General features: G+C 64.1%; 117 protein-coding genes and 3 pseudogenes (1 of these 120 running past the window's edge). 68 read left to right on the plus strand and 52 right to left on the minus strand.

The features are described from left to right. Positions 1–340 precede the first annotated feature (340 nt). Positions 341–637: a hypothetical protein gene (locus IEV67_RS09515; RefSeq protein ID WP_229702982.1), complete on the minus strand. Its 297-nt coding sequence runs from the start codon at positions 635–637 to the stop codon at positions 341–343. A 123-nt stretch (positions 638–760) separates the two neighbouring features. Between IEV67_RS09515 and IEV67_RS09520 the strand changes: the two genes are divergently transcribed. From IEV67_RS09520 to IEV67_RS09550, 7 genes are all read left to right on the plus strand, one after another. Beyond that, positions 761–1,225, plus strand: coding sequence for a DUF6153 family protein (locus tag IEV67_RS09520; RefSeq protein ID WP_188436363.1), 465 nt, complete (start codon positions 761–763; stop codon positions 1,223–1,225). Between the two features lie 97 nt (positions 1,226–1,322). Continuing rightward, complete coding sequence (locus tag IEV67_RS09525; protein WP_188436364.1) at positions 1,323–1,925, plus strand: DUF305 domain-containing protein; 603 nt, start codon at positions 1,323–1,325, stop codon at positions 1,923–1,925. A 149-nt stretch (positions 1,926–2,074) separates the two neighbouring features. Next, entirely contained in the window at positions 2,075–2,929 is an 855-nt protein-coding gene (locus tag IEV67_RS09530) for a F510_1955 family glycosylhydrolase (protein WP_188436365.1), read from the plus strand. A 146-nt stretch (positions 2,930–3,075) separates the two neighbouring features. Then, positions 3,076–3,381 (plus strand): hypothetical protein, encoded by a 306-nt coding sequence (locus tag IEV67_RS09535; protein ID WP_188436366.1) that lies wholly within the window; start codon positions 3,076–3,078, stop codon positions 3,379–3,381. Continuing rightward, on the plus strand, positions 3,368–3,586 hold the full coding sequence (locus tag IEV67_RS09540) for a hypothetical protein (RefSeq protein ID WP_188436367.1): 219 nt from the start codon (positions 3,368–3,370) through the stop codon (positions 3,584–3,586). Before IEV67_RS09535 ends, IEV67_RS09540 begins: the two co-directional genes overlap by 14 nt. Positions 3,587–3,702: 116 nt before the next feature. After that, positions 3,703–4,104 (plus strand): four-helix bundle copper-binding protein, encoded by a 402-nt coding sequence (locus tag IEV67_RS09545; protein WP_188436368.1) that lies wholly within the window; start codon positions 3,703–3,705, stop codon positions 4,102–4,104. A gap of 68 nt (positions 4,105–4,172) precedes the next feature. Beyond that, positions 4,173–4,622 (plus strand): DUF305 domain-containing protein, encoded by a 450-nt coding sequence (locus tag IEV67_RS09550; RefSeq protein ID WP_188436369.1) that lies wholly within the window; start codon positions 4,173–4,175, stop codon positions 4,620–4,622. A gap of 84 nt (positions 4,623–4,706) precedes the next feature. On the opposite strand, the gene IEV67_RS09555 is transcribed toward IEV67_RS09550, so the two are convergent. Beyond that, positions 4,707–5,879 carry an MFS transporter gene (locus tag IEV67_RS09555; RefSeq protein WP_188436370.1) on the minus strand — a complete coding sequence of 391 codons (1,173 nt, stop codon included), beginning with the start codon at positions 5,877–5,879 and terminating at the stop codon, positions 4,707–4,709. Then, on the minus strand, positions 5,876–6,217 hold the full coding sequence (locus tag IEV67_RS09560) for an ArsR/SmtB family transcription factor (protein ID WP_188436371.1): 342 nt from the start codon (positions 6,215–6,217) through the stop codon (positions 5,876–5,878). Before IEV67_RS09560 ends, IEV67_RS09555 begins: the two co-directional genes overlap by 4 nt. Positions 6,218–6,300: 83 nt before the next feature. Between IEV67_RS09560 and IEV67_RS09565 the strand changes: the two genes are divergently transcribed. Then, the gene (locus IEV67_RS09565; protein WP_229702985.1) at positions 6,301–7,608 is read left to right on the plus strand and encodes an FAD-dependent oxidoreductase; all 1,308 of its coding nucleotides are present in this window, start codon (positions 6,301–6,303) and stop codon (positions 7,606–7,608) included. Between the two features lie 54 nt (positions 7,609–7,662). On the opposite strand, the gene IEV67_RS09570 is transcribed toward IEV67_RS09565, so the two are convergent. Next, on the minus strand, positions 7,663–8,064 hold the full coding sequence (locus IEV67_RS09570; protein ID WP_188436373.1) for an arsenate-mycothiol transferase ArsC: 402 nt from the start codon (positions 8,062–8,064) through the stop codon (positions 7,663–7,665). A gap of 126 nt (positions 8,065–8,190) precedes the next feature. On the opposite strand from IEV67_RS09570, the gene trxB reads away from it, so the two are divergent. Genes trxB through IEV67_RS09595 form a run of 5 tightly spaced genes read left to right on the plus strand, consistent with a single transcriptional unit; the run spans position 8,191 to position 12,019 of the window. Next, complete coding sequence (gene trxB / locus IEV67_RS09575) at positions 8,191–9,168, plus strand: thioredoxin-disulfide reductase (RefSeq protein WP_188436374.1); 978 nt, start codon at positions 8,191–8,193, stop codon at positions 9,166–9,168. Continuing rightward, a complete protein-coding gene (gene trxA / locus IEV67_RS09580; RefSeq protein WP_188436375.1) occupies positions 9,165–9,491 on the plus strand; it encodes a thioredoxin in 327 nt (108 codons plus the stop codon). Before trxB ends, trxA begins: the two co-directional genes overlap by 4 nt. Next, entirely contained in the window at positions 9,488–10,600 is a 1,113-nt protein-coding gene (gene arsB, locus IEV67_RS09585; RefSeq protein WP_188436376.1) for an ACR3 family arsenite efflux transporter, read from the plus strand. The genes trxA and arsB overlap by 4 nt, the downstream gene beginning before the upstream one ends. Further along, the gene (locus IEV67_RS09590) at positions 10,597–11,586 is read left to right on the plus strand and encodes a metalloregulator ArsR/SmtB family transcription factor (RefSeq protein WP_188436377.1); all 990 of its coding nucleotides are present in this window, start codon (positions 10,597–10,599) and stop codon (positions 11,584–11,586) included. The genes arsB and IEV67_RS09590 overlap by 4 nt, the downstream gene beginning before the upstream one ends. Before the next feature lie 25 nt (positions 11,587–11,611). Next, entirely contained in the window at positions 11,612–12,019 is a 408-nt protein-coding gene (locus IEV67_RS09595) for an arsenate reductase ArsC (protein WP_188436378.1), read from the plus strand. Positions 12,020–12,042: 23 nt separating this feature from the next. On the opposite strand, the gene IEV67_RS09600 is transcribed toward IEV67_RS09595, so the two are convergent. After that, positions 12,043–13,026, minus strand: coding sequence for an arsenic resistance protein (locus IEV67_RS09600; RefSeq protein WP_188436856.1), 984 nt, complete (start codon positions 13,024–13,026; stop codon positions 12,043–12,045). A gap of 54 nt (positions 13,027–13,080) precedes the next feature. On the opposite strand from IEV67_RS09600, the gene cmtR reads away from it, so the two are divergent. From cmtR to IEV67_RS09615, 3 genes are read left to right on the plus strand one after another with little or no spacing between them, the layout of a single operon-like run. Continuing rightward, positions 13,081–13,440 (plus strand): Cd(II)/Pb(II)-sensing metalloregulatory transcriptional regulator CmtR, encoded by a 360-nt coding sequence (cmtR, locus tag IEV67_RS09605; protein ID WP_188436379.1) that lies wholly within the window; start codon positions 13,081–13,083, stop codon positions 13,438–13,440. Beyond that, positions 13,437–14,114, plus strand: coding sequence for a cation efflux transmembrane domain-containing protein (locus IEV67_RS09610; RefSeq protein WP_188436380.1), 678 nt, complete (start codon positions 13,437–13,439; stop codon positions 14,112–14,114). Before cmtR ends, IEV67_RS09610 begins: the two co-directional genes overlap by 4 nt. Next, entirely contained in the window at positions 14,111–14,434 is a 324-nt protein-coding gene (locus tag IEV67_RS09615; RefSeq protein WP_188436381.1) for a hypothetical protein, read from the plus strand. Before IEV67_RS09610 ends, IEV67_RS09615 begins: the two co-directional genes overlap by 4 nt. Before the next feature lie 745 nt (positions 14,435–15,179). On the opposite strand, the gene IEV67_RS09620 is transcribed toward IEV67_RS09615, so the two are convergent. After that, a complete protein-coding gene (locus IEV67_RS09620; protein WP_229702987.1) occupies positions 15,180–15,464 on the minus strand; it encodes a helix-turn-helix transcriptional regulator in 285 nt (94 codons plus the stop codon). Between the two features lie 803 nt (positions 15,465–16,267). Here IEV67_RS09620 and IEV67_RS09625 point away from each other — a divergent pair. Continuing rightward, positions 16,268–16,645: a hypothetical protein gene (locus tag IEV67_RS09625; protein WP_188436382.1), complete on the plus strand. Its 378-nt coding sequence runs from the start codon at positions 16,268–16,270 to the stop codon at positions 16,643–16,645. An 88-nt stretch (positions 16,646–16,733) separates the two neighbouring features. On the opposite strand, the gene IEV67_RS09630 is transcribed toward IEV67_RS09625, so the two are convergent. The 5 genes and pseudogenes from IEV67_RS09630 to IEV67_RS19170 form a co-directional block, all read right to left on the minus strand. Next, positions 16,734–17,129 carry a hypothetical protein gene (locus IEV67_RS09630; protein WP_188436383.1) on the minus strand — a complete coding sequence of 132 codons (396 nt, stop codon included), beginning with the start codon at positions 17,127–17,129 and terminating at the stop codon, positions 16,734–16,736. Next, complete coding sequence (locus IEV67_RS09635; protein ID WP_188436384.1) at positions 17,126–19,222, minus strand: hypothetical protein; 2,097 nt, start codon at positions 19,220–19,222, stop codon at positions 17,126–17,128. The genes IEV67_RS09630 and IEV67_RS09635 overlap by 4 nt, the downstream gene beginning before the upstream one ends. Further along, entirely contained in the window at positions 19,219–20,361 is a 1,143-nt protein-coding gene (locus tag IEV67_RS09640) for a hypothetical protein (RefSeq protein WP_229702989.1), read from the minus strand. The genes IEV67_RS09635 and IEV67_RS09640 overlap by 4 nt, the downstream gene beginning before the upstream one ends. Before the next feature lie 665 nt (positions 20,362–21,026). After that, positions 21,027–21,764, minus strand: coding sequence for a site-specific integrase (locus IEV67_RS19165; RefSeq protein ID WP_373284478.1), 738 nt, complete (start codon positions 21,762–21,764; stop codon positions 21,027–21,029). 300 nt (positions 21,765–22,064) lie between these two features. Then, a pseudogene (locus tag IEV67_RS19170) lies at positions 22,065–22,415 on the minus strand (site-specific integrase); the annotation flags it as partial. A 153-nt stretch (positions 22,416–22,568) separates the two neighbouring features. On the opposite strand from IEV67_RS19170, the pseudogene IEV67_RS19090 reads away from it, so the two are divergent. From IEV67_RS19090 to IEV67_RS09655, 3 genes and pseudogenes are all read left to right on the plus strand, one after another. Continuing rightward, positions 22,569–22,697 (plus strand): annotated as a pseudogene (locus tag IEV67_RS19090) (ATP-binding protein); the annotation flags it as partial. Then, positions 22,680–23,048, plus strand: coding sequence for a magnesium chelatase subunit ChlI family protein (locus IEV67_RS09650; protein WP_268238586.1), 369 nt, complete (start codon positions 22,680–22,682; stop codon positions 23,046–23,048). The pseudogene IEV67_RS19090 and the gene IEV67_RS09650, both read left to right, overlap by 18 nt. Next, positions 23,045–24,070, plus strand: a complete 1,026-nt coding sequence (locus IEV67_RS09655; RefSeq protein WP_188436388.1) for a DNA-processing protein DprA — start codon at positions 23,045–23,047, stop codon at positions 24,068–24,070. The genes IEV67_RS09650 and IEV67_RS09655 overlap by 4 nt, the downstream gene beginning before the upstream one ends. Positions 24,071–24,862: 792 nt before the next feature. Here IEV67_RS09655 and IEV67_RS09660 read toward each other — a convergent pair. Then, a complete protein-coding gene (locus tag IEV67_RS09660) occupies positions 24,863–25,279 on the minus strand; it encodes a hypothetical protein (RefSeq protein ID WP_188436389.1) in 417 nt (138 codons plus the stop codon). A gap of 184 nt (positions 25,280–25,463) precedes the next feature. Here IEV67_RS09660 and IEV67_RS09665 point away from each other — a divergent pair, with 184 nt between their 5' ends. Both IEV67_RS09665 and IEV67_RS09670 read left to right on the plus strand, forming a co-directional pair. Further along, positions 25,464–26,612, plus strand: coding sequence for a hypothetical protein (locus IEV67_RS09665; protein WP_188436390.1), 1,149 nt, complete (start codon positions 25,464–25,466; stop codon positions 26,610–26,612). Continuing rightward, entirely contained in the window at positions 26,609–27,136 is a 528-nt protein-coding gene (locus IEV67_RS09670) for a hypothetical protein (protein ID WP_188436391.1), read from the plus strand. The genes IEV67_RS09665 and IEV67_RS09670 overlap by 4 nt, the downstream gene beginning before the upstream one ends. Before the next feature lie 103 nt (positions 27,137–27,239). Here the strand turns inward: IEV67_RS09670 and IEV67_RS09675 are convergent, their stop codons facing one another. After that, positions 27,240–29,459: an nSTAND3 domain-containing NTPase gene (locus tag IEV67_RS09675; RefSeq protein ID WP_188436392.1), complete on the minus strand. Its 2,220-nt coding sequence runs from the start codon at positions 29,457–29,459 to the stop codon at positions 27,240–27,242. 1,035 nt (positions 29,460–30,494) lie between these two features. After that, positions 30,495–30,758 carry a hypothetical protein gene (locus IEV67_RS09680; RefSeq protein WP_188436393.1) on the minus strand — a complete coding sequence of 88 codons (264 nt, stop codon included), beginning with the start codon at positions 30,756–30,758 and terminating at the stop codon, positions 30,495–30,497. Between the two features lie 73 nt (positions 30,759–30,831). Between IEV67_RS09680 and IEV67_RS09685 the strand changes: the two genes are divergently transcribed. Continuing rightward, positions 30,832–31,143, plus strand: a complete 312-nt coding sequence (locus IEV67_RS09685; protein ID WP_188436394.1) for a hypothetical protein — start codon at positions 30,832–30,834, stop codon at positions 31,141–31,143. Positions 31,144–31,156: 13 nt separating this feature from the next. Here IEV67_RS09685 and IEV67_RS09690 read toward each other — a convergent pair whose 3' ends face one another. Then, complete coding sequence (locus IEV67_RS09690) at positions 31,157–31,558, minus strand: hypothetical protein (RefSeq protein ID WP_188436395.1); 402 nt, start codon at positions 31,556–31,558, stop codon at positions 31,157–31,159. Between the two features lie 161 nt (positions 31,559–31,719). Here IEV67_RS09690 and IEV67_RS09695 point away from each other — a divergent pair, with 161 nt between their 5' ends. Then, positions 31,720–34,620 carry an ATP-binding protein gene (locus IEV67_RS09695; RefSeq protein WP_188436396.1) on the plus strand — a complete coding sequence of 967 codons (2,901 nt, stop codon included), beginning with the start codon at positions 31,720–31,722 and terminating at the stop codon, positions 34,618–34,620. A gap of 35 nt (positions 34,621–34,655) precedes the next feature. Then, entirely contained in the window at positions 34,656–35,261 is a 606-nt protein-coding gene (locus IEV67_RS09700) for a hypothetical protein (protein ID WP_188436397.1), read from the plus strand. A gap of 64 nt (positions 35,262–35,325) precedes the next feature. Here IEV67_RS09700 and IEV67_RS09705 read toward each other — a convergent pair whose 3' ends face one another. From IEV67_RS09705 to IEV67_RS09715, 3 genes are read right to left on the minus strand one after another with little or no spacing between them, the layout of a single operon-like run. After that, a complete protein-coding gene (locus IEV67_RS09705; RefSeq protein ID WP_188436398.1) occupies positions 35,326–35,535 on the minus strand; it encodes a hypothetical protein in 210 nt (69 codons plus the stop codon). After that, positions 35,504–36,595: a PDDEXK family nuclease gene (locus IEV67_RS09710; protein ID WP_188436399.1), complete on the minus strand. Its 1,092-nt coding sequence runs from the start codon at positions 36,593–36,595 to the stop codon at positions 35,504–35,506. Before IEV67_RS09710 ends, IEV67_RS09705 begins: the two co-directional genes overlap by 32 nt. A 56-nt stretch (positions 36,596–36,651) precedes the next feature. After that, entirely contained in the window at positions 36,652–37,305 is a 654-nt protein-coding gene (locus IEV67_RS09715) for a hypothetical protein (RefSeq protein ID WP_188436400.1), read from the minus strand. A gap of 420 nt (positions 37,306–37,725) precedes the next feature. Between IEV67_RS09715 and IEV67_RS09720 the strand changes: the two genes are divergently transcribed. Beyond that, positions 37,726–37,869: a hypothetical protein gene (locus IEV67_RS09720; protein WP_188436401.1), complete on the plus strand. Its 144-nt coding sequence runs from the start codon at positions 37,726–37,728 to the stop codon at positions 37,867–37,869. Positions 37,870–38,198: 329 nt separating this feature from the next. On the opposite strand, the gene IEV67_RS09725 is transcribed toward IEV67_RS09720, so the two are convergent. The 4 genes and pseudogenes from IEV67_RS09725 to IEV67_RS19175 all read right to left on the minus strand — a co-directional run bounded on the left by IEV67_RS09725 (position 38,199) and on the right by IEV67_RS19175 (position 44,374). Then, entirely contained in the window at positions 38,199–38,624 is a 426-nt protein-coding gene (locus IEV67_RS09725) for a hypothetical protein (RefSeq protein WP_188436402.1), read from the minus strand. A 45-nt stretch (positions 38,625–38,669) separates the two neighbouring features. Beyond that, positions 38,670–41,642, minus strand: coding sequence for a type I restriction endonuclease subunit R (locus tag IEV67_RS09730; RefSeq protein ID WP_188436403.1), 2,973 nt, complete (start codon positions 41,640–41,642; stop codon positions 38,670–38,672). Further along, positions 41,639–42,769, minus strand: coding sequence for a restriction endonuclease subunit S (locus IEV67_RS09735; RefSeq protein WP_188436404.1), 1,131 nt, complete (start codon positions 42,767–42,769; stop codon positions 41,639–41,641). The genes IEV67_RS09730 and IEV67_RS09735 overlap by 4 nt, the downstream gene beginning before the upstream one ends. Positions 42,770–42,848: 79 nt before the next feature. Then, positions 42,849–44,374 (minus strand): annotated as a pseudogene (locus IEV67_RS19175) (type I restriction-modification system subunit M). A gap of 236 nt (positions 44,375–44,610) precedes the next feature. On the opposite strand from IEV67_RS19175, the gene IEV67_RS09745 reads away from it, so the two are divergent. The 11 genes from IEV67_RS09745 to IEV67_RS09795 all read left to right on the plus strand — a co-directional run bounded on the left by IEV67_RS09745 (position 44,611) and on the right by IEV67_RS09795 (position 51,360). Continuing rightward, complete coding sequence (locus IEV67_RS09745) at positions 44,611–45,399, plus strand: hypothetical protein (protein ID WP_188436405.1); 789 nt, start codon at positions 44,611–44,613, stop codon at positions 45,397–45,399. A gap of 428 nt (positions 45,400–45,827) precedes the next feature. Beyond that, a complete protein-coding gene (locus IEV67_RS09750; protein ID WP_188436406.1) occupies positions 45,828–46,439 on the plus strand; it encodes a hypothetical protein in 612 nt (203 codons plus the stop codon). Then, positions 46,427–46,915 carry a hypothetical protein gene (locus IEV67_RS09755; protein WP_229702995.1) on the plus strand — a complete coding sequence of 163 codons (489 nt, stop codon included), beginning with the start codon at positions 46,427–46,429 and terminating at the stop codon, positions 46,913–46,915. Before IEV67_RS09750 ends, IEV67_RS09755 begins: the two co-directional genes overlap by 13 nt. Before the next feature lie 82 nt (positions 46,916–46,997). Further along, positions 46,998–47,363, plus strand: a complete 366-nt coding sequence (locus IEV67_RS09760) for a DUF898 family protein (protein ID WP_229702997.1) — start codon at positions 46,998–47,000, stop codon at positions 47,361–47,363. Positions 47,364–47,637: 274 nt separating this feature from the next. After that, entirely contained in the window at positions 47,638–47,946 is a 309-nt protein-coding gene (locus IEV67_RS09765; RefSeq protein WP_188436408.1) for a helix-turn-helix domain-containing protein, read from the plus strand. A 252-nt stretch (positions 47,947–48,198) separates the two neighbouring features. After that, positions 48,199–48,672 (plus strand): PASTA domain-containing protein, encoded by a 474-nt coding sequence (locus IEV67_RS09770; protein WP_188436409.1) that lies wholly within the window; start codon positions 48,199–48,201, stop codon positions 48,670–48,672. A 65-nt stretch (positions 48,673–48,737) separates the two neighbouring features. Further along, positions 48,738–49,124, plus strand: a complete 387-nt coding sequence (locus IEV67_RS09775; RefSeq protein ID WP_188436410.1) for a hypothetical protein — start codon at positions 48,738–48,740, stop codon at positions 49,122–49,124. A gap of 7 nt (positions 49,125–49,131) precedes the next feature. Continuing rightward, entirely contained in the window at positions 49,132–49,473 is a 342-nt protein-coding gene (locus tag IEV67_RS09780; RefSeq protein ID WP_306440987.1) for a hypothetical protein, read from the plus strand. A gap of 69 nt (positions 49,474–49,542) precedes the next feature. After that, the gene (locus IEV67_RS09785; protein WP_229702999.1) at positions 49,543–50,082 is read left to right on the plus strand and encodes a hypothetical protein; all 540 of its coding nucleotides are present in this window, start codon (positions 49,543–49,545) and stop codon (positions 50,080–50,082) included. Between the two features lie 239 nt (positions 50,083–50,321). Continuing rightward, positions 50,322–50,699: a hypothetical protein gene (locus IEV67_RS09790; RefSeq protein ID WP_188436411.1), complete on the plus strand. Its 378-nt coding sequence runs from the start codon at positions 50,322–50,324 to the stop codon at positions 50,697–50,699. Next, a complete protein-coding gene (locus tag IEV67_RS09795; RefSeq protein WP_188436412.1) occupies positions 50,689–51,360 on the plus strand; it encodes an RES family NAD+ phosphorylase in 672 nt (223 codons plus the stop codon). The genes IEV67_RS09790 and IEV67_RS09795 overlap by 11 nt, the downstream gene beginning before the upstream one ends. Positions 51,361–51,389: 29 nt before the next feature. On the opposite strand, the gene IEV67_RS09800 is transcribed toward IEV67_RS09795, so the two are convergent. Beyond that, on the minus strand, positions 51,390–51,647 hold the full coding sequence (locus tag IEV67_RS09800) for a helix-turn-helix domain-containing protein (RefSeq protein ID WP_188436413.1): 258 nt from the start codon (positions 51,645–51,647) through the stop codon (positions 51,390–51,392). A gap of 71 nt (positions 51,648–51,718) precedes the next feature. Here IEV67_RS09800 and IEV67_RS09805 point away from each other — a divergent pair, with 71 nt between their 5' ends. Continuing rightward, positions 51,719–52,072, plus strand: coding sequence for a hypothetical protein (locus tag IEV67_RS09805; RefSeq protein WP_188436414.1), 354 nt, complete (start codon positions 51,719–51,721; stop codon positions 52,070–52,072). A gap of 4 nt (positions 52,073–52,076) precedes the next feature. Next, a complete protein-coding gene (locus IEV67_RS09810) occupies positions 52,077–53,192 on the plus strand; it encodes a hypothetical protein (RefSeq protein WP_188436415.1) in 1,116 nt (371 codons plus the stop codon). Positions 53,193–53,253: 61 nt separating this feature from the next. On the opposite strand, the gene IEV67_RS09815 is transcribed toward IEV67_RS09810, so the two are convergent. Then, positions 53,254–53,679, minus strand: a complete 426-nt coding sequence (locus IEV67_RS09815; RefSeq protein WP_229703001.1) for a hypothetical protein — start codon at positions 53,677–53,679, stop codon at positions 53,254–53,256. A 247-nt stretch (positions 53,680–53,926) separates the two neighbouring features. Between IEV67_RS09815 and IEV67_RS09820 the strand changes: the two genes are divergently transcribed. Then, entirely contained in the window at positions 53,927–54,214 is a 288-nt protein-coding gene (locus IEV67_RS09820) for a hypothetical protein (RefSeq protein ID WP_188436416.1), read from the plus strand. 133 nt (positions 54,215–54,347) lie between these two features. Here the strand turns inward: IEV67_RS09820 and IEV67_RS09825 are convergent, their stop codons facing one another. From IEV67_RS09825 to IEV67_RS09835, 3 genes are all read right to left on the minus strand, one after another. Continuing rightward, on the minus strand, positions 54,348–55,112 hold the full coding sequence (locus tag IEV67_RS09825) for a DUF4839 domain-containing protein (RefSeq protein WP_188436417.1): 765 nt from the start codon (positions 55,110–55,112) through the stop codon (positions 54,348–54,350). A 106-nt stretch (positions 55,113–55,218) separates the two neighbouring features. Further along, complete coding sequence (locus IEV67_RS09830; protein ID WP_188436418.1) at positions 55,219–55,512, minus strand: hypothetical protein; 294 nt, start codon at positions 55,510–55,512, stop codon at positions 55,219–55,221. A 41-nt stretch (positions 55,513–55,553) separates the two neighbouring features. Further along, positions 55,554–55,907, minus strand: coding sequence for a histone-like nucleoid-structuring protein Lsr2 (locus IEV67_RS09835; RefSeq protein WP_188436419.1), 354 nt, complete (start codon positions 55,905–55,907; stop codon positions 55,554–55,556). 163 nt (positions 55,908–56,070) lie between these two features. Here IEV67_RS09835 and IEV67_RS09840 point away from each other — a divergent pair, with 163 nt between their 5' ends. From IEV67_RS09840 to IEV67_RS09855, 4 genes are all read left to right on the plus strand, one after another. Next, positions 56,071–56,289: a PLD nuclease N-terminal domain-containing protein gene (locus IEV67_RS09840; protein WP_229703003.1), complete on the plus strand. Its 219-nt coding sequence runs from the start codon at positions 56,071–56,073 to the stop codon at positions 56,287–56,289. Positions 56,290–56,547: 258 nt separating this feature from the next. Then, entirely contained in the window at positions 56,548–57,129 is a 582-nt protein-coding gene (locus tag IEV67_RS09845; RefSeq protein WP_188436420.1) for a hypothetical protein, read from the plus strand. Next, on the plus strand, positions 57,129–57,656 hold the full coding sequence (locus IEV67_RS09850) for an RNA polymerase sigma factor (RefSeq protein ID WP_188436421.1): 528 nt from the start codon (positions 57,129–57,131) through the stop codon (positions 57,654–57,656). Before IEV67_RS09845 ends, IEV67_RS09850 begins: the two co-directional genes overlap by 1 nt. Continuing rightward, complete coding sequence (locus IEV67_RS09855) at positions 57,653–58,975, plus strand: S8 family serine peptidase (RefSeq protein WP_306440988.1); 1,323 nt, start codon at positions 57,653–57,655, stop codon at positions 58,973–58,975. The genes IEV67_RS09850 and IEV67_RS09855 overlap by 4 nt, the downstream gene beginning before the upstream one ends. 48 nt (positions 58,976–59,023) lie before the next feature. Here IEV67_RS09855 and IEV67_RS09860 read toward each other — a convergent pair whose 3' ends face one another. After that, positions 59,024–59,650 carry a uracil-DNA glycosylase gene (locus IEV67_RS09860; protein ID WP_188436422.1) on the minus strand — a complete coding sequence of 209 codons (627 nt, stop codon included), beginning with the start codon at positions 59,648–59,650 and terminating at the stop codon, positions 59,024–59,026. A gap of 125 nt (positions 59,651–59,775) precedes the next feature. Then, positions 59,776–60,603, minus strand: coding sequence for a restriction endonuclease (locus tag IEV67_RS09865; RefSeq protein WP_188436423.1), 828 nt, complete (start codon positions 60,601–60,603; stop codon positions 59,776–59,778). A 191-nt stretch (positions 60,604–60,794) separates the two neighbouring features. Here IEV67_RS09865 and IEV67_RS09870 point away from each other — a divergent pair, with 191 nt between their 5' ends. Both IEV67_RS09870 and IEV67_RS09875 read left to right on the plus strand, forming a co-directional pair. Further along, complete coding sequence (locus IEV67_RS09870; RefSeq protein ID WP_188436424.1) at positions 60,795–61,304, plus strand: hypothetical protein; 510 nt, start codon at positions 60,795–60,797, stop codon at positions 61,302–61,304. Between the two features lie 604 nt (positions 61,305–61,908). Next, the gene (locus IEV67_RS09875) at positions 61,909–63,000 is read left to right on the plus strand and encodes a hypothetical protein (protein ID WP_188436425.1); all 1,092 of its coding nucleotides are present in this window, start codon (positions 61,909–61,911) and stop codon (positions 62,998–63,000) included. 80 nt (positions 63,001–63,080) lie between these two features. Here IEV67_RS09875 and IEV67_RS09880 read toward each other — a convergent pair whose 3' ends face one another. The 8 genes from IEV67_RS09880 to IEV67_RS09915 form a co-directional block, all read right to left on the minus strand. Beyond that, a complete protein-coding gene (locus IEV67_RS09880) occupies positions 63,081–64,325 on the minus strand; it encodes a hypothetical protein (RefSeq protein WP_188436426.1) in 1,245 nt (414 codons plus the stop codon). Positions 64,326–64,764: 439 nt separating this feature from the next. Then, the gene (locus tag IEV67_RS09885) at positions 64,765–65,580 is read right to left on the minus strand and encodes a metallophosphoesterase (RefSeq protein ID WP_229703005.1); all 816 of its coding nucleotides are present in this window, start codon (positions 65,578–65,580) and stop codon (positions 64,765–64,767) included. Positions 65,581–65,865: 285 nt separating this feature from the next. Further along, positions 65,866–67,254 carry a relaxase/mobilization nuclease domain-containing protein gene (locus tag IEV67_RS09890; RefSeq protein WP_229703007.1) on the minus strand — a complete coding sequence of 463 codons (1,389 nt, stop codon included), beginning with the start codon at positions 67,252–67,254 and terminating at the stop codon, positions 65,866–65,868. A 1-nt stretch (position 67,255) separates the two neighbouring features. Next, on the minus strand, positions 67,256–67,774 hold the full coding sequence (gene mobC / locus IEV67_RS09895; RefSeq protein ID WP_188436429.1) for a plasmid mobilization relaxosome protein MobC: 519 nt from the start codon (positions 67,772–67,774) through the stop codon (positions 67,256–67,258). A gap of 302 nt (positions 67,775–68,076) precedes the next feature. Further along, the gene (locus IEV67_RS09900) at positions 68,077–68,493 is read right to left on the minus strand and encodes a hypothetical protein (protein WP_188436430.1); all 417 of its coding nucleotides are present in this window, start codon (positions 68,491–68,493) and stop codon (positions 68,077–68,079) included. A gap of 67 nt (positions 68,494–68,560) precedes the next feature. Next, positions 68,561–70,600 carry a phage/plasmid primase, P4 family gene (locus IEV67_RS09905; RefSeq protein ID WP_188436431.1) on the minus strand — a complete coding sequence of 680 codons (2,040 nt, stop codon included), beginning with the start codon at positions 70,598–70,600 and terminating at the stop codon, positions 68,561–68,563. Next, on the minus strand, positions 70,597–70,965 hold the full coding sequence (locus IEV67_RS09910; protein ID WP_188436432.1) for a helix-turn-helix domain-containing protein: 369 nt from the start codon (positions 70,963–70,965) through the stop codon (positions 70,597–70,599). Before IEV67_RS09910 ends, IEV67_RS09905 begins: the two co-directional genes overlap by 4 nt. Before the next feature lie 537 nt (positions 70,966–71,502). Then, complete coding sequence (locus IEV67_RS09915; protein WP_188436433.1) at positions 71,503–73,011, minus strand: recombinase family protein; 1,509 nt, start codon at positions 73,009–73,011, stop codon at positions 71,503–71,505. Positions 73,012–73,089: 78 nt separating this feature from the next. Between IEV67_RS09915 and IEV67_RS09920 the strand changes: the two genes are divergently transcribed. Both IEV67_RS09920 and IEV67_RS09925 read left to right on the plus strand, forming a co-directional pair. Beyond that, positions 73,090–73,413: a hypothetical protein gene (locus tag IEV67_RS09920; protein ID WP_188436434.1), complete on the plus strand. Its 324-nt coding sequence runs from the start codon at positions 73,090–73,092 to the stop codon at positions 73,411–73,413. A gap of 84 nt (positions 73,414–73,497) precedes the next feature. After that, entirely contained in the window at positions 73,498–74,400 is a 903-nt protein-coding gene (locus IEV67_RS09925) for a tyrosine-type recombinase/integrase (protein WP_188436435.1), read from the plus strand. Here IEV67_RS09925 and IEV67_RS09930 read toward each other — a convergent pair. After that, a complete protein-coding gene (locus tag IEV67_RS09930; protein WP_229703009.1) occupies positions 74,363–74,929 on the minus strand; it encodes a M23 family metallopeptidase in 567 nt (188 codons plus the stop codon). The two genes, IEV67_RS09925 and IEV67_RS09930, sit on opposite strands and share 38 nt — an antisense overlap. A gap of 352 nt (positions 74,930–75,281) precedes the next feature. Between IEV67_RS09930 and rpsB the strand changes: the two genes are divergently transcribed. The 9 genes from rpsB (at position 75,282) to IEV67_RS09975 (ending at position 82,025) form a co-directional block, all read left to right on the plus strand. Beyond that, complete coding sequence (rpsB, locus tag IEV67_RS09935) at positions 75,282–76,238, plus strand: 30S ribosomal protein S2 (RefSeq protein WP_188436436.1); 957 nt, start codon at positions 75,282–75,284, stop codon at positions 76,236–76,238. Between the two features lie 41 nt (positions 76,239–76,279). Further along, on the plus strand, positions 76,280–77,107 hold the full coding sequence (gene tsf, locus IEV67_RS09940) for a translation elongation factor Ts (protein WP_188436437.1): 828 nt from the start codon (positions 76,280–76,282) through the stop codon (positions 77,105–77,107). 94 nt (positions 77,108–77,201) lie between these two features. Continuing rightward, entirely contained in the window at positions 77,202–77,918 is a 717-nt protein-coding gene (gene pyrH / locus IEV67_RS09945; protein WP_188436438.1) for a UMP kinase, read from the plus strand. Positions 77,919–78,004: 86 nt separating this feature from the next. Next, on the plus strand, positions 78,005–78,559 hold the full coding sequence (gene frr / locus IEV67_RS09950; RefSeq protein WP_188436439.1) for a ribosome recycling factor: 555 nt from the start codon (positions 78,005–78,007) through the stop codon (positions 78,557–78,559). 6 nt (positions 78,560–78,565) lie between these two features. Then, the gene (locus IEV67_RS09955; protein WP_188436440.1) at positions 78,566–79,669 is read left to right on the plus strand and encodes a phosphatidate cytidylyltransferase; all 1,104 of its coding nucleotides are present in this window, start codon (positions 78,566–78,568) and stop codon (positions 79,667–79,669) included. A gap of 20 nt (positions 79,670–79,689) precedes the next feature. Next, the gene (locus IEV67_RS09960; RefSeq protein WP_229703011.1) at positions 79,690–80,256 is read left to right on the plus strand and encodes a DivIVA domain-containing protein; all 567 of its coding nucleotides are present in this window, start codon (positions 79,690–79,692) and stop codon (positions 80,254–80,256) included. 60 nt (positions 80,257–80,316) lie between these two features. Continuing rightward, entirely contained in the window at positions 80,317–81,015 is a 699-nt protein-coding gene (locus IEV67_RS09965) for an aggregation-promoting factor C-terminal-like domain-containing protein (protein WP_229703013.1), read from the plus strand. 9 nt (positions 81,016–81,024) lie between these two features. Next, entirely contained in the window at positions 81,025–81,312 is a 288-nt protein-coding gene (locus IEV67_RS09970) for an Rv1322 family protein (RefSeq protein WP_188436442.1), read from the plus strand. 2 nt (positions 81,313–81,314) lie between these two features. Beyond that, a complete protein-coding gene (locus IEV67_RS09975) occupies positions 81,315–82,025 on the plus strand; it encodes an alpha/beta hydrolase (protein ID WP_188436866.1) in 711 nt (236 codons plus the stop codon). Between the two features lies 1 nt (position 82,026). Here IEV67_RS09975 and IEV67_RS09980 read toward each other — a convergent pair whose 3' ends face one another. Beyond that, a complete protein-coding gene (locus IEV67_RS09980; protein ID WP_188436443.1) occupies positions 82,027–83,079 on the minus strand; it encodes an AI-2E family transporter in 1,053 nt (350 codons plus the stop codon). A 177-nt stretch (positions 83,080–83,256) separates the two neighbouring features. Between IEV67_RS09980 and IEV67_RS09985 the strand changes: the two genes are divergently transcribed. Beyond that, positions 83,257–85,152 carry a DUF8094 domain-containing protein gene (locus IEV67_RS09985; RefSeq protein WP_188436444.1) on the plus strand — a complete coding sequence of 632 codons (1,896 nt, stop codon included), beginning with the start codon at positions 83,257–83,259 and terminating at the stop codon, positions 85,150–85,152. Then, the gene (locus IEV67_RS09990; protein ID WP_188436445.1) at positions 85,149–86,108 is read left to right on the plus strand and encodes a tetratricopeptide repeat protein; all 960 of its coding nucleotides are present in this window, start codon (positions 85,149–85,151) and stop codon (positions 86,106–86,108) included. The genes IEV67_RS09985 and IEV67_RS09990 overlap by 4 nt, the downstream gene beginning before the upstream one ends. Here IEV67_RS09990 and glgB read toward each other — a convergent pair. The 3 genes from glgB to glgX form a co-directional block, all read right to left on the minus strand. Then, complete coding sequence (gene glgB / locus IEV67_RS09995; RefSeq protein ID WP_188436446.1) at positions 86,091–88,289, minus strand: 1,4-alpha-glucan branching protein GlgB; 2,199 nt, start codon at positions 88,287–88,289, stop codon at positions 86,091–86,093. The genes IEV67_RS09990 and glgB overlap by 18 nt on opposite strands. Next, positions 88,286–90,262 carry a maltotransferase domain-containing protein gene (locus IEV67_RS10000; protein WP_373284473.1) on the minus strand — a complete coding sequence of 659 codons (1,977 nt, stop codon included), beginning with the start codon at positions 90,260–90,262 and terminating at the stop codon, positions 88,286–88,288. Before IEV67_RS10000 ends, glgB begins: the two co-directional genes overlap by 4 nt. Before the next feature lie 201 nt (positions 90,263–90,463). Beyond that, a complete protein-coding gene (glgX, locus tag IEV67_RS10005) occupies positions 90,464–92,533 on the minus strand; it encodes a glycogen debranching protein GlgX (protein WP_188436448.1) in 2,070 nt (689 codons plus the stop codon). Between the two features lie 92 nt (positions 92,534–92,625). On the opposite strand from glgX, the gene IEV67_RS10010 reads away from it, so the two are divergent. Genes IEV67_RS10010 through ligA form a run of 3 tightly spaced genes read left to right on the plus strand, consistent with a single transcriptional unit; the run spans position 92,626 to position 97,287 of the window. Then, positions 92,626–93,795 carry a cysteine desulfurase family protein gene (locus tag IEV67_RS10010; RefSeq protein WP_188436449.1) on the plus strand — a complete coding sequence of 390 codons (1,170 nt, stop codon included), beginning with the start codon at positions 92,626–92,628 and terminating at the stop codon, positions 93,793–93,795. 34 nt (positions 93,796–93,829) lie between these two features. After that, positions 93,830–94,927, plus strand: coding sequence for a tRNA 2-thiouridine(34) synthase MnmA (mnmA, locus tag IEV67_RS10015; RefSeq protein ID WP_188436450.1), 1,098 nt, complete (start codon positions 93,830–93,832; stop codon positions 94,925–94,927). A gap of 41 nt (positions 94,928–94,968) precedes the next feature. Further along, positions 94,969–97,287, plus strand: a complete 2,319-nt coding sequence (gene ligA / locus IEV67_RS10020; RefSeq protein WP_188436451.1) for an NAD-dependent DNA ligase LigA — start codon at positions 94,969–94,971, stop codon at positions 97,285–97,287. Positions 97,288–97,352: 65 nt separating this feature from the next. Here the strand turns inward: ligA and IEV67_RS10025 are convergent, their stop codons facing one another. The 4 genes from IEV67_RS10025 to IEV67_RS10040 all read right to left on the minus strand — a co-directional run bounded on the left by IEV67_RS10025 (position 97,353) and on the right by IEV67_RS10040 (position 102,731). Then, positions 97,353–97,628 carry an acylphosphatase gene (locus IEV67_RS10025; protein ID WP_188436452.1) on the minus strand — a complete coding sequence of 92 codons (276 nt, stop codon included), beginning with the start codon at positions 97,626–97,628 and terminating at the stop codon, positions 97,353–97,355. A gap of 31 nt (positions 97,629–97,659) precedes the next feature. Further along, positions 97,660–98,904: an acyl-CoA dehydrogenase family protein gene (locus IEV67_RS10030; RefSeq protein WP_188436453.1), complete on the minus strand. Its 1,245-nt coding sequence runs from the start codon at positions 98,902–98,904 to the stop codon at positions 97,660–97,662. A 256-nt stretch (positions 98,905–99,160) separates the two neighbouring features. Continuing rightward, positions 99,161–100,960 carry a DEAD/DEAH box helicase gene (locus IEV67_RS10035; RefSeq protein ID WP_188436454.1) on the minus strand — a complete coding sequence of 600 codons (1,800 nt, stop codon included), beginning with the start codon at positions 100,958–100,960 and terminating at the stop codon, positions 99,161–99,163. Between the two features lie 70 nt (positions 100,961–101,030). Next, the gene (locus IEV67_RS10040) at positions 101,031–102,731 is read right to left on the minus strand and encodes a long-chain-fatty-acid--CoA ligase (protein ID WP_188436455.1); all 1,701 of its coding nucleotides are present in this window, start codon (positions 102,729–102,731) and stop codon (positions 101,031–101,033) included. A gap of 72 nt (positions 102,732–102,803) precedes the next feature. Here IEV67_RS10040 and gatC point away from each other — a divergent pair, with 72 nt between their 5' ends. From gatC to IEV67_RS10070, 6 genes are all read left to right on the plus strand, one after another. Beyond that, positions 102,804–103,103 carry an Asp-tRNA(Asn)/Glu-tRNA(Gln) amidotransferase subunit GatC gene (gene gatC, locus IEV67_RS10045; RefSeq protein WP_033107210.1) on the plus strand — a complete coding sequence of 100 codons (300 nt, stop codon included), beginning with the start codon at positions 102,804–102,806 and terminating at the stop codon, positions 103,101–103,103. Beyond that, on the plus strand, positions 103,100–104,617 hold the full coding sequence (gatA, locus tag IEV67_RS10050) for an Asp-tRNA(Asn)/Glu-tRNA(Gln) amidotransferase subunit GatA (protein WP_188436456.1): 1,518 nt from the start codon (positions 103,100–103,102) through the stop codon (positions 104,615–104,617). The genes gatC and gatA overlap by 4 nt, the downstream gene beginning before the upstream one ends. Then, positions 104,617–106,149 (plus strand): Asp-tRNA(Asn)/Glu-tRNA(Gln) amidotransferase subunit GatB, encoded by a 1,533-nt coding sequence (gene gatB, locus IEV67_RS10055; protein WP_188436457.1) that lies wholly within the window; start codon positions 104,617–104,619, stop codon positions 106,147–106,149. Before gatA ends, gatB begins: the two co-directional genes overlap by 1 nt. 128 nt (positions 106,150–106,277) lie before the next feature. Continuing rightward, positions 106,278–107,534: a DNA polymerase IV gene (gene dinB / locus IEV67_RS10060; RefSeq protein WP_188436458.1), complete on the plus strand. Its 1,257-nt coding sequence runs from the start codon at positions 106,278–106,280 to the stop codon at positions 107,532–107,534. A 37-nt stretch (positions 107,535–107,571) separates the two neighbouring features. Next, positions 107,572–107,892 carry a hypothetical protein gene (locus IEV67_RS10065; protein WP_033107207.1) on the plus strand — a complete coding sequence of 107 codons (321 nt, stop codon included), beginning with the start codon at positions 107,572–107,574 and terminating at the stop codon, positions 107,890–107,892. Further along, positions 107,876–108,457: a nucleoside/nucleotide kinase family protein gene (locus IEV67_RS10070; protein ID WP_188436459.1), complete on the plus strand. Its 582-nt coding sequence runs from the start codon at positions 107,876–107,878 to the stop codon at positions 108,455–108,457. Before IEV67_RS10065 ends, IEV67_RS10070 begins: the two co-directional genes overlap by 17 nt. A 42-nt stretch (positions 108,458–108,499) precedes the next feature. Here the strand turns inward: IEV67_RS10070 and IEV67_RS10075 are convergent, their stop codons facing one another. The 6 genes from IEV67_RS10075 to IEV67_RS10100 form a co-directional block, all read right to left on the minus strand. Next, on the minus strand, positions 108,500–108,844 hold the full coding sequence (locus IEV67_RS10075; protein WP_188436460.1) for a YciI family protein: 345 nt from the start codon (positions 108,842–108,844) through the stop codon (positions 108,500–108,502). 26 nt (positions 108,845–108,870) lie between these two features. Further along, positions 108,871–109,371 (minus strand): DUF2017 family protein, encoded by a 501-nt coding sequence (locus tag IEV67_RS10080; protein ID WP_188436461.1) that lies wholly within the window; start codon positions 109,369–109,371, stop codon positions 108,871–108,873. After that, positions 109,368–109,664, minus strand: a complete 297-nt coding sequence (clpS, locus tag IEV67_RS10085) for an ATP-dependent Clp protease adapter ClpS (protein WP_373284466.1) — start codon at positions 109,662–109,664, stop codon at positions 109,368–109,370. The genes IEV67_RS10080 and clpS overlap by 4 nt, the downstream gene beginning before the upstream one ends. After that, positions 109,661–110,008: a metallopeptidase family protein gene (locus tag IEV67_RS10090; RefSeq protein WP_188436463.1), complete on the minus strand. Its 348-nt coding sequence runs from the start codon at positions 110,006–110,008 to the stop codon at positions 109,661–109,663. The genes clpS and IEV67_RS10090 overlap by 4 nt, the downstream gene beginning before the upstream one ends. Before the next feature lie 28 nt (positions 110,009–110,036). After that, on the minus strand, positions 110,037–110,666 hold the full coding sequence (locus tag IEV67_RS10095; RefSeq protein WP_188436464.1) for a LysE family transporter: 630 nt from the start codon (positions 110,664–110,666) through the stop codon (positions 110,037–110,039). Positions 110,667–110,740: 74 nt separating this feature from the next. Next, positions 110,741–111,320 carry the end of a heavy metal translocating P-type ATPase gene (locus IEV67_RS10100; protein ID WP_188436465.1) on the minus strand. Its footprint extends 1,460 nt past the window's final position, so 580 of the gene's 2,040 nt are visible here — the last part of the coding sequence; its start codon lies off the right edge, out of view — the gene reads right to left on this strand; its stop codon occupies positions 110,741–110,743.

Here is a 111,320-nt window from a genome sequence, read left to right on the forward strand (position 1 = left end):
GAAGCCTGCTCGAGACCGGCGGCTTCAGACCCCAACTCCTACACCCCCGATTGGGATGAGCCGGGAACGAGCGCACATACAGTACCGACTGACGACGGCGGGCTGGTCACGACCTTCACTGATTCGGACGCACTCATGACGGGAGCTGTCGGTTGGCGCGCATCCCGTGTCGTCCATCAGATTCGGCAGGAGCTCGCGCTCCGCCCGTAGCGCGCACGATACGGAGCTCGCCCGCGGCTGGCCGTCTCTGCCCGCACCGATGATCACGGACGTGCGTGCAGATCTGACAGCGACCACCGCACGGGCGGGGCAACAGAATCGACTATCGATTCCGGCGCTGTCAGGCGAGTCGGTCGCGGATCGCGTCCTCGATTTGGCGCACCGACGGCAGTCCGGCGAGACCGGTATCGGTCATGTAGACCCGGCATGCAAGGTCGGTCGTGGACCCACCTGAGGCGAATGCGTCCTGCCCATCCAGCAGTATCGTCGGCGATCCGGCGAAGACCACTTCCGATGCCTCCTCGGGGGTGCGCAACAGCACATAGTCCACGGGCACGTCCACCATGCCGAGCGCATCAAGCGCAGCACGGACACGGTCACCAGCCGTGACCCAGTTGGGACAGTCATCGATGTGCACAACGTCTACCTTCACTCCTCTATTCTCTCCCGTCAGCGCACCCACGGGCGCACTAACCGTGGCCGCTCCGGAAGAAGGCGCAAAGGGAAGGGTGCTATCTTGTGCTCGGATCGGAGGTCGAGCATGCACGTTGAACGCCGCGGGTTGCACCCGCAGCTGTCGCTTCGCACCGCATTGTTGCTCGCGAGCGCCGTTCTCATGATCATCGTCGGCCTCCTCGGCATGCATACCTTCAGCTCCAACGCGGTTGGTCACGGCACCGCCGTGGGGGCGCACTCGTCGTCCGCGGCCGATCATGCAACGCACATCGCCGGTCAGGCCGACGCCATCGCTGTTTCTTCCGCTACCACAGCGGAGCCCATTGTGTGCGATGACGCGTGCATGACCGGGTCGACGGGCGGGCATTCGGACATGCTCTCCGCATGCATCCTCGCGCTCCTCGCGGGCCTTTTCCTGCTGCTGCGCCCGCTGTTCGCGCAGCGGCTCAGCCCTCCGCTACGCGTCTTGATGTCCCGGCGGCATCCCGCGGTTGAGACCACCTTGAGCCGGGCCCCCTCGCTGACGTTCCTTTCGATCAGTCGCACCTGAGAAGTCGAGTGCCGGCATCGCACCGGCATGCAGTCTCGCCGCCCGTTCTGGGTGCTGCGTGACCGACCCCTCATACGACTGATTCGAAGGAACAATCATGAAGAAGCTTCCCCTTGCGCTGGGCACGAGCGTGCTCAGCCTGACCCTCGTCCTCACTGGCTGCACCGACGCCTCCGCCCCCACGGATGGGGCCACGACCTCCTCGGAAGCGCCGGACTCGACGGCGACCGAGGCGGACGAGATGTTCGTCACGATGATGATCCCGCACCACGAGCAAGCCGTCGAGATGTCGGACATCGTGCTCGCCAAAGACGACCTCGACCCGCAGGTGGCGGAACTGGCTCAGCAGATCAAGGACGCCCAGGGCCCCGAGATCGACCGGATGCTCGGCTGGCTGCAGGATTGGGGCGTCGAGTACGACCCTGATGCTTCAGGCGGCATGGATCACGGATCGATGGGCGACTCGATGGACGGCATGATGTCCGAGGAGGACATGACCGCACTCGAAGAGGCGGACGGCGCGACAGCTGGCCGCTTGTTCCTCGAGCAGATGATCATGCACCACGAAGGCGCCGTCGACATGGCTGAGACCGCACTGGAAGACGCCCAGAACCCGGACGTGCTCGAACTGGCCCAGCAGGTCATCGACGATCAGACCGCGGAGATCGCCACGATGAAGGATCTCCTCACCCAGATCTGATCGCCCGGGCGGGCCGGACCCGAACCGGCCCACCCGGCTTTCACGCCACGGTATGTGTCGTGATCGCTGTGTGTGCCGCCGCACACAGGTCACGCCGCTTCTCGTCGGCGTACCAACCGCCTTCGCTCACCCTCTCTTACCGGAGCCCCATGAACCGCCGCTATCTTGCCCTGACCACTGTTTCTATTGCTGCTCTCGCCCTCACGGTGACAGGATGCGCAACCCAGACTGACACCAGCAACGCGGTGCCGCCGAGTATCGAACACATTCACGGCATCGCCGCCGACCCCCGTGGCGAGGACTTGTTCATCGCCACGCACGGTGGCATCTTCACCCTCACGGAGACCGGCGAGATCACCGGGCCGATCGGCGACCACGACTTCGACGCGATGGGGTTCACCACCCTGGGCGAGACGCTTATCGCCTCAGGTCACCCGGGGATGACGACCGCGGAGGAGCTGGGCGCACCGAACCTCGGCATCATTCGCAGTGACGACTTCGGTGCGACATGGTCACCTGTTGCGCTCAACGGCAGCGCCGACTTCCACGTGCTCACCGCCGCCCCTGACGGCATGCTCTTCGGATTCGCTTCCACCGAAGTCGAACTTCTCGCCAGCGCCGATGAAGGGCGCACCTGGACATCTAAAGCATCGTTCTCCGCTGCCGATCTCGCCGCCACTGCCGACGGCCTCTATGCGGCCACTGAGGAGGGCGTGCTCATCAGCACAGATACCGGTGCGTCCTTCGCTCCGGTATTGGGTGCGCCCGTGCTCTACACAATCGACGCCGGCCCGGATGGCACTCTCGCCGGTGTCGGCACCGACGGCGTTCTCTGGTCTTACGGCGCTGACGGTCACTGGCGGCGCATGCAATCACTGCAGGGCACCGCGCAGGCCTTTAGCGTCATCGATTCGGAACGGTTCGTTCTTGTCGACGATCGCGGAATTGTCGAAGTCACCCCCGACGACACCACCATCCTCGCCCCAGCCCGCGCAGCGGACTGACGACACCGATCAAGGACACCGCGCATGGACAGACCTCGCAACCCGTTCCGCAACATGACGTTCTTCATCGCGTCCGCTACCGTCCTGGTCGTGGCGCTGACCGTGGCGATCTACTTCCTCATCGTGGCGATGCTCGGATGAATCGCATGCCCGAACGGCGCCACACCCCACCGCCGCATCTGCACCGGATACACCCGTCGCGCCAGCGACCACGACCGGCGCGCACTCCGGAGCGCACGCATCACCAGCTGGTGCGTCTCGGTCGTGTCCTGCTCGTGGTCGGGCCGCTGCTCGCCTTAGTGCATTTGCTCATGGACGCGCAGCCCGATGGCGCCGGCGGGACGTTCTGGACCTACACGATCGCAAGCCTCGAAGCCGCCATCATCACGACCATCGTCGGAATCGCTCTCGCGTGGAGAGAACCGGCGAGGAGCACCCATGATCCTCGATGACTACTGGACCAACGTGATCTGGTCACTCATCCCGACCATCGGCGTCTCCGCAGTCTTCTGGTTCGTCCTTCGCGCCATCATCCGAGCAGACCGCGACGAACGCAAAGCCCGTGCCCGGATCGAGAAGGAGCTGCGGGCGGAACGCGAAAAGGCCGGGCTGCAGTCGACGGCCGGGAAAACAGATTCCCTTGAATCATTCACATGAGAGGCATGGTGCCTTCCGGGACTGTGTCGCTACCATGCCCCTGTGGGGTACTCAAGGGCCTCATCGGATCAGAGATGTGAGCGTAGTTTCGGGGACTCCACCGAAAGGAGTCCATCATGACTGTTGCCGCAGAAATGCTGCGCACCTATCCCAAAGACATCGGCGCGGTCGACCAGCAGAAACTCGTCGCGTGTATCGAAGCCTGTTTGGAATGCACGCAAGCATGCACTGCGTGCGCTGACGCCTGTCTCAGCGAAGACATGGTCGCTGAACTGACCAAATGCATCCGCACCAACCTGGACTGCGCTGACCTCTGCGAAACCACTGCGCGTGTCCTGTCCCGCCACACCGGGTACGACGCCAACCTCACACGCGCCACGCTCGACGCCTGTCGCACGGCATGCGCGAGTTGTGCAGACGAATGCGAAAAGCACACCATGCACGAGCACTGCGTCGTCTGCGCCGAGTCATGCCGGCGGTGCGAGAACGCCTGCACCGCACTGCTGGAGGCGCTGTGACCGAACAACACTCTCACCACAACGGCACGGGTCCACCCGACCAAGCAAACGGACACCAGCACGGCGGTATGACGAGCTACCTCAAGCTCGCCATCGCACTCGTACTCAGTTTCGTCGTGATGTACTTCCTCACTTTCGCGATGATCAACGTCCTCGGCGACTTCTTCCTCAACATCGGCAACCTCTACATGGCGCTGATGATGGTGTTCCCCATGGGCATCATCATGATCGTCATCATGTGGAAGATGTTCCCGAACAAAGCCCTCAACACAGGCTTGCTGATCGGCTTCGTCGCGCTGTTCTTCGCGGCATTCTTCATGGGAAGAGCGGAAGCCTTCATCGGGAACGACCAGTTCCTGCGCTCAATGATCCCGCACCACTCACGAGCCATCCTCGTCTGCGAGCAATCCGATATCACCGACCCGGAGATCACCACCCTCTGCGAGCAGATCGTCTCGTCTCAGCAACAAGAGATCGACCAGATGAAACAGATCCTCGAGAGGTTGAACGCAGATTGACCTCATCGGCATCGGCGACCACACGGCCGACCTATGCGATAGGAAATCGGGCGGCGCCGGGTCGGATTATCCAGAGCTGCTGTGTCAGGAGAATCGTGCGAGGACGAGCGAGAGCGCGGCTAGTGCGACGGCGATGAGTGCCATGGTCGAATAGGAGCCGGTGGCGACGGCGAGGAGCGGGCCGAGGGCGGGTCCGAACGCACCGACGAGGGTGATCGGGGCGGCGAAGACGCCGTTGATGGCGCCGTAGTTGCGCGTGCCCCACCGGTCTGCGACGGCGGAGCCCTGCACGAGTGTCTGCGCGCCGCGGACGGCGCCGGCGGCGATCCCGATCGAGATGAGCAGCCACGGCGGCCCAGGGACGAGTGCGAGGAGAGCGAGGAAGGCGGCGCTGAGTCCGGCCGTGGCGGCGAGAGGAATCCAGGGCGCGGCGGTGTGCGGGATGGCGACGTACAGGAGCCGACCGATCACCTGACCGGCACCGAGAAGACCCAGCGCCCAGGCGGCGAGCTCGTAGCTCAGGCCCTTCTCGGTGAACAGCGGGATGAGCGCGAGAGTGACACTGAAGAGAGCCGCCGCCAAGGCGAGCATGGATAGCTCCAGCATCCAAAAGCGACGAGTGCGGATGACCGAACTCACAGTGTGAGCCTGCACGCCGTCGTCGTGAGGGACGGGTGTCCAGGAGCGCTCGAGGCTGAACCAGTGCAGGGGCACGGTGGTGACGAGGAGGACTCCGGCGAGGAGCAGGAATGTCGTTCGCCAATCCGTGACGGTGAGAAGACCGGCGACTATGGGGGCGAAGACCGTGGAGGCGAGACCGCCGGCGAGGGTCAGGATCGTCATCGCGCCACGTCGGCGAGACCCATACCTTCGGGCGATGACGGTGAATGCCGCTTGATACAGCACCGCTGATTGCGCGATACCCGCGATGACCCACCCGATCGTGAATACCGTGAGGTTCGGTGCTATCACGACGACGATGAGCCCGGCGGGACCGACGACGCTGCCGATGGTCATGATGAGTCGTGGGCCGCGCGCGTCGAGCCACCGGCCGACGAATACCCCCGCGGCCGCGGATGCGATAAGGCCCGACGAGAATGACAGGGTCACCAGAGCGACGGGCCAGCCCGTATCGGCCGCGATCGCAGGGGACGCGACGATGAGCGCGTAGAACAGGATGCCCCAGCTGATCACCTGCCCTATCGAGAGCGCGGCCAGTCGGCCACCCAGGCTGGGTGGGGCCTGCACAGCAGTCATACCGAGCGGAGTGCGTCGGCGGCCGCATCCAGCGCGCCGTCGTTAAGGGCGAAGTACGCCCACTTGCCCCGTTGCTCCCGCGTGACCAGACCCGCATCGGTCAGGAGCTTCATGTGATGCGAGACGGTGCCCTGCGAGAGGCCGACCGGCTCCGTGAGGTCGCAGATGCATGCCTCGCCGCCGGCGCCGGCGGCGATGAGGGACAGCAGTCTGACGCGAGTGGGATCGCCGAGGGCTTTGAACACGCGGGAAACCCGCTCCGCGTCCTCTGCCGTGAGCACGGAGGTGATGCGCGGCACGCAGCAGGCGGTCGCTTCGATGGTGGTTGGCAGGCTCACGGGTCTAGTCTGGCACGTATTGACATTCTTCGATAGATGCGGAACAGTTTTCGTATTGAAGAACTTCGATTTGAGGAGATGTGATGGATGAGCTTCCTATTGTGATCATCGGAGCGGGCCCGCAGGGTCTTGCTGCAGCGGCGCACCTTGCCGAACGCGATGTGGAGGTGGTCGTCCTCGAGCGTGGCGAGGAACCCGCGGCAGCGGTATCGGAATGGGGCCATGTACGGCTCTTCTCGGCATGGCCGGAGCTGACGGACACCGCCGCACGACGTCTTCTCGAACCCACCGGCTGGAGCGCACCCACCTCGGGATACCCGACCGGGGCGGAATGGGTGAACGACTACCTTGCCCCTCTCGCTGGTGTTCTGGGGGAGCGAGTGAAGTACGCCACGACAGTGACCGGCATCTCTCGTCAAGGACGCGACAAGGTCGTCGACGGCGGACGCAAGAGCCAGCCCTTCACTGTGCACGCTGTCGATCAAGACGGCAACGAAGCCCGACTGCGTGCGCGGGCCGTCATCGACGCCAGCGGCACGTGGGGGATCCCCAACCCGGCCGGTGGCGATGGATTCCCTGCACTCGGGGAGGCTCGGGCTCACGCGTCGATTTCGTATCGCATCCCCGACGACGTCTCGGATTTCGCAGGGTCGCACGTCGTCGTCGTGGGTGCCGGGCACTCCGCCACGCATGCCGTGCTGCGCCTGAGCGAACTGGCCAGGCGATCGCCCGGTACCCAGGTCACCTGGCTGCTGCGTCGTGGGAGCGCGACGAATGTCTTCGATGGTGGGCTCGGCGATGAGCTCCCCGAGCGCGCCGCGCTCGGCTCTCGCGCCCGCAAGATGATCGATGAGGGCCTGGTGAACCTCGTGACCGGGTTCCGTGTCGCGGAGTTCCGTCAAGACGGCGAGACGTTGACGGTCATCGCCGAGGACGGACACGAGGTCGCGGGCGTCGCTCATGTGTTCGCTCTGACCGGGTTCCGGCCCGACACGGAGATGCTGCGGGAGCTGCGCATCGACCTTGATCCGGCTCTCGATGCCGTCGCCGGGATCGCTGCGGAGATCGATCCGAACATCCACTCGTGCGGATCCGTGGGGGCCACCGGCGCTAGGGAGCTTGCCCAGCCGGAGCAGGGCTTCTTCATCGTTGGGGTGAAGGCGTACGGCCGCGCGCCGACGTTCCTCGCGATGACAGGGTACGAGCAGGTGCGCAGTGTCGCCGCGCACCTCGCGGGTGACCACGAGGCCGCCGCCCGCAACGAACTCGCCCTTCCCGACACGGGCGTGTGCGGTGGGTCCGGCGACTTCGACGACAACGCGGGGAGCTGCTGCGCAGCCCCCGCCCCGTCCGTGATGCAGATCGGGCGGCGTCCCGTCACCGTCGGCTGAGTGACGTGACGTCGCGAAGGGTGGGTCTCAAAGCGAGGCCCACCCTTCACTGCATCAGCTTGTGAGACGCGCAGCGAGTCCGCGCACGCTCTCATCGACAGCATCGCGCAGCTCGCGCACTCCGTCCGCTTCCCAGCTCGACGGATCGGGGAAGGACCACTCCACGAGCTCTCCGCGCACCGGACCCGGCAAAGACAGCCCCGGCTTCATCAGCACCACGACATCAGCAGCGTCGAGATCCCCGGCCGTCACCGCACGCGGATGTGCGGCATCGGTGTCGATGCCCAGCTCCTGCAGTGATGCTGCGACTGCCGGGTTGATCACCTCTGCCGGACTGATGCCCGCGCTCGTGGCGACCAGACGCTCGTCCCCGAGATGGGAAAGAAGGTGAGCGCCCAGCTGCGACCGGCCCGCGTTGTGGGTGCAAATGAACAGAACGGTCTTCGGCTGGGTCATCGTTTCACGGCTTTCGTATCTGAACGGAGGTGCTGCGCTGGTCATCATCCGCTCGTCGGGTGACGGGCAGATGAACTCTTCTCCGGCATGCTTGCATCCGGTATCGATCAATGTCAATATAGACGCATGTCGATTCAAGAGGTTGAGCTGGTCATCATCGGTTCCGGACCTGCCGGGTACACCGCCGCGGTCTATGCCGCTCGTGCGGGACTCGAGCCGGTCGTGCTCGCGGGCTCTGTGACTGCGGGTGGCGCTCTGATGACGACGACCGAGGTGGAGAACTTCCCCGGGTTCGTCGACGGTGTGCAGGGCCCCGAACTGATGGAGTCGATGCGTGCGCAGGCCGAGCGCTTCGGAGCACGCATCCTGCTCGACGACGCCATCCGTGTCGACCTCGACGGCCCGATCAAGATCATCGAGACCGGTGCCGGAGAGACGTTCCGCGCCCGCGCCGTCATCCTCACGATGGGGTCCGCCTATCGCAAGCTCGGACTGCCCGAAGAGGACCGGCTGACCGGCCACGGTCTCTCGTGGTGCGCGACGTGTGATGGGTTCTTCTTCCGCGAGCAGGAGATCGTCGTCGTCGGCGGGGGTGACTCCGCGATGGAGGAAGCTCTGTTCCTGACGCGGTTCGCCTCGAAGGTCACGGTCGTGCACCGCCGCGAAGAGTTCCGCGCCTCGAAGATCATGGCGCAGCGGGTGCTGGATCACCCGAAGGTCGACGTCGCCTGGAACAGCGATGTCGCCGCGATCATCGGCGACGAGAAGGTGCACGCGGTCACCCTCCGTGACACTGTCACCGGAGCAGAACGCGAGCTTTCGGCGACCGGCGTCTTCGTGGCCATCGGGCACGACCCGCGCTCCGAACTCGTGACCGGGATCATCGACACGGATGCCGACGGATATGTGCTCGTCGAACACCCCTCGACCCGCACGAACCTTCCCGGAGTGTTCGCGGCCGGCGACCTCGTCGATCACACCTACCGGCAGGCCATCACCGCTGCGGGCACCGGATGCGCCGCCGCGCAGGACGCCCAGCACTACCTGTCCGCTCTCGACGAGAGCACCACGATCGACCTCAAGACCGAGGAAGTGTTCGCATGAGCGCCCCCACGCCTGTCACCGACGCCACGTTCCAGGCCGAAGTCCTCGATGCGGACCTCCCCGTCGTCGTGGACATCTGGGCCACCTGGTGCGGCCCGTGCAAGCAGATCGCACCTCTGCTGGATCAGCTCGCAGCCGAGTACGACGGCCGGATCAAGATCGTCAAGCTCGACGCCGACCAGAACCCCGAGACGGTAGTGGCCGCCGGCGTCACCTCTATCCCCACTCTGGGTTTCTATAAGAACGGTGTCCGCAACGACATCCTCATCGGCGCACACCCGAAGCCTGCCATCGCCGAGAAGATGGAGGCGCTGCTCGCATGAGTGCTGCAACCGTTCCCGCACCGACGTCGACGACACGACGCCTCTCCGCCCTGGATCGCTGGCTGCCGCTGTGGATCGGGCTCGCCATGGTCGGCGGCATCCTCCTCGGGCGCTTCGTTCCCGGCGTATCGCCACTGCTCGCGAGCCTCGAAGTCGGCGGGATCTCGATCCCGATCGCCCTCGGCCTGCTGGTCATGATGTACCCGGTCCTGGCGAAGGTCCGCTACGACAAGGTCGCGGCGGTCACCGGCGACAAGAAGCTGCTCATCTCCTCGCTGGTGCTGAACTGGCTGATCGGCCCCGCGCTGATGTTCGCCCTCGCCTGGATGTTCCTGCCCGACCTGCCGGAGTACCGTACCGGCCTCATCATCGTCGGGCTCGCGCGGTGCATCGCGATGGTCGTCATCTGGAACGACCTCGCCTGCGGCGACCGGGAAGCGGCAGCCGTGCTCGTCGCGATCAATTCGGTGTTCCAGGTCGTGGCATTCTCGCTGCTCGGCTGGTTCTATCTCACCGTCCTCCCCGGATGGCTGGGACTGGACACACAGGGGCTGGACTTCTCCGTCGGAGCGATCGCCCTCAACGTGCTCATCTTCCTCGGCATCCCGTTGCTCGCCGGATTCGCATCCCGCTTCATCGGTGAACGGCGCAAGGGCCGCGACTGGTACGAGGAGAAGTTCCTGCCGAAGATCGGCCCGTGGGCCCTCTACGGGCTGCTGTTCACCATCGTGCTGCTGTTCGCCCTGCAGGGCGAACAGGTCACCTCCCGCCCGCTCGACGTCGCCAGGATCGCACTGCCCCTCCTGGTGTACTTCGCAGTCATGTGGTTCATCGGACTCTTCACCGGCAAGGCCCTCGGCCTCGGCTACGCACGCTCCTCGACACTGGCATTCACCGCGGCCGGCAACAACTTCGAGCTCGCCATCGCGGTGGCCATCGGCACGTTCGGCGCAGCTTCGGGTCAAGCCCTGGCAGGCATCGTCGGCCCGCTGATCGAAGTGCCCGTGCTCGTCGGTCTCGTCTGCGTCTCGCTCTGGGCAGCCAGGCGCTGGTTCCACACCGATCCATACACCGCAGCTCCATACACCGACGTAAGGACGCCATCATGAATGTCACATTGACCGCTGAAGACACCTGCAGTCCCGTCGCCTCGCACGCGATCGGACAGGACGCGGCGTCATCCGTCGCCGCCACATTGAAGGCGCTCTCTGACCCCCTGCGCCTACGGATGCTCTCCGCGATCGCCTCCGACCCCCGTGGAGAGTCCTGCGTCTGTGATCTCGCCGAACTCGCCGACGTGTCACAGCCGACCGTGTCACACCACCTCAAGGTCCTCAAAGACGTCGACGTACTCACGTCCGAGCGACGCGGCACCTGGGTCTGGTACAAGATCAACCCGAACCGCCGCCGTGCCGTCACCACACTGCTGGACTCATTCGCGCCCGCGACCGTTGCACCCTGGACAGAAGACGCAGCCGACGAGGCACGCCGACCCGACTTCGACGCACGCGTCACTCACCTCGCCGACGAACTGACCGCAGAGATCCCGGAACTCGACTCAACAACCGTCCTCACCATCGTCCGAGAGTCATACACAGCCCTCGCCCGCACCGCGCGGGTGACCTCAGCCCTGATCCCGCTTACCGAGCGTTTCGCCAGGCAGCGGCTGAGCGACCTCACTCGCGACCGCGACACCGCCGTGCCGCAGGTGCTGTTCGTCTGCGTTGCCAACGCCGGTCGCTCACAACTCGCCGCCGCACTTGTCAACCAGATCGCCGACGGCAAGATCATCGCCCGCTCGGCAGGCTCCAGTCCCGCCGATGTCATCCACCCACACGTGCGGTCCCTGCTCGCCGAGATCGAAGGCGATGACGCCGCCGAGCGATTCCCGAAGCCCCTGACCGACGACGCCGTGAGAGCGGCTGATGTCGTCATCACAATGGGTTGCGGCGATGTCTGCCCGATCATCCCCGGCGTCCGCTACGACGATTGGGCGGTCGGAGACCCAGCTCTCGCCTCCCTCGAAGGCGTCGAAGCCATCCGCGACGACATCACCGCACGCGTCCGCACCCTTGTCGACAATCTCCTCAACTGACCACTTCTCACTACCTGGAGTCATTATGACTGACACAACGACCAAGCCTTCTGTCCTCTTCGTCTGCGTGCACAACGCTGGCCGCTCTCAGATGGCCGCGGGATTCCTCCGCGACATCGCCGGCGACCGCATCGAGGTGCGCTCCGCCGGATCCATGCCCGCCGATCAGATCAACCCCATCGCCGTCGACGCCATGGCCGAGCTGGGCATCGACATCACCGCCGAAGCCCCGAAGGTGCTCACCACGGAGGCGGTGCAGGCCTCTGATGTCGTCATCACGATGGGCTGCGGTGACGCCTGCCCGTTCTTCCCCGGGAAGCGTTACGAGGACTGGACGCTCGACGACCCGGCAGGGCAGGGCATCGACTCGGTGCGCCCCATCCGCGACGACATCCGTGGACGCATCGAGCAACTGGTGAGCGAACTCATCTGAGGTTCTGCTTTACCCCGCAGCTCTTACGCCGCGGTAATCCGACTGGATCTCTCCGGGAGCAATCGGGGGATGAGCCGTACGAACACGACCATGACGACGAGCTCAACGAGCGTCTGAGTGACGACGACGAGCGGAGCAACGTCAAAAGCCGCAGGAAGTGCCAGGACCAGCGGCAGCACAACCAGGGAGTTCCGCGTCGCACCGCTGAACACGATCGTCCGTTTCGCGGGAACATCCAGCCGCGCCGCAGCGCCGGCGATCATGCCGACGGGGACCATGACCGCGGCGAAGACCACGTACACGGGCACCACCAGGAGCAGGCGTGCGATCTCCTGCCCGACACCGGCGATCTGGGACGCCACGACGACGGCAAGGGTGAGCACCATGAGCGGCACCATCGCTGCCAGCCCTACCCACTCGAGAGAGCGTCCCCTGCGTGTTCGCGCCGCCGCCAGCTGGGTGAAGCCGGCAGCCGCGAGCGGCAGGACGATGAGCAGGATGAATGCCTCTGCGAACGGTCGCAGATCGATGGCTTGAACGAACTGATCGCCGATGAAGAGCCACAGGTATGCCGGGAGCAGGAGAATTTGGGCGAGCATCAGCAGCGGCGCTGCGGCGAGTAGCCGTTCTCTGGAGCCGCCGGCCATTCCTGCGAAGACGATGACGTAGTCCACGCATGGCGTCAGTAGCACGAAGAGCACGCCGATCAGCAGCACCTGATCGTGCGCGACGATACGCGACAGCCCGAACACAACGAGCGGCACCAGCACGAAGTTCACCACGAGCAACGTCCCCAGGAACCGCCAGTCGCGAAACGCCTGCCCAAGTCTCGCGAAAGGCACGCCGAGGAAAGTGACGTACAACAGTAACCCCAGCACCGGATTGATCGCGGTCTCGACGGGATGCGCAAGGACGGGGAAGAGCAGACCGACCGCTGCACCTGCGGCCAGAGCGGCTAGGTAGAGTCCGACTTGGTGTCGTTCCATCCACTGCACGCCGGCTCCCATATGTCTCATCTTCCCAGAATGGAAATAGGTCACTGGTCACTGTATAGTCATCGTGTGCTGACTATTGCTTCCCGTCTCGATGTGATGAATCGTCTCGGCCGTGCCATGGCCGACCCGACCCGCTCGCGGATCCTGATGTCCCTACTCGAAGGACCGAGCTATCCCGCGGTGCTCTCTCGTGCACTCGAGCTCTCGCGCTCGAATGTGTCGAACCATCTCACCTGTCTGCGGGATTGCGGCATCGTCGTCGCCGAGCCCGAGGGGCGGCAAACCCGGTACGAGATCGCAGACCCGCATCTCACGGCCGCGCTCACCGCGTTGGTGGATGTGACGCTTGCTGTCGACGAGAACGCACCGTGTCTCGACTCGGCGTGCACGGTACCCGGATGCTGCGCGACGGAGGTGCAGGCATGAGCGCCGCGTTGACTACGGAACGCCGCGCGACGCTGCATCGCCGGGTCCGGTTCATCGTCGGATTCACGATCACCTACAACGTGATCGAAGCCATCGTAGCGGTCTGGGCCGGCGTGCTCGCATCGTCGGCCGCGCTTATCGGCTTCGGACTCGACTCCGTCGTCGAGGTACTCTCGGCCGCCGCGATCGCATGGCAATTCACACGCAAGGACCCCGAGCGATGGGAGAGGGTCACCGTCAAGGCGATCGCCATCGCATTTTTCGCCCTCGCCGCCTTCGTCACCGTCGATGCAGTCCTGAGCCTGATCCAGGCGGAGGGCCCGGACCACAGCCCGTTCGGACTCGGCATCACTGCACTGAGCCTGGTGATCATGCCGTTGTTGGCCTGGTACGAGGTCCGTACCGGGCGCGAGCTCGACTCGAACAGCGTGATGGCCGATGCCAAACAGCTCATCCTCTGCGTCTACCTCTCCGGTGCGGTGTTCATCGGCCTCATACTCAACAGCCTGTTCGGCTGGTGGTGGGCCGATTCCGTCGCCGCGCTCGTCGTCGCGGTTCTCGCGATCCGCGAGGGCATCGAAGCGTGGCGCGGTGACGTAGAGTCCCCGTTCGAGGTTCTCGAATACCTGGAAGACGACGACGCAGCAGACTACGCAGAGGAGAAGATCCGATGACACAGGGCCCATTCCGGGACGTCCCGATCGCATGCACACTCCCGACCATCGCGGAAGCCAAGGCACAGGTGGAGAGATGGCAGGCGTTCGACGCCGACTACGCGCTATCTGCGGAACGCGCCGACTCCGTGCTCGTCATCCACTACGCCAAGGTCGATGACTCGATCAGCCGACTGCGGGAACTCGTTGAGGTCGAGCGGCGCTGCTGCGCCTTCGTTGAGTGGGGCATCGACGAAGGCCGCGGTGATCTGAGACTCATTGCACGAGGGTCAGTTGAACAACTGGCGGCGCTCAACGTACCGACACCTCTCACCGCTTGATCGACGCCCGGTCTCGCATTTCTCATGACGCCCGGTCTCGCATCTCTCATGCTGTGCCGGAGCTGGTCTGGGCGCTGAATCTGTGCTCGTTGCCGAGGCTGCCTGATAGGCGGTCGGCGGCTAGGTCGTCGGTGGCGGGAGCAGACCCACCACGCCATGCACAGGGCACTTAAGAGTGATATGTAGCGTCTCGGATGTGAGGAACTCTGCATCGAGAGGACGTGTGCACTTGGGGCATAGCTGGGGAGGGAAAGCGGCGTCGATCTCTTCTTCGGTGGGCCCGTAAAACTGATCGCCAGTCATGCGGACAGCATATGCCGGTAGTCGATGGCGTGATAAAACAGAGTATGAGCGCCTTCGTGAGGCAAATTGGGACGCCGCCTCGACGGAGCCTGAGGATAGAGCAAAGCAGTGACCTTCTACTTAGTTCGTAACGCCGCTGGTGCCCCGATCTGGGCCGCACACAAAGATGACGAGATGCGCATCTGGGTGTACGTGCAGAACACCGACAGGTTCCACCTCAACCAGGGGCTGTACCGCGACTTCCTCTTCGAGCACGCGAATAGTTACGAGCCCATCACAGTCGAGGTCGTCCGAAAAGTGATCTGCGACGGGATTGGAAGGCTCGAGACTCGCACTAGCGATCGAATTGTCGAGCGATTCAGATCCGATCCTGCAGCCCGAACCGTGGCATCAGTCCTGAACCACAGAGGAATCTTGAACCCGCACACTGAGGGGTGCACGTTCAGCGGCTCCGGAGGTCCGGAACGTCGCTCGGAATGAGTGCTGACAGCGGCGTCTCGAGAACCTGGGCCAGTGCAAGAAGCGTGCGTAGCGTTGGGTTGGCGGGATTGCCTGGGCGAGACTCGCCCTTCTCATACTTTTGATATGTGTATCGGGTCAGTCCGGAACGATACGCGACGTCCTCCTGGCTCAGGCCGGCGCGATCGCGAGCCGAACGGAGCGAGATAGCGAAACGCTGCGAGTACGCCTTCCATTGCGCCTCGATATCGTCGTTTCGTTGGGCCACTCATTCAGCCTGCTGAACGACGAACCTCGATATGGCCTAATCCGTATGGCATAATTTCGGAGGCCATACGAAACAATCTTCGCTCGCCGGACACCGTCCGCTACTCCCTGCACGTGTGCTGCCTTCCCGATGCCAGCCGGTCGCGTCTCGGGATCGGCTTATGTGTGCGACCGCGATTGTGATGGTGGCTGTGAATCCCGACCCCAACCCGATTTGGTGGCGAGGAATCTCGACGCCTCCGGCAGCTGCGTGGGCGTATGTGTTTGAGGATTTCACCGGCGATGACACGGCGGAGGAATGGGCGCTTGCGGCCGGAATATTCATCGCACAGACTCGACGCCGGACTGGGTATGGGCCCACCTTCGCGGAGCTCTTTAGACATTTACTGCCAGATACCTCAGGTCTACCGGCTCCGTTTCCCAGTGAGTTGGACTTCCTTGAGCGGCGACGAGCGGTCTCTGGATTCCGTGGACACGCAGCGACAGAATGGCGGCGCCGCGGCATGATCAGTTGGGATCGGGAGATCACCCGAAGCCTTCGTGTCGGGCGCGCCTTCCGGGAGCACTCAAGACGCCGGCAACGTGCACGCGGAACCCATCAGCACGGGATTGCGACCGGTTGAACGGCGAGGCCTGAACAATTCGCGTAAGGAGGACGGGCGTATGGATGAGGCCAAGCATTGCAGCTGATGGCGTAGAGATAATGGACAGGAAGTCGACCTTTCATCGGAGGGGCGGGACTACGCCGGCAGGATCGACTCAATCGCAGGCGGCCGAGTACAAACACCGAACAGGGAACAGGGAATGACCGATGATTACCCCGTCGAGATCCGGCGGATCGTCGCGCGCATCGAACCCGATTGGCCCCAGATCATCGAAGTTGGCCCAGGGTGGTATTCGCTGCTTGGTCGCCTCGACGAGAAGCTCCGCGTGATAGCTCCGTCCTACGTCGTTCAGCAGGTAAACGCCAAGTTCGGTTCCCTGAGCTTCTTTGCTCGCGCTTCCAGCGACCCGTACGACTATAACGACGAGCTTCACGAAATTATCCGTGCCGCCGAGTGGGAGAGCATCGAGATCTGTGAAGAGTGCGGCGCGCCCGCTCGGACCTATGTGATCAACCTCTGGGTCTGGACTGTCTGCGAACGCCATGCTCAAGAGAAGCGCGAGACCAAAGGTCACTGAACGTGCGCCGCGCGGGTCCTCCTCTCCTGAGTGCCGAGCGACCATTCGCCTGATCTGCGGTCGACACACGGCGAGGCAACGCCGCCCTCTAAGCGCGGGGCTTCAGCGGAATCACCTTCGAGGCCTGCTGGGCGTGTGCGATGAGAACACCGTTCTCGAGAGTTAGTCGTTGCACTTCCGCCGCAGCACGCTTGAGCTCGCTCTCTAATCGCGCATTGTCCCTGCGCAACCGGGCCAGTATCGTGCGGTGGTCGGCGTCGTTCGTCTCCTGGTCGGCAGCGGGAGGAGTACGGAGAGCCCGTCGACGGGTATCTGCGATCCCCTGGCAGAGGTCGGGGAAGTAGCGCCAGAACGTCGCGTTGCTTAGGCCGAGGTGCTCGGCGACCGCAACAACGGTCGGTGGCTTGGCAGGCTGTTCTCGTCGGAGCGCCTCCAGGGCCTCGCCAATCTGAAGTTCCGTCGGAAGAACGACGCGGCGGCTCATTGCAACTCTGCTTCTGCTCGACTGATCAGTTTCAGAATACGGGCGCTTCTGGTTTTGAGGTCAGCATCTAGGAGCGGGGGGAGGGATGGGCGGGCGGCTCTGTCGGCTTCGATCGCTGACAACTCGGCACGCCAAGCCGTTAGGTTGTCGTCTGTAAGCGCGACGTTGCCACAAGCGAGGGGCTGGCATGTCGTGATGTCAGGAAGATCGCCCGAGGTTGAGCTGCGGGTGCGGCAAAGCGCCTTGCGGTGGTCGTAGACACATGTCACGTACTGACCGGGGTAGATTGCGGGGTCATGGCGTTTCATCAGTCGGAGCAGTCGCTGTCGATCAGTTGATACGACGCCTCGGAACTTGGCATTTTCGGCGAGAGTCTCCAAGCGCTGGGTTCCATCGACGGCCGCAGTCCCGAGTAGTTCTGTGTGGTCGTGTTGGTCGATCATGGCGAGGAGTTGTTCGCCTCGGGCGAGCGCTTCCTCAGCTTCCACTTCAGCGCGAAATCCCGAGGCGGACGTGCCCGCGTAGCCTTCAAACATACGAATGCTGTGGTGTCGGTACGCAATTGCCCCGGCTATCGACCCGCCTGGGCGGCGCGCGATGTACCACGCGAGAGTGCGTCTGAATTGCCTGCTAGATAGGCGCCATGGCCGTCCATCGACATCGGGGATCCCGTCCTTGCGCCCTCGCGAGGCACAATAATCATTCACCCAGGATGTGAAGCGACCGAGGTGTCGGTTGGTCCCGGCAAGCGTCAAAGCGTGATTACCCCCGCGCCCCGCAGATCCGGCACCTGGACCGACTTTGAACGGTGTAAACAACCACTCAGACTTCTGGGTCTTGATCGCTTCGTGTGCGCGCTCCAGGACGTGGATTGCTCGCGCCGCCGCGTTTCCAACGACCCATGTAGCGGGAGTCCCATGATCGTCCGATTCGCCCTTGAACGCCAGGCTGTTCACAGTCCACCGGTATGGCCGGCCGGATGTGTCCAACGCAACGGTGCAACAGCCAGGCTGAAGGTGCTTAATCTCGTTGTCCCGCATTCCCGAGAGGAACGCGATAACGATGTAACACGCCGCGTGTAGCACTTGCGTAAGCACAGTGAGTGAATCCTCTTGTCCGGGGCTAAGCGTGACTCCGTCCAGCCAGGGCATACCGTCGATCTGGCCCCTGATGGTCAACCCGAGCTCGATGTGCTCAGAGACTCCGACCATCGCCGCGGTCGTGATCACTTTCTCCCGATGCCGTTCTAGGGCTGTGCGATCGCAACCGATCTGATAGGCGATCGCGTTGAAACTTGGGACACCAAGCCGTCCCGGCAAAGGGCGCTTAAGGTCGCGGGCTGTGTCGAGGTAAGACTTAATTCGCTGCTGTTGATATCCCCAGGGCTTCCCGGAAGCTGTACGGCTTGCTTGTGGTCGGCGACGATCGATCCATGCATCGATTGCGTCGACAATGTCGTCACTGAAGTCGTCCACGAAGCGCAGTGCCCAAACGAGCACTCGGCTTTGGACTGATTCTGGTACGCGTGCCGTGCTGTTCTCGCGGCTGGTGCTCCTGTCCGGCTCGCTCCAAGCGGGGAGGTCGCGCGGATCTTGCGGTAGTCCTTCCCCCGCTAGAGATTCACGGTATCGCCATGCAATATTCACCGCTGACCGCAATGCATACCGACGTGTGGAAGCTCGGTATTCCATCAGCAGATGCAATTGATACTGCTCAAGCAGCGGCAAGTTGACACCGGGGAGACCCACCGTCGGATGGTTCTCATCCAGCCATTTGAGGAACGTGCGAAAACTGTAGAACGCCGTCGCTACGCTCGATACGCGCGGACGAGGTCCGTCATCAGGACTCGGGCCCGACAGCATCGCGTAGCAGAGTCGCTTGAGCGTGATTCGATGTTGGGGCGGGACCGTGAGAAATCGAAGAGTGAGGCCGCGTTCCTGGGTCTGCAGAGACGCCGGCGCCATCGGCCACACATCGTCGTCGAATCGTGCTGTTTCCTCAAGCTTGTAGCCCACTCGTAGATCGCGGCCGTGGAGCACGAATCGGTCATCGCTGCTTTCGGGGATTGGGCGTAAAACGTATTGCGAATTCATGGGCGTTCCCATCGAGGTTCGACGATGTCCAAGAGGCTGTCTGCTGGACGTTGTTCATGGGCACGAGCGACCTCTTGCTCGCTGAACTTTGGCAGCACGTCTTCACGGATCGCCATCCATACTGATCCGTATCTTGTCCACCAGTCCGATTCTGAAAGGTCGCCGCGACGTAACTCGAGCGAGTCGAGCAAGCTCAGCACACGAGGAAGATGGTCGCCGGTGATCACGCTGTTTGCACAATGGAAGCAATCAAGGAACGACGTCTGGCAGCGTTTTCCGGTCAGAGGATGGTGGTCATGATCACTACACGAGGACCACGCCGTTTGCGACTCCAACTCCGCATCACTCGATTTGAGCTGTGCCCCTGGTTCGGATCCGCGCCCTTGAACTAGTACGGATGTAGGACGGATGCTGAGTTTGAGGCGCCCAGTCTTTTGAAGTGCGCGTCGATGTGCGTCGTACGCGGCACGCTCAACGTCTGTGAAGGCATCCGAGACGACTTCATGCGCCCACGCGATGGTGGTTTTGTCGCCAGCCAGATAATTGCTGAATAGAACAGCGGTCGTGTTGCTGCGCGCAGCCGAGGGAAGGTGGCCGCCGAATTGTCGGGTGCGCCGGACATCGACGCTGGTCTTGAGCCGGTTGCCGCTCAGCTGAAGAGGTTGCGTCTCCGCACGATCATTTGCTGACGCGTCGGCGCGGAGATCATGACGCTGTGTCCAACGCGACCATCGCAAACTTGCGTCTAGCCCCTTCCCGAAAGGGTTTCGGCACTCGGTCTGGGCATCGCCTCCGATCGGGTATGAGTGCCAAACTGCCCAGAATCCTGGCGACTCAAGAAACTTCCGTGCGGGTTCCATCAAACGGTGAAGCAAGAGGTACACGCCGCCCGGCGTTGACAACTCTCGACCGGGAGCGCCGATTTCCCACGTCACGGTGTGATGCCAGTTTCGCGACCCACGGCGCCGCTTCACCAAGTCGACCTCGACTGCCTTCCCCTCAATCAACCGGTACTCGGCCGGGAGTTCCTTCATCACTTCTAGGTTCCAGCCGGTTGTCGCGACGAGGAGGACGAGCATCGGGTACAGATCATCGCGCGTTGCGAAGACCTGGCGCGCGATTTCACGTCGGTTGCGCATATACCTTGGTGCCGACACCGCAGGCAGGGTGACACGGCCTGTCCGAAGCGCCGACACCGCATCAGCGTCGGACGGGGCCTCCAATCGCTGCTGCAACGCTTTGATGTCGGTGCGCGCGGCCGTCAGAACTCGGCTGAACTCCGCGTCTGAGTACCCCGACGTCCCCGGTCGAAGGCCATACCCGAAGACTCGAACTCTCATCCGATCGAGCGTTCTCGGGGGCACCAGTTCTCGCAGAGGGGCCAGACCGAAGATTAACGAAAGAGATCTCAGCTCGACCCCGGCTCTATGACGAGTGGTCCTTCGCGCCCGATCACGATAGAACGAATCAACGTGTTGCGGCATCAAGGATGAAGGTGTCCGCGGCGGCCACGGCATCTGGTCGAGGAACCGCATGAACCGTCCCAGGACTCCCCATGCATTCTTCGTCGACGCCAACGTTCGTAGCCCGCCCGAAGCTCCTATACGTGTGGCCCATGCAGAAGCAAGCGGCTGGTGCCAGTCGGTGAGCGGGAGCTGATCGATCTTGTACTCGAATTGCCGACCATCCTCGCCGTGAAAATGCACCGTTGTGCTCGTCTCAGCAGTAACAACCAACGGCGGCGGGTCATAACGCCCACCAGGCAGTGCAGAGGGACGTCCGACGCGGGCACTGCCGCGACCGCTCACCGGTTTCCTGCTTCGTCGCGAGGAAAGTGGGGTGACTCCCAGTCGTCCGGAATCAATGCGAGTCGAGTTTCCATTTCCAGCTCCTCTAGCGCATGGAGATAGACCTGTGTAGTCGTGACGCTGCGATGTCCCAATGCTCGTCTCACCCAGTCCAACGGGTCGCCGAAGGCACGCACGTACTGTCCACGCTGTTGAGGAGTCTGGCCTCCCAACGCAGCGATATGACCACGCTGCAACTGTTCCAGCGTGAGTACCGCGAAAGTGTGCCTAAGCAGGTGAGCGTGCGCAGTCAATTGCACGCCGTGAGTCGTGCAACGCTGATTCGCGACTCTGAACATGTCCTGCCACGTCGATACAGCCATCGGGTCACCGCGTTCGGTCAGCCACAAAGCCGCTGGTTCGTAGCCTTCCTCACTCTCGACGAACAGACCACGACGTTCCTCGGGACTGAAGTGCGTGATCGGCGTTCGAAATCGCATGCCGTCTTTGGACGTCGTCGTCACGAATCGTGAGTTCACATCGAGGAGACCAGTGCCTGCCTTTGAATACTGTCCGCGCGCTCGTGCTGCTTGCACCACGAGTCGACGGTCGACGGTCTGATACGACTCAATCTCACGCAGGACTCTTTTCGGTACATATACCCAACGTGCGGAGCCTCCCTTGGCGACAGCTTCCGCTAGCCAAAATCGGGGATACGTATAGCTGGCTGCGGTCGGCACTTCCATCGTGAGCATGGATGCTTGTTCGGATAGCCGCAGTCCTGTCCGCACTAGGAGATCCGTAAACGTTGCGTTCCTCGTTGCCCAACGCCCTCGGAAGTTCGCATCCGGTAGTCCCTCCGCTGTATAACCGCGGAGTCCCACATCTCTCCATCTGCGGTATGCCGGTGCGGGGAGCCAGCGGATTCGATCACGGCGCGCATCATGCGAGTATGTCGCGGCGGTATGTCCTGTTTGGTGACGATTGTGTGCGCCAGGGCGTGCGCGCTGTGCACGCTGAGGAACGGGATTCTGCGCGACTCGCCCTCGAGATAGTTGCCAACGATAGAAGCGATTCTGAGCGCTCACTTCACGATCCCACGTCGCACCACTGACCCGTGGGCCGTCAGGATCCTGCCGCCGCCAGATTAGGTAAGCACGATGATCTTCCTCGGTCGCGTTCTCCCACCCGATGCCGCTGCGCGCACGATGTAGGAAGTTCAGGAAGAGCATCATGTCTCTCGCGTACCCCACGCGAGTGTTGATGCTTGTGGGCAACATGTCCGCAGAGTAGAAAAACTCGTTCAGCTCCGCGTCATAAGAGAAATCAGGCGAGATAAGGAAGGGGCTCCCGAGCGGAATACCAAATCGCTCCCACCACCTGTCGCTAGATGTCTCGCCTTGCATGAGGTTCTCAGCCTTCACGCGAAAGAACTGCCAACGATGCGCTTGCACTGAGCCCGGTTCATTCGCGATCGTCACCTTATCGACGCTACGCGAGCCGAAGCCAAAACTGAACACTAATCAGTCACAAATACACGCCATAATCTTGCGACCAACCCGTGCCCGTGCGGAAACTACGGCGTGCGCGGCGCGGAGTGCATCTGCCCGCCGATCGCGATCCGTCGATACTCGGCGCGGCTGTCTGGACCGCTGCGGGATCGCATCGACATCGATCTTCAGGTCGCACGCGTCGCGGCCTCGCGTGCGACAGCACCAGAGCGTTCGGGTACGACCACGGTTGAGGCACGAGGCCGGGTGCAGGAGGCGAGACGGCGGGCGGGCTTGCGATGGGCGCCGACGCCGTGGAGCGTGAACGCCGAGGTCGCCGGTTCGCATCTGCGGCAAGGCGCTCTGCGGTTGCCGACAGGCGTGCGCGCACCGCTCGATCGTGCGCTCGAACGCGGGCTGCTCACGCTCCGCGGCTACGACCGCGTACTTCGCCTCGCATGGACCATGGCGGATCTCGCCGGAGTGGACAGCCCCGGACACGACGAACTCGGGCGAGCGCTCTTTCTGAAGAAGGGACTGATCTCATGATGGATGCTCTGCTCGGAGACACCGAGATCTGCGCTGCGGCACGCAGCGCCCGACCGGAGAGTGCGGCGGCCGAGACGCTGGCACGTGTCGGATGGGGCGTGATCGCCGAGCCGGGCGACGGCGTGGCAGGAGCCCTGATCGCACAGCTCGGCGCCGAGGAGGCGATGCGTGTCGCGTTGGACGATTCCCGCTTCACCCTGTCGGACCGTGTCATCGGTGAAGCTCAGCGGCGGTGGCGACCACGTGCCCGACCTCGCTCCGTCGTGGAATCGCTCCAGGGCGCACGAGAGGTGGGAGCGCGACTGCTGCTGCCGGGTGACGCGGAATGGCCGGAGTCGCTTGATGACCTCGGGGACCATGCGCCGGTGCTTCTTTGGGTCCGAGGCGATGCGAGTCGACTGACCATGCCCGAGCGCGTGTCGATCGTCGGAGCACGGGCCGCGACCGGCTACGGCGAGTCCGTCGCCGCCGAGTTCGCCGGTGATCTGGCGGCGTCAGGCACGCTCGTCGTCTCCGGTGGTGCGTACGGGATCGACGGAGCCGCCCATCGAGCAGCGCTCGGAGTCGGGGGCGGCACCGTCGCGTTCCTCGCCGGCGGCGTCGACCGCGCGTATCCGGCCGGACATCAGCAGCTGTTCGAACGCATCCAGACATCTGGTGCCATGGTCAGCGAACTCCCGTGCGGTGCGGCTCCGACGAAGTGGCGGTTCCTTGCGCGCAATCGACTCATCGCCGCTCTCGGGATGGCGACAGTGGTGGTGGAGGCCGGCTGGCGCAGCGGATCGTTGAACACCGCCGGGCAAACAGTCGGGTTACCGCTGCACTACCATTGGCATAGTCAGGATGTGGTCACCGCGCAGTCTGTGTGGTCCTCTGATCCTCGCCCGCTTCGCGGTCTCAGATCCGGCCAGCGGGGCCGCAGATCGATGGACCCATTAGAGGGACCAGTCTGCGTCGTGGCTCTAGCAGGGTCAAGACAGATCGTCTACGCCAATTCCCCAGGACAGGGATCGGTGCTGTGACCAAAGCTGCGTTCACCTTCGTCGCTGATGCCCCGGCTGCCCCTCCTGCCCAGCGGCCCGCTTGAGTTTGAGTAGACATCGGCCGCCATTCACCAGGCTCGGATTACTGTCAGCGTGACCCGCAGTCGCTCTAGGGTATGCGAATGACTGATGGAAAGACGCAGGTGGTCCTGATCGGCGGTCCTCTCGATGGATACCACCACGAACTCGACGAGATCATTAATCGGCTGCATTTCGACTCCCCACGTTGCCCTGAGAATGTTCAGCACGTGTACGACCTGAGGGATAAGGACGCGCGCTTCGGTAACGCTGTCTACGAGTACGTGGGGATAACGAGTCCAATTACGAGATGGGCTCGAACGGGTTGGATCGCCCTGCCCGCGCACGCCTTCGTAACCGGCCAACAGCTCGTTGCAGTCGCATCCTGCCGCAGTCGGCGGATGGGTCGTGTGAGCCAGAGTCCTGCGGTGGCGACGAACGGACGGTAATGCTTCATCCTCAACGTGCGCGCTCGAAGCTTCTTGGTGTAGCGATGTCGCGGTGGAGGCGACGGGTGCGGGGGAGAGGGCCACGGTCGTCGTGTTAGCGGCGGACGCGGAGATCGTGCGCCCAGCACCCGGTGTGTTCAGGGTTGCGGCTGATCTCTGCACCGTCTCGGTGCGTGCGATGACAAATCAATGACTGTGACTGAAACCCGCCTGTTTCTTTATCTTTCCAAGCGAAGGTGCGGGACGTATCCCATGCTTCCCAGCCCACGCGCCTCGCCGGCGACCGCCATGGCTCGAGTGCGGGTCAGCGCGCAACCGTAGTCCAGGCGGCTGCCACGCTGGCGTCGATCGCTAGAAGCACCGCTCCGGCTGACGCGCTAACCAGCAGCACCCACTGGCGTCTGCGCTCGCTGGCAGGCAGCAGCGGCGCAGACATAGCAACGTTGATGTCCATGTCGCCATACGTGGGGCGAGGGTGCTCGATGCCGTTCCAGGTCAGCAGTCGACGCTCGAACTCATTCGGCACGATACTCACCTCGTCGAAGCCGATCTCTCGCGCCTTCGCACGCTCCATCTGCCTTTCGTGCTCAGCCCAGATCCGTGGCGCTATCCGCTCTCGCACTCTCCGCTCGTGCGCGAGGCGCGCCTGCTCGGTTAAGAACGTGCCGGCAGCGTACAGGGAGCCGACGATCGGGATCAACGCAGCGAAGAAGGCAATCATCTCTGCAGGCTACGCCGTTCCCCCGCCACCGCCCGCCTCGCGGGGGAGGGGCACCAGCACCCGCCCGGTGCCCTCACCGATGCTTACTCCCGACCGCGCTCCTGTCCGCTCGCCTCCGGTCTCAGGGAGACCGCCATCGCGCGCACGTCGCGTCCTGTACGCCGTGGCACATATGATGTCGATCATGACCGATGACGCACCCGAACCAAGGCGAATTCGTCTGAACGGGGAGCGATTCGATGGCGGCCGCCTCCCAATTGACTCGCTGCCGGAGATATCGAAGTACCAAGAGGTTGTCCGCCTCATCGCGCGAGCGGAGTGGGAAGAGGATCATCCGGGTGAGCAGGTACCACCGGACTTCGACGAGAGCCTTCGTCTAGCAATCTCAGATTTGAGAGACGGAAGTGCGGATGTGTTCGTGGTGTTCGAACAGCATGCGCAGTATCAGACGTACCAGGCCGAAGCCGACGAGATGGCTAACGAAACCATTGCTGCCGCGTACTCTGGCGAAGCACTTCCACCGTTGCCCGCGAGCGTCGAGTACGACGCCCGCGATCTAATCGCGCAAATCGGCGGAACGCTTTCCTCTGAGTCTGACTCAATTGAGTTCTACGTAAATGGGGTGAATGCTGCTCCAGTACGGATCGACGTCGTCACGCGGCTTGAAGCGCGGGATATTCTCCTAACGCAGGACTTTTTGGTCGACTCTCAGCCGGTGAGCACAGCTCCGAAGGACGATAAGCGCGCGGATGCCATCGTCGGACGGATCACCGTAATCGACGCGGAGAAAATGACGTTCATCTTGCGCACGCCCGATGGGAAGGATCTGAAGGCGCGATACGTCGGTAACCCGGTAGTGCTTGAAGACATTCGAGCGCTTGTCCATCCGGAAGCAGAGGGTCCGGTTACGCGAGTCTCTGGGTTGCTCCACAGCAAGGCCGGTGAACCGTGGCGGTTCTGGACGACGGATAAGGTCGAGCAGTTAACCTTTGAAGGTCCTTGGGCGCCTCTTCTCACGGAACTCGCAAGCCTTCGAACGGATTGGTCGGACGAAGGCGCCAGTTATCCAATCGGCTTCGACGTGTTGGACGCAACGCAAACGTTGCTCTCGGCGGTCGATTTAGCATCAGACTCGAATCCGGCCGTTTTTCCTTCCATTCCCGGAGGAGTCCTCGTTGAGTGGGTGGGGGATCGCGGCGTCCGGTCAATCGAGATAACCGCGGATCTGAAGTTCGAGCTTTTCTCCATTGACCGAGGGCAGAGAGAAGGCGACTTCACGGAAACGAGTTCGATCACGGACGTACTCACGTTCGTGCGGGAGGTGTCAGCATGAGTCTGCCGGAATCAAACGTGACGCTCGACGACGAGGAGACGGCCCTTCGGAACATCGACCTCGGCGAAGGCGAAGCGCTCGTCGAGGACGCGTCCGAGCTGATCTTCCGACAGATCACCAAGCATTCGCTTTCGAAAGACGGACGCGTCGGCACCCATGCATTCGGCCAAGCCGATTCCGATCGTGGCAAGCCGTCATATTCCCGACGCTCGGTTGTATCGGCTCAGGAAGCTCGCGACTGGCATAACGCTAATGCGCGCACGCAGTCCCTCGCAGTTTGGGCTCTGGCGCTCGAGGAGGTGTTCGCGGAGCGGCTGTGGGCGATCGACGATTCGGCAGCTCCTGTCGAAGAAGGAAAGGTGCGCGCTCCCGGGCACTGCTACGTCGACTATCGGCATTTGTCGCGCGGAGAAGTCAAGAGCATTCGCGCACGCCTGTACTTCGCTGCCGAGCGGCGCGGAGAGATTCCCACCACCTCCGAGGTCATCGGCGACGGTCTCATCGACTTGGCAGAGGTCGGTTAGGGCTTGCATCCCGGTCGAAAGACCTGTGCGTTGCGATAAGTGATCTTATCGTCGGTAGGGAGCCCGCCAGGGAACCAAGAACAGCCTGCTCGATCGAAGTAATCTACTCATCGACATCATCGAAGATGCTACGTGTACCTCTTTCTGGCTGTAGTTCCCCTGGTTCGTCGCGACGGTCGTCGTCATCGTCATCCCATGGCGCATATTGCGACATTGAGTTCACCTCGGCCGTCACGACTTCTAGTCTCGTCTGGTAGTAGCTCACGCGAGCGAGGATGTCATCGTCGTCGGCGAAGATCTCCCGCAGTTCATCGACCGTGTTCCAGTGTTCCTCAAGGTAGCTATCGGGATTCGATTCGACGTCGTATGAACTACTGAGTCCCCAGAAAAGGTCGTCAGGATCTCGCAGCGTTCCTACTACTTCCTCTCGGATCTCAGCGACTTCGGCTTCCGTCAGCCATTCAGTTGTCGACCAGACCGAGGATCGCAGGTCCCGTGCCGCATCAGCGAGTTGAGTTAACGCCATTGCCCGGGCTCCGTCCGGCAGCGATTGCTCCTTTTGGAGGAGCCCAAACAGACGTCGTGCCGTGCGGCTATGGACGACGGATGTAGCCCAGTCGGATACATGCTCCGCCCCGTCAACCACGAAAAGCGCTCGCGCGTCGGGGCTTGCTCGACGCGCGAGCAGCTCAAGGAGGTCGGACTTGACACGCCATTCGTCGGAGCCGCTAACACCGCTGAGGTGGCGCAAGGCCGCCTGAACAACGGAAGGTCCTTCAACCTCACCGACGATGAGGTGGCGTCCACGCTCCTTGTGCGGGATTGCGTCCGGATGGCGCAGATCAATCTGTCTCACAAGATCTGGGAACGGAGTGGCCCTGACGATGCTCGCGACTGTCGCCACGCCGGACTGAAGGAAGCGGTTCGCTGCCTCGCGGATCGTCGGGTGAGCAAAGCTGTATGACATGCCTATTGGGAACGTCTCAGACTTGACAAATGTGCCGTCGAGCGACTCAAGCGCGGCAGGGACCGACTCAAGGGTGGATCCGAGGTCAACCACTAACTCCCTCGCGCGAGTCGAGTCCTGGATGGGTAAATGCAGTTCATTTCCGGCTGCGAAGAGGAGCGCCACCGCTGCTTTGTCTCTGGCGTTCAGTTGTCCAATAATCTCGTCCAAGTAAGCCGTCGGATCGTCAAAGAAGGATGTGACAGCAATCCGATCACTCGGATCGAGAAGCTGCGTGAAGCGTGCGTTCCCGAGCCGATATGCGAGGCCCGGGGTAAAGCTCTTCAAGTTGCTGACATGTTCTAGGTGGGGCTTGATGCGAGATCGGAAGTCAGTTGACTGATTCCCCAGCTTCATGTGGTTGTAGAGGATCATCTGCCGTTCCGCCGATGTCAATTCGCTGACGACTACCTCGATCCTCGCGCTATCCCAGAACCGAACGTTGGCCTCCTTGAGGCGTTGTACCGCATCCCTGTACACGTAGTCACGCGAGGTGAAGACGAACCGATTTCCTTGAGCGCGCGCCGCGAGTAGCGCGGCCATGTTTCGGCTCCACGTGTCCAGTAAGGATGGCTCGGCCGAGAGTTCGCCGAAGACATCGTCGACCCAGTACATGCGATTCGGGTTGCCCGGGTTCCACGCATCGAGAAACTCCGAAGCCGACGTAGCCTTGATCACGTCCATACCGCCGGCATCAACCGCGCCAAGCGCAAGCATCTGTGCGATGACGCTCTTCCCAACCGTGGGACCCCCAAGCAGGACGACGGCACGGTGGTGATCAAGCGCGTCCAGAGCCGCGCGGTAGGGCGCTGTCGAAACGAATGTCGCTGTGCTGGATCCGAGCGCGTGCAGAATCGCGCTCGCCTGTTGCCTGCGACGGTCGTCCAGAATCTCTGTGAGGTCACCTAAGCCGTACACTCTGGGCACCATTCGGCGCAGTTCTGAATTGTTGGATAGCTTGTCCTCGATCCAAGTCCGCGCCCAAACGCGGACGTCCTTCACGCCAAGCGCCTTAATTGCTGTGACAATTGCGGCGTTTGACTCACCTGTAACCCGGCAGTTGGTCATCAGTACGTAGTTGTCACAGAGGCCTCGGTGGTGAAGGTCGGCGATCTTTGGTAACTCGCTGGACAGACTGCTCAGGGAAAGTGTCTTGTCAGCTGAGGAGTGCTTCGCCTGGATCACGAAAGCTCCCGCTAAATCCTGCTCAGTGAGGTCGTCGCGCCAGACGCCGCGGAATGCGCCGTCCCTACCTTCATCGTTACCGTCCTCAAAGGGCTCTACGGTCTGACCGAACGTTGACGACAGGACTGCCATACAAAGGTCCTGAAACGCTCGCCAGCCGAGCCGGGTGAGTTGCCATCCTTCGTCCACTGTGCCTCCGTGTTTTTGAAGCTCTCGACTGGCGACTGTTACAGACATTATGTCGGCTTACCCACGCGAAACGGCTCAACCGTCTAACGGTCGCTCTGCAAGCGAACGCTGCTGAGGACTCGCCTGAAGGACCCCGCAGAATCCGTCCCCTTGCTCCAAGGTCGGGCGCCGGCCCCTGCAACGGCGCTGGCTTGGCCGCGCATAGACGACTGACTGTCTTCGGTCTGGGCCGGGTTCTTCGAACGGTCGAAGCTATCCGCGTCGCGCGGTGAGCCCGGGTACTTGGTCGATGGCCCGCCGTCAGTGATCACTGGTACGACGCTTGAACTTTACACAGTTCGCGCCCAGGGCAATCGGGCTGCGGCTCCCACTAGCGATACCTTCCCGGCAGACTCAATGGAGAGGCTCACACGGTTGAGCCATACCGACGAGCGCCGATCCATGATCTGACGAGTAAGAGTTCTAGTCACTCTTGGCCTTCTTGAAGTTGCTGCTGTCTTCGTTCATCCTGAGCAGGAGCGGTTCCTGCTGAAACTCACGGCTTTCGTTCCTGGAGGTGTCGCTCGAGGTCGTACATCTCACAGCCCTAGAAACGAGTACACGGGCGACCTTCCTAGTTCGTGGGACCGCCAGCAAAGAGTCGAAGACGTTGCCTTACAGGCGTCAGGTCGAACGCCAGGCGAATCGGAGCGTCGGGCGTTCGCCGCTGATTGCAGGTGGGCCACTTTTGTCGAGAACGAGCCTAGATCAACGGTTACCCTCAAAAGGGTCGACAATGCTCTGCACTCCGTGCTGAGCGCACACGAACGCGATGCGAACACCCTGTACGCCGACGCTGATGCTCGGGTCTGGATAGCAGTCCTCGCCGCATTCCACACAAGTCCGGTACCCGTTGCTGGTTGGCAGGCGGACGGGGACACCCTCCGGGCCATCGAACTCGTCGTACTCCATGTGCCGACTCTACGAGCAACGCGAGGGTCAGTAGTCATAGGCCCGCTGAACATGCCAACCGTCCTCGCCTTTATACACATCGAAGACCAGCGACAACCCGTCCTCGTCTGTGCCCTGAAACCTCCAGCCGTACAGCCCCAGGCTCGACTCGCGCGGTGCCTCCCACACAGAATGCCTCAGTCTGGTCGGAGTGTCGGTGATCCGCCAGCGCTTGCCCGCGTAGATCATCCGCGCAGGCACGTCGTCGACCATCCACAGGGTCATCTGGTGTTCGACTGAAATGGTGCTCACGGGTTAAGAGAATAGAACACCTGTTCGAATATTGCTATCCTCGATTCCAGGCCGGACAGGAAGGAGCGCCGGCATGGGCACCAGCAAGCGGCTTGCCGAGCACTACGACCTGCGCGCCGAAGAGAAGCAGCTCGAGCGTTACGCCAAGACGGCTGGCCCGCTGCAGTCTCTGAGTGACCGGGAGCTCGACCTGGACAAACAACCGATGACCGTCTACCCACGGCCGCAGCGGGTCAAGGCTTGGATCCGGTTTGGCCCACAGCCCGCGCGCGTCAACGCGTTGCTAGTGCGCAGCACCGAGAGCGCCGTCGGCATCGAGTTCGTTGTTGCCGAGAAGACTTACCGGTGTTGGGTTTGGGGCAACGCTGTCCAATTTTCGGAATAGTGGCAGCGTTTCGTCAGGGCACATACACGTCGTTGTTGATGCCGAGCTGGAACAGCTGTCCCTCCCATAGCAGCTGCGCAACTATGATGCCGACTACCGACGCGATGGCCACCGCCAGAAAAGCGAAACCGATGCCGCGGCCGCGCTGTCCCTTCCAGCCGAGCACCCCGAGGGTCACCAGCCCAACGAGATGAGCGAGGACCAACGGCACCCCACCCATGATTTCTGCGGAACCAGCCATGGTTGTTCCGGCAGCCAGAGCCTTGCCTTGTTCTGTCTGTGCCTCAAACTGCGCAAGGCCATACCAAGTCCATGCGACAGCGGCCGTTGGAACGCCCAAGATGGTTGCCACTATGAAGCCGATCCCCATGCGGCGTGAAGGCACGGATTGCGCGCTTGAATCTGGCAAAGTCATGTCCCTGATCCTATGCATGGGGTCGACGGCAATCACGCCAGCATTCTTCTTGTCGCCCGTCCCACATAGCTTGGAGGCAGGTGCGGCAGATTCGCGATGGACGCCAAACTGGGTATTAATCGGAGTGATGTGTCCCGATTTGTTCCGCCATGATGTGAGACATGGACGAAGCCTCCCTCTACGGCCGGCAAGGCGATTTCGACGCCGTGACCGCCGCGCCCCCTGGATTCCTGTTGATCGTTGGAGACTCTGGCATCGGCAAGTCGAGCTTTCTGTCGAGCTTGAACGCATGGCCCAGCGACCCGCTGATTTCGAAGCCGATCGTCCTGAAGTCGGTACAGGGGTCTCTGCAGACCGCTCTCGCCGATGCGATCAGCGACTGCATGTCGCAATACCTCGAAGACGCGCATGACCCCCAGACTGCTTGGAGCGTGGTGAAGTCCATAGGCGAGAGGGTGACATCTGTCAGCGGCCGAGAGATACTCAACGCCGTTCTCGCCGGCACGCTCGCATACGCCGAATCGAAGCTGGGAAAAGAGGCCATCGATGTTGGCAAGAAGGTGCTCGGCGACATCGCGAAAGGCGGTCTCCTCGGCTTCGACGATCGGCTCGCGAAGATCCGCGTCCCTGACCGCGGGACCGAACTCTGCGTCATATCGGAGGCCCTCAGCGAGATCGCGGAGCGTCCTGTCGTTCTCCGGCTCGATAACGCTGAACGTCTGTCGCCTGACGACCGAGGCCTGATGATCGAGCTTACGGACGCTGTCAGCGGCAAGGTGTGGATCATTGCCTGCGTCACCAGGAACAACGAACCCGGCGATGAGGTAATCCAACAAGTGTCGGTGAGGGGAACTCTGCCGCACGAACTGCCGCCGCTGACGACACCCGCTATCGAGCAGTGGCTCGCCGCTTCGGAGGTGCCGCCCGCTCGCTGGGAGACGATCACCCGTATCTCCAGTGGCTACCCCCTCTTCATCGCCGATGCCATTCGTCTATCCGGCGCTGAAGGATCGCTCGACGACATTGCCACCCCGAACGGGTTCCAGGCGCTGATGAAGGCGTCGTGGAAGCGCATCCCGGAGACGATTCAAACGATGGTGGCGCGACTGGCCCCGTTCGCGGATCCGCCTTCGGATGACTTTCTCACCAGATATCTGCGGCTCACGCAGCTGGAGCTTGGAGTCTTGATCAACAAGCTGATCGAGTCTGGCATCTTCGTCCGGAGGTCGGATGGGGAGGCCTGGTTCCATGATCGACGTCGTGCGTTCATTTGGGAGCAAGTCCTCCTGCAGAAAGTGCGAAGCGGCGTCGCCACCGAGGCCCTCGAGGCCGTCGGTCTCTGGGTCGAAGATCGAAAGAGCATCGATCCATGGGTGCCACCGGCGGCAGCGCTACTCACCAGGGCGGCCGAAAAGTTGTCGGCAAGTGGTCCATCCACCAATTTCCACACGCTGTCCGACGAGGCGGTCGCCCTCCTGTGGGGTCTGATCGAGGTGAACGAGCCGTTCTCAGCGTGGGCCCCAGGCGCTGAGATCGGAGAGGTCATCCGGCATGCTGAGGCGCGCTCGGGGCTCGCCCTCGACGCGTTGCCACTCATCAGGCACCTCGAAGAACTGATGCTGATCGAGACCCTCGAAGAACAGGGCGTGGGCATCGTTCGGAGCACGATCGGAGGGATCACCGATGCCGCAGCCCTTCTCGGAGAAATTCAGCTTCGGTTCCACAGCACTCCGAGGCCACGTTTCGCCACTGTGGCCTTCGGCGCTTTCGTCCGCCCTGTCTTGGGAAAGTTCGAAGATGCCATCCTGAATCTCGGGCGGTCAAGTCTCACCGATCATAAGCAGCAATCGAGCCAGTTGCTCCGAAGTGGGAAGATCATCGGCGGCAACAGCCAGCCTCTGACTCTTGGCGCGACCGTGAGTATCGACAATCAAGCGATCAGTTTCACGGCAAGGTTCTCGACATCCGAGGCAAGAACCGAAGCTGAGCGCACGATCAAGAACATCTCTGAGCTCACCCCTCGAGTGCAACTCGTACGGTTAATTCCCCTGCCACAGCCCCGGCTACGGTACGCGCGATATCGACTCGGCTCCGAAATGCTCGGGGTTAGCCTGGAGCCCACCAAGAACCCCACGGATGAGGAGATCATCCGATTCTTCGACCAGCGGGCTCAGTACGCGAACGGGCTGGGCGCTGTCAGCTCCGGTGACGAGATCGAGGTGTTCGATCTGGCGTGCAGGCGGTACCTTCTGGCTTTTCACACACCCTCGGGCGCCTGGACACGCTCCCTCACAGGATTCGAGGTGCGGACAGACAACGCGCAAACGACACAGATTGTTTCGGAGGTAGCATCCACGCGTCGAGACCCCCTTTCCGAACTTCAGCTACGCGCGGCCGGCTATCTCTCCGGCGGGGAACGAATCACGAGAGCTCTGTTCCAGGGTGGGGTCGAACTCCAGCTTCCGCACCCGCTGGTGGCTGTGCTCGATGAGGTAGAGCGGTTGGGTAAGCAGTACAACACCGGCTTCCGGTCGCTGCTTTTCCCGCCTGATGCACCGATGCTCGAGCGCGAGATTCGAGTCGAAAGGCAACGAGTCTTCGAAGTCAGAGAAGCCCTGGTGGCTGCCGGAGCCCCTGATACAGCCGGGCCCCGCCCCTCGATTCTCGTCGCCTTCTGGGAGGACACCGAGTCGGGGTGGGCCAGTGACTTCGGCAACTGGTCAGCCTGCGTTTTCACAGTGAATGACGGTCTCGGCGCAGTACTCGTCCGTCGAGTAGCCGAGTCCGCTATCGGAAACAACTGGTGGCCCAACTTCCCGATTCCTCAGGTGTTCGAAAACTATGCCGGCGTGAAAGCCGACTCCGTGAGCCAGGGGGATGCAAGCTGGCTCATCGCGCAACTACTCGGCTATGCCGACCATGACGCGCGAATGATGGACCTCGACACCGACCTCGGTAGAGCTGTGCGCAACAGCGGCACCTACGTAATCATCGGTGAAAGCGATGAGGAGCGATCCATCATCGAGATCGAGCCCGGCATGAAGAGCCTTCCGGCGGTGTGACGGTGCTCAGACCCGAGACGATGAGACGCTGAAGCATGAAACTCAGGCAGCTGCGGAAACTGCACGCATCGGACCAATGGACATTCGTGCGAGGGAGAATTGCGGAGTCCTCTGTCGAGCTCGACGCGGCACTTCGCGGTCTGCATGCACAACTCAGAGGGCTCGATTCACGAGAGGCCATGCTCTCGGCGTCGAAGAACTGGTCGATCGTTGCAGATCAGTGTCGAACGATGATGCCCTGCGCCCAGGTACCTGACCGGAGCGTTTACGTAGCCATCGGCAGCGCAATCGACAGCGCGGCCGCCGCATATGAGGAACGCAACAGGTACATGCACGACCTGCTCGCTGCAGATGTTGACGACGAGCTTGTTCCTGATCCTGATCGCATCCGCCAAGAAGGTGACTACTATCTCCTTGCCCTTGCCACGAAGTCAGGTCGCCCTGGAGTCACTCTCGTGACGCTTGATCGGGCCATCGACGTTGTGCTGAAGCTCACGACAGAGACCTGGCGACTTCGAGCTGCTCGTGGATACCTGGCAGGGCGCACCACTTGGAAATCGCTTCTTATGGGGGTCGTAGAAGGTGAGTGGGACGGTACCGCGAACTGGACGTACAGCGGGCCTGACGACCCGGACGACTAGGGCGTGTCTGGCAGAGCATTGGCCTATGCGACGGCTGCGTTAAGAACGACGGTTGCGCCGTGGATCACGGCGAGTTGTGGTAGCGCGTCGCGAAGCGGCGCTGTTGCTTGATGCGGCAGTAGCGGCGCCCGCTCGCGTTGCGGTTCTTGTAGGCGGCGGTGTCCAGCACGACGGGCCGGTCGCCACGCGAGCCGCGCCGCTTCCGGTGCCCTTTCTGGCCACCGGGCTCCGGGATCACCGACTTACTTCGCAGCCCCGATCCGAAGAAGCCCACGAGTTGGCTCCCCGGGCTTGTCTAGCCGCCACCCGGGGACCAGCTCGGTGAGCGGTTCAGGCTCGCTGATTAGGTGCAGCGGGCGGCACTGGTGAGGCTTCCAACCGTCATGAGCGGCGACGGCCAGCGGAAGTAGTCGTGAGAACCGCTTTGGCGGGATCGGCACTGTTGGTGATCTGCCTTTCCCCTCGTGGTGAACCCAGTGCTCGTAGAGGGCGTAGACAAAGCTGAACGGGACAAAGTGCCAGACGAGGCGCGGAAAGTAGGACGCAGTGAACGCGAGGATTTGCGCGTCGGGCTCAATTGGACGTGGCTGGCGGGGTCGTTTCTTGATGGAGTTCGTCGTCGCAGCAACAGCGTTGATTCGTGCGCTCAAGTCCTCCAGCCTGGACTCGATCGATACGTGGAGGCGCGACTGCTCGATCTGAGTGCGAGAAAGTGCTTCGATGGTTGAGATAAGGCGGGTGTCCTCACCGCGTTCGGGGGTCGGATCGAGCGCAATAGGAGGCTGTTGCGGCGCTGAAGGTTCAGCGGCTATGCCGGGTTCGGTCTGTAGCAGGCGGATGAAGACTGACTTTCCTCCGATTCGCAGATGACGAAACAGAACAACGTCGATCGAATAGTTGTGGTTGCGCACCATCGACTTGACCACAGTCAGTATTGGCGCGGGCAAAGATGTCGCGACGACGGTGAGAAGGGGTGACTGAGGGATCGTGGTCGGCAGTTGTGTGCCGAAGTAGGCCAGGAACGCCTTCTCGAGCGTTTCACCATCATGGTGCTTTGCATACGCGCGGACAAGGTCTCCCACGCTCATGCCTTCGGTTGCGGCGACATAGCGAGGGATCTGCGCCAGAAAGTATGTGGCAGTCTTCTCGCGCTTCAGCTCGATGACGTGGATTCGGCATTCAGCGTCCACGGCGAGGAGGTCGACCTTCCCTCCGCACTCCGTTGTCCACTGTCGTCCGATGATCAGCAACTGCAATCCCAAGAATTCGGGCGTGCTCTCGATGGCGTCCTCCAGAAGGTCTTCGTACTCGAGGTTGGTCGGAGCGACGCTCACGAGATTTTCTCCTTCCGCTAGCCAGACGAATCGGCTGTCCCTCGCTATGCGGGGCGTCATCGCCACTCACGCTCCTCCACAATCTTGCGAATCGCGGTGACATCGAGACCGCGTCGCAGCCACTCCACCGGTGTCTGTCGCCCTTCTGCAACCAGGCCGGATTGCGGGGTGGCCATGAATCCGGAAATGCTGCGCGCGTCCCAGCCCGCGAGTGCTTCAATGACCTCAGGCAGGTGGGGGAGGAGCCTCCCGGGCGATTCGAGACTGAACTGCCAATCAGGAAACCGCACTTGACCGGAAATAACGACCGCATATAGCCGCCCGCCCTGCACGGCCTGCGTCACGGCTTCGCTGGCTAGGTTAAGGAAACCCATGATGTCGCCGAGGGACCTTGTGGCGTGGAGGTTCGATAGGAAGTTCAGTGCTGCGCCGAGCTGCAAGGATCCTCGCTCAACTATTCGCATTGCATCTGCGAGCTCATCGGGGGTGAATGCTCCGGATTCCACGAGGTAGTTCGCGTCGTGCTGTGCCAGCGCATTCGGCACGAATGGGCGTTGCACGAAGAGGAAGTCAGCCAGTGCGTCGGCCAGGTACTCAGAGTCTCCTCCGACGTGAGCGATTGCCTGGCCGAGACGCTGCAACGTCGCCTCGGACGGTGGCTGCCCGCTGGGCGGTTCGGGGTCGCTTCGAAGGTCAGTTGACAGGCTCATGGCACCACCGTAGGGGTGCGATACAAGCCTGGAGCGGACGCGAAGGCGCCGTTACGGCATGCTTTGCTCATTTGTGAGTGGATACGCGATGCTGAGAATGTCCGGGGAGGGTGGCGTCTACGCTGGTCCTCCACCGACGAAGGCGGCCTTCGGCCGACCGTCCACCCGCGACTATCTCGCGGGCTCGGCAGTAGCCAGCCAACATCGCTCACTCCGATCGCCATGCCCGGACCTTGCCCTTGAACGGCTGTGATCCGATTCCACTCCTCGTGGTTGCCGAGGGTCACGAGCACCCGTAGTCGCCGACTTGCAGCAGGGTGCTGATATCGCGGTCATGCCGGCGTATCGCCGAAAACATATGCTGGATCCAACGCTGAGCTGCCGTCTTCAGAGCGCACGCTGACGCGCATCGCGGAGACGATGGGCTTCAAGAAGGTCACCGACGCCTGTCCCACCGCGCAGCGCCTCGACACCGTGCGCGGCATCATCGACCGCGGCAAGCCCTACTCTTTCCGGCGCCGTGCCGTGGAGGCATACCTCACCAGCGACTGGCCGAACGTCTGATCAGGGGGACCCCCCACCATGGCACGCACGTTCATCAGCGGCATCCATCCACCTCGGCAGCGCCCTGCGATCACAGGCAAAAGCGCGGCCTCATTGTCGACCAGCTCGTAGCGGCATCCAGCATCGACTGCTCCAATGTGCGCAGCTACGAGAACGGCCGCGCGATGATGAACGTGCGCACTCTGGTGCGCCTCGCGGAGACCTGAACGTTGATCCCGGCGAGCCGCTCACGGGCATCACCTCTGCGATGTTCGACTCCGACACGAAGCCGAGTGCATGAGCCGACCCGGCGACAGTCTCTGCCCGGTCTAGATTAACGCGCGCGCCGCTCAGCCGAAACGCACCTGCCCCTGATCCAAGCGCTGAATCATCTGCTCGGCGAGCTTGTCCGCGAACCACCCGGGAACGGGCGACTGGTCGTTCTCGGTGCGGATCCAGTACTTCCCCGAGGGATTCCCGTAGTCGTTGAAGTCCAGGTCTGCAGACCACGTCGTCAGTCCGCTGTTGGAGCGAACGGTGATCTCCACGACCAACCCCGTCACCTCCGCGCGGATGACGCGCGGGCTCTGCGACGCCACGTAGCCGACCATGAGGGCGAAGTCCTGCTCGGTCAGCCACGGGATGAACCTCGGAGATGACTCGCGGCGGCGCTGCTCTTCCTTGGCGGCCGCAGCGGCTTCCTTGCTGCCCTTTACGGCGAGTGCTCCGACCACCGCCACGGCGCCGCCGATGAGCAGCTTGTCAAGGAACCCCATGACTCACCTCCAGAATCCCATTCACTGTGTTGGCCTCCATCCCCGTCAGTAATGCTTCAGGATGTACTTCCAGGCGGACTCCATGGGCTCGCCCGTGCGCGGCAGCGCGTACTTCTTGAACAGGGCGTTCAGCTCGCGCTTGACGGCCTTCATCGAGGACTCCTTCGTCGTCCACTGCGGGTGCACCGCGTGGCTTACCAGCTGGTCCACCTCCTTGGCGATCTGGCTCACCATCACCGTCATCCCGGCCGGCTTGTGCTCGTCGAAGATGCGGGTGAGCATCCCCACGTTCGGGTCCGGCAGGTCAGCGAGCACGCCCTCCTCGTCGGAGTCCTCCACGGTCTTCAGGTCGGTGGCGACGTTGAACAGCTTCACAAGCCAGGCAACCGAGTCGTCCGCGTCGGAGATCACTCTCTGCCGTAGCTGGTCCAGCCGTTCGGCGATCGAGCTGTAGGCGCCGACGTTCGCGCCACCGCCTTCGAGCTTCTTGCGGATCCGCGCTGTGAGGGAATCGACGATCTCCTGCGCGGACTTGCCCTCGTACTCGGTCGGCACGGCCGGCAGCTGACCGGAGTCGGTCATCTTCTTGATGGTCTCGGCATCGGCGATCACCACGGCGATGTTGCGGTCGTCGACCCGGACGTTGAGCATGTGCGCGTGCACGAGCTCGCGGGTCTTCGGTCCCAGCCGCTCCCAGAGGATGTCGTCCTCATCACCCTCGCTCGGGATCGCGGCGTACACCTGCGCGTACCAGCGGTAGTCGCTCTCCCAGTCCGAGAGCTGCTCGTCGGGGGCGATGGTTTCCCACAGGCCCTGGGCGTACAGGTATTCGGCGCGGTACTCGGCGCGGTCTTCGCTGTCTTGCGGGACCCGTTCCAGGGCCTGCTGCAGCGAGTCCATCGACCCGTCACGGGTGATCCCCACGAACCGACGCCGCATCTCCTTCAGCGCCGCGTCCAGGCTCTGCAGCAGCGTGTCGGCCTCGATCTGCCGTTGCGCGTGCTCCGGGTCGGTGGGTGCGATCGCGCGTGCGAAGGCGCCACCGAGTCCGACGTAGTCGACGATCGTGCCGTAGCGCTTGGTGAACCCCGTCCCCGGGTGCCTCCAGGGCCTGTTCGTGCGGGTGATGGTCTGGAAGAGCGTGTGCAGCTTCATCGGCTTGTCCAGATACAGCACACCCTCGATGGGCGCGTTGAAGCCGGTGCCGAGCTTGGCGGTCACCACCAGGAACTTCAGGTCGTCTTCGATGTCCCGGAATCTGTCCAGCAGCGCCTCCTCCTCGCCCTCGGAGAGCTTGTACGACTCGAACTCGGTCTTGCCTGTGGCGGAGATCACTACAGCTACTTGGGCCGCGCGGCCGGCCTTGGCGAGCTCTACGCGCAGCGCCTGCTCATACAGGATGCACAGCTCCTGGTCGGCGACGACGACCTGCGCCTTCATCCCGTGGGGATCGATTGAGGCGTAGAAGTGCGCGACGATGTCGGCCGCGACCTGCTGGATGCGCTCGGGGTTATGGAAGATCGCCCGGGCGTTGGCGACCCGGCGCGCGAAGGCGTCTTTCTGCTGGTCGCTGAGCTCTTCTTCTTCGGCGAGAGCATCGAACGCAACGTCGAGCTCTTCCTTGGCGACGTCGAACCTGACAGGCCTGGGGATCACCCTCATCGGCACGGTCGTGCCGTCGGCGATTGATCGATCCGAGTCGTAGGTGTCCAGCGCCCACCCCGGATCTCGCTCGTCACCGAACAGCTGATAGGTGTTCCGGTCCAGGTCCGCGATCGGGGTGCCCGTGAAGCCGAACCGGTGCGCGTTCGGCAGGGCAGCCCGCATGTCGGAGCCGAGCGCCCCCTCCTGTGTGCGGTGCGCTTCGTCCACGAGGAGGATGACGTTCTCTCGCTCTGTGAGGACCCCGGCGCCGGCGAACTTGTGTACGGTCGCGGCGATGATGCCCCGCGCTCCATCTCGGAGGGCCTGCTGCAACGCTGCGGTGCTCTGGGCCTTCACCGGCTCCGGCACGCCCGCGGAGGCGAACTGGGCGAAGGTCTGGGTGACCAGCTGTGTGCGGTCTGCCACGGCGACGATGGTCGGGTTGCGCATCCGCGGGTCGAAGTAGAGTCGGGTTGCCACCCACGACATCGTGAGCGTCTTCCCCGACCCCTGCGTGTGATAGATCAGGCCCCGAGAACCTGCCGCGCTGGTCGCGCGGGCGACGATTTTCTCCACCGACTCGTACTGGAAATAGCGTGGCAGTAGCTTGATGGTCTGGCCTGAGCCGCCGTCCTGCCGGTCGTACATCGCGTAGTGCTCGATGAGGTTCAGGACCACGCGCGGTGCCAGGAGGCCGGTGACGCTCATCACGACCCGCTCCCAGCCCTCGACCATCGCAGGCACGGAGCTCGAGCCCCATCGCTGCCAGTGATCGAGCGGGGTGCGCACACCGGCATAGCGGAAGTCCTTGCCCTCGGTGGCGAACGAGAGCACGTTCGGGACGAAGAACTCCGGCTGGTGCTCCTCGTAGGAGGTGTAGATGTCCTTCGCGCCGTCCTTCCAGCTCTTCACCACCGACACCGGCGTCTTCGTCTCGCCGACAACCACGGGGATGCCGTTGATCCACAGCACCACATCGAACCGGGCACCGCGGTAGGTCACCTCGTCCGAGACCAGCAGCGTGTTCTTCTCCGGGTTCACGAAGTCCAGGAGCTGGAACGGCTCGTCATGGTTGGTGTCCGGCATGAGCACTGTACCGCCGCCGCGCAGCAGGTGCGTGAACTCCTCGTTCACGACCATGAGCCCTTCGGACTCGGCCGACAGCGCCAGCTGGCGCACCTTCGCCAGCACGGCATCCGTGCGTCCGGCGAGCTCCGGGTTCAGCCGCGTTATAGCGTCCCGCAGGTCGGACTCGATGAAGACCTGTTGCGTCGTCCGGGGAAGGTCCTTGCCTTCCACGTGCGTCCAGCCTGCATCCATCAGTAGATCGATGAGCGCGGCCTGCACCGTGCTTTTCTCGGTGTAGCCAGTCATGCTGCAGCCTCCTCGTCGAAGTTCAGGAACAGGTCATAGTTCGAGGGGATCTTGTGCTTGCCGGAAAGCAGCACAGTAAGCAGATTGCTACGTAGGGTGCGGAGGGCTTCGGCGTGGGCGCGGGCTGCGGCGCAAGCTGAGTCGAGATCCTCGTACACCTCCACGCTTGAGGCACGCTGCGTGATGTCTTCAGGCCACGGAACCCTCAAATTGCGCAGCTTGCCGGCCGCAATATTGCCCAGCCCAGTCGACCCCGAGGCAGCCCTCGTCACCTGTGACTGGAAACCTGGCCGCCGCATCATCCAGTAGAGGTAGCTGCTGTCCTCAGGAATGAGTGGCTCCACGATGAACTGGAACGCCGATACCGCTGCCCCAAGGTAGTCGTCTGGCACGCGATACACGTTGCCGATCCTGTCGCGGTTCCCGTTCGTTCGGATCGCGACAACAGAAGACGCGGTGAGTCTGCCCACCTTGGGGCTGAGCCCAGTCACGTAGGCGGGGGCCCCGCTCACGATGCCACCGGGCCTCGTGTTCGCGATGGTCAGAACTGGTGACCCTGCATCCTCAGACGGCCGAACATCAGCCTTCACCCAAGACGCCCCGGACGAGATCGTCGCTACAGACCCGATCGACCGTGCATCCGATGAGGTGGCGACATCGAGCACAGTATCGAGCAATCGGGCGGTATAGCGCGCCTCGTTATCCGCCGCATCGATCTCATCGTCGACGGCGGCGATCAGGTCCACGATCCGTCGCTGCTCAGGGAGGGGCGGGAGCTCTACCTCGATCTGGCTGAAGGACTTCCATGCGAGGCTGCGCCGTCGGTTGATTGATCCCTGGGAGTTGTCGGCATAGACCGCGAGCATCTCGCGTGAGCGGAGCAGCTGCTCGACATATCGCGGGTCGTCGAGCGAAGAAGTCCAATTCATGACGGTGTACATCGGGCTGACCACGCCGTCGACGTGAAGATTGTTGCGAGCGATTGAGCCCTCGTCGATGTGAATGGTCGAATAGACCCAGGCTTGATCTGGCAGCAGCTTGTATGTAGACAGGTCTGCCGATGCGACACGCTTTCCGAAGAAAGTCTCTGCCGGGATCACACCGTCGTACTTCGAGACGGAGAACACCGGTGGCTCAGCGTAGTGCGCACCCAGGCGTGCGTTGCTCGGTTCGAAGAGGTCTCCGAGCTCCGCCGTGCGCCACCCCTCACGCATCGAAGCCCGCCTCCTTCAGCCGCACATCCAACGCGGCACGCGCAATATCCATCGCTGCCTGCGCGTCACGCAGCGCAGCCAGCGCCGCATCCACGTCCGCCTCGGCGCGAGTCTCGGTCTGGATATACCGACCGATGTTCAGGTCGTAGTCGAACGCGCGGATCTTCTCCCGGCGCACGAGCTGCAGCGCAAGGCCCCCGTCACCATCTATGTCCTCACCGCGCTTGTACGCCGCGTCAATGGCGTCGACGTCGTCGTCGCTGAGCGTGTTCTGGTTCTTGCCGGGCTTGTATCTGGAGCGTGCGTCGATGAACAGCACGTGCTTCTCTCGCTCGACGCTCTTCTGCGCGCGGAAGATCAGCAGGCACACCGGGATCGAGGTTGAGTAGAAGAGGTTGTTCGGAAGCCCGATCACCGCCTCGAGCTTGTCCTGCTCGATCACCCACTGCCGCATCTCGGCCTCGCGGCCGCCGCGGAAGAGCACGCCGTGCGGCATCACGACGCCCACGCGTCCGGTGCCCTCCTTCATGGTCGAGAGCATGTGCTGGATCCACGCCCAATCACCGTTCTTCGCCGGCGGGACGATGCCGCCCAGGGCTCGCTTGTAGCGATCCTTCGCCCAGGTCGATGCCGGCCAGTTGTCCAGCGAGAACGGGGGGTTGGCGATCACGACATCGAACTTCCGCAGGCGTCCGGCGTCGTCCTTGAGCTTCGGGTCACGGAACGTGTCGCCCCGCTTGATCTCGAAGTCCTCCACGCCGTGCAGGTAGAGGTTCATCCGCGCGATGCCGCGGTGGTGAGGTTCTGCTCCTGGCCGTACAGGAACAGCGACCTGGGGTTGCCGCCGGCGAGCTTCACGGCTTCGGTCGTCTCCACGAGCATGCCCGCAGAGCCGCAGGCGGGGTCACACACGGAGTCACCTGTCTGCGGGTCCAGGATCTTCACGAGCAGGTGCACGACGTGCCGCGGGGTGAAGAACTCGCCGGCCTTCTTCCCGGATGCCTCAGCGAACTCGCGCAGCAGGTACTCGTATGCCGAGCCCAGCATGTCGCCGGAGATGTGGTTGGGATCCAGCGTCAGCTTGTCGAAGACCTGCATGAGCGCACGGAGCGCGGACTGGGGGATGCGCTCCTGGTTGGACCAGTTCACGTCCCCGAAGACCCCGGCGAGCTTGCCCGGGTTCGCCTCCTGGATGGCGACGAGGGCCTTGTTCAGTGCCTTGCCACTGTTCTTCGTGACCTCGAACGTGTCGTCCCAGTGAGAGCCTTCGGGGATGACGAAGGCCTGGTAGTCCTCGTCCTCGAACTCCTGCGACCATTCGTCGCCCAGGTCGTCAAGCGCCTGCTCGTGGTGGAAGTCGTAGACGTCGCTGATCCACTTGTAGAAGAGCACCGGGAACACGTACGCCTTGAAGTCGCCTGGATCGACCGGGCCACGGAGTGCATTCGCAGCTCCCCAGAGAGCCCGCTCGAGCTCTCGCTGCGTGAGGTGGTCAGGGTTCGCAGGCGCGAGTGTCATCGGGTCTCCTTCTCGAGTGCGTGGCGCCTTAGCGGGTCACTCGATCCCTACCGTATCGGCCGGCGACACCGGCGCGGCGAACGCGTCTATCGGAATGCACTGCGTTGATCCACGGATGCTCTGAGCGTGTCGTTTGATCAGCCACCGAGCGTTCGGCAGACGACCGTTTGTTGATCGGTTGTCTGGCGACCGGATGCTCATCGCAAGCTCGGACGCACCGGCGATAGTCTCGGGCCATGCCTGACGAGAGCAAGAAATATATCTTTACCCCCGTCATCCTTATCGTAGGGGTGCTGTCCTCGTTGGTGACCATCGTGGTGGCGGTGGTTCAGTCCGGGGAACGGATCAACGAGAATGCGGTATGGGCGCTGTGGGCCTCCATCGTGCTGCTCATCATCGGCGTGATGATTCTCGGCGCGCGTCTCGCAGGCGCGAAAGCAGCAGCAGAAGGAGCGACAGCAGAGGCCACCGCCGCGCGCTCTGACGGGGAGCAGACGAAGGCGGACGCAGTTGCGGCGATCGGTAGGGAGCGTACGGAGGCCACACGAGCGAGGAAGGCGGCCGAGGACGCGAGTGCGGCTCTAGAGGATCTACGGAATTCGGCCCAGGTGGCCGCCAAGACCGCGCTCGGAGAGCAAGATCGCTCCCTTGCACAGACGCTCTACGCTTACGCGTCGGATCCGGCGACGCTCACGGAGCTCGCGGAGTTTTTCGCGTACCAGATCCCGAGGCGGCTAGTTCGGCAGATCGAGGAGCTCTCGCGGCTGCCGCTCACCCGTGCGGCGCACGACGCGGAATTGGAAGAGCAATTCAATGGCTTGGTGGAAGCCGCTGCGGCGTGGTTGCGGCTGTTCGCAGAAGTCGCATCGGCAGATGGTGACGACATGTACAGCACGCGCCTCACAGAGTGGGTCTCGCAGCCGGGGTACAAGCAGCATATGGCGCTCTCCGACAAGCTCGGTGCCCTTGGCGACGACCTGCGCGACAAGCTGATGGGCTATCAGAAGTACTACGCGTCGCTCTAGTTCGTCGTGTGCTCGCCGTCTGCTCGAGCGCATCCCGGCCCTAAGGCCTATGGTCTCCGGCACGCAGCGCGTCACGCAGTACAACAAGGAAGTCGGGCAGCCACGGGGGCGGGCAGATCAACCCGAAACGGCTCGAGGCAACGCAGCTCGACGACGGGCTCAGCTTGCTCGACCAGAAGCAGGAGAACGTCCACGCTAGCGCCGTTGGCTTGGCCGAATGGGATGGGCTCGCAGTCACGCTCGCACTTCGGGCGCGGCCTGTACTGATCATTGCAGGCACCGGCTCCGTCGGTCATGGCTCTATGCAATCACCTCGACACGACAAACACGTCGATCCGCACGAGACGCTCCAGCCGCATCGGAATCGCGGACGCCGCTACTCAACTTCACACGCCGGCCGATAGTACTAACGACACGAAGGGGACCCCATGTACTTCAAGTCTTCTGCCCTCGGGGCAGTGGCTCTGATCGGCGCGCTGATCTTCACCGGCTGCGCAGCCGAGCCCACCTCCGCAGCGCCCGAGGCGACCACAACGCCCGCTGCTGAGACCGAGGCCCCCGCGCCCGAAGTCGCCGCCGGCGACGTGCTCACGCCTGAGCAGGTCGAGGAGCTGAAGAAGGCCGGCGAGATCATCGCCGGCTACCCAGTGGGCGACCAGCTCATCGCTGTGAAGTGGGGCGAGCCGTTCCCCGATGCTGTGCGTCAGGCTTCGAACGCCTCGGTGAACGCTGCGGTCGGACCTGAGCACGGCCACGGCGTCTCCGATGACCAGACTGAGCAACAGTTTCGGTTGGTCGATGTACTCTCTGCAGAGGCTGAGAAGCTTGGTGGGATCAGTCTCGCCGCGGTCCAATGCGCCATGAGCTTCTCGACGACCACGAACTCCTTCCAGCCCACATGGGCCGTTTCGGAGCCTGATCCAGCAGGTGCGTACAGCTCCTATCAAGAAGCCATCGACACCGTCGAGGCTTGGCAGGGCGGGACGCAGACCGGCAAGCGGATGTACGTCGTCGTCAACAACCTCGGGTGCGCACAGTGAGCTCGTCGGCATCGAAGTCGGGTGAACCGCTAACCCTGGGAGAGATCCGAGAGTCGAGAGGCGGCTTCGCGGCCACCTTTGACGACGCCGATCGCGCGAAGTTCGGCGTCGAGGCCGACACGAGAGACTGCGGTGTCCGCGCTATCGCGATCGTCACCGGCCGCGACTATCCCGACGTACGCGACTCGATCACCGCTGACCTCAAGCGGCGGCGTATCCGCAAGGACGACGAGTCCGTGGATTCGGCACTGAGAGCAGATACCGTCCTCAACGCTCTCGGCTCTGGGTGGGAGTACTGCGAGGAGTCCCACACGTTCCATGCCGAGATCCTGCGCAAGGCCAGAACTCGAACCCTGATCGTCTTCATCGACGACCACTTCAGCGCAGTCGTCGACGGCACGATCCGCGACACCCGAGATCACAGCGGCTCAGAGGTGTCAGTTCAGGGCTATTTCCGCCGCGCCAACGCCAGCTGACCCACCATTCTCACACACCCATCCGGCACGCCACTCCGACGAGCCGGACAAGCCTGCACCCGTGCAGCACGAAAGGAACACCTTGTCCGTACAGAACGACAACGTCGCGATCGCCCCGAACGCATCACGTCTGCCTCACCTCCAGTTCGGCTTCACCGGCGGCGCCGCCGGTTGGCTCGGGATCGGCATCGCCGGCTTCTTCGTCACGGTCTTCACCCTGGGCATCTGCTACCCGTGGGCGATCGTGATGACGTATCGCTGGAAGACGAAGCACACCTGGATCAACGGCCAGCGCCTGCGCTTCACGGGCTCGGCTCCGGGCCTATTTGGCCACTGGATCAAATGGCTGTTGCTGTGCATCATCACGATCGGCATCTACGGCTTCTGGGTGTACCCGCGTCTGCAGAAGTGGATCGTCGAGCACCAGGAGCTCGACCCGACCAGCTGACGCTGTGTTCAACCAACGCCGCCCGGCAGCACATCATGTGCGTCGCCGGGCGGTGTTGGTCATCTGCTGGAGGACGACTCCTTGGAGGGCAGCGCGTACGCCTCGTTACAGGCCACGCATACGTAGCCACCCTTGACGTCGCGGAGCACCGTGCCGCATCGGGGGCATTTCGGCTGCATCGCGAACTGATCGAAGGCGGCTGCATCCTGCATCCGCCCAGCGTACGTCGCTGCCAGGAGTCGCAATGGATTCGTACGACTGATTGGATGAATCTGTGGCACACAGCTGGTCGACGTACCTCAACGAGATCACACAGCACGCGACGGGGTCTTCGGTTGCCCGACGCCTGAACGTGTCCGGCTCCAAGGTCGGCTACTGGCGCCGCGGCGATCGACCACCGACGCCGAGTGAGGCTGCGCACGTCGCGCGCACATACGGCCGTAGCCCCCTCGAAGGGCTAGTCGCCGCCGGCTACCTCGCCGTGGACGATATCTCCGATGACATCTCTATCGTCTATCCCGCTCTCGCCGATTACAGCGACGTCGAGTTGGTCGAGGAGATGCTCCGACGCGCCAAGGGGTGACGCACCTCTCACGCAGCCGAGTCTCGCTTCGCACCCTCGTCGCATAGCTGCGGACCTTCGTTCCAGTAGAGTCTCGACGTGCGCGTAACTCGTCCCCTCGCTGTCGCTCTGCTGACTGTTGCTCTGTCTGTCGGAGCGGGGTCCTGCTCTACCCAGTCGCTGCTGCCGAGCGAGACGCCGTCTACGCCGGCTACCGCGCAACCAGAGCCCTCTTCGACGCCCACGCCCTCCGAGTCTGCTCAGCAGAGCATCGTGCCCGATGTGATCGGCATGAATGCCGCTCAGGCAATCGATGCGGTCGAGCTGATGGGTCTGGAGGTCGATCTCGATGGCGGCCGCCGACCGGTGATCATCAAGAAAAACTGGACGGTCACGGCGAGCGACCCTGCGCCGGAGTCATTGGTCGAGTTCGGAAGCACGGTGGTTCTCACCGTCGAGAAGATCGACGAAGACGCTGACAAAGAGCAGACCCTGCGAGAGACCGACGAGGGCCTCACCAAAGCGATGGCCGTGGTGATCTGCACGCGCGCGGGCGAGCAGCAATTCCCGTACGGCTTCGACATGAAGAGCTTCGGTGCTCACCTCGAGGTCCGGCACGATGAGATCTATATCGACAGCGAAGTCGAGGTCACCAACGAGGCGAATGCCGCGCGCGCAACGAACATGGAGTGCACCGTCAGCGGTACTGACGATAAGCCGACGCTCGAGGACTTCCTGGTCTACTGACCTGCCCGGCGATGCTCTGATCGCGCTGGCGTTCCCGCAGCCTCGCACCGCGGTATAACTGACCCATGAGACCCGTGCGTATCGCCATCATCACCGCCACAAGCGCCGTGCTCGCGATCACGCTCACCGGGTGCTCCGGGCCTTCGCTCGAGGCGAGCTGCACGGCGTTGATCAGCGGTGCGACGAAGTCTGTGCTGACGGTGAGGAACCTGCTCACCAGCGACCCGATCGGAGCGACCAGCATCGAAACTGCTGCCGCAGAGGTGGAGGATCACATCGATCCGCTGCGTGAGATCACCATGGACCAGGAGGTCTCACCGCTGCGCGACTCGCTCGTGGCCGACGCGGACACGATCCTCGTCGCCGTCCGCGCACTCAACCTCGACAACATCACTCTCACTCTGCAGAACATGGAGAAGACTGCGGTGGACATCGACCTTGCGTGCAGGTGACGGGAGCATGCAGATGGACATTCACGAGATCACGCGTGAGCTCAATGCCTCCCTCGGACCCACGCTCGTCTCATCGCTGGCCGGTTCGAAAGATCGCAAGCTGCCAATCCGCTGGGCCAAGGACGACGGTCCGGAGCCCCGCCCTGATGCCACGCGCCGACTCACGTTCGCGCACCGTCAGTGGACGCTCCTGGCCGCAGCCGATGGCGAGCATGTCGCACGTCAGTGGTTCATCGGCGGAAACCCCCGCCTGAGAGAGAACACCCCTATCACCGCGATCCGCGAGGATCGTCACAGTGAGGTCGCAGATGCGGTGGAGTCCTTCATCGCCGGGGCCGTTGACGAGTGACGCTCACGCGACACTGCGCGTCCACAGGGCTTCGGATCTCGTGCAAGACCACTCAGGAAGGAGCGTCCTATGGTTCAGCGAGTATCGCCCTCCGAGGATGAAGTTCGCAATGCGCTGGAGGTATTGATCGCCGCCGACTTTGGGGTGATCGTTCGAGTGCTTCAGCGAGAACCTAAGCTGGCCAGTGGCTTCTTCGACAGGATGCGCCGTGCGATGGACTCTCTCGGTGATGAGGACGTATTGACACCAACACGCTCCTCAGCATCAGGCCCCGGTCCCACCACCGCTGAGATCGTCGACGACCTGCGCGTCGCCCTAGGCGCAAAGCTGGTGGCGTACATCGCGCGCGTCTCCGACGCCCGGACGGTTCGCGAGTGGGCCGAAGCTACCCGCCGCCCGACATCCGCGACCGAAGAACGACTGCGCCTGGCGCACCGCGTTGCGACTCTCATCGGCCAGAGCGAAGTCGACGCTGTTGTGCCCACCTGGTTCCAGGGAATGAACCCTCACCTCGCTGACCGTTCGCCGGCTCGCGTGCTGCACGAGGACCCGTTCGAGGAAGCCGGTTCCCGAGTGCTCGCTGCGGCGTCCGCCTTCGTCGGCGAGTAGAGCTGTTCCGCAAGACTGCGTGCATTTTTTGGGCGCAATTCTTTCGTACTTTTACCAGCTATCAGGCGTACACCGGCAACGCACATGATCTGCTCGTACACAGGAGTACACCGAGTACACAGAAGTACACAAGAACTCACCGATCTCAGTCGCGCCGAGCAGTGAGCACTGCCGCCACCCCGGTCAAAACATGGGTCATATCCAGTGACATTATGTGGCATCCGCGCTAAACTGGCTCCATGACCAATGTGATGGATCGCCCGATTCGCCGGAGTGCGCACGGCCAAGCCGTCGTTGCAGCTATCCCCGAGGTGGTGAGCCGCCTGCGGACGGTGCTTGGACGCGACGTCGTAGCGGTGCTCACTGCACGGACGCCGCGTGCCGTCACCCGGTGGGTAGCGGGCGATGCCGAGCCGCCGGCACGCGAGGAAGATCTGCTGCGCGATGCCTTCCAGATCGCACAGGTGCTCAGCGAGGTCGAGCCGGACGAGGTCATCCGCGCCTGGTTCATGGGCATGAACCCCCAGCTCGGCGATGAGTCTCCGGTCGAGGCTCTGCGTGAGGGCCGCGTGCGCGATGCGATGGCTGCAGCTCGTGCGTTCGTGAATGCCGGCTGAGCCGCGCCTGGTCGACGCGCCAGATGCCCTCTGGCGCGTCGAACGCGCAACAACTGCACTTCGGTTCTCGAGGATCAGCCCACTCGATGCCGAGAACGACCGCGTCGGGAATCGGTTCGATGTTCCCGGTGGTGGCGTGCTCTACGCGGCCACCGATCCACAGGGTGCCTACGCTGAGACCATCGCACAGTTCCGCCTCTCGGCACTCGCACCCGAGCTCGCCTCCGAAGGGTTGGAGCCAGGTCGTGTCCCTCCGGGCGCCGTATCGCGAGAGTGGCGGGCCTCGCGCAGGCTCCGAAAACTCCAGCTCGCGGACCCCAGACCATTCATCGACATCGACGCCGTGGTCACGCACACCTTCCTAACCCAACAAGCAGGCGATGTGCTGCGGACGCTCGGTCTGGCGAACCTCGACATCGGTCTCGTGCGAGGATCCAGCAGGACTCTCACTCGCGCCCTGGCCGGCTGGGCCTACACGCGAGTCGACGACGATGGTCTGGGTCTCTATAGCGGCATCCGCTACAGCTCCCGCATCGGGTCGCAGGAATGCTGGGCCGTCTTCGACGGCACTGGTGTTCGCCTCGTGGATGAGGTCGACATCGAACCAGACGACGAAGCACTGAACGCAGTTGCTGCCGAGATGGGCATCAACATCTACTGACGTCCGGTGCTGACCTCAAGGAAGTCGTCTCAACGCTCCCGCTCCAGCCCGAACATCTCTGAGCTCACGCCATCCAGCAGCGCGCCTGCTTCAACCTCTAGTGCCTCAGCGATGCGCACAAGCGAGTGCACGCTCATCAGCGCCCGTCCGGACTCGTAGCTGCGGATGTTCGACGAGTCGATCCGGCTGGCCACGGCCAACTGGTCGACGGTCATCGAACGTGCTGCGCGCGCTGCGCTGATCCGGGATCCGATGTGAGCAGCGGCAGCTGATGGGGTGCGGGGCATGATCTGAGGGTACTCGTACCACCCGGCTGACAGCGATCACTCGATGTCCCCGCCGCCGATATGGTGTGGACATGAAGCCTCTCCTCCCGACCTCCATCGGCGGTCTCGCGCTCGGTGTCGTCGTTGTCAGCATCGCGGTATCGAGCTGGCCGAAGTCGTATTCGTTCCTCGCCGCCGACCCGACTCCGAACATCGTCGGCCTCACCATCGGAAGCGCGCTGATCTCGATCGGCGTGCTCGCGGCACTCCTGTATATGCACGCCGAGGCCGTGGGCTCGAACATGGAAACGGCTCTGACGAACCATGAGAACCGTCTTCGCTTCGAGGAGCGGGAGCGCATCGAACGTGATGAGCGCATCCGCGTGCGCCAGGCTCGGCCGGAACCTACCGAACAAGACACGGCTGCGCTTTCCAGCGAAGGATGATCACATGCAGCTCGAGATCACCAGCACGCCGCGTGATACACACGTGTGGGCGCCGACGGCGCAGGATGCTGACCACCTGCGCCGCGAGCTGACCGAGTCCGGATTCCTGGTTCTCGACGCCAACCCGTGGGGGCTGAACCAAGAGAGCCTCTTTCCCGAGGGCGAGCACCTCGAGTTCGACCCTGAACGCATCTTCGACGTCACTATCGGCGCTGATGCGAATGCGACGCTGCAAGCGATCGTCGACTCTGGGCACACCCTCATCTGGCACCGCTGGCAGACCCGGCTCTCCCGGAAGGTCTGGGGGGTGAACGTGGCGATACCAGCCCGTGGCAGACGGCGCCCCGCTGACATCGAGAGGGCAGAGCACTTCGGTCTCAAGGTCCGCGGTAGTCGCGACCTCGGGCTGAGGATGTCGCGCGACACCTACGCCCGGATCAACAAGCGCTCGTCGGCACCGCGCCGGCACAGCGACGATGACCCCGAGCTCTCGGACGCGTTCGACTCTGTGCCCGACGAATCCGTGCCCGACGACCCCGTGTCCGACGACCCCGAGCGCAAAATCCTCTTTGACGAGTGGTGCGCTGCTCATCAGAAGCGGGCGCTCACGAACTTCGACCTCAACATGGCCCACTTCGCCTCCCTCGATCACGGCGAGTTCGAGCAGGCGCTGCAGCACGCCATCTCCGGCCGGCGGAAGTTCACCGAAGTGACGGATCTCACCCTGTGGGATGGTGTGCCTGGGCTCTACATCATGGTGCTCGACGAGTACCGTCAGGCCTACGTCGGTGCAACCGATCATCCCGGCGGCATCATGGCCCGCATCAGGCAGCACTGGGCCGGGACGAAATCCTTCGACCGGTTGATCTGGGGTGGTGTGGAGTCATCCATCCTTTCGATCGATAGTTTTCGCGCCCTCGATACCACCCGCATTTTCGCGGTCAAGACTTCGAGTTCATTCGACGGCGAGAACACGCTGCTTGACCGCTTCCCGCCGAAGTTCATGCTCAACCGCATCATCGGCGGCCGGGACGCAGTGAATCTCGCCGGCCTCCTCGGCGTCGACAAGGTCATGAAGCTGCGCGATTTCGCGGCACCGCCGACTGACGTATTCGACTAGAAGTGAACGAAAGAGCCGCCCCGACGGCGTCGTCGAAGCGGCTCTGATGTGCAGCCGGAAGCTACTCCTGGCCGAGTCGGACCGTCGTGGTCACGCCCTGCACGGTGACGTCGTAGCTGAGCTCGCCACCTTCGTAGGTGAATGTCTTCGTCTCGTCGCTCGATGCGAGCAGCGCGGACTTGGTCTTCGTGGTGTCGTTGACCGAGTCGAATGAGGACGACTCTCCTTCAGCGGGGACCTCGACCGATCCCGCCCAGTACAGCGCCTCGGTGTCGCCGGCGTCTGCGACCCAGAACACCTCGATGGTGTCGGCGGTGATCGTGGCCTTCTGCCAGTGCTCGGGGTCGTCGGAGTTGGTCTGCTTCCACTCGCCCTCGAGGCTCACGGGCTCCGGTGCTTCTTCGACGACCTCTTCGACCTGCTCGGTCTCAGGCGACTTGTCAGTGCCCGACGACGAACCGGACGATTCAGGGGACGAGCAGCCCACTGCGCTGATGCCGAGGAGTGCGAGAAGCGCGACGGTCGCGCCAATCTTGGCTGCTGTGCTGTTCCTTTGTTGCCTCTCAAAGCAATGTGATTACCGGTGCTGAGATTAGCAGCGGGGTCCGACGGGCACGGTATAACTGAGCTATGCCCCCTGCGCGTATCGCCGTCCTGTCTGCTGCTGCGTGTGCGCTGCTCGCGATCACCCTCACCGGCTGTTCCGGACCCACTCTTGAGGCGAGCTGCACGGCGTGTTGATCAGCGGTGCGAAGAAGTCCCTGCTGACGGTGTCGAACCTAGTCGCGAGCGACGATATCGGCGCAACCACCATCGAAGCTGCTGCCGCTGAGGTCGAGGGCTACATCGAGCCGCTGCGGGAGATGGACATGAATGGGGAGATCGCGCCTCTTCGGGAGGCGCTCATGGCCGACGCTGACACGCTGCTGGTCGCCGTTCGCGCGTTCAATCTCGACAACATCACTCTCACTCTGCAGAACATGCAGAAGACCGCGGTGGATGTCGATCTTGCTTGTCGGTGAGATTCGCCGACCCGAAGCGGCTGACGCTTGATAAATTTATCAGCGCGTCGATCGGTTGATAAATTTATCAGCCTCACTCTTCGTACTCTTCGGGGACGTCACCGCTCGCAGGCAGCGGACCTTCGGCTCAGCGTCAGAGCACTCGCGTTTCCACAGGCTCGAGCTGGAACAGCATGTTGTTCGGGTCGTACTCTCCGACGCGGACGATCACGTGCACGTTCGTGCCCACTCCGATGGTGTCGGGCACATCGCCTGTCAGGTTCAGGTCGCTCGTGATGTTCACGTCGCGGAACTGGAAGGTCGGTCCGCCGTTTGAGTGCGTCTCGCTGTAGTCGCCGTTGACGATCAGGATGTCGTAGCGGGTCGTGTACCCGTCGTGGTTGTTCATCGCCCCGATCGCCCCATCGAACTCGATCAGCTGCCCGGCGTATTTCTGGGCGAACGCTTCCGAAGCTGGCACGCTGTCGGGGCTGGTGAGAAGGGCAGCAAGGTCAGGGCTGCTCGCGATCGTCAACGGAGTGTCCACAGCGGGGGCGGCACTGGATACATCGGAGGGCTCGTCCGACGGCTCTTCCGAAGGCTCGGATGATGGCTCGTCGCTGGGCGCAGCGGCGCTGGCGCTCGGGGATTCCTTGGGCTCAGCTGCGCCACTGCTCAGAACGCTACCGATCACGATGATGATCGCGATGACGACGAGCACGCCGCCGATGATCGCGTACATTCGCCAAGGCGTCTTCGGCTTGGGCCGGCGGAACACCAGCTGGGTGCGGATCCTTCCAGGAGTCTGGCTGATGAGCTCCCAGCCGTCGGCCTCCCACTTCGCGATGGACTTGGCCTCCGTGCCGCGCAATGTCTGGACGGTGTGAGTCTCGTACTGCACGTCGGTGTCAGCTGTCATGGTGCTCCCGTCTAGGACCCCGAGAGAACACCTCACTGCGGGTCATCGCGAGTATATCGGCGCGCAGACGGCGAGCACTGCCCGTCCCGAGGGATCAGGAGCGGGCCTAGCCGACGGGTACCGGAGCAAGCGAGTACAGGAACAGGCTCAGAAGCGAAGGTCCGACGGTGGCAAAGATCAGCACGCCGGACGCGATCAGGAACCCGGCGAGACTGAGCGTCGTTCCTCGGAGATGCTCGTCCTCGCGTACGGAACGCCGAGACGCGAGTGCGAGCGCGATCGAAGCTACTGCCGTGATCGTTGCCCCCAGCCAGAATTGAGTCGTCAAGACAGCGACGATCGCGAGAGCGAGGCTCGCTACGGCTTTGCGATCAATGTGGGCACGCACTTCGGTGTCCATGACTGCCTCCCGAGTTGGCTCGCTCATGCTCTGTCGCAGGCTCAGTGCGCAGCGTCGTACGCCTGCAGCACCGTCTCCGGCACGCGGCCGCGGTCCGAGACCTTGTGCCCGTGCGCGTTCGCCCAGACGCGGATCGCGGCGAGGTCGCGCTTCGGCCTGGATCCCGTACTTGAACGCCGGCTGTCACGAGCGCGCCCGGTGCCAGAGCTCGCCACGCGTCGCGCTGCCGAGATCCAGGGGTCGAGCTTCTCGCGGAACTCGGCGGCGTTCTTCTCGGACAGGTCCAGCTCATAGGAGACCCCGTTGAGCGAGAACGTGATCGTCTCGCCGGCGCCGGTCTCGAGGACTTCCCCGTCAAGGTCATCGACGAGCTGATGAACGATTCTGCGTGCCATGTCGATGAACGTACCAGGCACTTCAGCTAAGCGCAGATCGTCCGCGTGAAGGTGCAGCGTTGTTCGAGGCCGTTTCCATGCTGGGTCACAGAAATCAAGAGGGCTTGGAGTGGCTTCCAGCGTCACCTAAACTCTCGGAAATCAGGCTTACACGGAGGGCACCATGTTTGAGATCTACCCGATGGATGCGTTGTGGTCGCTGGCGGGCGTTCCGCTCATTCTGGGGCTGGCAATCGTCGCCCTCGTCCAGATTCATCGATCAAGCCATTCCGCCGGAACCAAGATCCTCTGGTCAATCACCGTGATTGTCCTACCCGTCGTAGGTTCACTGGTGTGGTTCGTTTTCGGAACGCGACGAGCAGCGGAGAGGGCTGCGGACTAGATACCGTCCACAGCCCCCGCAGAATATTCAACTGTCGGTTGGCTGGCGTATCCCGACATCGGACCGCGCTGTTGATGAGTGCAGGAACTGTAAGTAGCCGGAACTGTAAGTAATCATGCGCCCGCGTTCTCCGCTGACAGGTTTGGTGAGACTCCGACATGTTCGTGCAAAAGAGCATCAGCGCTCTTTCTCCATCGATGCAACACATCGCCCAGAATCGGACATGAGCAGTAGTGAACGGATCATCGGAGGAATCTCATGGACGACACACAGCTCAACCGACTGCTCACTCCACGCGACAGTTGGGCGGACTCACCCGAGCTTCTCGACGCGATGCTCGAGCGGATCGCGACCAACGCGGCCGACGAGCACGCACGTCCCCGGCGCCGGCGCCGCGGTGCACGTATTGCCGCGGTGGTGGGAGCGCTGCTGGGCGTGGGCGTTCTTGCGACGGCTGCGACCGTATGGGTCGCGCCGAACTTCACCCCGGACGTCGTCATCCCGATCTCGTATGTCACCGACCAGGGAACCCCTGTCGAGTGCACGTACTCGCTCGCGATCAGTTCCTGGCAAGGCACAAACGTCACCGAGGCCAAAGAGTGGATCTCCTCTCATGACTGGACCAGGATCGGTCAGCGAGGATATGACCTCGGCCAGGCGAACCCGGTCAACGTCGGAGATCCGGATGTTGATCCTGAGCTCACACAGGAGGATCTGGATCGAGTTACCGTCTCCACGGGAATCTCGACCGTGGTCGTCGACGAGATTCCGGCTGAGCTTCTCGACGGTGTCGGCGTGGGAACGTCAGGCACATCGACGTGCGAATGGGTGCGTCACTGATGCCCGGGCATCCCGACGAGTCGGTCGAGGCCTTGGAATGGATGTGGAGCGAAGACACGCTCGACCTGCCTCGCCTGATCGAGGGGAGCAAGCGGGCTCTGTTCGCGTACTTCGCCCGCCGCGTGGTGTCCACGGACGATGCTGCTGATCTCACCAGCGAGGTTCTGCTGACGATGTGGCGCAAGGTCGATTCGATGCCGTCGGAACCTGTCGAAGCGCGTATGTGGGCGTTCGGCATCGCACGGAACGTGCTCGCGAACCACCGCCGCGGTATTGCACGCCGACGCAAGCTGAGCGAGCGTCTCAAGGGCGAGGCTCTCGTCAGCGGCGACGAGCGGCCCGTGCGCGACGACGTCTGGGAGGCACTGCGCGCACTGTCCGAAACCGACCGAGAGATCATTCAGCTCGTCCACTGGGATGGGTTCTCCCTCGTAGACGCAGCGAAGATACTCGGGAAGAAGCCGGCAACAGTGCGCAGCAGGTACTCCAGGGCGCGGGCAAAGCTCCGCGCGGATCTGACGCCGTGATCGAACACAAGCCCGGTGGATGGGGGCCCAAACTGGCCGCTACGACTCTTCCCGCGGTTCTCGCGCTGGCGCTGACGCTTGTCGGCGCCAGCGCGGCGCCGACCCCCTCACCAACACCGACTGCGCCGGAGGATCCCGTGCGTGCCGCCGAGTTCTGGTTGGATACCGCGAGCGTCCGCGATGCGTGGCAGATCTCCCGTGGCGCAGGCCAGACGATCGCGGTGCTCGACACGGGCATCGGCCGCGGTCCTGCGGTCTTTGAAGGAGTGACGGGCGGCGCGGACTTCTCCGGTGTCGGTTCCAGCGACGGGCGTACCCCGGTGGGCGTGATCGATCGCGAGCACGGCTCGCTCGTCGCTTCGGTCGCCGCCGGCCGGCCAGGGCCCGGGGACACCGGCATGATCGGCGTCGCTCCGGAAGCCAACCTGCTCTCGGTGTCTCTGGGCTTTCCCGGGTCGTCCTCCACCGTGCCGTTCGTACAGCAGGTGGCAGACAGCATCGTGTGGGCAGTGGACAACGGTGCCGATGTCATCAACCTCTCGTTCACGACCAACACACGCGACTGGCACGAGAGCTGGGACGAAGCGTTCCTCTACGCCTACGACCATGACGTCATCGTCGTGACTGCCGCGGGGAACCGCGGGAGCGGTACCGATGTCGTCGGTGCGCCGGCAACGATCCCGGGTGTGCTCGCCGTGGCAGGTGTGGACAGGGACGGTATTGCCAGTGAAGAGGCCTCGACACAAGGGATCACCATCGGCGTCTCTGCACCCAGCGAGGAACTCATCGGGGTCACATCGGACGGGGCTGTCGTCGGTTGGAACGGAACGAGCGCTGCGGCGCCGATCGTGGCAGGCGTGGCTGCTCTCGTGCGCGGGGCGCACCCCGAGCTCGACGCCGGTGAAGTCATCAACCGCATCCTTCAAACGGCGGACCCATTCGGCGCGGCAAACGCGTCGGATCCGATCTATGGACACGGCATCATCAACGCCTACGAAGCAGTGGTGGCAGATGTTCCCGTAGCGAGCACGAACCCGGCCGACCAGCTCCGCGAATGGGTGCGCCTATATCGTCGCGCCGAGGCGGAGGTAGTGCCTGACCCGGAGGTCACACCCGTCGAGATACAGCCCCTGCCACCACCAGACAGCGCGACGGAAGCGTCCCCGCTGCTGCCGAGTCGCGACACTCTGCTCCACGGAACGATCCCTCTGATCGCCCTCACTGTGCCCTCAGTCATGATCGGGCTCGGAGTATCCGCCGCTGTCAGGCTCAAACGGCGATCGCGTCTCGAGAACTCCGCTGTCACCAGGAGTGATTGAGAAGATGCGTCCTGTTGCGTGGTACATCGCGCGCCGATGTGCGCAACCTCAGCCGAGTATTGCCGCCGCCACCTCGTGGAACGCCTCACGCCGCCGCCTCACGCGCGCAGCTCTCTGCTCAAGATCGCGCACGAACAGTGCCTGCGGTGATGGGTGGAGCGTCCGCACTACGGTGAGACCCCGCTCACCCTCGATGCTCGGCGCGACCCTCTGCAACCTGCGCCAGGCGCGTTCGGCGTCCTTGCCTTGGAGGAGCACCACCTCGAGGTTGGGTGCGAGCTCCAGCAGGTGCAGGATCGTCCCGACTCCGGCATCCAGCTCTGCCGCCTTGGGTGCGCGGTTGATGTACCAGGGGTAGGCGTTCCACGGGAGCAGCTCGTACGGTGACAGACCCGCCTGCTCCAGCAGCACTGCCTGCAGTTCTGCGCTGCCGTCGTTGTTCTCGACGCAGATGAAGCCGCTGCCGGTCTCGTCCTGCGTCGCAGGACCGGGGTCGCGCAGGATGCTCAGCACGCGTGCCTCGACTCCGCCGTGGATCGGCGCAACGTAGGGCGCCCAGCCACGACCGATCTCGCGCAGCTCGTCGACGTACTCGTTGACGGGTGCGATGTGCGGCGCATAGCGATCGTCCCACTGCTGCTGTCGAAACGCTGGATTGACCATCCGTCTGGGCATGGGACTGACGGTATCAGCGTGCTATCGCGGTCGAAGTTTCATCGCGATGAGTCCATCGGTGGATCATTGCGACGAGCGGGTCAACTCCGCGTCAGCCTCGCTCACGTCGTCCGGTGCAATGGGTCTCAGAGATGAATCCCGTGCTCTTTCATGTCCGCAGCCAGCGTGTCCATCGCCATTAGCCGGCCCTCCGTGGCGACATACCTGAACAATGCGATGCTGGCTTGCTCTGCGAACGCAATGGATCCCGATGCGTACGTGCCCGATGTGAAGAACGCCGCAGGTCTGCCGTCAACAGCAGCCACGCCGCCGAGCTGACGCAAGTCGGCGACTCCGACAGAGCGATTCGGGGCGTAGTTCTTGACCTGCGCGATGACCGCCTCCGACGCCACGTCGATTCCGCCATCACCCACGTACTGCGTCACGACGGCATCGTGCGCGCCCAGATATCGCAGCCAGTGAGCGACCAGATGTTCCGCACCGTTGTCAGACACGCCAAATCGCTGCGGCGGCGGCTCTGCCGCGTACACACCAATGACTTTGTCCAGCTCTACTGGTGTTGTGACAGGGCGGCCAGCCCGTGCGCGAAGCTCCTCAATCGCCGCGTTATCCGCGGCACGACGCAGGTGGGTTTCCCAGTCCTGTTGGGTGTGCGCCCAGTAGGGCACGTAGTGCGGGTCGTCGAATTCCGGCCGTTCCGGGATATCGCTCCACGCATCGATCTCTGGAAAGTCTCGCCATCGGAGTTCTTCGCCGGCTTCCGGCAAAGGGGCGATACGCCCGACCCGTCGTCCGAACGCTTCAGCGTGCTGGATCTCCCTCGGAAAACGCTGATCACCACGAAGCTCGTGCTCTACGCGCAACGCGACCCAGGCCAACCTGGCCGCTTCAAAGTTGTACGGCTCGTTGTTCCTGGTTCGATCGCGCGTGCGACGTTCGGGTGCTGGCTCCATGGTGGCTCTTCTCGTTGTCTAGAGCCATTCTGTCGTCAAGGAGGATCGCCTGCGCTGTCGCACCTCGTCGAACACCCACAGATCTCCCGCGCAGCCTGACATCACTTGAGAGAGCCGCCTGGACACGACGCCGGGCGGCTCTTTCGTGCGCCCAAAAACCACACCTCGACTCCCGAAAGGAGCACCTCGCCATGACCGTCATCTACTCCACGAGCGAGCACGACACCGCCGAGATCACTGAGCTACGCCAGGCGATCAACGACAGCGACAATACGTTCTCGAAGCTCGAGCGGGCACACCGCCTGGAGCAGCGCGAGCGGATGGATCGCTACGACGCTCTGCTGGCCGCCGGCAGGCCGTCGTTCCCGACCCCTGGGCACCTCGAGGCGTTCGACCAGGTGGCCGCTCTCGTTCACGAGGACACCAGCTACGGAGATCACCTCGGCTGCCCCACGGATGCCGACATACTGGCGGGCCGAGCTCTGCCGAAGAGCGTTCACTTCGCTGCGGCCTCCGGCAGAGTGAACGTCTACGCAGGTGCCCCACGCAAGGCTCGCCGTGGAGATCACGCCTGGCAGTTCACCGATGCGGATATCGATGCGCTCCGCGCCGAGCTCCGGCAGCGATCGCTCAAGATCCTCTCCCAGTGGATCCACGAGGACGGCGTCGCCTTCATCGTCGCCTCAAACAGGCCTGCCTGAAATCGGGATCTTTGGGGAGCTGAGAGATACCCCGCCCAGACGGAAGGGCGCAAGAGCAGGGCATCCCACTGAGACTGCCCCAGTCTCGGCTCCCCAGCGAGAGATCGCGACAGCACCCGTCGCAATCTCGCCCAATAAGAATGCCCTGACGATGCGTGCGGCACAAGGGTCAAGTCGCTTCGTGAATTCAGGATTGCCGGGTTGCTGATTGTCAAGCGAAAAGAACGCTTACTGCTCGTATCTGTGCACTTCTGCTGATCCGCGTGTTAATCTCAACTCAGCCCCATCTCACTTCAAGGGGTGGGTTTTCTACCACGGATAATCACAGTTATCAGAACTATCGGCGCATACCCCGTTTTTCCGATTGAGGGCACAGTGGAGGTTTGGCATCCAATGGCTGATCGAGTGAGTCTTGTGAACGACACCCGTGCCGCCAGTTCAGGCAGTCTCGCTCCAGTAGGCAGGTGAAGCTTCCTGAGCCACAGGGCTTGTCGCGCTAGCTGCGACAAGGCGCGCGGGAAGGTTCGAGTGCTGCTCAGGCTCCCCAGATGTCAACGGACGCGCTTTGAGTGCATCCCTCCTGATCTTTGACATAGTCGGGTATGTGCCCGACTTCCACACTCTCAACGCTCGTGACAACTCACTCGTTCATTGGATCTACTCGCAGTTCGCGCGCTCCGATGCAAGTGCGTTTCGCACCGCCATCCAAACCGAGGCAGAGAATCTACGGGGACTACTGGCATCCCGATCCGTGCGATACGACGATCTGAAATCGGCACTCGTTCCAACGCGGGACGGTCGCCAGGTGGTTTTCCTTTACGACTGGCTCGACGATCCCTCGCTCAACTACGCAGTCGCGTTTGCGAAGCTCTATCTGCCTCACCTCCGTAAGACGCTGAGAACCAGCATGCTTCACGGCGACTTGCACGACTTCGGCGGTCCGATCCCGATACAAAGCTTGGACAATGAACTCGTGCGATCAGGGCCCGGGGCGCTGAACTGGCGAACTCACTACGCCGTGTACTTCACGAATCTTCGAGACGATGACGTCACTACACTGCACGAGGCCTTAGTCGAAGTGCCGCGTTATCGCGGTTACATCGACGTGTCCCGGGAAGGTCCTGTACGCGACTACCTCGACCGCACAGTCGCCCATGAATGGGTGATGACAGATGACAAGATTCTGCTCGATCACGGCGGCGACGAACCATACGTTTCAGACCAGGATCCAGTTGGATTCGATCTGCAGGCTTTCGGCTATCAGGTGGTGAGCGTGATCGACTTCTATTTCGCTGCCTTCTTGTCGTACAAAATCGAGGCGCAGGACGCCTTCCAGGCGTCCGAGGATCGTGATCTAACATTGGCGGCGGCCACGGGCGCGTGGCTTGACGTTGACGCCGCCTCGGTTGTTGTGCCACCGGAAAAGCTTGTGAAGTACCTCTTACGCGATGAGGGCAAGCTTCGGTTGATGACGAGCATCGGGTTGCAAGATGTCACGGCTGACGAACTCGCGAAGATCATCAAAGCGAAGATGTCGCAGAGCTACCTGTACGACTTCCGGGATGCCCCCGATGGAGCGTCAGTGTTCGCCGTCTCTGCTGAGTTCGAGAAGGTCGACGGTGGAAGCGTTCGTCGGCTGTTGGCCCTCAAATATGACAAGGGAGCGGATGCGATCAGCCTCGTCAGCATGTACTGAATCTGTGCTGATCTCGGACCGTCGTGTGGGGGTGAACTATGGCGTCGGGGTCCGTCGCACGGCTGGCCAACAACTTAGCTTCAGTCTGATGCTTGCCGTTCGTCGCTCTGAAACTCTGGCTTAGAAGTAGTCCTGGTTCCATCTTCGTCCAGCATTCGCACGACGTATCCCGCCGTCCGCTCAGCGTGGGTCAGCGGTCTTGGAGGCGTCAGGGTGAAGCTCACCCCAGGTGCGACTTGAATCCATCCCGTAGGGTCCTCAGCAATCGAGGAAGCGGTGTCGATCAGCGCTGGGAGCAGGGTGAGCAAGTCTTCCAGTCGGCTAATGACCGCCGATCCGTAGCGGTCGGGCGCCTTCGTCCTGTTCACCAAGGCTGCAGCATCCTTGTCTGCGACCACAACGTCGCAATAGGGAATCGCGATGCTCAGCGCATCAATATCGCGGAGCATGTTCCAGCTCCAGCTTCTGTGTGAGTCACGAACGATCTCCAGCTTCAGCTCGGCGGCAATGCGCAATGTCGGGACACGTTCTACGAATGAGACGATTCGCTGGCGTGACTTGACTCCGTCTGCGACCGGACTGATTGCGGACAGCGAAAGGCGATACTCATGGAACAACGAGATCAAAAGATCGAGGTACTCATGGCTGAGTTCACGAGCCAACAGCCATACGCGGAGCTCGGTTCGAGATGGACGCGGATGCTCGAGCAGTCGCTCTTCTAGTAGCTCCTCCCACGCGAGGCGGTTCCCCTCAGCTGTCTCGTGAGCGCGGGGAGGTCGATAACCGTACTCGGCAAGAAGCGGCAGATCTTCGTCCGCCGGCCCGGCCAACATCTCAGTCTCCGCGTACTGATTGATGTGACGTAACCACACCGGGTCAACTGATGACACAACCCGACCGGTCTGGTCGAGTGCGCGAAGGAACGCGTGCTTGCCTCGAAACGCCCAACTGACACCAATCCCCAGGGGATTTGTCTTCTTGGGGCGGAAGGTCGGTCGTCCGACTGTTTCGTGGAGTGCAACAAGGAGCTGCTGGCGGACGAGGTCGTTCTGCCGACGCAACGTCCGCATCTGGCTCACTGTGGCCATGATGGTGGCGAGATCGCGTCGTTGGCGCGGATCAGCGATCCTCAGCGTCTCTTCGTAGTGAGTAGCAGAAAGCGGAAAGACAACGCCCGCCGCGCTCGCTTCGCGGATCGCCTCCAATACCTTGACGTCGGCTGCTACGCGCGGGCGCCCCGCGGCGGCCAGAGCCATACGAATCCACACCCACTGATCGAGATAGACAGTCGGGCGTTCTGTCCGCGCTTGGTTCGAGGTCGACACGGTTACATTCTGCGGGGGACCACAGACACAAGACCGATCGTGCCACGATTCTGTCTAGCTTCGATGCGTTCGATGCTCGGGCACTAGCGAAATGAATCGGGGTCTAAGCCGAGACGGCGGCGATTGCGGACACGGGCTTAACAGATCCGGCGTTCGTGCGTTCATAGATGACTTGCGCAATGGTGAGACCCTCGATCGCGCGAAGTAGCGCCGCGTACAGCTCAGATGGACGCCGGCGCCTTCCGGGCGCCGACACGTACCAAATACGAGCGGCTCTGCAAGTCGTCCCTCAGCACGGAATCGACGGAGCACTTGGGGTAGCGCATCTCGGGCACCAAAGGCGTCGACATGCCTCCGTCCTGGCTCGTTTTGGTGAATATTGAGTATCGGACTGGCCGGAGCTGATGATGGCTCGTGGAGCTATCGGATGCTGTCGCGATCAGCGCCAGCCGCGAATGTCGGCTAGAGGCAGTATCTCGAATGACAGGGTAGCCATGTCGAGCACTCCGGCATTCCCGGCGAACGTGTCCCGATCGAGGCTGACAACGCTTCGGCCGTCATCGCGCTCAAGATCACCGAATACGTGCATGTGACCGTGCATGTGCAGGTGGGGGAGCGCCGCGTCGGCCACGCGCTGTACTCGCTCTCGCTGGGCAGCAGATATGGCCAACGCCTCGGGAGGAAACTCGTGCGGGTTGTTCATCAGCAGCCTCTGCACCTCCGGTACCGCGGCTGTCGGCGACTCGTGCGTGAGCATGAGGTCGGCCGGGCCTCCCGTAATTGCGGCGGCCTCCATCCGTTCCGTGATGAGTTCCTCTTCGAACCAGTCCTTACCCGCGGTGCGAAAAGCCTTGTCGACGCTGGACGCGCCGCCGAGCGATAGCACCTCGCGTCCGGCGATCTTGAAACGAAACGGCCGGGAGAGGAGCCACACGACTTCGCTGACTCTGATCGCCATCCCGGGGGCGTTCTCCTGGGCCGCGGTGATGTGATCCCACTCTTCGTGGTTACCGAGCGTGACGAGCACTCGCTCAATGCCTGCGCGCTTCGACCAGTAGTCAACAGGATGCGTGCCGAGATGGCCGTGGTCGAAGCCGTAATCTCCAAGCTGAAGGATTGTGCGCAGCGATGGGGCATGTCGACGCATCGCTGGCAGCAGCGTCTGGATCCATCCCGCGTTGCCGTGGAGGTCGCCGACGACCCACACGCGCTTATCAGGGAGGTCGAATGTGTCGGCCGTCTCATGGATCTGCATCTACTCATCATGCCCATGAGTACGGACATCCGGCGGGGTGTCAAAAACACAGCATGAAACTGGAATGTCGCCGAAATTCGTGGGCGCCGCGTGGCCATATTATGGTCGGCGGCCGTTCATCGCTTGCGCGAAAATAGATGCTCTGTCCGCGTAGTGGCCACACGGGGACTAGAAAATGACCGGTTGAGGGGCACTTTCTGGACCTGGTCGCTCGAGTCCTCTCAGAGGGAGCGCACTGACCACGATATGGACACTCGAAGGCCCCTTTTCGCCCACCGCACAGCGCTAGTCGCCGACCCCTCTTTGTTTTTCGGGCCCGGGAAGCGCCGCCTCATCGAAGAGTTCGGGGAACCGCAGCCGCAACGGGCGAGGCCTGGGGGAGACCGCCCCAATCTCATCGGCGACAGTCTTCGTCCGTGCTGATCGCTCTTGCGCTACGTCGTGCGGAGCTTCCTCGAGCGACGTGGTCTCGGGTTCTGGATCGGGATCGGCGATCCGCGGCTGAGCTGTTTGAAGCTCAGACAGTCCGACTGTGCCCGGGACGGCAGAAGCCTTGCTGGGCGCGTGAGCCTCGACATCCGTCATCGCCTCGTCGTTCGACAGGGCCGCAGCCACCAGGCGCTGAGCGGCGGCACTTGCCTCCTGTGCCGCCTCGTCCAGAGCGATCCGCATACGATCCTTGGGGGACAGCCGGCGTTCAGTTGTGGTCTTCTGTGGCAAGGACACTTTCACCGCGTTGTTGCGAACGAACGTCGCCTCAACTTCGTCCATCTCGAAGGCCGTGCCGAGCGTGGTGCATCTGCGGCGATCGCTGGCCGTCGGTTCAGCGAGGGTACCGTCGGGCTCTTCGCGCAGCATCCCGTAGGAGATGCCCCGCCCACCCTTACCTCGCTGCTCGATATTCACCCCGCGGGTTCTTCCAATCTCGACGAAGCTGTCCCAGTCAACAGCGGCAGAGTCCGCCATAGTCTGCTCGATGCTGGACTTGAGCATCGTCAAGCTGAATGGCTCCTTCCGCCGGGTGCCGCCGAAATCGTCGATCAGCTCGCATTCGGCCACCCAGTGGACGTAGCGGTGGTACTCCCGCAGCTCGCTGCTTTGGACGGAGTCGGCTCCGCGCAGTGCGCTTGGCTCGCCGCGTTCCCGGCGTTCGGTGGCGTCGCTGAAGACCTTCTTGAGGTCTTCACGCTGCTCGAAACCCTGCTCTTCGAGCATGCGTTCGTGAGCTTCCACCAGCCGTGCGTGGCTGATGATGCTGCTATTGAGGCTGCGGCCTGTGCGTGTCTCGACAGAATTCACGACTAGGTGGTTGTGGACGCAGCCAGCACGTCCGTCTCTCTGCGTGACGACGAGCACGTGTCGCCCGGGGAAGCGATCTTCGGCGAGGGCTCTGCCGAGCTTCTGAGCGGTCATCCAGGCATCGGGATCGTCGGGATCCAGTTCGTCTTTCGCGAAGCTCTGGATGACGTGATACGCCTGTACGAAAGCGCCCTGTTTGTCCTTTCCCCATTTCTTCCGCACATCACGCATCTGGTGCTGAGCCACGGACACGAGCAGTCCGCCGACGCCGGACGCCATGACGTAGCGCTCGTCCCGCTGGTCTGGCTTGTCTTCGAGCGCGTAGCTGATCAGCGCGTCCGCAGATCGGGTCGAGCTCGCCACCACCACAGGCACGTTAGGCCGACCCTCGGGGTGGAAGTCCGTGCCCGGCGAGGACTGCGATCCGATGCTCGATATCGTCTGGCACAGCGCGCAGCTCGACGACTGCCTGCAGTGCCTCGGACAGCTCGCTCTGCGTGACCAGATCGCCACTGTTGATCCGCTTCGCGATCTGATTGAGGTTGCCGCCGATGCGCGCAATGTGGTTGCGCATAGGGGCAAGTTCGTAGCCGAGCCGGTCTGAGATCGCAGCCAGGCTCCAGGAGCTCGAAGAGGTGGCGTCCCGATCGATCAACAGCGCCCGGGCTTCCGCGTCCTCCACGGCGGGCTTGTCTGTTATGAGGAGCCGAAGAGCTTCGGAGAAGGTGACCTCTTCGAGGTCGCGTCCGGAGGATGTAGCCAACGCTCGCCGCACGTCTTCGACGGCTCGTTCCTCGTCGTCGCTGAACCGCAATGTGCGGCGCTTCGCGAAGTTGACGGCCTTCTTCCTCGACCGACGTGGCGGCGCTTCGCTTGCCTCGTTGGTCCTCGTCATCAGTCCGTCCCCTTCGCTCGGTTCTTTGTGCAGTCTGGGCCTCTGCTTCCCCGCTCCGCGAGGGTGGTCCCAGACTACACAAAGAACGGCGAGCAGTTTATCCGTCGGACATATCGCGTCGCTCATGTCTTCGGATACTTCTCGGTCAGGCCTCCGTCCCGACACCCGGTGAAGGCTCTCGCCTTCCCCCACCTGTGGTGGGTCCCCCATCGAAAACGAAAGAACCCTCCAGCGCCCTGAAGGCGGCGGGAGAGTTCTCTTCGTGCGCTGACGCGAGCTGATAGATCGCTGAGTCAGCCTTGTCAGCCGGCGCGCTGAAGCGCAGCCAACTGACCGGCCGAAGCCGGTGCGAACCGCTGGTCGTTCGCGGCCTCGGCGTGCGCAACAGCACCGTCGGGACCGCGCCCGCTGTCCGATGGCTCGTACGTCGTTCGATACGACTCCGTGACCGCCAACAGGGCTGAGACTGCCTCGATCAAACGCGCGCTTCGTTTGACCTCATCCTTGTCTGTGGCGACCTCATATGCGCCGTTTTTGCCTTCGCGGCTGATCGGTCGCTCAGGCTTCAGGTCGAGCAACTCGTAGAGCTGCTCGACGGCGTCGCAACGGGCGAACGCGGCGACCTTCATCGCATCGTTCACGCTCTTGTCATGCGCCGCCTGCTCAGCGGCCAGCTCGGCGATCTGAGCAGCGCGGATCTGGCTACGTGTTCTTTTCATAGGGATCTCCTTCCGTCAGGTTTTCAGGGCAGCCCCGTCGGGCGGGGCTCGGTTTGGAAGCCTGGATCTATGCGGCGAGCCCGACGTAGTCCGACACGGCTTCGTCTTCATCGACCGCCGCTTGGGCGGCAAGAAGAGCGCGGTCGAGGTTGACCGAACGCGCGTAAATCGCTTGCGCGTAGGTGCGGCCAGGATGCGAACAACCTCCGCAGCCCGTGCCCATGCGTCGAACATGAGCGTGATCATCCAGGTGAGCGGGATCAGTCACGCCATCATCCACTTCTGCGCGACGCTTCCAGAGCGCCAGATCCTCGGCGTACAGCTTCTTGACGACAGCGAGGCGGTCTTCCGGCGTCGTAGCGAGCGAGTTCGAGAACTGCAACGAGGTAGAGGTCGTGGCCGACATCGCCGCGCGGTCTCGGAAGATCACGTTGCGGTACTGCTTTCCCTTTTCGACATTGAGCCACTTGTACCTGTCGAGTCCGTACTGCTCGATGAGTTCTCCGTCGCCGGACACGTGAACCGAGGCCTTCTTCGGCTTGCCCTGACCGAGATCCAGCCATTCTCCAGCGTCGTCGAAGACGGCAGCGCGGATGCTCTTGTCGAAAGTGGCGCGATCGGTGATCAACCCGTTTGGTTTGTTCTGCGCGAACCATGCCTTGTACATCTCCCAGAGCAGCTCAAGAGGAAGTAGATCCCGCTCGAAGAGGTCCTTGTGCTGGTCCCAGAACATGCGCGGAACATCGTTCGTCGCCTTCGCCTCGCGCAGTACGCTGCGCGTGGACGCGGTCTCGGTGAAGCCGGTGAAGTTCATCTCCAGCGCCCGCCGCAGCACGTACTCGAGGACGTCGCTTCGGTGGATGTAGTCATCGCGGATGTACGTTCGCTCGATGCCGCCGAAGTGCGCGAGCATCGGGATGAAGAGCCAGCGTCGCCACATACTCTCCCCGTGGTCACCCAAACGGGGAAGGGCATTGAGGCAGTGCACTTGAGTACCGACAAAGATCATGTTGTATGGGGCGACGTACTTGGGGTTGATTAGGAGCGGGTCGCGTGTCGCGAGCAGCTTCAGCGTCTCGCCGTTCTTGATGAAGTCGTTCGTTGCGTTCTCGTCGGAAACGACAAGGGACTTGCCTGCGATGGCCGGGAGGAAGGCGTCTTGCCCGAGCTTTGCAATCGTCGTGCTGAGTGTATTCGCCACACCCGCGACATTCATCAGCCACTGAATCACCGTGCCCTTGCCATTATTTCCGCGCGGACTGTAGAGACCCACGATCTTGTTGGTCCGAACATTCGGCTGAACGACGGCCGCGAACAACTGCCACATAATCAACTCAATTCCATCGTCACCCGCGGCGAACTCTCGAATGGCGCTGTCCACGTCCCAGTCAATTCCGTCGTCCTCGTTATGGATCGTCGGGTTCACCGCATCGGCGACGTAAGCGACCGGGATACGAGTCAAGAACACCCGATCAGACGAGAAAGCGTGCAAGGCACCCGTAGGGCGATGAAAGTCCCCGTTGCCGACCGCAGTCCACTCGTTTCCCGAGACAGCTTGGATCGAGGGAGCAAAAGCCCTTAGAGAAGCCGTCACGTCTCTAAGGAATGAGCTGCTTCCTCGTGCATATTCGAAGACGAGCGAAGCGATCGCGTCGTCACTGCGCATGTAGATTCCGCGGTCATGCAAATAGATGACTAGGGGATCGGTGTCGCTCCGTCCTCCGGAGCCATCACGGGCAGTGACCAATAGAGCGACATGGTGCAGGCGGCAGAGCACCTGTGCAACCTGAATGGCGGTGAGGCTTATCAGAAGCGGAAGCTTTTCGCCCCTATCTCGGCCGGAGTTCGCGATGCGGAGCTCCGCATTGACAGCACGCAGCAGTTCGCTCTCCACCTGAAAGGGATGAGGTCGATTGTCGGGGTCGAGATCTGCGAGATATTGCGTGGTGATTCCGCGAATGATCGAGTTCTGCGTCCCAAGAATCGTTGGCATCGCGGGAGCCATGAGGTTAAGATTGGTGTCAGCGCCGCCAAACGCTTCGGGATCCGCTCCACCTTCGGTGGGGCGGATTTTTCGTTCCGCCATAAGTCCGTCGCTCTCCGTCACGCAACCATTCCCTTCAGGCGTGCGGCGATACGAGCACATTGCTCGTCGCTCAGCGGGCCGGAGGACGCGAGCACGCGGTTCACGGCTACTTCGAGCTCAGCTATCAGCGCAGACGGAGCGTCGGCCTGACTCTTGCGAGTTGCGAGCGGCTCTAGCGCCGAGCGTCGAACGTAGTACTTGGAACCAATGCGGGTGTGGGGGAGCGATCCGTCCTTCACGCGTCGCCGGATCGTGTGAACAGAACCGAAGCGGCGCGCACCCTGGGCGTTGCGGATCTCGGAAGCCTCGTAGATATCGAGAAGCTCATCCGTCGTCGTGGTCGTGGTCGTGCGGTCAGGTGGGGTATCAGTGAGAATACTGGGCATAGTCAACCTCGAAAGTGTCGTTACTTTCAAGGGACCGAATCGCCGAACCTATTACCGGTTGCACTGGCGGCCGTGCACCGACGGTGCGCGTCCTCTTGTCGAACTGCGTCGTGATGTTTCCAGTGCACTTCGCGTTGTTCTTGCCCTTATTTCATTTGGGCCGTAGTGAAGTTAGCACAGTCTGAGTACGCAGATCAACTATCTCGCTCAGCCAGACATTGGAAAGGCGGGAGATGTGGCCTGGGCATTGCTGACCATCGGCTTTAGGGTGATGAAGAGCCGCGAGCGGGTGATGATCGGGATCACCCGGTCCATCCGCGCGATTGCACGGAACAAGGTGCATGGGTGACGGGTGATGGCGGCCGCGAACACTCTAAAGCGATCGCGTTGCTTCGCCCCAACGACTTTCTTTAACTTTTACCGTCACCTTTATCACCCGCTCTTAGATTCGGCGGAATTTCGGGACAAAATCGGGTGACGGTGCGGGTGATGATCGGGTGATGGACGCAGGAGCCGTCACCCGCACCGGGTCGGTCACTACTTCGAGGACCAGGACACAGCCACGCGCCGCATTGCCCAAGCGCTTTCCGTGAAGACTTTGCCTGTGGCTGGATCGATCCCACGCCTCCCCTGATCCGCGCGATCGATCGTGAGCCGCAAGCCGAGATCGCTGATGATCCGTCGCTTCGCGAGCACAGGCAATGCCCGCCATCGATCGGGAATCGACTCAGCCATTCGCAGATCGCTCAGCGGCGACGACGTTCGCATCGCCTCGAGCCTTGCCCCCGTGCGCTCGAGTCGCGATGTCAGATCTTCGAGCTTTTCGCGTGCTTTGGCGCGGGGGAGGAGGCCGTCCGCGAGCAAGTCGGTGACGTCCTCTCGGCGACGGTGGAGATCGGCGATCTCTTCCTCAAGGGGTGTGGCGTCATCGCTGTCCCGAAGCGCGTGCACAATGCGATCATCGTGCAGACGAGCGAGTACGACTCCTTCCACCAAGGACTCAACGTGCGTCGCACGGATCGACACGCAGTATTTCTCGAAGCACACGTACGTTGCGTGCCGGATCAGCTTTCCATCAGGCCCTGAGACGGGAAGTCTGTGTCTTCCTGATTCTGCGGCGCCTGTCCGTGTCGTCTTGTAGTTCGCGTGGGTGTATATCGGTCCGCCGCATACGCCACACGTGAGCATGCCTGAGAGCAAGTGCTTCGGTGAGACTGCCCAGGACCGCTTGCGCTTCCGGTTGAGTTTGAGCTGCCGGAACTCGTGCCACATCTGCTCGTCGATGATCGGTTGCCACTGGGGCAACCTTCCCTCGGGGAGATCGACCTCTTCGCCCTTGTGTACGACGACGCCGGCGTATCGAGGATTCTCGAGCAGGCGTTGAACACGTGAGCCACTCCATAGCTCGTTCTTTATCGGCCGCCACTCCGAGATCTGGAAGCGACGGGCCAAGCGATTCCATGTTGCCGCAATCGCCCGATAGCTTGTGCCTCGGAGCACACGACGATAACCGTCGCGAATGAGCTTCGCTTCAAGCTCGATCGGTTCGATCCGCCCCGTAACGCGCTGGTACCCGTATGGCCTATTAGAGAACTGCCAGTTGCCGTACTCAGCTGCTTGACGATTGGCGGCTCTCTGGCGGAGTGCCTTCTGTTCGGTCTCGTACTGAGACCACGCGGCGACCGTCCGTGCGACGGCTCTTCCAGCAGGAGTAGCGAGTTCGAGGGTGCCAGCGGTCACCATGTGCACCGGTATCTCGAGAGCGATCACTCTCTCGAGATCACTCGTCAGGCGCAGGAGCCGATCTTGATGCCAAGCAATGATTACACGAGGCCGCGAAGCAAGCATCGCTTCGAACTCGGGGCGTGACACCCCGCTCGTGGCCGAGACGTCATTATCGACGTACACGTGCTCGACTGTCAGCCCTATCCGGGCAGCTAGATCACGACAGTCACGCTCCTGGCGTTCGACACCGAGTTCGTCACCGCTGCGATCCTGCGACAGCCGGGCGTAAATCACGCAGGTTCCTTGAGCAAGTTTTGCCATACCTGAAGGATATACAAGTAGACACCTGCAGGGCACGCGGCCGCGCTCGGACGGCCGCTGGGCTCGGTGCCGGGGCCCGTGACATCCGCCGCGTCTGCCGGCTGCCATCGGCTGCTGCGTGAATACGACGCGCGTTGCGTCACCAGCACTGCAGAGGTGCGAGAGCTGCTCGGCCTCGACGCGAACCTCAACGGCGGTCGCGTTGGGGGAGACGGTGCGCGCATCGACCCCGACCAGACCCGTCTCCTCGATGCGATGAGCACCCGGACCGCACGCTCGTCCGTTGAACTCGCCCGGATCGCCGGGCTGTCGGAAGAACGCGTCCGTGCACTGCTTGGCCTGCTGTCGTTGGATGAGCGCGTGCGGAGCGATGACGCGGGGTGGCGCCTCGCCGTCGCATGAACTCTTCCGGAGCTCAGCGCCGGGCTCTGGGCGCGCCCCGGCGAGGCGCGGCACGCCTGCGGCCGTGACGGGCATGCTGGTTTCATGGATCTGAACGCCGCCGCGGACGCGTTCACTGCGCATCTCACTCAGGTGCGCAGGTTGTCGCCCGCGACTGTACGGGCGTACCGATCGGATCTGCATGATCTCTCGGCTGCCGTCGGGGAGAGCTCGCTCGCCGACGTCGATCTCGAGACGTTGCGCGACTGGCTCTGGCGCGCCACCCAACGCGGCGACGCACGCGCCACGCTGGCCAGACGAGCTGCGGCCGCACGCTCCTTCTTCGCGTGGGCGAAGGACGAGGAGTTGATCGGTCTGGATCCGAGTCTGCGGCTGATCGCGCCGAAACGCGGCCGCACGCTTCCTGCTGTCGCCTCGAAGGACGGCATGCGCGATCTCCTCGACGCGCGTCGGGCGACGGCAGCGGATGGAGACCCCATCCATCTCCGGGATCATGCGATCCTCGAACTGCTGTACGGCTCCGGCATGCGGGTCTCGGAACTCTGCGGCATCGACGTCGACGATCTGGACCTCGATCGTGCCACTGTCCGGGTACTCGGCAAAGGATCCAAGGAGCGAGTCGTGCCGTACGGCGTACCCGCACGCGATGCACTCGGCGCGTACCTGACGCGGGGTCGCTCCGTGCTGATCGCCCGTGCCGAACGAACTGCGCCCGCTGTGTTCCTCGGCGCACGCGGCGCGCGCCTCGGGCCTCGCGCGGTGTACACGCTGGTCGCGCACGCGCTGGGACCGATCATCGGCGCCGATGCCGTCGGCCCGCACGCACTGCGGCATTCGGCCGCGACGCACCTGCTCGACGGGGGCGCGGATCTGCGAGCAGTGCAGGAGATCCTCGGGCACGCGAGCCTGGGAACGACGCAGATCTATACGCACGTCTCTTCAGAGCGACTCACAGCGACCTACCGACTCGCGCACCCACGAGCCTGAGCACTTCCGGCGTACCGGTTCCGCCGAGGGAGACGCCGGTGACAGGCGCGCAGCAGGGCAGGAGGATCGCGCGCGGCACTTCGCCGAACATCAGCATGGGGTTGATGTACACATCGTCGTAGCGGACGCCGAGGTGCAGCTCGGCGGCCGGCGTGTGACCGCCGAGCGCGACCGTGCCGATCTCCTGACCCGCCGCGACCACCGCGCCCGGTGACAGCGTCGACTCCAGTGGCTCGAACGTCGTCACGAGCCCGTCACCGTGATCGATCGTGAGCAGCGGCCGATCCACGACCACTCCGCGGAACGCCACGACGCCGTCTGCCGGCGCACGCACGACGGTGCCGACCGGTGCCGACATGTCGATCCCGCGATGGCCGGGACCGTAATCGTGCGCGGGCGCGCGGAACGGCGTCGTCACCGTGCGCGCCCCGTCGACGGGCCAGGTCCATGGCGGGTCCGGCGTCGGCGGCACGACGGCGGCTCCGGGCAGCATGACGAGCAACAACAGGAACGCGATCGCTCGTGGCACAGTCAAAGGCGACCGATCGCGACTGCTCTGGGTTCGCATCGGACCATCTTGGTGCCCGCGTGAGTGACGTGCGGCGGGAAACCCGCGTCCAGGGGACAACACCGGGGGAACGCGACCTGTGCAGAGCGATCGATGGCGACTGATCCTGTACACTGGAGGTCGCACCTCGAATATCGGGGTGACTACGCGTGCCCAGAGCGACCGATGTCTGCGAAGACGAGATCGCGGCATCCACTCCCTCAGGTCCTTCTCGAAAGAGCGGGTGGGAGTGTGCCGGGCACCAGGCATGCCGATCACCCGATCGGCGACACAACCTCAACGGCGCTGAACGCGCCAGAACCAGGAGACGACCATGGCTGTGGTCACCATCCGCCAGCTGCTCGACAGCGGCGTGCACTTCGGACACCAGACCCGTCGGTGGAACCCGAAGGTCAAGCGCTTCATCCTCACCGAGCGCAGCGGCATCCACATCATCGACCTCCAGCAGTCGCTGGGGTACATCGACAGCGCCTACGACTTCGTCAAGGAGACGGTCGCCCACGGCGGCACCATCCTCTTCGTCGGCACCAAGAAGCAGGCCCAGGAGATTCTGGCCGAGCAGGCCACTCGCGTGGGCCAGCCCTTCGTGAACCAGCGTTGGCTCGGCGGTCTCCTCACCAACTTCCAGACGATCTCCAAGCGTCTGGCTCGCATGAAGGAGCTCGAGGAGCTCGACTACGAGGTTCCGGCCAACAGCGGCTTCACCAAGAAGGAACTGCTGCTCAAGAAGCGCGAGCTCGACAAGCTTCACAAGTCGCTCGGCGGTATCCGCAACCTGACCAAGACGCCGTCGGCTCTGTGGGTCATCGACGCGAAGCGTGAGCACCTCGCCATCGACGAGGCCAAGAAGCTCGGCATCCCCGTGATCGGCATCCTCGACACGAACGCCGACCCGGATGACTTCCAGTACCCGATCCCCGGCAACGACGACGCGATCCGCTCCGTCTCGCTGCTGACCCGCATCATCGCCGACGCCGCGGCCGAGGGCCTGCAGCAGAAGCACAACCCCGAGTCGGGCGACGCAGAGCCGCTGGCCGAGTGGGAGAAGGAACTTCTCGAGACGCCGGCCGAAGGTGCCGAGGCTCCTGCTGCTGAGGCGACTGAGGCTGCCGCTGCTGAAGAGGCGCCTGCCGCCGAGGCGACCGAGGCTCCGGCTGACGAGGCTGCTGCTGAAGAGGCTCCGGCTGCCGAGGCTGCTGCTGAAGAGGCTCCCGCCGCCGAGGCGACTGAGGCTCCGGCCGAGGCAGCCGACGACGACGCCGCCAAGTAATTCCGCGTACACACACATCACGAAGCAAGGAGCCACCACACATGGCCAACTTCACCATCGCTGACATCAAGGCGCTGCGCGAGCAGCTCGGCACCGGAATGGTCGACACGAAGAAGGCGCTCGAGGAAGCCGAAGGCGACCGCGAGAAGGCCGTCGAGATCCTCCGCCTCAAGGGTGCGAAGGGCAACGCGAAGCGCGCTGACCGTTCCACCAGCGAGGGCCTCGTCGTCGCACGTGAGCAGGACGGCAACGTGACGCTGATCGAACTCGCGTGCGAGACCGACTTCGTCGCGAAGAACGAGCGCTTCATCGCGCTGGCCGACAAGGTCGCCGACGCTGCTGCCGCAGCCAAGGCGAACACGGTTGAAGACGCCCTCGCGGCATCTGCCGGCAGCCAGAGCGTCGGTGAGCTGATCTCGGACGAGGCAGCCATCATCGGCGAGAAGGTCGAACTGCGCCAGGTCCGCACAGTCTCCGGCGACTCCGTCGAGGTCTACCTGCACCGCACCAGCAAGGACCTGCCGCCGCAGATCGGCGTCGTCGTCGCCTACTCGGGTGACGACGCGGCAACCGCGCGCAGCATCGCTCAACACATCTCGTTCGCCAATCCGTCGTACCTCGACCGGGATGCCGTCCCCGCCGAGGCCGTCGAGAAGGAGCGTGAGATCGTCACCGAGATCTCGCGCAACGAGGGCAAGCCAGAGGCTGCTCTGCCGAAGATCGTCGAAGGCCGCGTGTCTGCATTCATCAAGCAGGTCGCACTGCTCGAGCAGGACTACGCCAAGGACAACAAGCTCTCGGTCGCCCAGGTCGCGAAGGATGCCGGTATCACCGTGACAGACTTCGCGCGCTTCAAGGTCGGCGCGTAGCAGCACGGAAGGGGTTCGGATCCATTGTGATCCGAACCCCTTCTTCATGCCCAGAAGGCACTATCTTGAATCGGGACGAGAGGACCAACCACCCATGACCGAACGCACAGGACGCCGTCGCGTCCTTCTCAAACTCTCCGGTGAGGCTTTCGGCGGCGGGCAGCTCGGGGTCAATCCCGACGTCGTCGGCCAGATCGCCCGAGAGATCGCGGCGGCCGTCGACCAGGTCGAGATCGCGATCGTCGTCGGCGGTGGCAACTTCTTCCGCGGCGCGGAGCTGAGCCAGCGCGGCATGGACCGTGGACGCGCTGACTACATGGGCATGCTCGGCACCGTCATGAACGCCCTCGCCCTGCAGGACTTCCTCGAGCAGGCCGGAGCCGCCACTCGAGTGCAGTCCGCCATCTCCATGACGCAGGTGGCCGAGCCGTACATTCCGCGCCGTGCCGAGCGGCACATGGAGAAGGGCCGCGTCGTGATCTTCGGGGCCGGCGCAGGGCTCCCGTACTTCTCGACCGACACGGTCGCAGCGCAGCGTGCCCTGGAGATCGGGGCCGATGAGGTGCTCGTGGCCAAGAACGGCGTGGACGCCATCTACACCGCGGATCCCAACAAGGATGCGACCGCGACCCGTATCGAGCAGGTCACCTATCGCGATGCGCTGCAGCGCGGACTCAGGGTCGTCGACTCGACGGCGTTCAGCCTCTGCATGGACAACAACATGGACATGCGCGTGTTCGGCATGGAGCCTGCGGGTAACGTCACCCGCGCACTCCTCGGCGAGCCGATCGGCACGCGCGTCTCCGCCTGAGGCGCGCCACGCGGGGCACGCGCACGTGCCCGGATAGAATTACACGAACACCACGTTGCTGGAACACCCCGACGATAGGAGTCACCGTGATCGCGGATGTCCTCGCTGAAACCACTTCCCGAATGACGCGTGCCGTCGAAGCCGCCAAAGAGGACTTCGCCACCGTTCGCACCGGCCGGGCCAACCCGCAGATGTTCCAGAAGGTGATGGTGGACTATTACGGTTCACCCACACCCCTCGCACAGCTCGCGTCGATGGCGAACCCTGAAGCACGTTCGCTCGTGATCACGCCGTACGACAAGTCGGCGCTGAAGGCCATCGAACAGGCCATCCGCGACATGCCGAACCTGGGCGCGAACCCCACGAACGACGGCAACATCGTGCGCGTGACCATGCCCGAACTGACGGCCGAGCGCCGCAAGGAGTACGTCAAGCTCGTGCGCACGAAGGGCGAGGACGCGAAGGTGCACCTCCGCGGCATCCGTCGCAAGTCCAAGGACGAGCTCGACGCGCTCAAGAGCGACGTCGGTGAAGACGAGATCTCACGTGGCGAGAAGGAACTCGACGCGATCACGCGCCAGCACGTCGACCTCATCGACGACGCTCTCAAGCGCAAAGAGACAGAGCTGCTCGAGGTATAACCCAGGATGAGCGACGCAGCCGGCTCTGCCGACGAGCAACGCCCGCTGACGCGGCGCGAAGCGCGTGACGGAGCCACCCCGGAAGTCGACCTCCCCGTCGTGGACGAGGGGTCCATTCCGCCGCGTCCGCCGCTGCCCGTGGGGTCTGCGCATCCTGTCGATCCGGCCGCAGCCATGCGAGAACAGCTGCGCCAGGCCAGGGGAGATTTCGAGACTCACGTGACTCAGGCCAGGGAGCATCTCGATCAGGCGAATGAGCGGATAAAGGCGCGCACGGGTCGCGACCTGATCCTTGCGATCCTGGTCGGTCTGGGGTTCGGGGCGATCCTGCTGGCCTCGCTGATCTTCATCAAAGAGCTGTTCGTGCCGATCGCCCTGGCGATCGCGGTGCTCGGGATATTCGAGCTGGCACGGGCGCTGAGCGCTGCGGGTCGCCGGATCGACCTCGTCCCGCAGATCATCGCGGGTGTCGCACTGGTGCTCGCCGGCTATTTCGCGCCGCCGTGGCTCATCTGGGTCGCCCTGCTCGTTGCCGTCGTGTTCGTCGTCGTGTGGCGCCTTGTCACCCAGATGATGTCGAAGGATGGACGCACATACGGCGACGTGCTCACCGACGCCATCGTGAGCGGCTTCGTCCAGGTGTACGTGCCCTTCCTGACGGCCGTCGCTCTGCTCCTGCTCGCCCAGGAAGGCGGACAGTGGTGGGTGCTCGCGTTCGTCGCGATCGCCGTCGCATCCGACACGGGCGCCTATGCGGCCGGACTCGCCTTCGGCACGCATCCGATGGCGCCGCGCATCAGCCCGAAGAAGACCTGGGAAGGATTCGCCGGCGCTGTGGTCGCCGCCGTCGCGGCAGGCGTGCTCCTCGCGATCTTCCTGCTCAATCTGCCGTGGTGGGCTGGCGTGATCTTCGGCGTCGCCATTCTGCTCACCGCGACTCTGGGCGATCTCGGCGAGTCGATGATCAAGCGCGACATGGGCATCAAGGACATGAGCTCATGGCTCCCCGGCCACGGAGGACTCCTCGATCGATTGGACAGCATCCTGCCCTCGACGATTCCGGCGCTGAGTCTGTACTTCCTCCTTTCGCCATGGGCGACGCTTCCATGACTTCGGATACGGTGAACGGTGTGACTGAGATCGACGACGACGAGACGACTCCCGCCTTCCGACTGGCGAGTGGTCGCGAGCGTGGATACCACCGCGTCGCGGTGGACACGTTCTTGGCAGCGGCCCGTGACAGCTTCGAGGACGACACCGACGATCTGTTTGCCGCCGACGTGCGCGTCGCATCCTTCCCGCTCGTCAAGGGCGGGTACGACATCGGTGAGGTCGATGCCGCTCTCGGGCGTGTGGAGGATGCGCTTGCCGCGCGGCAGCGGGAGCGCGTCGTGCGCGCCGACGGGGCGGAGGCGTGGGTCGACCACGCGCGCTCGGATGCGCAGCTCATACTCGACCACCTGGCGCGCAGCCGCCGGCACAAGTTCGCACGTACAGGTTTTCTGTCGTTCGGGTACCGCGTCGACGAGGTCGATCACGTCGCGGCGAGGATCGTACGGTACCTGCGCGACGGTGATGAGCTGTCGGTCGAACAACTGCGATCGGCCGCGTTCCGGATGCAGCGCGGCGGCTACCGCGAAGAGCAGGTCGATGCGCTGATGGATGCCACGATCGATGTGATCCTCGCGGTTCGCTGAGCAGCCTCGCCGGGCATTCGGATGGAGGTCTCAGGCGTGGCTGGTTACACTGAAGCTATTGTGACTTCCGGTACCGAGATCGATCCCGCCATCGCCAGCGATGCGCCGGTGAGAACCGCACCCAAGAAATCACCCGTGCGCAGTCCTCGTCGTTGGTCCCGCAGGCGTGGTGTCGTCGGGGGCTTCGCGGCGTTCGGCGTCGTCGCCTTCGCGGCCGCGATCGTCGCGCCGACCGGTATGGCGCTGGCGGATCCTCCGGTCGCAGACGTGCAGACGCCTTTCTCGCTCGCCGCCCAGGACACGCAGGATCTGACGGTCACGGCCGAGGGGGCCACCATCGCGCCCGTCGCCCGCGGCGCCTACGACGTCTATGTGACACCGAAACCCACGCCCACTCCCACGCCGGAACCAGAAGTCGCGTCGACCGATTCGGAGTCCTCGGATTCCTCCGGAGGCGCCGGCCCGCTTTACTACACGGGCGGCGGAGCACCCGCGGAATGGATGGCCGCTGCAGGTATCGCATCCGGCGACTGGGGCTACGTCGACTACATCGTCTCCAAGGAGAGCGGCTGGAACCCGAACGCCACGAACTCGTCGTCAGGCGCGTGCGGTCTCGTCCAGGCGCTGCCGTGCAGCAAGGTTCCCGGCAACGGGTATGACCCGGTCGACAATCTGCGTTGGGCGACCGGCTACGCGACAGGGCGGTACGGCAGCTGGGCCGGGGCTTACGAGTTCTGGATCAACAACAACTGGTGGTAATGCTCGGACATGCCACGCTCGCACAGACGGCGCCAGGAGCGCCCTGACGCTGACGACTCCTTCGACCGGCTGCTTTCGGGCTGGAAACGCAGCGAGACGCGACAGGGCCGGGAATGGACTGTGCAACCGGTCTCGGCGCAGCAGGCGCAGAAGGAGTACATCTGCCCCGGATGCCGCGGCATGGTCGTCGTCGGCACCGCGCACCAGGTCGTATGGCGTGCCGATGGTGTGCTCGGCGATGCCGCCGACCTCGCCGCGCGGCGTCATTGGCACACACACTGCTGGAGGATGGCGTGAGCATGCAGATCCGCGGGCCGCTGGAGCTGCCGGCACTGCGCGAGGCGATCGAGCTGTCCACGGCGGACGAGTTGACGCTGGTGGGCGAGTTGGCGATCCCTGAGACCAACGCACCCGTCGCGACGCTGGTGACGCTGCACCCGCTCCCGACCGCCGGTGGGTTCATGGATTCGCACATCCTGCGCAAGGCCGCCGCGCGCCTCCCCGCTCTGGCAGATCTCGCCGTGCTGCGCTTCAACACCCGCGGCACGACGTCGCCACGTGGCACGAGTCAGGGGAAGTTCGACGGCGGCGAAGCCGAGCAGTTCGACGTGGCTGCGGCGATGGACTTCGTCCGTGAGAGGTCTCTGCCGCGTCCGTGGCTTCTGGGGTGGTCGTTCGGCACCGAGCTCGCGCTGAAGTACGGGCGCGAGCACGACGTGGAGGGCATCATCCTGCTCTCGCCCCCGTTGCACAGGGCGACTGCGGATGATGTCTCGGCGTGGGCGGGCGATGAGCGTCGGGTGATCGCGGTCATCCCCGAGTTCGACGACTATCTGCGCCCTGTGGAGGCGCGAGAGCGCTTCGCGTCGATCCCCGGCATCACGCTGATCGATGTCGAAGGCGGCAAACACCTGTGGGTCGGCGAGGCTCAGACACGTCGCGTGCTCACCGAGATCGTCGCCGTGGTGAACCCCGACGCGCTGCCGCTCCCGAACGAGTGGCCTGCCTAGATCATCTCTCGTTCATGCGGGGGATGAGCACCTGGCGGTAGATGATCAGGATGCTCGCCGCGACCGGAATCGCGATGAGTGCGCCGAGCAGCCCGAGCAGCGATCCACCGGCGAGCGCCGCCACGACGACGACCGCACCGGGAACCGAGACCGCGCGACTCATGATGCGCGGTGAGATGACGTAGGCCTCGATCTGCATGTAGATGAGGTAGTAGATGCCGGCCGCAATCGCCGTTGCGGGGGAGCCGACCCCCGGAATCAGGCACGCGAGCACGATGAGCGTGGAGCCGGTGAGCGTTCCCACCAGCGGGATGAGCGAGAAGAAGAACGCGACCACCGCAAGCACAGCGGCGAAAGGGTGGCCGATGATGCTGAGGAAGATCGCGCTGAGCACACCGTTGATCACGCCGAGCGTGACCTGTCCCATGACGTAGTAGCCGACCGAGTCGGTGATCTGCTCGGCCAGGTCGACGAAGCGAGGGCGTCGGGATGCCGGAACCAGCTGATAGACGGAACGCTTCAACGACGGCGTCGATGCGGTCAGATAGATGGTCAGGATCAGCACGATGAAAGCACCGAACAGGCCGGTGACGAGGTTGAGGCTCACGGCGATCACGCCGCCCGTGATGTCGCCCATGTTCGCAAGCAGCCAGTCCTGCGACTCGGTCAGGATGCGATCGATGTCCAATGCGGGGAACACCGCTCCCAGCCACTCCCGAAGGTCACCCCAGATGTCGTTGCTCGACTGGACGAGCTCGGTGATCTGCTCCACGAGCTGGCTCACCTGGTCGATGATGATCGGCAGGACGATGAGCACGATTCCGGCGAAGACGCCGAGCACGCCGAGGATCGTGACGATGACGGCGAGCCAACGTGGCAACCGGCGGCGCTCCAGGAAGGAGATGACCGGATCGAGTCCGAGGCTGATGAACAGCGCGGTGCCGACGTACAGCAGCACGGTGGAGAGCGATTGCACGCTGCCGATGAGCAGGATGCCCAGTCCCACTCCGAGCGTCGCCACCAGGGCCGTACGGAACGGATTGTGAACCTTCATGGGCCCTCCTCGACAAGACTGATCTCAGGGTAGTCGGCAAGTGGCGGACGCGATCCGCGACGTGCCGGTCGGGAAGCGTTGTCGCCCCCTCGTAGTCAACACTCAGCCAGTTTCGATAGTCTGAAACGTCGAGCGGAGATCTGGGCGAGGCGCCTGGATCACGTAAGGAGACTTTTCGTGCGTTTCGTATGGGCCGTCGTGGCCTTCGTCCTGGCCACGCTTCTCATCGGAGCTGGCATCGCTCAGCGAACCATCTTCATGGGTCCATCGGCCCAGCAGACGGAGCTGAGTGTGGAGGAGCCCGCCCCCTACACGCTCGTGGACGGAGCGGTGCTCCGTGAGAATCCGGGGCAGCAGACGTTGCTGGTGCGCGGCGAGGGCGACATCTTCGTCGCCTATGGTCGCACCGCAGATCTGCAGGCCTGGCTCTCGGATGCCGAGTACAACGCCGTCGAGCTCGACTCGGACGGCGAGAGCGTGACGACTCTCGTCGAGCCCGAAGTCGCAGCGGGTGACGAGGGCGACGCCGCAGACGGCGACGCCGCCGAGGGTGACGCCGCAGAGCCGGAAGGCCGTAACCCTGCAGGTTCGGATCTCTGGCTCGATTCGTTCAGCGAGGCCGATCAGCTGATCACCGACATGCAGTTGCCGGCGGGTATGAGCGTTCTGATCGCGAAGGACGGCACCCAGGACGCTCCATCGGATGTCGTCGTCTCGTGGCCGCTCGATCGGTCCACACCATGGGTCGGACCGCTCATCGCCGCAGGCGGTGCTGTGCTGCTGTTCGGCCTCGTCATGTACGTGCTGGCGATCCGCCATCAGCGCAGGGGACGCGGTCCCCGCCGCAAGGGGCCCGGCCCGATGCCGGCCACCGAGCCGATCGACCTCGCCGTCGAGCCCGCACCCGTTCGTGAGGCGCTCGAGGCCAGCGGCGACGAAGAACCCGCAGCCGAGGGCGCGCCAGAGGAGAAGAGCGCGCCGAAGAGCGAGCGCCGTGCGCACCGCGTGCGCCGCCGGCTGCTGGTGCTTCCCGCGTTCGGAATCGCCGCGATGCTGTTCGCCGGTTGCTCCAGTGACACCTGGCCGCAGTTCGCAGACCCCTCGCCGACGCCGTCACCGACGCAGACCGTCATCACTCCGGAGAATCAGAAGCCCCCGGCAGTCACAGAGGCTCAGGCCTCCCGGATCCTCAAGAGCATCGCTGGGACTCTTGAAGAGGCCGACGCGTCGCTCGACATCGACCTCGCCGGTACTCGTCTGGCCGGTGCCGCGCTGGCCGCGAGGAGCACCGACTACACGTTGCGCGCGACGCTCACCGACCGCGCACTGCCCGCCACCATCCCGACCGATGTCATCGAGGTCCTGCTGCCTCAGGCGACGGACGAGTGGCCGCGCACCGTCCTGGCGCTCAGCAAGAGCAAGAGCGACGACACTGTGCCACCGGTCATCCTCACCATGACGCAGGCCGATCCGTGGTCGAACTACAAGGTCGCCAACGTCGCCGAGATGCAGGCCTCGGCCGAGGTGCCGGAGCTCGCCCCCGCATGGCTGGGAACCAGCCTCATCACGGAGAACGCTTCCGCCTTCCTCGCACTCGCGCCCGACGAGCTCGCGACGGCATTCGCAGATGTGGTGGACAGTGGCGAGAAGAGCGAATTCCGCTCGCTCTTCGATCCGGTGAGCATCACGCTGGCGGACTCCATCTCGGCGAGCCGCGCGGCCGTCACGAAGTCGCTCGTCGACAACGGTGCCGCCGAGACCTCGAGCACGGCATTCGACATCGTGGCGGCCGACCAGCCTCCCGTGGCCATGGCGACGCTGGACAGCGGAGCGATCGTGGCGGTGTCGATGGTCGACAGCGAGACGATCGCGCCGACGTCGACCGATGCGGTGATCAAGTTCGGGGAGAACCCCGAGGCCAAGACGCTCACGGGAGTCGAGGAGGCAGCCAAGGGCGTCGTCACCACCTACGGACTGCAACTGTTCTTCTCCGTGCCCGCCCAGGGCTCGTCGGAGCAGATCCGCCTCCTCGCCGTGCACCAAGACATCCTCAACGTGGAAGTGATCCAATGAGCGACATCTCACCAGCTGCCCTTCGTGGCGCCGTCGATCTCTCGAGCCTGCGCAATCGACCGACGGCTCCCGCCGACGCCTCGCCGGCACAGGCAGGTGCCCAGAGCCCACCCGCGGGTGGATTCATCGTCGATGTCACGGATGCCACGTTCGGCCAGATCATGGAGCTATCGCGCACCGTGCCGATCGTCGTCGACCTGTGGGCAGAATGGTGCGGGCCCTGCAAGCAGCTGAGCCCGATCCTGGAGAAGGTCGTCACAGAGCTCGGTGGACGTGTCGTGCTCGCCAAGGTCGACGTGGATGCGAACCCGCAGCTCGCGCAGAGTTTCCGCGCACAGTCCATTCCGATGGTCGTCGCACTGATCGCCGGGCAGCCGGTTCCGATGTTCACCGGTGCGGTTCCTGAGGAGCAGGTGCGTCAGGTGTTCGACCAGCTGCTGCAGGTGGCCGCCCAGAACGGCGTCACCGGTTCAGTGGCGGGCGCTGCCGACGATTCCGAGGGACCAGGCGCCGATGATGCGCAGGAGCCGCAGGAGGCTCCTCTGGCCCCTCTGCACGCCGAGGCGTTCGCGGCGATCGAGGCCGGGGACTTCCCGGCGGCTATCACCGCTTACGAGAAGGCGCTCGCGGAGAACCCGCGTGACGAGGACGCTCGCGCGGGACTCGGCCAGGTGCGGCTGCTCGACCGCGTGCAGGGCCTCGATCTTCAGGAGGCGCGAGCCGCGGCAGCTGCTGCACCTCTCGACGTGCAGGCGCAGTTCGCCGTCGCCGACCTCGACATCTCCGGTGGTCATGTGGACGACGCGTTCGGGCGACTGCTCGATCTCTTCGCAGCGCTGCCGTCCGATGAGCGCGCCCCCGTGCGGGAGCGCCTCGTCGAACTGTTCGGACTCATCGGCACCGGCGATGCTCGGGTGATCGCCGCGCGCAACCGCCTCTCATCTCTGCTGTTCTAGTCGCTCCGAGCGGTATCGCAGCCAGATCGTCGACAGTGCCGGCAGCGTGATCTTCGTCGTCGGAGTGCCGTGTTCGCCATCGACATGCGCGGCGACGCGGCCGTAGTTGCCCACCCCGGAGCCGCCGAAGTCCACGGCATCCGTATTGAGGATCTCGTCCCACACGCCCTGCACCGGCAGGTGCAGGGGAAGTCCGGCGCGCTCGACACCCGCGAAGTTGCTGATCACGACGACGCGACCGCCATGATCATCGCGGCGCTCGAAGGCGATCACGTTCGGGTCCCACGAGGGCGCGCCGAGTCGGCGGAACCGGGTGCTGTCGCCATCGCGTTCCCATAATGGTGCGCTGGCACGATATGCGCCGTTCATCTCGGCCACGAAGTGCTGCAGCTGCGCGTGCGATGGCTGATCGAGCAGCCACCAGTCCAGCTCTCTGGACTCGGACCACTCCGCGAGCTGTCCGAACTCCTGTCCCATGAACAGGAGGTTCTTGCCAGGGTGGCCCCACATGTACGCCAGATAGGCACGCACGTTCGCGAGCTTGTGCGCGTGGTCGCCTGGCATCTTCGACAGCAGGCTGCCCTTGCCGTGCACGACCTCGTCATGGCTGATCGGCAGCAGATAGTTCTCTCCGAACGCGTAGACGAAGGAGAACGTCATCTCGCCCTCGTGGTGCGCCCGGTACATCGGGTCGCGAGCGATGTACTGCAGCGAGTCGTTCATCCAGCCCATGTTCCACTTGAACCCGAATCCGAGCCCGGCATGGTCGGTGGGACCGGTGACGCCTGGGAAGCTGGTCGATTCCTCCGCGATCATCACGATCCCCGGGTAAGCACGGTATGCGGTCGCATTGACCTCCTGCAGGAAGCGGATCGCTTCGAGATTCTCCCGACCGCCGTGGACGTTGGGTTCCCACTCGCCGTCCTGGCGCGAGTAGTCGAGGTACAGCATCGAGGCGACCGCATCGACGCGCAGGCCGTCGATATGGAACTGGTCGAACCAGTACAGGGCGTTCGCGACGAGGAAGCCGCGCACCTCCGGGCGGCCGTAGTCGAAGATCAGCGTGCCCCAATCCTGATGCTCTCCGCGGCGGGGATCGGGATGCTCGTACACGGGCAGTCCGTCGAATCGGGCGAGTGCGAAGTCATCCTTCGGGAAGTGGCCAGGCACCCAGTCCAGGATGACACCGATGCCCGCCTGGTGCAGACGATCGATGAGATAGCGCAGGTCGTCCGGTGTCCCGAAGCGTGCCGTCGGCGCATAGTATCCGCTCACCTGATAACCCCAGGAGCCGCCGAACGGGTGCTCGGCGAGCGGCATGAACTCCACATGCGTGAATCCGGTCTCCAGCACATGGTCGATGAGCGGGTCGGCGATCTCGCGATACCCCAGCCCGTTGCGCCAGGACCCGAGGTGCACTTCGTAGATCGACATCGGCTGTGCGACGGCGTGCGTCGCCGCGCGCCGCGTCGTCCAGGCGCCGTCCTGCCAGGAATATGCGGAGAACGGGACGACGGATGCGGTCTGCGGCGGAACCTGCGTTCTGCGCGCCATCGGATCCGCCTTGAGAATCCAGCGACCGTCGCGCGTCAGGATCTCGTACTTGTAGAGCGCCCCAGGGCTGAGGTCAGGGATGAACAGCTCCCAGAGCCCGCTCACCCCCATCGACCGCATGCTGTGGCCCTCGCCGCTCCAGCCGTTGTGCTCGCCCACCACACGAACCGCCTGGGCGTTGGGCGCCCAAACGGCGAAGGACACTCCGATCTCACCGTCGAGCAGGTGCACGTTCGCGCCGAGGACCTCCCAGAGACGCTCGTGGCGGCCTTCGGCGATCAGGTGCAGGTCGAGGTCGCCGATGGTCGGAAGATGGCGGTAGGGGTCTCCTGCCAGCTGCTCCTCCTCACCTTCGTATGCGGTCGCTATCCGATACGGAACGGGTGATCCGTCGTGCTGCCCCTCCCATATGCCGTGCTCGGCATGAACGAGCGACAGCCGCGTGTCATCCGTGAAGACGGCATCCACTCTCTGGGCCAGCGGCCGTCGCACGCGGATCGTGGTGTGGGTGCGGCCGGCCGCGTCTTTCATGGGATGCGCCCCGAGGACGTCATGCGGAGCATGATGCGCACCCGCCGCGACGGCCTCCCAATCGTGCGATGCGACGACGTCCTCGATGTAGTTCATGACCGCTCCTTCACCTTGAGGATGTGCACCGGCTCGACGAAGGCGTCGAGTCTGACGAAGTTGTGATCGGACCAGGTCCAGACCGCGCCGGTGACGAGATCCTCGACCTCGTACTCGGTTCCGGGCTCGACACCCCACACGCGGGTGTCGAGATGCACGGTCGTCTCACGCACCGAGTGAGGATCGACGTTGACGACGACGATGATCGTGTCGGCGGAGCCGGTGCCGGTGAACGCGGCGTCGAGGCGCTTGGAGTACACCAGGATGCTGTCGTCGTCGCTCCAGTGCACCCTGAGGTTGCGCAACTGCCGCAGAGCCGGATGCGCTTCCCTGATCTCGTTCAGCCGCCGCAGGAACGGGGCGAGCGAATCACCGGCGGCCTCGGCAGCGGCGAAGTCGCGCAGCTTGTACTCGTACTTCTCGTTGTCGATGTTCTCCTCGGAGCCTGGGCGTGCGACGTTCTCGTACAGTTCGAAGCCGGCGTACACCCCGTAGGTCGGCGCTGCCGTCGCGGCGATGGCTGCCCGGATGCGGTATGCCGCACGTCCGCCGAACTGCAGATATTCGGTGAGGATGTCGGGGGTGTTGACGAACAGGTTCGGACGCAGGAAGTCCGCGGTGTCCGTCGCGACCGCGGTGAGGAACTCCTCGAGCTCGCGCTTCGTGTTGCGCCAGGTGAAGTACGTGTAGCTCTGCTGGAAGCCCGCCGCGGCGAGGCCCCGCAGCGGGGCGGGGCGGGTGAACGCCTCAGCGAGGAAGACGACGTCGGGATGCGCCGCGGTCACACGGGCGATCAGCCACTCCCAGAATCGGAGCGGTTTGGTGTGCGGATTGTCCACGCGGAAGATCGAGACGCCCTGCGATACCCAGTGCTCGACGATGCGGAGCACCTCGGACGAGAGCCCGTCGGGGTCGCCGTCGAAGTTCAGCGGGTAGATGTCCTGATACTTCTTCGGCGGGTTCTCCGCGTATGCGATCGTCCCGTCCGGAAGGGTTGTGAACCACTCAGGGTGGGACGTGACCCATGGATGATCCGGCGATGCCTGCAATGCCAGGTCGAGAGCGACCTCAAGGCCGGCCTTCCGCGCCTCGCGCACGAAGAATCGGAAGTCTGCCAGGGTGCCGAGATCCGGATGCACTGCATCGTGGCCGCCCTCTGCGGCGCCGATCGCCCACGGTGAACCGGGGTCTGCGGGGGCGGCATCCAGCGTGTTGTTCGGTCCCTTGCGGTGCGTCCTGCCGATCGGGTGGATCGGCGGCAGATAGAGCACGTCGAAGCCCATCGCCGCGACGGCCGGAAGGCGCTTCGACGCCGTGCGGAACGTGCCGCTCCTGATCGTGCCGTCGGCCTTGCGCCTCGCTCCCTCCGAGCGGGGGAAGAACTCGTACCACGCGCTGACGCCGGCGGTTGTCCGTTCGACGATCAGGGTCTGCTCGGCGGAGGCCGAGGTGAGCGACGCGAGCGGCCTGGCAGCGAACAGTGCGGCGAGGTCGGGATCAGTGGCGACCGACAGAGCGGTGGTGGCATCCGCCCCGGTGAGCGTCGCGGCGACGGCTCTGAGGTGTGCGCGCTCGGCCGTGGGCCTGGCCTTCTCTGCGGCGGCGCGCGTGAACAGCTCCCGGCCGAGAGCTGCCATCACCTCCACGTCGATATCTGCGGCGATCTTGACCGCAGCGGCGTGGGCCCAGGTGGCGTGATCGTCTGCGAATGCCTCGAAGCGGTACAGCCAGCGTCCCTGCACATCGAGAGCGATCTCGGTGCTCCAGGAGTCGGTGCCGTCGTGGAGGGCTGTCAGGCGGTGCAGGCTCTCCTCGCCGTCCGGCGCGGTCAGCCGCACGTGAATGCCGATCCGGTCGTGACCCTCACGGAACGCGACGACCCGGAACGGCACCACCTCGCCGACGAACGCCTTGGCGGGGAATCCGCCCGGCGCGGCAGGGGTCGCATCTGCGAGCGGGATGCGCCCGGTCAGCGTATGGTCGGGGTGCGCCGGTGCGGCCTTCACCCCGGCGCGTGCCGTGACCTCTCGTTCATCTGCGGCGCGGGGCCGCAGGGGAATCTGTGCGGGGCTTCGAAGCGCCGCGGGACGATTGCCAGAACGTGCAGCCACACCCTGAATGTACCGCGCCGCGCCGAGACTGGACACCCGCCGCCATGTCGTGTCCGGCGCGCGCTATTCGACGCGGAAGAGCCGCATGGATGTTCCCGGCGTCATGAGCACGTCGCCGGGCGCGAACGTCTCTGATTCCCCGCCGGGATGTTCGTCGGAACTCGACCACAGCGACACGAATCGACTCGCATTCTCGAGCGCGGGCAGCGTGATCTCGATGGGGGCCTCGATGCCGTGTACGACGAGCAGGATGCGATTGGCCGGTTCGTCCACTGGCGTGGATGCTGCGACGTACTGCAGCGTGCGGTTGCCAGGATCGGTCCACTGCTCCTGCTCCATGGTCTCGCCGTTCTGGTCGTACCAGTCCATGACGGAGGCATTGGGCGTGTGTTCGCCGAGACGTGCGTAGCGGCTCGGCCTGAGAGCGGGGTTCTCACGGCGCAGCCTTGTGAGCGCCGAGACGTGGGCGCGGAGGTCCTTCTGCCAGTCCTCGTCGTCCCAGCTCAGCCAGGTGAGGTCAGAGTCCTGGGCATAGGCATTGTTGTTGCCGCCCTGCGTGCGTCCGCTCTCATCTCCCGCCGTCAGCATCGGGATACCGGCCGAGAGCAGCAGGGTGCCGAGCAGATTCCGCATGGCCTTGCGCCGTGCGGCCTGGACCGAGGGGTCGGCGGTGGGTCCCTCGATGCCATGATTGAACGAGCGGTTCGTGTCGGCACCGTCGCGGTTGTCCTCGCCGTTGGCCTCATTGTGCTTGACGTCGTACGTGACCAGATCACGCAGGGTGAAGCCGTCGTGCGCGGTGATGAAGTTCACGCTCGCGAGAGGTCCTCGATCTTCGCTGAAGGTGTTCGATGATCCGGCCAGTCGAGTCGCGAAGCCGCCGATCCCCACGGGTGCGGATGCGCGGCGCGCGTAGTCGATGTCGCTGAGCCAAAAATTGCGCACGCGGTCGCGGTAGCGATCGTTCCACTCCAGCCAGCCCGCGGTGAAGTTGCCGGTCTGCCAGCCGCCGAGGCCGACATCCCATGGTTCGGCGATGAGCTTGACATCCTGCAGAGCCGGATCGTCGCGGATGGCGATGAGGAGCGGATGCTCCGGCGTGTACTCATGGTTCTCGTCGCGGCCGAGTGCGGCTGCCAGATCGAAGCGGAAGCCATCGATCTGCATCTCCTGCGCCCAGTACCGCAGAGAATCCAGCACGAGCCGTGCTGCGGCATCCTTCGAGGTGTCGAGGGTGTTGCCGCAGCCGGTGGTGTCGACGTAGACGCCGTCGGGCTGCTGTCGGTAGTAGTTCGCGTTGTCGATGCCGCGCAGGCTCGAGCGCGGGCCGCCGATGCCCTCCTCCGATGTGTGGTTGTAGACGACATCGAGGATGACCTCTATGCCCGCCTCGTGCAGCAGCTTCACCATGCCCTTGAACTCGGCGAGCACTGCCTCTGGACCCTCCTTGCGAGCGTCGTCCGTGGCGTAGGCATTGTGCGGCGTGAAGAAGTTGAGGGTGTTGTAGCCCCAGTAGTTCGTGAGCCCGCGCTCGAGAAGACGCGGCTCCGGAACGAAGGCGTGCACGGGGAGGAGCTCTATCGCGGTGATACCGAGCGAATGGAAGTACTCGATCATCGCCGGATGGGCGAGACCCGCGTAGGTGCCGTGAAGAGCAGGCGGGACGTCTGGCTGACGCTTCGTCACGCCCTTGAGGTGCGCCTCATAGATCACGGTGCGATCGAGTGGGATGCGGGGCTTATGCGAATCCGCCCAGTCGAAGCCGTCGACGATGACGACCGAGCGCCACTCCTCGTATCCGTCGCCTTGGGCAAGACCCTTGGCATAGGGATCGAGCAGCAGGGTCTCGGGATTGAACGTGTTGCCCGGACCGTGCGGACCTCCGACGCGGACGGCGTACCTGGTTCCGGGCCGCAGCAGGTCGGTGGTGACCTCCCAGACGTCGTCAGTTCCACGCTCGAGGTCGACCTCGTCGGTGACCCAGTCGAGGTCGGTCTCGTCGAAGATCACGAGTTCGATCGAAGAGGCGTTCTGCGACCAGACGCGCAGGGTCGCGCCGTGCTCATGCAGTCGGACGCCGAGATTGTCGAGGGCAGCGCCGCCGGGCGCGGTGAAGTCTTGGGACTCGGGCATGAGTACACATTAGGCGGGATGTGTTGCAGTCTCATGACAGCGCGTACTCAGTTCCATGCGCCGTGTCGCGAGAAATGGGGGAGAGTTAAGGGATGCGGTTCTATCTCGATCACGCGGCGACCACGCCGCTGCGCCCTGAGGCGCGCGACGCCTGGCTGGATGCCACGGAAGTCGTCGGCAACGCGTCGTCGACGCACGGCGCGGGCCAGGACGCCCGCCGCCTGCTCGAGGAATCACGTGAGCGGATCGCCGCCGTCCTCGGGAGCGATCCGATCGAGGTCGTCCTCACCTCCGGGGGGACCGAATCGATCAACACCGCACTGCGCGGACTCTGGGCGGCTCGAGGGTCGGGTGCCGATGCCATCGTGCTGCCCGATGGCGAGCACCACGCGAGCATGGACACGGTCTCGGCTCTGGCGGCCGAGGGCGCCGCAGTGCGACGGGTGCCCCTTGATGGGACCGGGCGGATCGAGATCACGGCGTTCACCGAGGCTCTCGGAGGTGCGGCGCTGGCGACGGCACTCGTCGCGAACAACGAGGTGGGCACGATCAACGATGCCGCGGCTCTCGCCGGCGCGGCGGCGACGGCTCGAGTGCCGCTGCACTTGGACGCAGTGGGAGCCCTCGGACATGTGGCGCTATCGTTCCGGAATCTCCGAGCGGATGCCGGCGCGGGAGTGGGCCTGGTCGCGATGAGCGTCGCGGGGCACAAGATCGGCGCACCGGTGGGCGTCGGTGCGCTCGTGGTCGCTCGTACGGCCAAGCTCACCGGTCTGCTGCACGGAGGTGCGCAGCAACGAGGACTCCGCGCCGGAACTCAGGACGTTGCGGGAGCGGCGGCTTTCGCGGTCGCACTGGAGCGTGCCGAGGCGGAGCGCGAATCGGAGGCAGCGCGGCTCACGACGTTGCGGGATCGTCTGATCGACGGCATCCGCTCGGCTGTCCCGCCGGCCGAGCTTCTCGGCGACCCGGTCGACCGCCTGCCGAACAACGTGCACGTGCTGTTCCCTGGAGCGGTGGGGGAGAGCCTGCTCTTCCTTCTCGATGTCGCGGGGGTCGCGGCATCCACCGGCTCCGCCTGCCAGGCCGGGGTCGCCGAGCCCTCGCACGTCGTTATGGCGATGGGGCGCAGCGAGCAGGACGCCCGCAACGTGCTGCGGTTCACGCTGGGACGCACCTCGACGGACGCGGATGTCGACGCGGTGCTCGCCGCGATCGGCGATGCGTATGTGCGCGCATCCGGAAAACTGAGCGCTCACTGAGCCTGTCGAAGCGTCACGCTCGTAGACTGGACCAATGCGAATTCTTGCGGCCATGAGCGGTGGCGTGGACTCGGCCGTCGCGGCGGCACGCGCCGTCGAGGCAGGACACGACGTCACCGGAGTGCACCTCGCCCTCTCCAGGGCCGGCGGCACGCTGCGCACCGGCAGCAGGGGATGCTGCACGATCGAGGACGCCATGGACGCGCGCAGGGCGTCCGACAAGCTCGGCATCCCGTTCTACGTCTGGGACTTCTCCGAGCGCTTCCGCGACGACGTGATCGATGACTTCGTCTCCGAGTACAAGGCGGGCCGCACGCCCAACCCGTGCATGCGCTGCAACGAGAAGATCAAGTTCGCCGCCCTTCTGGAGCGCGCGATCGAGCTCGGCTTCGATGCCGTCTGCACCGGGCATTACGCGACGCTCGTCGACGGCGAAGGCGGTCTCGAGCTGCACCGGGCATCCGACAACGCGAAGGATCAGTCCTACGTGCTGGGTGTGCTCAACGCCGAGCAGCTCGCGCACACGTACTTCCCACTGGGCACGACGCCCTCCAAGGCGATCGTGCGTGCCGAGGCGGCCGAGCGAGGTCTCAGCGTCGCGCAGAAGCCCGACAGCCACGACATCTGCTTCATCCCTGACGGCGACACACGCGGATGGCTGGCCGAGAAGGTCGGCGCCGAGCAAGGCGAGATCCTCGACCGCTCCGGTGCCGTCATCGGCTCCCATGAGGGCGCGCATGCATTCACCGTCGGACAGCGCAAGGGGCTGAAGCTCGGTGTGCCGGCGGCCGATGGCAAGCCGAGGTTCGTGCTCGAAGTCAGGCCGGTGTCGAACACGGTGGTGGTCGGGCCGAAGGAAGCCCTCGCGATCGGTGAGATATCGGGGGAGCGGTACTCGTGGGCCGGCGCTGCACCAGTCGACTCCTCCTTCGAGTGTCATGTGCAGATCCGTGCGCACTCCGAGCCTGTTCCCGCGCGCGCCACGGTGTCGGCCGCCGGAGTGGATGTCGTGCCGGAAGTGCCCCTCGACGGCGTTGCTCCAGGGCAGACGGCAGTGCTCTACATCGGCACCCGCGTGCTCGGGCAGTTCACGATCGACAGGACGGTCTCGGCGGTTCCGGTCGACGCGTGAGCGGAGCCTCGGATGTCGGCCCCCGCTCGTAGACTGAGACGGTGCCGGAGAACATCTCGCTGGAAGACGCCCGCGTCGAAGCCGAAGAGCTGACCACTCGCATTCTCGAGGCGAAGGACGCGTACTACGGGCGCGACACCTCGCTCGTCGACGACGCGACCTACGACGGGTGGATGCACCGGCTCGAAGAGCTCGAGCGCCTGCACCCAGAACTGCAAGGGCAGGATTCGCCGACTCAGATGGTCGGAGCGGCCGAGGCCACGGGCCTCGCGACGATCGAGCATGCCGAGCGGATGCTGAGCCTCGACAACGTCTTCTCGATCGATGAGCTGCGCGAATGGGCGGCGAAGACGCAGGCGTCGTCCGGGCGTGAGGTCGCGTGGCTCACCGAGCTCAAGATCGACGGCCTGGCGATCAACCTGCGCTATGAGAACGGCATCCTGACCTCGGCCGCGACGCGCGGTGACGGGCGTGTGGGTGAGATCGTCACAGAGAACGCACTGCGTCTGTCCGAGATCCCCGAGCGGCTGAGCGGTGAAGGTCATCCGCCGATTGTGGAGGTGCGCGGCGAGGTCTTCATCCCGGTCGCGGCGTTCGAACGGCTCAACGCCGCGCAGGCGTCGTTCCGCGACCGCGCGTATGCAGACACGCTGTCGCGCTGGGACGCGCGAGGTGGCACCAAGAAGCCGTTCGACGAGGAGAAGGCGCGCGCTGCCGCCGCACGGCGTTTCCCGGCGTTCGCCAACCCGCGTAACGCCGCGAGCGGCGGATTGCGGCAGCAGATCGACAAGAAGAACGGACTCGAGCTCGAAGCAGGTCTGCTGCGGGTGAACTCGCTGTCGCTGTACGTGCACGGGATCGGTGCCTGGCCGAACCCGCCCGTGGCGTCGCAGAGCGAGATCTACGACCTGCTGGCCTCGTGGGGGCTGCCGATGAGCCCGCACTCCAAGGTCTGCCACGGCATCGATGAGGTCGTCGCCTTCGTCGAGCACTTCGGTGAGCACCGTCATGACATCGAGCACGAACTCGACGGCATCGTGGTCAAGGTCGACGAGCTGGCGCTGCACGACGAGTTGGGGATGACCAGTCGTGCCCCGCGATGGGCGATCGCCTACAAGTACCCGCCGGAGGAGGTGCAGACGAAGCTCCTCGACATCGTCGTCTCCGTCGGACGCACCGGGCGCGCGACGCCATTCGCGGTCATGGCGCCCGCACACGTCGCCGGGTCCGTCGTGCGCCAGGCGACCCTGCACAACAAAGACGTCGTGAAGGCCAAGGGCGTGCTGATCGGTGACACGGTGGTGCTGCGCAAGGCCGGAGACGTCATCCCCGAGGTGCTGGGTCCGGTGGTCGACAAGCGCGACGGCACGGAGCGCGAGTTCGTCATGCCTGTTGAATGCCCCGAGTGCGGTACGCCCCTGCGCCCGATGAAGGAGGGCGACATCGATCTGCGGTGCCCGAACGCGCGCTCGTGTCCTGCGCAGGTTCGCGGACGCGTCGAGCACATCGGCTCGCGAGGCGCGCTCGATATCGAAGCCCTGGGCGAGGTGACGGCCGCAGCTTTGACGCAGGCGGAGTCACCGGCTGTCGCACCGCTCGACACCGAGGCCGGACTCTTCTCGCTCGTGCTGGAAGATCTGGTGCCGATCTCTGTCGTCGTCCGTGACGCCGAGACCGGGTTGCCGAAGGAAGACGAAGACGGTCTGGTCAAGACGAGATCGCCGTTCCGCCGCAATCCCACGCCGGCCGAGAAGAAAAACGGTGTCGACGGTCCTCAGCCGTCGTCCCAGGCGCAGACGCTGCTTGCCGAGCTGGAGAAGGCGAAGACAAAGGACCTCTGGCGGCTGCTCGTGTCGCTGAACATCCGGCACGTCGGCCCGGTTGCTGCCCGCGCGCTCGCGCAGTGGTTCGGATCGCTCGATGCCATCAGGGCGGCGACTCGCGAGGAACTCGCCGCGGTCGAGGGCGTCGGAGGGATCATCGCCGATTCGCTGCTCGCATGGTTCGAGGTCGACTGGCATATCGACATCGTCGATCAATGGACAACGGCGGGCGTGCGGTGGGCGACGCCCGGCCACCCTGGTCCTGGGGCGGCGACGGTCGAAGGCGGAGTGCTCGACGGACTCACGATCGTGGCGACCGGTTCTCTCGATGGCTACACCCGCGACGGCGCGCAGGAGGCGATCATCAATGCCGGCGGCAAAGCGGCCTCGAGTGTCTCCAAGAAGACCGACTTCGTGGCCGCCGGACCCGGCGCGGGCTCCAAACTCGGCAAGGCAGAAGAACTCGGCATCCGCATCCTGGACGCCGCCCAGTTCCACATCCTCGTCACCGAGGGGCCAGACGCGCTGGATTCCTGACCCGAAACAGGACCAACCGCACGAAACAGGGCGTGGCACAGCCGTTCCGAGCGGAAGGACCTGTCTCAGTTGGTCGCGCGGATCTCGAATCCTCCTGGCGACGCCGCCGGCACGTCGGTCACCGTCACTTCGTCGACCTGCGCACCCGCCGGCCCCTGCTTCAGCGCGTCGAGGACGGCCTGCACGTCGGCGTCCGCCCCGTGCAACTCGGCTTCCACCGTCCCGTCGCGGCGGTTTCGCACCCAGCCCGTGACGGCGTGAGCCGCCGCCGCGTCCTGTGCGAACCACCGGTACCCGACTCCCTGTACACGCCCACGCGTGCTCGTTCGCACCGACCTCATGGTTCAAGGATGCCAGGCCGGACGGCTGAGGTCAGGTGTACCAGGAAGGCTGAGGAATCTGGTTCAGAAGCACGTACTCGCCGACCTCGCGCTTCTTGTACGCGATCGGATCGTGCAGGCTGTGCGTGCGCAGGTTGCGCCAGAAGATGTCGAGTCCGACGGAGTTCGCGGTCGCCCGGGCGCCGGTGAGCTCGAACACCTTCGTCGCGACTTCGAGCCCGTCATCGACGATGCGCAGTTTGCCGGCGGCGATCCTGACCGCGATCTCGCCGCGGCGGCGCTCCGTCAGTTCTTCACGTTGCGCGTGCAGCACGGCGCTGATCTCGGCACCGGCCGCATCGAGCAGCGCCTCGTCCGCCCAGAGCTTGGACTGAAGGACGCCGTACCCCTCGAGCAGGTACCACTCCTCGCTCGCGTGCTCCTTGTCGTCGCCTCCGTACGGCCATGCACGCGTCGACGTCCTGGAGTAGGCGGACGCCGTCTCCAGCGCGCCTTCCGCGATGCCGAGGTAGAAGTTCGCGAACACGAGCTGGATGGTCGGTACGTTCAGCGTGTTGTACGTGAGCGGCTGGAAGACGCGATCGACGAAACCCGCCGCAGACGCCCAATCGACGCGCACATCGCGGATCTCGACCGATCCCGACTCGGTGAGGCGCTGGCCGAGATTGTCCCAGTCGCCGGCGAAGACGATCCCCGGCTGATCCGTCGGCACGATCGCGAACACGTGGGTCTCGGTGCCTTCCAGAACGCCTTCCAGGACCGTGAGGTCCGAGATCTGACCACCGGTCGAGAACGACTTGCGGCCGGAGAACACGAGCTCATCGCCGTCCTCGCGCACAGTCAAGTCGGAGTCGCGCGGATTGACCGCGCCGCCGAACAGCAGGTTCCCGCTCGTGTAGAGCTCCTCGACGGCGGCGATCTGGTCATCGGTGGCGACGAGTCGTGCGGCCCACGCCCAGAGGTAGTGGTAGCCGAGGACCTGACCGATGGAGCCGTCCCCGCGTGCCACGATGCGGATGACCTTGTACGCCGTATCCCAGGTCTGCTCCGCGCCGCCGTGTGCGCGGGGACCGAGTAGGGTCACCAGTCCTGCCTCCTTGAGCAGCCGCACCTCCGCATGCGGGGTGGCGTTCGCGCGATCACGTTCGACCGCATCCACGGCGAGGATGTCGGAGACCTCCTGCGCACGGACGAGCCATTCCGCGCCGTCCCGGGGCGATCGTGCGCCCCGCCAGCGGTCGGTGAGGCCTGTGGTGACTGATTCTGCAATGGTCATGTGCGTCCCTGTCTGGTTCGTCGGCGATGTCCTCGCTGATCCGTGACATGAGGCTATGCAGCAGGGCCCACCGCGAGCCGATCTGTTACCGCGAGTAATGCCGTGTGACGGCAGATGTCCGCGAACCGCGACAGGTCGTGAAGTGGCCGTCCGACCGCGCACAGATTCGGACCGGAAGCACGAAACGCCGTGGGAACGAGATGTTCCACGGCGTTTCGGGCCCGGCATCCGAAGCTGTGCTCGGATCGGGAAGGGGTCAGTCCTTGTGGCGGGGCTTGCGGAACGGCTTGTCGTCGCGGGTGGGACGATCGCCGTACGAGGGCCGCTCGCGGCGCTCGTAGCCGCCGTCGCTGCCGCCGCGTCGTCCTGGGGCTCCACGGTCGGCCTTGATCTCGATCAGACGACCGGAGATTCGGGTGTCCTTGAGCTTGTCGAGCACCGCGGGGCTCAGGTTCGCGGGCAGCTCCACGATCGAGAAGTCCGGGTTGATCTTGATGCCGCCGAAGTCATCGCGGCCGAGACCGCCTTCATTGGCCAGCGCGCCGACGATCTGGCGCGGCTCGACGCGGTGACGGCGGCCGACCTCGATGCGATACGGCGCGAAGTCGCTGCGACTGCGACGTTCTGTGCGTGGTCCCGTTCCCCGCTCAGGACGGTCGCCGGAGTCACGACGCGGACGGTTGTCGCGTTCCACAGCCGCGGTGAGCGGGTCGTTGGCCGGATCCAGCAGCAGCGGCGTCTTGCCCTGCGCGACGACGGCGAGTGCAGCGGCGACGTCACCCTCGGGCACATCGTGGTTGCGCACGTAGTGGGCGACGATGTCGCGGAACGCCTCGATGCGGGTGGTCTCTGCGAGGGCAGCGGTGATGCCGTCGTCGAAGCGAGCCAAACGCGTGGTGTTGACGTCATCCGTGCTCGGAAGCGTCATCTGCGTCGGCGCCTGGCGGGTCGCCTTCTCGATGCTCTTGAGCAGGTAGCGCTCTCGCGGCGTGATGAAGCTGATCGCGTCGCCGGTGCGACCGGCACGGCCGGTGCGCCCGATGCGGTGCGTGTACGACTCGGTGTCAGTGGGGATGTCGTAGTTGATGACGTGGCTGATGCGCTCCACGTCCAGACCACGCGCGGCGACGTCGGTGGCGACGAGGATGTCGAGCTTGCCGTCCTTGAGCTGGTTGACGCTGCGCTCCCGCTGCACCTGCGCCACGTCGCCGTTGATGGCAGCAGCGGAGTATCCGCGGGCACGCAGCTTCTCGGCCAGCGTCTCGGTCTCGTTCTTCGTGCGGACGAAGACGATCATGCCGTCGAAGTTCTCGACCTCGAGGATGCGCGTGAGGGCGTCGACCTTCTGCTGGTACGAGACGACGAGGTAGCGCTGTGTGATGTTCTTGCTGGATGCTGTCTTCGACTTGACCGTGATCTCTTCGGCGTCGCGCAGGTACTTCTGGGCGAGGCGACGGATCTGCGGCGGCATGGTCGCCGAGAACAGGGCGACCTGCTTCTCGGCAGGCGTCTGCGCGAGGATCTGCTCGACATCTTCGGCGAAGCCCATCTTCAGCATCTCGTCGGCCTCGTCGAGCACCAGGTACTTCAGCGCGGAGAGGTCGAGGGTGCCCTTGGCGAGGTGATCCATGATGCGACCGGGTGTGCCGACGATGACATGCACACCGCGGCGCAGTGCGGAGAGCTGCACGCCGTAGCCCTGGCCGCCGTAGACGGGCAGCACGTGCACGCCCTTCATCTTCGCGGCGTACGACTCGAAGGCCTCACAGACCTGGAGTGCGAGCTCGCGGGTCGGCGCCAGCACGAGGGCCTGCGGCGTCTTCTGCGCGACGTCGAGGCGTTCGAGCACCGGCAGCGCGAATGCGGCGGTCTTGCCCGTTCCGGTCTGGGCCATGCCCACGACGTCGCGGCCGCCGAGAAGCGTCGGAATGGTGGCCGCCTGGATGGGCGATGGGGTCTCATATCCCAGGCCGCGGATGGCGGCGAGGACGGGTCCGGTGATGCCGAGTTCCTCGAATCCGGGGGTCGTGGGGGATTCGTCGGTGGGCTCGTTCAAATCTGCATCTTCAGGGGTCACTACCCAAAGGTAGCGCGTCGAGCCGCCGCGCACCTGTGAAGACGCGGCGTCAGCTGCCGTTCGTCAGCGATTCGAGCTTCTCCTTCACCTGACGACGCAGCACCTTGCCGATCAGCGACTTCGGCAACTCGTCCACGACGAATATCCTGCGCGGCACCTTGTAGGCGGTCAGGATGCTGCGGGCGAACTGCCTGATCGCCTCCTCATCGAGCTCCGCGCCGGCATCCAGAACGATCGCGGCGACGACCTCCTCGCCGGAGTGATCGCTGTGCAGCCCGACGACGGCGGCATCCACCACGGATGGATGCTGCCGCAGCGCGTTCTCGACCTCGGTCGGCGCCACGTTGAAGCCGCCGGTGACGATGAGCTCCTTGATGCGGTCGACGATCCGTACGAATCCGGCGTCATCGATGGTCACGACGTCTCCGGTGCGGTACCAGCCGTCGACGAAAGACTCCTCGGTGGCCTCCGGCTTGCCGTAGTACCCGCCGAACACCTGCGGACCGCGGACCACGAGCTCGCCGGGCGTGCCGGCTTCGACGTCCTGAGAAGGATTCTCGGGGTCGACGACGCGGCATTCGGTGCCGGGGAGCGGCAGCCCGACGCTTCCCGGCACGCGGTTGTCCGCCACAGGGTTCGCCATCAGGACGGGCGAGCACTCGCTGAGGCCGTATCCCTCGACGAGATAACCGCCGGTGGCCTCCTCGAACGGTACAACGAGCTCGTGCGGCAGAGCCATGGCCCCGGAGATCGCGACCTCCGTGCCCGCGAGCGAGATGCCCCTGGCCTCGGCGGCTTTCAGCAGACGCTCGGCGATCGGAGGCACCAGCGGCAGGAAGGTCGCCGGATGCTTCTTCACCACGTCGAGCACGAGGTCGGGATCGAACTTCGGGAACAGCACGAGACGCGCGCCCATCGACATCGCGAACGTCAGGCACAGTGTGAGCCCGTAGGCGTGGAACATCGGCAGCACCGCGTACACGACACAGCCGCGACCGCGCTGGATCGAGGGCACCCATGCCTGGGCCTGCGCGGCATTCGAGAGCAGGTTGCGGTGGGTCAGCGCCGCGCCCTTCGGCGTTCCGGTCGTACCAGAGGTGTACTGGATGATCGCGAGGTCGTCGGTGGCCGGCTTCGGATGCGACGCCGGCAACGGGGATGCGCCGACGATCTGCTTCCAGGCGATCGCGCCGCGCACCTTCTCGGTGAGGGCTGCTCGCGATTCCCGCGCCTTGGCGATTGGCAGCGTCAGCGCGATTCGCGTGAGCAGCGGCATCGCGGTGGTGACATCCACCGACACCAGTGACGTGACGGCGAGGTCTGCGGGGAACTCCTGCACGGTCCCCACGACCTTGCTCCACACGATCGCGTGCTTCGCGCCGTGATCCTCGAACTGTTTGCGCAGCTCGCGCGGCGTATAGAGCGGATTGTGCTCCACGACCACTGCGCCGAGGCGCAGGACGGCGTAGAAGGCGATGATGTGCTGCGGACAGTTCGGGAGCACGATCGCGACCGGATCACCGGCGCGAACGCCCAGATCGCGCAGGCCGGCAGCCGCCCGATCGATGGCGCTCTGCATGTCGGCGTATGTCGTCTCCTGTCCGAAGAACTGCAGGGCGACAGCATCCGGATAGTCACGCGCGGATGCTGCGACGATGTCGATCAGCGAGCCGTCGACGGCAGGAAGGTCTTCCGGAACACCCTCGGCGTAGCTGGCGACCCAGGGGCGAGGGGGATCGAACGTCGTCATGTCGACAGCCTATTCCGAGAGTGCGACGCGAGACGGAGCGGGGGCGTTGATGCGGCGAACTAGACTGATGTGGTGTCTGAAATCACCCCTGAGCTCGTACGCCATCTCGGCGTGCTCGCACGTATCCAGCTGAACGACGACGAGGTGACGCGGCTCACGGGCCAGCTCGACGCCATCGTCGACAACATCGCGAAGGTGTCGGAGGTGGCGACGTCCGATGTGGCGGCCACCAGCCATCCCATTCCGCTCGCGAACGTGTTCCGTGCCGATGTGGTCGGCGAGACGCTGACCCACGAGCAGGTGCTGCAGAACGCACCGGATGCCGCGGACGGCCGTTTCCGCGTGACCGCGATCCTGGGGGAGGAGCAGTGAGTGATCTGATCCGACTGACAGCCGCCGAGCTCGCCGACAAGCTCACCGCCGGCGAGGTCTCCAGCCGCGAGGCCACGCAGGCGCACCTCGACCGGATCGCCGCCGTCGACAGCGACGTGCATGCGTTCCTGCACGTGAACGACGGTGCCCTTGCCGCGGCCGACGCGGTCGACAGCGCCCGAGCAGCGGGAGAGAAGCTGCATCCGCTCGCCGGTGTGCCGCTTGCGATCAAGGACGTCCTCGTCACGACGGATCAGCCGACCACGAGCGGATCGAAGATCCTCGAGGGGTACATGTCGCCGTACGATGCGACCGTCGTCGCACGTGCACGCGCGGCCGGCCTCGTGCCGCTGGGCAAGACCAACATGGACGAGTTCGCGATGGGCTCTTCCACCGAGCACTCCGCATACGGCCCGACCCGTAACCCGTGGGACCTCGACCGGATCCCCGGCGGCTCAGGCGGCGGCTCCGCTGCTGCTGTCGCCGCCTTCGAAGCGCCACTGGCCCTCGGCTCGGACACCGGCGGATCGATCCGTCAGCCCGCACACGTCACCGGCACGGTCGGCATCAAGCCGACGTACGGCGGGGTCAGCCGTTACGGCGCGATCGCCCTGGCATCGAGCCTCGATCAGGTCGGACCCGTCACCCGCACGGTGCTCGACTCCGGACTGCTGCATGACATCATCGGCGGTCACGACCCGAAGGACTCCACCTCGCTCACCGACGCATGGCCGTCGTTCGCGGATGCCGCCCGAGAGGGTGCACGGGGCGACGTGCTCAAGGGACTGAAGGTCGGCGTCATCAAGGAGCTCCCCGATTCGGGTTTCCAGCCCGGAGTCGCAGCATCCTTCCGCGCATCGCTCGACCTGCTCGAGGCGAACGGCGCCGAGATCGTCGAGATCTCCACGCCGCACTTCGAATACGGCGTCGCGGCGTACTACCTGATCCTGCCCGCGGAGGCATCGAGCAACCTGGCGAAGTTCGACTCGGTGCGCTTCGGCCTGCGGGTCACTCCGGACGGCAACCCGACCGTGGAGGACGTCATGTCCGCCACTCGTGAGGCCGGCTTCGGCGACGAGGTCAAGCGCCGCATCATCCTCGGCACCTACGCTCTGTCGGCGGGTTACTACGACGAGTACTACGGCAGCGCTCAGAAGGTGCGCACGCTGATCCAGAAGGACTTCGACGACGCGTTCGCGCAGGTCGACGTCATCGCCACGCCGTCGGCGCCCACCACGGCGTTCAAGATCGGCGAGAAGATCGACGACCCGCTGCAGATGTACCTGAACGATGTCACGACGATCCCGGCGAACCTCGCCGGTGTCCCCGGCATCTCGATCCCGTCCGGCCTCGCGGAGGAGGACGGCATGCCCGTCGGCATCCAGTTCCTCGCGCCGGCGCACGAAGACGCCCGGCTGTATCGCGTCGGTGCCGCTCTTGAGACCGCGCTCGTCGACTCGTGGGGAGCTCCGCTGCTCACCCGCGCACCCCAGCTCGCAGGAGGGACCCGCTGATGGCTGCCGCAGCAAAGCTGATGGACTTCGACAAGGCCCTCGAACTGTTCGAGCCGGTGCTCGGATTCGAAGTGCACGTCGAGCTCAACACGAACACGAAGATGTTCTCCGATGCGCCGAACCCGGCCAACGAGAAGTATCACGCCGCCGAGCCCAACACGCTCATCGCGCCGGTCGACCTCGGGCTCCCCGGCGCCATGCCCACGGTCAACGAGACCGCGATCCGTTCCTCGATCAGCCTCGGCCTCGCTCTGAACTGCTCGATCGCGGAGTCGAGCCGCTTCGCGCGGAAGAACTACTTCTACCCGGATCTCGGCAAGAACTACCAGATCTCGCAGTACGACGAGCCGATCGCGTACGACGGGTCCGTCGTGGTCGAGCTCGAGGACGGCACACTGGTCACGATTCCGATCGAGCGCGCGCACATGGAGGAGGATGCCGGAAAGCTCACCCACATGGGTGGCGCAACCGGTCGAATCCAGGGCGCCGAGTACTCGCTGGTCGACTACAACCGTGCGGGCGTTCCGCTGGTTGAGATCGTCACGAACATCATCTACGGAGCCGGTCACCGCGCTCCCGAGATCGCGAAGGCGTATGTCGCGACGATCCGGGACATCGTGCGCAGCCTCGGAATCTCCGAAGCACGCCTCGAACGCGGCAACCTGCGCTGCGATGCCAACGTGTCGCTGCGCCCTCGCGTCGCCGAAGGCGAGGAGCCGGCACTGCTCGGCACCCGCACCGAGACGAAGAACGTCAACTCGATGCGCTCGGTCGAGCGCGCCGTGCGCCACGAGATCCAGCGTCAGGCGCAGATCCTCGCCGACGGCGGCACGATCATCCAGGAGACGCGTCACTGGCATGAGGACACCGGCACGACATCGCCGGGACGGCCGAAGTCGGACGCCGACGACTACCGCTACTTCCCCGAGCCCGATCTGCTGCCCGTGCAGCCGACCAGCGCGCTGATCGAGGAGCTGCGGGCCGAGCTGCCTGAGCAGCCCGTCGCGAGGCGCCGCCGGCTGAAGGCGGAGTGGAGCTTCACCGACCTGGAGTTCCAGGACGTCCGCAACGGCAACCTGATCGACGAGGTCGAGGCGACCATCGCTGCGGGTGCCACACCGGCCGCCGCGCGAAAGTGGTGGACCGGTGAGATCTCCCGCCTCGCGAACTCCCAGGACAAGGATGCCGCCGGCCTCATCGCTCCCGAGAACGTCGCCGCCCTGCAGAAGCTCATCGACGAGGGAACACTCACCGACAAGCTCGCCCGCCAGGTGCTCGAAGGGGTCATCGCCGGCGAGGGCACCCCGCAGGAGGTCGTCGACGGCCGCGGGCTGGCCGTCGTCTCGGACGACGGCGCGCTCATCGCTGCGATCGACGACGCCCTCGCGGCGCAGCCCGATGTCATGGCCAAGATCAAGGACGGCAAGGTACAGGCCGCAGGCGCGGTCATCGGCGCCGTCATGAAGGCGATGAAGGGCCAGGCAGATGCCGCCCGCGTGCGCGAGCTGATCCTGGAGCGTGCAGCGCAGTAGGTCAGACCGCGACACTTCGGGGGTCGCGAGTACGAATGTCGGACCGATTCGTCTGATCGGTCCGACATTCGGCGTTTCGACCCCCAGACTGTCGAGCCGTTGTCGGTGGCTTCAGCGAGAATGGAACCATGGGGCGCGGTGACGGACGAGGCAGGCTCGTCTCTCCTGACGGAGCGGACGACACCGGCACACGCATACTCCACGTCGACATGGATGCGTTCTACGCGGCCGTAGAGGTGATGGACGATCCGTCATTGCGCGGCCTGCCGATCATCATCGGAGCTCCGGACGGACGCTCGGTGGTCTCGAGCGCGTCGTACGAGGCGCGTCGGTACGGTGTGCGCGCCGCGATGCCGGTGAGTCAGGCCATGCGCCTGTGCCCGACCGCGAAGATCGTCATGCCGCACTTCGACCGCTACCAGTCGGTGTCGCGTCAGGTGATGACGGTGTTCGAGTCGATCACGCCCCTGGTCGAGCCGCTTTCGGTCGACGAGGCGTTTCTCGACGTCCAGGGTGTCAGGCGGCTGTGGGGGAGCCCGGGGCAGATCGCGCGACTGGTCAGGGAGCGTGTGCAGGCCGAGGTCGGCATCAGCTGCAGCGTCGGAGTCGCTGCGACGAAGCACGTCGCGAAGATGGCATCGACGATCTCGAAACCGGATGGGATGCTGATCGTCGCAGCGGCAGACACCCTCGACTTCCTGGCGCCGCGGTCCGTGCGCACGATGTGGGGCGTGGGGCCGAAGGCCTCTGATGCGTTGGAGGCACGAGGCATCCGCACGATCGGCGACATTCGCGACTCGCCCCAGGACATGCTCGACCGCGCCGTCGGTCAGGCGCTGGGTGCGCGCATCGCGCAGCTCGCACGAGGAGAGGACGCCAGGTCGGTCGAGACCGAACGGGTCGAGAAGAGCGTCGGGCACGAGGAGACGTTCGACGTCGACGTGAGCGATCGCGAGTTCCTCCGTGCTGAGCTGCTCAGACTCGCGGATCGCGTCGCGGTGCGTCTGCGGAAGGCCTCATGGGAGTGCACGACCGTCGCGATCAAGATCCGCTTCGACGACTTCACCACGTTGAGCCGCTCGCAGACCCTCTCTGAACCGACCTCGGTGGGGCAGAGGATCGGCGAGGCAGCGCAGAAGCTGTACGAGTCGATCGACCGGCGTGACCCGGTGCGGCTGGTCGGAGTGCGCGCCGAGAAGCTGCGGCCGGCCGGGGGAGCGGCGTTCGCGCTGTGGGACGATGACGAGCACTGGCGCAAGGTCGAAGGTGCTCTCGATGACGCTCGCGCACGTTTCGGCAGCGCCACGATCACGCGTGCCAGGCACGTGGCGCGCGGCGATGGTCGCGGCGCCGTGAGACATCCGAAGGATCACGGCGTCGATTGATCTCCCGAGCGGCCCGTCTGTCGACTAGCGTGGAGTCATGCCGAACATCGCACTGGACCTCGGAAAGCAAGTCGCCTCCTTCGGCGTGAAGAGCGCCTATGGGGAGCCCCAGGACGTCGATGGGGTGAGCATCACGCCGGTCGCCCTGACGTGGGCGGGCTTCGGCGGTGGCGCGGACCAGGAGGGCAACGGCGGCGGAGGCGGCGGAGGGGTCTCCATTCCCGTCGGCGTATACGTCCGTCGTGAAGAGGGGCTGCGCTTCGAGCCGAACCTGGTGGCTCTGCTGGCCGTGGCGATCCCGTTCGTGTGGGTCGCGGGCCGTGCGCTCTCGCGCGTGATCCGTGCCCTCAAGAAATGACGACCCGGTCGCGCAGGCTCTTCAGCGCGCGGCTGTCAGCATCATCGACGCGATCGTCGCCGTCGAAGCATCCAATCCCGTCGTCCTGATCGATGGCCGGGCCGGGGCCGGTAAGACGACTCTGTCCCGCATGGTGGCCGCGAACTGGCCAGTGGCCGGTCGACCGCAGCTGATCGCGCTGGACTCGCTGTACCCAGGATGGGACGGGCTCGATGCCGGCGTCGAACGTGCCCTGCACGACATCCTGCGCCCGCACGCGCGCGGTCTGCTCAGCACGTGGCGCCGCTGGGACTGGGAACTGGAGACCGACGCCGAAGCGCATGCGGTGACGCCTGCGCTCGGCGTCATCCTGGAAGGCTGCGGGGCCGTGAACCCCGCAACCGCGCGCCTCGCCGATGTCAGTGTGTGGGTGGAGTCTCCGGATGCTGCGCGCAAACGGCGCGCCCTCGACCGCGACGGGGACGGATTCCGTCCGTATTGGGACGGTTGGGCCGCCCAAGAAGAACGGCACCTGGAACGTGACGATCCTCGCGCGCTCGCGACGCTGCGGGTCACTGTTCCCTAGGAAACACACCTGGTCATCCCTCGTCTGGTCGGCGTCGCCTGATCAGTCGATGACCCCACCACTGTGCACGAGTCGTACCTCCACTCCACCGGCACCGCGAATGGCGGGGTTGGTACCGGCGATCGCGAGTGCGTCATCCCAGTTCTCCGCCTCCAGGATGTACACGCCGGCAACCACCTGCGCGGCATCCACGAACGGGCCGTCGGTTACTCCCTGCGAGCGGATCGAGCGTGCGCGGTCGCGAGGCGTGAATGCCCACGCCGCCTTCATCGCGCCGGATGCAGCGAGCTCGTCGCCGTGACCATTCGGCTCGGCCAGGTCATCCTCCGTCGCGTCGAGTGCGTGCGCGGAGTCGTCGGTGTAGATCAGGACTGCGTATTGCGGCATCGTCTCTCCGTTCGTGATGACATGGACTACAGGTCTTGCGCGTCGGCGAGGGCGATGAGGCCGTCGAGGCGGAAGCCCAGCCAGTCGTAGACACCGAAGCGCGGGTCTTCCAGGTCGTGCTCATCGTCTTCCGCTGTGATGTCGAGGCGGGTGGCGATCACGAGTCGGAGCGCAGTGAGCGTGCGCAGCCAGGAATCGAGATCGGATGCCGCGATCACGACATCCTGTCGGGCGAGAGCGTCGTCGTCGGCGAGATCTTCGGCTGCCGTCGTGAGAAACGGTGTCAGCCCGTTTCGCACGACGGCGGCGTCGGCCGTTCGCCTGTCGAGAAGATCGTCGTGGGTGGCGGCTGCGAACTCCGCGGATGCCTCGGCATCCTCGGGGTAGGGATCGGGCGTGAGCCGGACGAGCCCTGGATCAGGCTCGTCGTCGAAGCCGGCGAGGACGTCGGTGAATTCCTCGACGAGCCCCGCCAGATGAATGCCTTCCACAACGGCGAGCGGGAGGCGGATCACAGCGTCGGTCATTGCGGAGCCTTCCGGACAGTCGCCCACAGGCCGTAGTCGTGCATGGCCTGTGCGTGCATCTCCATCGTCTCGCGGGGACCGGTGGCGACGATCGCGTGCCCGTCGTTGTGCACGGCGAGCATGAGCGTCCTCGCTCGATCTGCCGAGTAGCCGAAGTACGTCCGGAAGACGCGTGCGACGTAGCTCATCAGGTTCACCGGATCGTTCCAGACGACGACCTCCCACGGCTCCAGCGGAGCGGCCTGGAGGTCGGTGACCTCGCTGAGATCGGGCGTGGCTATCGGAGTGCTCATGCCCATCCCATCTCGTGCAGCTGCGTGTCGTCGATGCCGAAGAAGTGCGCGATCTCGTGTACGAGGGTCGTGTGGACCTCTTCGCGGAGTTCCTCTTCATCCTCGCACTCGGCGAGATGCGATTCTCGGAACAGGATGATGCGATCGGGCAACTCGCCCATCCCGTACTGGCCGCGCTCGGTCAGCGCGAGCCCGTCGTACATTCCGAGCAGATCGAGACTTCCGTCCTCCGGACGGTCTTCGACGACGAAGATCAGATTCTCCAGGCCGTCCACCATCTCGTCGGGCAGTCTGTCGAGCTCGTCGACGACGAGCTGTTCGAAGGTCGCGGCATCCATTTCCATCACCGACCAGCCTATGGCCCGGCCGGCGTCAGTGGACGAACAGCAGCAGCGCGGCGACGGCGAGGAACAGCACACCGAACACGGTGTTCAGGATGCGCTGGCCACGTGCGGTGCGTGTGACACGTTGAAACGGTCGGGCGGCGGTCGCGAAGAATCCCCACATCACGGCGACGTCGACGATGATGACGGTCGTGATCAGGATCAGGTACTGGGGCAGGGCCGGCTGGTCGAGTCGGATGAACTGCGGGATGAACGCGAGGAAGAAGACGATCGCCTTCGGGTTGAGAAGATTCACCCAGAAGCCGCGTCTGATCATCGACCAGTGACTCTCCGGCAGCCGCGGACCATCGGCAGCCGCCTCGCCGGCACTGCGGACGCGCGTGAAGATCAGCCTTAGACCGAGGTACGCGAGATACGCGGCCCCCGCGTAGCGGATGATGTCGAACAGCAGGGGAGAGCGGGAGACGATGAGCCCCACGCCCGCCGCGACGATGACGACATGCACGATCAATGCGAGCTGTTGGCCGATGATGCCCCACACCGAACGCCGCCAGCCCTCGGCGAGCGAGTTCGACATCGTGTTGATCGCGCCGGCCCCTGGAGTGAAGCTGATGACGACGGATGCCGCGAGCAGGGAGAGCCAGACCGTCAGAGACACCAGGCAATCCTATGGGCGCGGTCATGCGTGGATGTTCCAGGCACGACACCCGCGTGATTCCGAGCCGCGTGAGCTCAGGCGTCAGAGGCTGCGTGCGACAGATCGACCCGCCTGAGCAGCTGCGCGTTGAGAGCGACCACGATCGTCGAGAGCGACATCAGGATCGCACCGACCGACATCGGCAGCACGAAGCCGACCGGCGCGAGCACTCCGGCGGCCAACGGCACGGAGATCAGGTTGTAGCCCGCGGCCCACCAGAGGTTCTGTGTCATCTTCCGGTAGCTCGCGCGGGACAGGTCGATCACCGACAGCACGGAGCGAGGGTCGTCGCCGGCGAGGATCACACCCGCTGAGGCGATCGCGACGTCTGTTCCTGCGCCGATCGCGATGCCGACGTCGGCCTGCGCCAGCGCCGGTGCATCGTTGACGCCGTCGCCGACCATGGCGACTCGTCGCCCTTCGCCCTGCAATTCACGCACCTTGGACGCCTTGTCCTCAGGTCGCACACCGGCGTAGACGCGGTCGATGTCGAGCTCTGCAGCCACGGCGGAGGCCACCGACTCGGCATCCCCGGTGATCATCACGACCTGCACGCCGCGTGCGTGGAGCGCGTCGACGGCTTCACGCGATTCCGCACGGATCTCGTCGGCCAGA

This window comes from Microbacterium murale (assembly GCF_014635185.1).
Lineage (GTDB): Bacteria > Actinomycetota > Actinomycetes > Actinomycetales > Microbacteriaceae > Microbacterium > Microbacterium murale.

Excerpts from the sequence above, each read along its gene's own strand:
- IEV67_RS09745 (WP_188436405.1), top strand. The coding sequence starts at position 44,611 with ATGCCTGACGAGAGCAAGAAATATATCTTTACCCCCGTCATCCTTATC.
- IEV67_RS09785 (WP_229702999.1), top strand. The coding sequence starts at position 49,543 with ATGGTTCAGCGAGTATCGCCCTCCGAGGATGAAGTTCGCAATGCGCTG.
- trxB (WP_188436374.1), top strand. The coding sequence starts at position 8,191 with ATGTCGATTCAAGAGGTTGAGCTGGTCATCATCGGTTCCGGACCTGCC.
- IEV67_RS09695 (WP_188436396.1), top strand. The coding sequence starts at position 31,720 with ATGGACGAAGCCTCCCTCTACGGCCGGCAAGGCGATTTCGACGCCGTG.
- rpsB (WP_188436436.1), top strand. The coding sequence starts at position 75,282 with ATGGCTGTGGTCACCATCCGCCAGCTGCTCGACAGCGGCGTGCACTTC.
- IEV67_RS09865 (WP_188436423.1), bottom strand. The coding sequence starts at position 60,603 with ATGGAGCCAGCACCCGAACGTCGCACGCGCGATCGAACCAGGAACAAC.
- IEV67_RS09520 (WP_188436363.1), top strand. The coding sequence starts at position 761 with ATGCACGTTGAACGCCGCGGGTTGCACCCGCAGCTGTCGCTTCGCACC.
- pyrH (WP_188436438.1), top strand. The coding sequence starts at position 77,202 with ATGACCGAACGCACAGGACGCCGTCGCGTCCTTCTCAAACTCTCCGGT.
- IEV67_RS09915 (WP_188436433.1), bottom strand. The coding sequence starts at position 73,011 with ATGGCAAAACTTGCTCAAGGAACCTGCGTGATTTACGCCCGGCTGTCG.
- IEV67_RS09990 (WP_188436445.1), top strand. The coding sequence starts at position 85,149 with ATGAGCGACATCTCACCAGCTGCCCTTCGTGGCGCCGTCGATCTCTCG.
- IEV67_RS09540 (WP_188436367.1), top strand. The coding sequence starts at position 3,368 with ATGATCCTCGATGACTACTGGACCAACGTGATCTGGTCACTCATCCCG.
- mobC (WP_188436429.1), bottom strand. The coding sequence starts at position 67,774 with ATGACGAGGACCAACGAGGCAAGCGAAGCGCCGCCACGTCGGTCGAGG.
- IEV67_RS09555 (WP_188436370.1), bottom strand. The coding sequence starts at position 5,879 with ATGACTGCTGTGCAGGCCCCACCCAGCCTGGGTGGCCGACTGGCCGCG.
- IEV67_RS10040 (WP_188436455.1), bottom strand. The coding sequence starts at position 102,731 with ATGACGACGTTCGATCCCCCTCGCCCCTGGGTCGCCAGCTACGCCGAG.
- IEV67_RS09635 (WP_188436384.1), bottom strand. The coding sequence starts at position 19,222 with ATGAATTCGCAATACGTTTTACGCCCAATCCCCGAAAGCAGCGATGAC.
- IEV67_RS10065 (WP_033107207.1), top strand. The coding sequence starts at position 107,572 with ATGCCGAACATCGCACTGGACCTCGGAAAGCAAGTCGCCTCCTTCGGC.
- IEV67_RS09600 (WP_188436856.1), bottom strand. The coding sequence starts at position 13,026 with ATGGGAGCCGGCGTGCAGTGGATGGAACGACACCAAGTCGGACTCTAC.
- IEV67_RS09750 (WP_188436406.1), top strand. The coding sequence starts at position 45,828 with ATGTACTTCAAGTCTTCTGCCCTCGGGGCAGTGGCTCTGATCGGCGCG.
- IEV67_RS09775 (WP_188436410.1), top strand. The coding sequence starts at position 48,738 with ATGAGACCCGTGCGTATCGCCATCATCACCGCCACAAGCGCCGTGCTC.
- IEV67_RS09825 (WP_188436417.1), bottom strand. The coding sequence starts at position 55,112 with ATGACAGCTGACACCGACGTGCAGTACGAGACTCACACCGTCCAGACA.
- mnmA (WP_188436450.1), top strand. The coding sequence starts at position 93,830 with ATGCGAATTCTTGCGGCCATGAGCGGTGGCGTGGACTCGGCCGTCGCG.
- IEV67_RS09690 (WP_188436395.1), bottom strand. The coding sequence starts at position 31,558 with ATGACTTTGCCAGATTCAAGCGCGCAATCCGTGCCTTCACGCCGCATG.
- IEV67_RS09730 (WP_188436403.1), bottom strand. The coding sequence starts at position 41,642 with ATGACTGGCTACACCGAGAAAAGCACGGTGCAGGCCGCGCTCATCGAT.
- IEV67_RS09840 (WP_229703003.1), top strand. The coding sequence starts at position 56,071 with ATGTTTGAGATCTACCCGATGGATGCGTTGTGGTCGCTGGCGGGCGTT.
- IEV67_RS09860 (WP_188436422.1), bottom strand. The coding sequence starts at position 59,650 with ATGCCCAGACGGATGGTCAATCCAGCGTTTCGACAGCAGCAGTGGGAC.
- IEV67_RS09975 (WP_188436866.1), top strand. The coding sequence starts at position 81,315 with ATGCAGATCCGCGGGCCGCTGGAGCTGCCGGCACTGCGCGAGGCGATC.
- IEV67_RS09795 (WP_188436412.1), top strand. The coding sequence starts at position 50,689 with ATGCCGGCTGAGCCGCGCCTGGTCGACGCGCCAGATGCCCTCTGGCGC.
- tsf (WP_188436437.1), top strand. The coding sequence starts at position 76,280 with ATGGCCAACTTCACCATCGCTGACATCAAGGCGCTGCGCGAGCAGCTC.
- IEV67_RS09665 (WP_188436390.1), top strand. The coding sequence starts at position 25,464 with ATGACCGATGACGCACCCGAACCAAGGCGAATTCGTCTGAACGGGGAG.
- IEV67_RS09685 (WP_188436394.1), top strand. The coding sequence starts at position 30,832 with ATGGGCACCAGCAAGCGGCTTGCCGAGCACTACGACCTGCGCGCCGAA.
- gatB (WP_188436457.1), top strand. The coding sequence starts at position 104,617 with ATGGCTGCCGCAGCAAAGCTGATGGACTTCGACAAGGCCCTCGAACTG.
- IEV67_RS09640 (WP_229702989.1), bottom strand. The coding sequence starts at position 20,361 with ATGCGCAACCGACGTGAAATCGCGCGCCAGGTCTTCGCAACGCGCGAT.
- IEV67_RS09835 (WP_188436419.1), bottom strand. The coding sequence starts at position 55,907 with ATGGCACGCAGAATCGTTCATCAGCTCGTCGATGACCTTGACGGGGAA.
- IEV67_RS09660 (WP_188436389.1), bottom strand. The coding sequence starts at position 25,279 with ATGATTGCCTTCTTCGCTGCGTTGATCCCGATCGTCGGCTCCCTGTAC.
- IEV67_RS09720 (WP_188436401.1), top strand. The coding sequence starts at position 37,726 with ATGGGCTTCAAGAAGGTCACCGACGCCTGTCCCACCGCGCAGCGCCTC.
- IEV67_RS09545 (WP_188436368.1), top strand. The coding sequence starts at position 3,703 with ATGACTGTTGCCGCAGAAATGCTGCGCACCTATCCCAAAGACATCGGC.
- IEV67_RS09530 (WP_188436365.1), top strand. The coding sequence starts at position 2,075 with ATGAACCGCCGCTATCTTGCCCTGACCACTGTTTCTATTGCTGCTCTC.
- IEV67_RS09780 (WP_306440987.1), top strand. The coding sequence starts at position 49,132 with ATGCAGATGGACATTCACGAGATCACGCGTGAGCTCAATGCCTCCCTC.
- IEV67_RS09955 (WP_188436440.1), top strand. The coding sequence starts at position 78,566 with ATGAGCGACGCAGCCGGCTCTGCCGACGAGCAACGCCCGCTGACGCGG.
- IEV67_RS09715 (WP_188436400.1), bottom strand. The coding sequence starts at position 37,305 with ATGAGCCTGTCAACTGACCTTCGAAGCGACCCCGAACCGCCCAGCGGG.
- IEV67_RS09870 (WP_188436424.1), top strand. The coding sequence starts at position 60,795 with ATGACCGTCATCTACTCCACGAGCGAGCACGACACCGCCGAGATCACT.
- IEV67_RS09525 (WP_188436364.1), top strand. The coding sequence starts at position 1,323 with ATGAAGAAGCTTCCCCTTGCGCTGGGCACGAGCGTGCTCAGCCTGACC.
- trxA (WP_188436375.1), top strand. The coding sequence starts at position 9,165 with ATGAGCGCCCCCACGCCTGTCACCGACGCCACGTTCCAGGCCGAAGTC.
- IEV67_RS09590 (WP_188436377.1), top strand. The coding sequence starts at position 10,597 with ATGAATGTCACATTGACCGCTGAAGACACCTGCAGTCCCGTCGCCTCG.
- IEV67_RS10080 (WP_188436461.1), bottom strand. The coding sequence starts at position 109,371 with ATGACCGACGCTGTGATCCGCCTCCCGCTCGCCGTTGTGGAAGGCATT.
- IEV67_RS09885 (WP_229703005.1), bottom strand. The coding sequence starts at position 65,580 with ATGCAGATCCATGAGACGGCCGACACATTCGACCTCCCTGATAAGCGC.
- IEV67_RS09535 (WP_188436366.1), top strand. The coding sequence starts at position 3,076 with ATGCCCGAACGGCGCCACACCCCACCGCCGCATCTGCACCGGATACAC.
- IEV67_RS19165 (WP_373284478.1), bottom strand. The coding sequence starts at position 21,764 with ATGCTCACGATGGAAGTGCCGACCGCAGCCAGCTATACGTATCCCCGA.
- IEV67_RS09810 (WP_188436415.1), top strand. The coding sequence starts at position 52,077 with ATGCAGCTCGAGATCACCAGCACGCCGCGTGATACACACGTGTGGGCG.
- IEV67_RS09925 (WP_188436435.1), top strand. The coding sequence starts at position 73,498 with ATGGATCTGAACGCCGCCGCGGACGCGTTCACTGCGCATCTCACTCAG.
- IEV67_RS09615 (WP_188436381.1), top strand. The coding sequence starts at position 14,111 with ATGACACAGGGCCCATTCCGGGACGTCCCGATCGCATGCACACTCCCG.
- IEV67_RS09980 (WP_188436443.1), bottom strand. The coding sequence starts at position 83,079 with ATGAAGGTTCACAATCCGTTCCGTACGGCCCTGGTGGCGACGCTCGGA.
- IEV67_RS09790 (WP_188436411.1), top strand. The coding sequence starts at position 50,322 with ATGACCAATGTGATGGATCGCCCGATTCGCCGGAGTGCGCACGGCCAA.
- IEV67_RS09625 (WP_188436382.1), top strand. The coding sequence starts at position 16,268 with ATGACCGATGATTACCCCGTCGAGATCCGGCGGATCGTCGCGCGCATC.
- IEV67_RS09800 (WP_188436413.1), bottom strand. The coding sequence starts at position 51,647 with ATGCCCCGCACCCCATCAGCTGCCGCTGCTCACATCGGATCCCGGATC.
- IEV67_RS09610 (WP_188436380.1), top strand. The coding sequence starts at position 13,437 with ATGAGCGCCGCGTTGACTACGGAACGCCGCGCGACGCTGCATCGCCGG.
- IEV67_RS09630 (WP_188436383.1), bottom strand. The coding sequence starts at position 17,129 with ATGAGCCGCCGCGTCGTTCTTCCGACGGAACTTCAGATTGGCGAGGCC.
- IEV67_RS09830 (WP_188436418.1), bottom strand. The coding sequence starts at position 55,512 with ATGGACACCGAAGTGCGTGCCCACATTGATCGCAAAGCCGTAGCGAGC.
- IEV67_RS10030 (WP_188436453.1), bottom strand. The coding sequence starts at position 98,904 with ATGACCATTGCAGAATCAGTCACCACAGGCCTCACCGACCGCTGGCGG.
- IEV67_RS09565 (WP_229702985.1), top strand. The coding sequence starts at position 6,301 with ATGGATGAGCTTCCTATTGTGATCATCGGAGCGGGCCCGCAGGGTCTT.
- IEV67_RS09805 (WP_188436414.1), top strand. The coding sequence starts at position 51,719 with ATGAAGCCTCTCCTCCCGACCTCCATCGGCGGTCTCGCGCTCGGTGTC.
- IEV67_RS09670 (WP_188436391.1), top strand. The coding sequence starts at position 26,609 with ATGAGTCTGCCGGAATCAAACGTGACGCTCGACGACGAGGAGACGGCC.
- IEV67_RS09910 (WP_188436432.1), bottom strand. The coding sequence starts at position 70,965 with ATGCCCAGTATTCTCACTGATACCCCACCTGACCGCACGACCACGACC.
- IEV67_RS09845 (WP_188436420.1), top strand. The coding sequence starts at position 56,548 with ATGGACGACACACAGCTCAACCGACTGCTCACTCCACGCGACAGTTGG.
- clpS (WP_373284466.1), bottom strand. The coding sequence starts at position 109,664 with ATGAGCACTCCGATAGCCACGCCCGATCTCAGCGAGGTCACCGACCTC.
- IEV67_RS09700 (WP_188436397.1), top strand. The coding sequence starts at position 34,656 with ATGAAACTCAGGCAGCTGCGGAAACTGCACGCATCGGACCAATGGACA.
- glgX (WP_188436448.1), bottom strand. The coding sequence starts at position 92,533 with ATGCCCGAGTCCCAAGACTTCACCGCGCCCGGCGGCGCTGCCCTCGAC.
- IEV67_RS09970 (WP_188436442.1), top strand. The coding sequence starts at position 81,025 with ATGCCACGCTCGCACAGACGGCGCCAGGAGCGCCCTGACGCTGACGAC.
- dinB (WP_188436458.1), top strand. The coding sequence starts at position 106,278 with ATGGGGCGCGGTGACGGACGAGGCAGGCTCGTCTCTCCTGACGGAGCG.
- IEV67_RS09900 (WP_188436430.1), bottom strand. The coding sequence starts at position 68,493 with ATGAAAAGAACACGTAGCCAGATCCGCGCTGCTCAGATCGCCGAGCTG.
- IEV67_RS10075 (WP_188436460.1), bottom strand. The coding sequence starts at position 108,844 with ATGCCGCAATACGCAGTCCTGATCTACACCGACGACTCCGCGCACGCA.
- IEV67_RS09725 (WP_188436402.1), bottom strand. The coding sequence starts at position 38,624 with ATGGGGTTCCTTGACAAGCTGCTCATCGGCGGCGCCGTGGCGGTGGTC.
- IEV67_RS10025 (WP_188436452.1), bottom strand. The coding sequence starts at position 97,628 with ATGAGGTCGGTGCGAACGAGCACGCGTGGGCGTGTACAGGGAGTCGGG.
- IEV67_RS09570 (WP_188436373.1), bottom strand. The coding sequence starts at position 8,064 with ATGACCCAGCCGAAGACCGTTCTGTTCATTTGCACCCACAACGCGGGC.
- IEV67_RS10010 (WP_188436449.1), top strand. The coding sequence starts at position 92,626 with ATGCGGTTCTATCTCGATCACGCGGCGACCACGCCGCTGCGCCCTGAG.
- IEV67_RS09655 (WP_188436388.1), top strand. The coding sequence starts at position 23,045 with ATGATGGATGCTCTGCTCGGAGACACCGAGATCTGCGCTGCGGCACGC.
- IEV67_RS10090 (WP_188436463.1), bottom strand. The coding sequence starts at position 110,008 with ATGGAAATGGATGCCGCGACCTTCGAACAGCTCGTCGTCGACGAGCTC.
- IEV67_RS09595 (WP_188436378.1), top strand. The coding sequence starts at position 11,612 with ATGACTGACACAACGACCAAGCCTTCTGTCCTCTTCGTCTGCGTGCAC.
- IEV67_RS09550 (WP_188436369.1), top strand. The coding sequence starts at position 4,173 with ATGACGAGCTACCTCAAGCTCGCCATCGCACTCGTACTCAGTTTCGTC.
- IEV67_RS09675 (WP_188436392.1), bottom strand. The coding sequence starts at position 29,459 with ATGGCAGTCCTGTCGTCAACGTTCGGTCAGACCGTAGAGCCCTTTGAG.
- IEV67_RS09850 (WP_188436421.1), top strand. The coding sequence starts at position 57,129 with ATGCCCGGGCATCCCGACGAGTCGGTCGAGGCCTTGGAATGGATGTGG.
- arsB (WP_188436376.1), top strand. The coding sequence starts at position 9,488 with ATGAGTGCTGCAACCGTTCCCGCACCGACGTCGACGACACGACGCCTC.
- glgB (WP_188436446.1), bottom strand. The coding sequence starts at position 88,289 with ATGAACTACATCGAGGACGTCGTCGCATCGCACGATTGGGAGGCCGTC.